The sequence below is a fragment of the Solidesulfovibrio fructosivorans JJ] genome (assembly GCF_000179555.1).
GTDB lineage: Bacteria > Desulfobacterota > Desulfovibrionia > Desulfovibrionales > Desulfovibrionaceae > Solidesulfovibrio > Solidesulfovibrio fructosivorans.
The window spans coordinates 173,015-258,745 of sequence record NZ_AECZ01000003.1; the positions used below are offsets into that span (position 1 = coordinate 173,015).

At 63.6% G+C, this 85,731-nt stretch carries 70 protein-coding genes, 2 tRNA genes and 1 pseudogene (1 of these 73 running past the window's edge); 32 read left to right on the plus strand and 41 right to left on the minus strand.

The window, feature by feature from the left end:
- Positions 1-874: the 5' portion of an efflux RND transporter periplasmic adaptor subunit gene (locus DESFRDRAFT_RS03545; RefSeq protein ID WP_005991159.1), read on the minus strand. It extends 326 nt beyond the left edge of the window; the window shows 874 of its 1,200 coding nt (coding positions 1-874); its start codon is at positions 872-874; its stop codon lies off the left edge, out of view.
- A gap of 32 nt (positions 875-906) precedes the next feature.
- Positions 907-2,511, minus strand: coding sequence for an efflux transporter outer membrane subunit (locus tag DESFRDRAFT_RS03550; RefSeq protein ID WP_005991161.1), 1,605 nt, complete (start codon positions 2,509-2,511; stop codon positions 907-909).
- A gap of 875 nt (positions 2,512-3,386) precedes the next feature.
- On the opposite strand from DESFRDRAFT_RS03550, the pseudogene DESFRDRAFT_RS03555 reads away from it, so the two are divergent.
- Positions 3,387-3,985, plus strand: a pseudogene (locus DESFRDRAFT_RS03555) (4Fe-4S dicluster domain-containing protein); the annotation flags it as partial.
- A 136-nt stretch (positions 3,986-4,121) separates the two neighbouring features.
- Here DESFRDRAFT_RS03555 and DESFRDRAFT_RS03560 read toward each other — a convergent pair.
- The 3 genes from DESFRDRAFT_RS03560 to DESFRDRAFT_RS03570 form a co-directional block, all read right to left on the minus strand.
- Positions 4,122-4,625 carry a universal stress protein gene (locus tag DESFRDRAFT_RS03560; RefSeq protein ID WP_005991166.1) on the minus strand — a complete coding sequence of 168 codons (504 nt, stop codon included), beginning with the start codon at positions 4,623-4,625 and terminating at the stop codon, positions 4,122-4,124.
- A gap of 25 nt (positions 4,626-4,650) precedes the next feature.
- Positions 4,651-5,634, minus strand: coding sequence for an arsenic resistance protein (locus tag DESFRDRAFT_RS03565; RefSeq protein WP_005991169.1), 984 nt, complete (start codon positions 5,632-5,634; stop codon positions 4,651-4,653).
- Positions 5,635-5,695: 61 nt separating this feature from the next.
- On the minus strand, positions 5,696-5,914 hold the full coding sequence (locus DESFRDRAFT_RS03570) for a hypothetical protein (protein ID WP_005991170.1): 219 nt from the start codon (positions 5,912-5,914) through the stop codon (positions 5,696-5,698).
- A gap of 86 nt (positions 5,915-6,000) precedes the next feature.
- On the opposite strand from DESFRDRAFT_RS03570, the gene DESFRDRAFT_RS03575 reads away from it, so the two are divergent.
- Entirely contained in the window at positions 6,001-6,699 is a 699-nt protein-coding gene (locus tag DESFRDRAFT_RS03575) for a Crp/Fnr family transcriptional regulator (protein WP_005991173.1), read from the plus strand.
- Between the two features lie 83 nt (positions 6,700-6,782).
- Here the strand turns inward: DESFRDRAFT_RS03575 and DESFRDRAFT_RS03580 are convergent, their stop codons facing one another.
- On the minus strand, positions 6,783-7,958 hold the full coding sequence (locus DESFRDRAFT_RS03580) for a hypothetical protein (RefSeq protein WP_043793686.1): 1,176 nt from the start codon (positions 7,956-7,958) through the stop codon (positions 6,783-6,785).
- Between the two features lie 61 nt (positions 7,959-8,019).
- Between DESFRDRAFT_RS03580 and DESFRDRAFT_RS21785 the strand changes: the two genes are divergently transcribed.
- A complete protein-coding gene (locus DESFRDRAFT_RS21785) occupies positions 8,020-8,277 on the plus strand; it encodes a hypothetical protein (protein WP_144004899.1) in 258 nt (85 codons plus the stop codon).
- Between the two features lie 533 nt (positions 8,278-8,810).
- Here the strand turns inward: DESFRDRAFT_RS21785 and gap are convergent.
- The 6 genes from gap to ptsP all read right to left on the minus strand — a co-directional run bounded on the left by gap (position 8,811) and on the right by ptsP (position 16,987).
- Complete coding sequence (gap, locus tag DESFRDRAFT_RS03585) at positions 8,811-9,830, minus strand: type I glyceraldehyde-3-phosphate dehydrogenase (protein ID WP_005991177.1); 1,020 nt, start codon at positions 9,828-9,830, stop codon at positions 8,811-8,813.
- Positions 9,831-9,832: 2 nt separating this feature from the next.
- Entirely contained in the window at positions 9,833-10,393 is a 561-nt protein-coding gene (locus DESFRDRAFT_RS03590) for a GAF domain-containing protein (RefSeq protein ID WP_005991179.1), read from the minus strand.
- Positions 10,394-10,498: 105 nt separating this feature from the next.
- A complete protein-coding gene (locus tag DESFRDRAFT_RS03595) occupies positions 10,499-11,710 on the minus strand; it encodes an aldose 1-epimerase family protein (RefSeq protein ID WP_005991181.1) in 1,212 nt (403 codons plus the stop codon).
- Between the two features lie 50 nt (positions 11,711-11,760).
- Positions 11,761-13,527: a PTS fructose-like transporter subunit IIB gene (locus tag DESFRDRAFT_RS03600; RefSeq protein WP_005991183.1), complete on the minus strand. Its 1,767-nt coding sequence runs from the start codon at positions 13,525-13,527 to the stop codon at positions 11,761-11,763.
- Positions 13,524-14,489 carry a 1-phosphofructokinase gene (pfkB, locus tag DESFRDRAFT_RS03605; protein WP_005991185.1) on the minus strand — a complete coding sequence of 322 codons (966 nt, stop codon included), beginning with the start codon at positions 14,487-14,489 and terminating at the stop codon, positions 13,524-13,526. Before pfkB ends, DESFRDRAFT_RS03600 begins: the two co-directional genes overlap by 4 nt.
- A gap of 17 nt (positions 14,490-14,506) precedes the next feature.
- Positions 14,507-16,987: a phosphoenolpyruvate--protein phosphotransferase gene (gene ptsP / locus DESFRDRAFT_RS03610; RefSeq protein ID WP_005991187.1), complete on the minus strand. Its 2,481-nt coding sequence runs from the start codon at positions 16,985-16,987 to the stop codon at positions 14,507-14,509.
- A 283-nt stretch (positions 16,988-17,270) separates the two neighbouring features.
- Between ptsP and DESFRDRAFT_RS03615 the strand changes: the two genes are divergently transcribed.
- From DESFRDRAFT_RS03615 to DESFRDRAFT_RS03655, 10 genes are all read left to right on the plus strand, one after another.
- The gene (locus DESFRDRAFT_RS03615) at positions 17,271-18,320 is read left to right on the plus strand and encodes a LacI family DNA-binding transcriptional regulator (RefSeq protein WP_005991188.1); all 1,050 of its coding nucleotides are present in this window, start codon (positions 17,271-17,273) and stop codon (positions 18,318-18,320) included.
- A gap of 496 nt (positions 18,321-18,816) precedes the next feature.
- The gene (locus DESFRDRAFT_RS03620; RefSeq protein ID WP_005991190.1) at positions 18,817-20,004 is read left to right on the plus strand and encodes a tyrosine-type recombinase/integrase; all 1,188 of its coding nucleotides are present in this window, start codon (positions 18,817-18,819) and stop codon (positions 20,002-20,004) included.
- Positions 20,005-20,066: 62 nt separating this feature from the next.
- Complete coding sequence (locus DESFRDRAFT_RS03625; protein WP_005991193.1) at positions 20,067-20,267, plus strand: hypothetical protein; 201 nt, start codon at positions 20,067-20,069, stop codon at positions 20,265-20,267.
- 5 nt (positions 20,268-20,272) lie between these two features.
- Entirely contained in the window at positions 20,273-20,527 is a 255-nt protein-coding gene (locus DESFRDRAFT_RS03630; RefSeq protein ID WP_005991195.1) for a type II toxin-antitoxin system RelE family toxin, read from the plus strand.
- 106 nt (positions 20,528-20,633) lie between these two features.
- Positions 20,634-21,452 (plus strand): hypothetical protein, encoded by an 819-nt coding sequence (locus DESFRDRAFT_RS21790; RefSeq protein WP_005991198.1) that lies wholly within the window; start codon positions 20,634-20,636, stop codon positions 21,450-21,452.
- A gap of 266 nt (positions 21,453-21,718) precedes the next feature.
- Entirely contained in the window at positions 21,719-21,952 is a 234-nt protein-coding gene (locus DESFRDRAFT_RS03635; RefSeq protein ID WP_005991200.1) for a helix-turn-helix domain-containing protein, read from the plus strand.
- A gap of 143 nt (positions 21,953-22,095) precedes the next feature.
- Positions 22,096-23,994 carry an AAA family ATPase gene (locus DESFRDRAFT_RS21025; RefSeq protein WP_005991204.1) on the plus strand — a complete coding sequence of 633 codons (1,899 nt, stop codon included), beginning with the start codon at positions 22,096-22,098 and terminating at the stop codon, positions 23,992-23,994.
- Entirely contained in the window at positions 23,991-24,713 is a 723-nt protein-coding gene (locus DESFRDRAFT_RS03645; protein WP_144004900.1) for a hypothetical protein, read from the plus strand. The genes DESFRDRAFT_RS21025 and DESFRDRAFT_RS03645 overlap by 4 nt, the downstream gene beginning before the upstream one ends.
- A gap of 139 nt (positions 24,714-24,852) precedes the next feature.
- Entirely contained in the window at positions 24,853-25,326 is a 474-nt protein-coding gene (locus tag DESFRDRAFT_RS03650; RefSeq protein WP_005991208.1) for a hypothetical protein, read from the plus strand.
- Between the two features lie 370 nt (positions 25,327-25,696).
- A complete protein-coding gene (locus DESFRDRAFT_RS03655) occupies positions 25,697-26,272 on the plus strand; it encodes a hypothetical protein (protein WP_005991210.1) in 576 nt (191 codons plus the stop codon).
- Positions 26,273-26,712: 440 nt separating this feature from the next.
- On the opposite strand, the gene DESFRDRAFT_RS03660 is transcribed toward DESFRDRAFT_RS03655, so the two are convergent.
- Positions 26,713-27,054, minus strand: coding sequence for a hypothetical protein (locus DESFRDRAFT_RS03660; protein ID WP_144004901.1), 342 nt, complete (start codon positions 27,052-27,054; stop codon positions 26,713-26,715).
- Here DESFRDRAFT_RS03660 and DESFRDRAFT_RS03665 point away from each other — a divergent pair.
- Together DESFRDRAFT_RS03665 and DESFRDRAFT_RS03670 are read left to right on the plus strand one after the other, a co-directional pair.
- The gene (locus DESFRDRAFT_RS03665; RefSeq protein ID WP_005991212.1) at positions 27,010-28,866 is read left to right on the plus strand and encodes a site-specific DNA-methyltransferase; all 1,857 of its coding nucleotides are present in this window, start codon (positions 27,010-27,012) and stop codon (positions 28,864-28,866) included. The genes DESFRDRAFT_RS03660 and DESFRDRAFT_RS03665 overlap by 45 nt on opposite strands.
- Positions 28,867-28,870: 4 nt before the next feature.
- The gene (locus tag DESFRDRAFT_RS03670; RefSeq protein WP_005991215.1) at positions 28,871-31,474 is read left to right on the plus strand and encodes a DEAD/DEAH box helicase; all 2,604 of its coding nucleotides are present in this window, start codon (positions 28,871-28,873) and stop codon (positions 31,472-31,474) included.
- A 350-nt stretch (positions 31,475-31,824) separates the two neighbouring features.
- Here the strand turns inward: DESFRDRAFT_RS03670 and DESFRDRAFT_RS03675 are convergent.
- The 6 genes from DESFRDRAFT_RS03675 to panC all read right to left on the minus strand — a co-directional run bounded on the left by DESFRDRAFT_RS03675 (position 31,825) and on the right by panC (position 35,235).
- Positions 31,825-31,902 (minus strand) — tRNA-Glu (locus tag DESFRDRAFT_RS03675).
- A 13-nt stretch (positions 31,903-31,915) separates the two neighbouring features.
- A tRNA-Gln gene (locus DESFRDRAFT_RS03680) sits at positions 31,916-31,989 on the minus strand.
- Positions 31,990-32,058: 69 nt separating this feature from the next.
- Positions 32,059-32,406, minus strand: coding sequence for a hypothetical protein (locus tag DESFRDRAFT_RS03685; RefSeq protein WP_005991217.1), 348 nt, complete (start codon positions 32,404-32,406; stop codon positions 32,059-32,061).
- A gap of 33 nt (positions 32,407-32,439) precedes the next feature.
- Complete coding sequence (locus tag DESFRDRAFT_RS03690; protein ID WP_005991219.1) at positions 32,440-32,943, minus strand: DUF721 domain-containing protein; 504 nt, start codon at positions 32,941-32,943, stop codon at positions 32,440-32,442.
- 56 nt (positions 32,944-32,999) lie between these two features.
- Entirely contained in the window at positions 33,000-34,169 is a 1,170-nt protein-coding gene (gene metK / locus DESFRDRAFT_RS03695) for a methionine adenosyltransferase (RefSeq protein WP_005991221.1), read from the minus strand.
- A 199-nt stretch (positions 34,170-34,368) separates the two neighbouring features.
- The gene (panC, locus tag DESFRDRAFT_RS03700; RefSeq protein ID WP_005991222.1) at positions 34,369-35,235 is read right to left on the minus strand and encodes a pantoate--beta-alanine ligase; all 867 of its coding nucleotides are present in this window, start codon (positions 35,233-35,235) and stop codon (positions 34,369-34,371) included.
- A gap of 138 nt (positions 35,236-35,373) precedes the next feature.
- Between panC and DESFRDRAFT_RS03705 the strand changes: the two genes are divergently transcribed.
- From DESFRDRAFT_RS03705 to DESFRDRAFT_RS03725, 5 genes are all read left to right on the plus strand, one after another.
- A complete protein-coding gene (locus DESFRDRAFT_RS03705) occupies positions 35,374-36,597 on the plus strand; it encodes a hypothetical protein (protein ID WP_005991224.1) in 1,224 nt (407 codons plus the stop codon).
- Between the two features lie 247 nt (positions 36,598-36,844).
- Positions 36,845-38,059 carry a radical SAM protein gene (locus tag DESFRDRAFT_RS03710; protein ID WP_005991226.1) on the plus strand — a complete coding sequence of 405 codons (1,215 nt, stop codon included), beginning with the start codon at positions 36,845-36,847 and terminating at the stop codon, positions 38,057-38,059.
- Positions 38,059-39,153, plus strand: coding sequence for a glycosyltransferase (locus DESFRDRAFT_RS03715; RefSeq protein ID WP_005991228.1), 1,095 nt, complete (start codon positions 38,059-38,061; stop codon positions 39,151-39,153). Before DESFRDRAFT_RS03710 ends, DESFRDRAFT_RS03715 begins: the two co-directional genes overlap by 1 nt.
- 61 nt (positions 39,154-39,214) lie before the next feature.
- Positions 39,215-39,643 carry a hypothetical protein gene (locus DESFRDRAFT_RS03720; protein WP_005991230.1) on the plus strand — a complete coding sequence of 143 codons (429 nt, stop codon included), beginning with the start codon at positions 39,215-39,217 and terminating at the stop codon, positions 39,641-39,643.
- 22 nt (positions 39,644-39,665) lie between these two features.
- Positions 39,666-40,823 carry a glycosyltransferase gene (locus tag DESFRDRAFT_RS03725; protein ID WP_005991231.1) on the plus strand — a complete coding sequence of 386 codons (1,158 nt, stop codon included), beginning with the start codon at positions 39,666-39,668 and terminating at the stop codon, positions 40,821-40,823.
- Positions 40,824-41,002: 179 nt separating this feature from the next.
- On the opposite strand, the gene DESFRDRAFT_RS03730 is transcribed toward DESFRDRAFT_RS03725, so the two are convergent.
- The 8 genes from DESFRDRAFT_RS03730 to DESFRDRAFT_RS03765 all read right to left on the minus strand — a co-directional run bounded on the left by DESFRDRAFT_RS03730 (position 41,003) and on the right by DESFRDRAFT_RS03765 (position 51,251).
- Positions 41,003-41,368: a hypothetical protein gene (locus DESFRDRAFT_RS03730; protein ID WP_005991233.1), complete on the minus strand. Its 366-nt coding sequence runs from the start codon at positions 41,366-41,368 to the stop codon at positions 41,003-41,005.
- Positions 41,369-41,735: 367 nt separating this feature from the next.
- Positions 41,736-43,196: an oligosaccharide flippase family protein gene (locus DESFRDRAFT_RS03735; protein ID WP_005991235.1), complete on the minus strand. Its 1,461-nt coding sequence runs from the start codon at positions 43,194-43,196 to the stop codon at positions 41,736-41,738.
- Between the two features lie 54 nt (positions 43,197-43,250).
- On the minus strand, positions 43,251-45,077 hold the full coding sequence (locus DESFRDRAFT_RS03740) for a radical SAM protein (RefSeq protein WP_005991237.1): 1,827 nt from the start codon (positions 45,075-45,077) through the stop codon (positions 43,251-43,253).
- Positions 45,078-45,375: 298 nt separating this feature from the next.
- Positions 45,376-46,344: an ABC transporter permease gene (locus tag DESFRDRAFT_RS03745; protein ID WP_199533106.1), complete on the minus strand. Its 969-nt coding sequence runs from the start codon at positions 46,342-46,344 to the stop codon at positions 45,376-45,378.
- An 11-nt stretch (positions 46,345-46,355) separates the two neighbouring features.
- Positions 46,356-47,399, minus strand: a complete 1,044-nt coding sequence (locus DESFRDRAFT_RS03750; protein ID WP_005991241.1) for an ABC transporter permease — start codon at positions 47,397-47,399, stop codon at positions 46,356-46,358.
- Entirely contained in the window at positions 47,396-48,895 is a 1,500-nt protein-coding gene (locus tag DESFRDRAFT_RS03755) for an ATP-binding cassette domain-containing protein (protein ID WP_005991242.1), read from the minus strand. The genes DESFRDRAFT_RS03750 and DESFRDRAFT_RS03755 overlap by 4 nt, the downstream gene beginning before the upstream one ends.
- Before the next feature lie 24 nt (positions 48,896-48,919).
- On the minus strand, positions 48,920-50,101 hold the full coding sequence (locus DESFRDRAFT_RS03760) for a BMP family lipoprotein (RefSeq protein WP_005991244.1): 1,182 nt from the start codon (positions 50,099-50,101) through the stop codon (positions 48,920-48,922).
- A gap of 85 nt (positions 50,102-50,186) precedes the next feature.
- Positions 50,187-51,251: a glycosyltransferase family protein gene (locus DESFRDRAFT_RS03765; protein ID WP_005991246.1), complete on the minus strand. Its 1,065-nt coding sequence runs from the start codon at positions 51,249-51,251 to the stop codon at positions 50,187-50,189.
- A gap of 199 nt (positions 51,252-51,450) precedes the next feature.
- Between DESFRDRAFT_RS03765 and DESFRDRAFT_RS03770 the strand changes: the two genes are divergently transcribed.
- The 3 genes from DESFRDRAFT_RS03770 (at position 51,451) to DESFRDRAFT_RS03780 (ending at position 56,637) form a co-directional block, all read left to right on the plus strand.
- Entirely contained in the window at positions 51,451-52,068 is a 618-nt protein-coding gene (locus DESFRDRAFT_RS03770; RefSeq protein ID WP_005991248.1) for a histidine phosphatase family protein, read from the plus strand.
- Between the two features lie 97 nt (positions 52,069-52,165).
- Complete coding sequence (locus DESFRDRAFT_RS03775) at positions 52,166-53,377, plus strand: efflux RND transporter periplasmic adaptor subunit (RefSeq protein WP_005991249.1); 1,212 nt, start codon at positions 52,166-52,168, stop codon at positions 53,375-53,377.
- Positions 53,374-56,637, plus strand: coding sequence for an efflux RND transporter permease subunit (locus tag DESFRDRAFT_RS03780; RefSeq protein ID WP_005991252.1), 3,264 nt, complete (start codon positions 53,374-53,376; stop codon positions 56,635-56,637). Before DESFRDRAFT_RS03775 ends, DESFRDRAFT_RS03780 begins: the two co-directional genes overlap by 4 nt.
- Before the next feature lie 51 nt (positions 56,638-56,688).
- Here the strand turns inward: DESFRDRAFT_RS03780 and DESFRDRAFT_RS03785 are convergent, their stop codons facing one another.
- From DESFRDRAFT_RS03785 to DESFRDRAFT_RS03795, 3 genes are all read right to left on the minus strand, one after another.
- Complete coding sequence (locus tag DESFRDRAFT_RS03785) at positions 56,689-58,605, minus strand: methyl-accepting chemotaxis protein (protein ID WP_005991254.1); 1,917 nt, start codon at positions 58,603-58,605, stop codon at positions 56,689-56,691.
- Between the two features lie 643 nt (positions 58,606-59,248).
- A complete protein-coding gene (locus tag DESFRDRAFT_RS03790) occupies positions 59,249-59,761 on the minus strand; it encodes a chemotaxis protein CheW (RefSeq protein ID WP_005991256.1) in 513 nt (170 codons plus the stop codon).
- 130 nt (positions 59,762-59,891) lie between these two features.
- Positions 59,892-61,685, minus strand: a complete 1,794-nt coding sequence (locus tag DESFRDRAFT_RS03795) for a methyl-accepting chemotaxis protein (RefSeq protein WP_005991258.1) — start codon at positions 61,683-61,685, stop codon at positions 59,892-59,894.
- 739 nt (positions 61,686-62,424) lie between these two features.
- On the opposite strand from DESFRDRAFT_RS03795, the gene DESFRDRAFT_RS03800 reads away from it, so the two are divergent.
- The 6 genes from DESFRDRAFT_RS03800 to DESFRDRAFT_RS03825 all read left to right on the plus strand — a co-directional run bounded on the left by DESFRDRAFT_RS03800 (position 62,425) and on the right by DESFRDRAFT_RS03825 (position 69,290).
- Complete coding sequence (locus DESFRDRAFT_RS03800; protein WP_043793759.1) at positions 62,425-62,661, plus strand: helix-turn-helix domain-containing protein; 237 nt, start codon at positions 62,425-62,427, stop codon at positions 62,659-62,661.
- A gap of 251 nt (positions 62,662-62,912) precedes the next feature.
- Positions 62,913-64,055, plus strand: coding sequence for an iron-containing alcohol dehydrogenase (locus DESFRDRAFT_RS03805; protein WP_005991263.1), 1,143 nt, complete (start codon positions 62,913-62,915; stop codon positions 64,053-64,055).
- Positions 64,055-65,266, plus strand: coding sequence for a two-component system sensor histidine kinase NtrB (locus DESFRDRAFT_RS03810; RefSeq protein ID WP_005991265.1), 1,212 nt, complete (start codon positions 64,055-64,057; stop codon positions 65,264-65,266). Before DESFRDRAFT_RS03805 ends, DESFRDRAFT_RS03810 begins: the two co-directional genes overlap by 1 nt.
- Entirely contained in the window at positions 65,263-66,594 is a 1,332-nt protein-coding gene (locus tag DESFRDRAFT_RS03815; protein ID WP_005991267.1) for a sigma-54-dependent transcriptional regulator, read from the plus strand. Before DESFRDRAFT_RS03810 ends, DESFRDRAFT_RS03815 begins: the two co-directional genes overlap by 4 nt.
- Positions 66,595-66,965: 371 nt before the next feature.
- Positions 66,966-67,436: a cytochrome c family protein gene (locus tag DESFRDRAFT_RS03820; protein WP_005991268.1), complete on the plus strand. Its 471-nt coding sequence runs from the start codon at positions 66,966-66,968 to the stop codon at positions 67,434-67,436.
- Between the two features lie 75 nt (positions 67,437-67,511).
- Positions 67,512-69,290, plus strand: a complete 1,779-nt coding sequence (locus tag DESFRDRAFT_RS03825; protein ID WP_005991269.1) for a methyl-accepting chemotaxis protein — start codon at positions 67,512-67,514, stop codon at positions 69,288-69,290.
- 198 nt (positions 69,291-69,488) lie between these two features.
- Here the strand turns inward: DESFRDRAFT_RS03825 and glgP are convergent, their stop codons facing one another.
- The gene (gene glgP / locus DESFRDRAFT_RS03830) at positions 69,489-72,059 is read right to left on the minus strand and encodes an alpha-glucan family phosphorylase (protein ID WP_005991270.1); all 2,571 of its coding nucleotides are present in this window, start codon (positions 72,057-72,059) and stop codon (positions 69,489-69,491) included.
- 231 nt (positions 72,060-72,290) lie between these two features.
- Between glgP and dut the strand changes: the two genes are divergently transcribed.
- Together dut and DESFRDRAFT_RS03840 are read left to right on the plus strand one after the other, a co-directional pair.
- Positions 72,291-72,755, plus strand: a complete 465-nt coding sequence (gene dut / locus DESFRDRAFT_RS03835; RefSeq protein ID WP_005991271.1) for a dUTP diphosphatase — start codon at positions 72,291-72,293, stop codon at positions 72,753-72,755.
- Positions 72,756-73,036: 281 nt separating this feature from the next.
- The gene (locus DESFRDRAFT_RS03840; RefSeq protein WP_005991272.1) at positions 73,037-74,236 is read left to right on the plus strand and encodes an aspartate aminotransferase family protein; all 1,200 of its coding nucleotides are present in this window, start codon (positions 73,037-73,039) and stop codon (positions 74,234-74,236) included.
- A gap of 177 nt (positions 74,237-74,413) precedes the next feature.
- On the opposite strand, the gene DESFRDRAFT_RS03845 is transcribed toward DESFRDRAFT_RS03840, so the two are convergent.
- The 3 genes from DESFRDRAFT_RS03845 to DESFRDRAFT_RS03855 all read right to left on the minus strand — a co-directional run bounded on the left by DESFRDRAFT_RS03845 (position 74,414) and on the right by DESFRDRAFT_RS03855 (position 78,661).
- Entirely contained in the window at positions 74,414-75,901 is a 1,488-nt protein-coding gene (locus DESFRDRAFT_RS03845) for a B12-binding domain-containing radical SAM protein (RefSeq protein WP_005991273.1), read from the minus strand.
- A gap of 264 nt (positions 75,902-76,165) precedes the next feature.
- Positions 76,166-76,900, minus strand: coding sequence for an MBL fold metallo-hydrolase (locus DESFRDRAFT_RS03850; RefSeq protein WP_005991274.1), 735 nt, complete (start codon positions 76,898-76,900; stop codon positions 76,166-76,168).
- A 66-nt stretch (positions 76,901-76,966) separates the two neighbouring features.
- Positions 76,967-78,661, minus strand: coding sequence for a HAMP domain-containing protein (locus DESFRDRAFT_RS03855; protein ID WP_005991275.1), 1,695 nt, complete (start codon positions 78,659-78,661; stop codon positions 76,967-76,969).
- 358 nt (positions 78,662-79,019) lie between these two features.
- Between DESFRDRAFT_RS03855 and DESFRDRAFT_RS03860 the strand changes: the two genes are divergently transcribed.
- Complete coding sequence (locus DESFRDRAFT_RS03860) at positions 79,020-79,850, plus strand: hypothetical protein (RefSeq protein ID WP_005991276.1); 831 nt, start codon at positions 79,020-79,022, stop codon at positions 79,848-79,850.
- Between the two features lie 153 nt (positions 79,851-80,003).
- On the opposite strand, the gene DESFRDRAFT_RS03865 is transcribed toward DESFRDRAFT_RS03860, so the two are convergent.
- From DESFRDRAFT_RS03865 to DESFRDRAFT_RS03895, 7 genes are all read right to left on the minus strand, one after another.
- Complete coding sequence (locus DESFRDRAFT_RS03865) at positions 80,004-80,714, minus strand: superoxide dismutase (RefSeq protein WP_005991277.1); 711 nt, start codon at positions 80,712-80,714, stop codon at positions 80,004-80,006.
- 150 nt (positions 80,715-80,864) lie between these two features.
- Positions 80,865-81,491: a hypothetical protein gene (locus DESFRDRAFT_RS03870; RefSeq protein WP_005991278.1), complete on the minus strand. Its 627-nt coding sequence runs from the start codon at positions 81,489-81,491 to the stop codon at positions 80,865-80,867.
- A 9-nt stretch (positions 81,492-81,500) separates the two neighbouring features.
- Complete coding sequence (locus DESFRDRAFT_RS03875) at positions 81,501-81,812, minus strand: hypothetical protein (RefSeq protein WP_005991280.1); 312 nt, start codon at positions 81,810-81,812, stop codon at positions 81,501-81,503.
- Between the two features lie 10 nt (positions 81,813-81,822).
- Positions 81,823-82,413: an RNA polymerase sigma factor gene (locus tag DESFRDRAFT_RS03880; RefSeq protein WP_005991283.1), complete on the minus strand. Its 591-nt coding sequence runs from the start codon at positions 82,411-82,413 to the stop codon at positions 81,823-81,825.
- A gap of 13 nt (positions 82,414-82,426) precedes the next feature.
- Positions 82,427-82,915 (minus strand): Spy/CpxP family protein refolding chaperone, encoded by a 489-nt coding sequence (locus tag DESFRDRAFT_RS03885; RefSeq protein ID WP_005991285.1) that lies wholly within the window; start codon positions 82,913-82,915, stop codon positions 82,427-82,429.
- A gap of 277 nt (positions 82,916-83,192) precedes the next feature.
- Positions 83,193-84,245: a class I fructose-bisphosphate aldolase gene (locus tag DESFRDRAFT_RS03890; RefSeq protein ID WP_005991287.1), complete on the minus strand. Its 1,053-nt coding sequence runs from the start codon at positions 84,243-84,245 to the stop codon at positions 83,193-83,195.
- Positions 84,246-84,397: 152 nt separating this feature from the next.
- Positions 84,398-85,324 (minus strand): bile acid:sodium symporter family protein, encoded by a 927-nt coding sequence (locus DESFRDRAFT_RS03895; protein WP_005991289.1) that lies wholly within the window; start codon positions 85,322-85,324, stop codon positions 84,398-84,400.
- Positions 85,325-85,731: the final 407 nt, after the last annotated feature.

Consider the following 85,731-nt stretch of genomic DNA (forward strand, 5'->3'; position numbering starts at 1 on the left):
CCGGAGCGATGGCGCCATCGGGATTGGGCAGCTCGCCGCGAAGCAGGATGGTGCCGGTCTTGGGGTCGATGCCCAGGCCGTAGTAATCGAGCACACCCTTGTAGGGATAGTCGGTCGAGCCGCTGAAGCCCACCTCGACGGGGATCTTGACGTGCTTGCCCGGAGCGGCCTTGCCGCCGCGGCTGGCCTGCAGGCGCAGCAGGTCGCGCTCGCCGAGGGTAAAGTAGACGTACATGGGGTCGTAGCTGATGATGGTGGCGAGCAGGGTCTTTTCGCCGCCGCCGACCAGGTTGCCCACGTCCACGTCGCGCCGGCTGACCCGGCCGTTAAAGGGGGCCGTGACCTTGGTGTAGCTCAAATTGATCTGGGCCAGCTCGATTTGCGCCTTGGCGTTTTCCACGCCGGCCTTGTACTGCTCGCGCTGGGCGTCCCATTTGACCACGTCCGTGTCCGGGCCGGCCTTTTCGCGCAGCAGGTTTTTGGCCCGCACGTATTCGATTTCGGCCTGATGGAGTCCGGCCAGCTGGCTTTGCAGCCCGGCCTTGGCCTCCAGGACCTTGGCTTCGTAGGGCTCGGGCTGGATGACGAACAGCAGTTGCCCTTTTTTGACGGTCGCGCCGTCCACGTAGGCCTGCTTGACCAGGAAGCCCTCGATGCGGGCGCGCAGATCGACGGAATTGACGGCCTGGGTGTTGCCGGTGAACCGCATGTACTCCGTGACCTTGCGCCGCTCGGGCGGGGCCACTTTGACCTTGGGCGGCGGCGGGGGCACGTATTCGTTGCCGCCCTTGCAACCGGAAAGGGCGAAAAGCGCGGCCGCGACTGCGACCAGGGCGACCAGGGCCGGAACGATCCTTTTGTGATGCGTAAGCATGGGCAATCCGCCGCGATGTTGGTTACGAGTGGCTAAATATCCGGCGCGTACCAGAGGATGTTGCGCGTATCCGGGTTCGTGATCTTGGCCGGATCTTCCCGTATCTGCCGGCCCCACCAGGTGCGCTTTTCCATCTCGTGGCGCACGTCCTCGGGCACGTAGGGCAGGCCTTGGCGCACCTGCCAGCCGCCGCCAAGCGCCCGGTAGAGGCTGACCAGGGAGGTCGCGACCTGGCCCCGCATCTGCACGAGGTCGTCTTGCTGCTTGAGCAGCTGCTGCTGGGCCACCAGCACGGTGGTGTAGTCGGTCTTGCCTTCGCTGTACTGGATAAACGCCAGATCGGCCGAGCGCTTGGCCGCGTCGGCCGCCTTGGCCAGGGAGACCACCTGGGCGCTGGCCCCGATGTAGGCGGTCATGGCGTCCTCCACCTCGCGCAGGGCGGTCAGTACCGTCTGCTGGTACTGGATGAGCAGGGCCTGGAACTTGGCGTCCTGCACCCGCACGTTGTCGATGATGCGGCCGTAGTTGAAAAGATTCCAGCCGAACTGGGGCGAGAACTGGGCCGTGAAGCCGTTGTTGGACAGCAACTCGGACAGCTTGAACACGCCGACGTTGCTGGCTAAAAAGCCGATGCTGCCGGTCAGCGAAAACGAGGGGAACAGATCGGCCTTGGCCACGCCGATCTGGGCGCACTGGGCCATGGCCGCGTACTCGGCCGCGCGCACGTCCGGACGGCGGCGCAGCAGATCCGCCGGCACGCCCACGGCGATTTCCCAGGGCGGGGCGGGAATGCCCTCGGAGTCGGTGAGGCCCTCCGGGGCCTTGTCCGGGGGCAGGCCGAGCAGCACGGACAGGGCGTGTCGGTTTTTCTTGATGGCGCTTTGAAACCCGGGGATCGTGGCTTCGGTGGAGAGCAGCATGGTCTTGGCCTGCTGCACGTCGCGTTCGCTGGTGGCCCCGTAGCGGAAGCGGGCCTCGGCGATCTTGAGGCCTTCCTTTTCCAGTTCCACGTTTTCGTGGGCGATCTTCAGTTGCGCCTGGTTGATGCGCAAATCCAGGTAGGTCCGGGCCACGTCGCCGGCAAGGCTGACCAGGGCGTTGTCGTAATCGGCGGCCGAGGCCCGCATGGCGGCGTCGGCCGACTCGATGCCCCGGCGGTACTTGCCCCAGAAGTCCAGCTCCCAGGCGGCGCTGAAAGCGACCGTGTTCTGCCAGATCTGGTCGGGCGAGGTGGTCTTGGATTCGGTGCTCGGCTGGGGCCAGCTGGGGCCGAGATGGCTTTCCCGACTGTAGGTGTAGCCGCCGGAGGCGGCCTGGGATTGCGGATAGAGCTGGCCCACGGCGATGCCGAGCTGGGCCCGGCCTTCGATGACCCGCAGTCCGGCCACGCGCAGGGTCAGGTTCCGGTCGAAGGCGGTCCGGACGAGCTTGGACAGTTCCGGGTCGCCAAAGGTCTTCCACCATTCGTTTTGCACGGCCTGCCCCTGTTTGAGGCCGTCGGCGCCGTCCTCGGCCCACGTATCGTAGAGCTGGGCGTCGGGGCGCTTGAAATCGGGGCCGAGCTTCATGCAGCCGCAAAGGCACAAAGCCAGGAAAAACGTCGCGCAAAGCCGGAACCTGGTACGGGTCACGTACATCGATGCAGGACCTATGGCCTCAAAGGCAGGGTTGTCTGGAATGTCCCGATGCCGCCGAACGGATGCCGTCTCGCCACTCCCCGAGCAACCCGCTTTGCGGTGAGACTCAAAACGCGGTCACGGTCTGAGGGTGCATTTCGATAACAACGTATATGTGTTATCGTCAAGGCAAGGTCTGGGAAAATCGACTCCCGTGATGAATTGTCGTCGCCGGCATCAGGTTCGCAACGGCTCCCGCCGTTTTATACCCGCTCGCCAAGGGCCATGTCCGCTTACTTTGTCGTCCAGACTGCCGGAGCATTGCTGTCGTTGCAACGCCGCGTCCCTGCCACAATCCGTGGATGACGACGGGAAAAGCTTTCGCTTGGCCACGCATTGTGTTCCTTATGCGCCGCTTTGGGACTCTGCTGTCCGGGAGATATGGAAATCCGGTGACATTTTTCGGTCGTGTGGCATCGCCTGCCTGGCGTGTCGCTTTTCTTGAGGCGCGCACCCTTCGTATGGCAAAGGAGTCAAACAAGGAGCGCGCGGCCTTTCTGCGGCGAGGCGTCGCCTTTTTTGCCGCCGGGCGTTTTTTCGGAGGGCGGCATTAATCTGGATCAATGCCAATTCATGGGTGGCTGTGTATACAAGACCACTGGCCGGGGGGGAGCCGGTCCCAACGGCCCATGTAACACCATTCGCGGCAAGGAGGCCGCATCGCCCCAATGAAGTGACGCCATTTTCTCTATACGTTAGGCACAGCCGGAGCGGCCTTGGCCGCTCCAGGTCCGGCTAGTGTGGCGTTCTCTAAAAAATAATTATTTAAATATATTATTCTCGAAATTCGTATGCACGAATTTCGAGAACGCGACACTAGACGGCTCATGGCCAGAGATGCCGAGGCATCGCGGGAACCGCTTGCCACCTTGATCGATCTCACCAAGTGCGTGGGCTGCGGCGCTTGCGTGGATGCCTGCCACGAAGCGCATCGACATGATTATCCCAATCCGCCAAGTCATTCCCGAAGATGTATCCGTCGCGGGTCAAGGTCGAGGATTTTTCCGACAAGCGGGATGTGGACGACCGGCTGACGCCGTACAACTGGTTGTTCATCCAGACCGCCGTCGTGTGCAAGGACGGCCGGGACCTGACCGTCAATATCCCCCGGCGCTGCATGCACTGCGCCCATCCGCCCTGCGCCGAACTGTGCCCCTGGGGGGCGGTCGCGGCTTTCCCGGACGGGGCCGTGCGCATCGACGACTCGATCTGTCTGGGCGGGGCCAAATGCCCCACGGTGTGCCCCTGGCACATTCCCCAGCGCCAGACCGGCGTCGGACTCTATCTCGAGCTGGCCCCTTCGTTTGCCGGCAACGGCGTCATGTACAAGTGCGACCACTGCCAGGCGCGCATGGCCGCCGGCGAAAAGCCCGCCTGCATCGAAGCCTGCCCCAACGGGGTGCAGAGCATCGGGCCGCGTTCCATGATTGTGGCCGGCCTGCTGCGCCGGCTCGGCCGCGGCAAGGCCTGACGCGCGCTCCGGGCCCTTGCCGGAGAGGCGCGGCCACACCATGCGAAAGGGCATCCGGGGTTCCGGATGCCCTTTTGGCGTGTGAGGCCACTCGTCGCGTTCACTCGGGCAGCGGAACCACGAGAACCGGAATCCTACTGCTCCTGATCGTCTGCTGGGCGACGCTGCCGAGGACCATGCCGAGCAACCGGCCATGGCCGTGCGTCCCCATGACGATGAGGTCGTAGCCGCCTTTCTGGGCTTCCTGTAGGATTTGCTCCGTCGGATCGCCGCAGACGATTCTCACTTCGGCCTCGGCGAAATGGCGTGCCGAAGGGCCGGGGGGAAAATCCTCGGCCGCGATCGCCTCCAGGCGCCCGCGCATGGCCTTGCCCGCGCGGGCATACTCGCCCTGGCCGATCCAATGCGCGCCGTCTTCGCCAAAGGCCTGTTCGAGATCCATGCCCGCCTGTTCGCTGAAAAGTTCCAGCGGGTCGGGCAGCACATGCAATACGGTCACGGCGGCGTCGAAGCGCTCCTCGAGCGCAGCCACGTGGCGCAACGCCTGACGGGCCGTTGCGGACAAATCCGTCGCGTACAATATCTTTCGGTATTGCGGCAACATGGTTTCCTCCATGCGAATGGTTGCTTCAGGCGGTTACGGGTTCGCGGGCCTCCGCGCCGAACAACCGGGCGGTCAGGCGCACATACCAGGCCGCGGACTGCACCTGGATGATGTAGGCCGCCGCCACCACGAGGGCGGCGTCCGCGCCCTGCTCCCCGAACGCGTTCATGGCGATGGCGAGGGCGATGGAGAGGTTGCGCATCACGGAGCCGTACACCATGGCGATGGCGTCGCCGCGAGCCAGAAAGCGCCTGCCCACCAGGGTGCTCAAGGTGAAATTGACGGCGTACAGCAGCACGAGCGGGGTGAGGATGGCCAGCAACACTTCCGGGGACTGCATGATGGTCCTGGCCTTGAGCGCCAGGGCCACGAACACGATGCCAAGGACGCCCAGGGTGGAAAGCGGGGGGAAACGCGGTCCGAACCGTTTCTGAAACGTCTCCTGGCCATACTTGCGCACGAGCAGACGCTGGGTCGCGTACCCCAAGGCCATGGGCAGGAACACGATGATGCCTATCTGCAGAAACACCGCCACCATATTGACCTCGATGGCCGTTCCCATCAGCGCCCGCACGTAAAGCGGCGTGGCCAGCGAACCCACGACAAGGCCGATGACCGTCATCTTCACGGCGGCGGCGACGTTTCCCTTGGCAAAGCCGGTCCAGGAAATGGTCATGCCGCTGGTGGGCAAGAGCCCGGCCAGCAACAGCCCCAGCGCCATAAACGGCCGTTGGGCGAAAAAGACCTGGCCGATGCCCCAGGCAAGGAAGGGAATCACGGCGAAGTTCACGGTCTGGGCGAGCGCCTGCGCCTTGACGTCGCCTCCCTGGAAGACCTGCCGCACCTTGAGCGTCACCATCATGGGATACACCATGAGGAAGGTGAACGGGATGATCAGGCCGCGCAGCCAGCGGGCGTCGGTGGACAGGCCGAAGAGAAAGCCCAACACCATGGTGGCCGGGATGGCCAGGATGAGATTCTTGGTTATTTTCTGCAGGATATGCGTCATGCGACACCTCTCTCTGAAATCCGTATCGTGTTTAGCCGGACCATTGTCGCGAGCGTCGCGGCTAGTCGTTTTCCGAGGCGGCAAGCTCGGTTGCCAGGCAATCCGGGTCGGAGCAACACGGCGCGTCTTCGACTTTGTAGACGGCGACGCCATGCCGCTCCGGCTCCAGGACAAACCGCTTGCCGCAAGACGCGCACTCGGCATAGATTGGCGTATAGTCGCCGGGATGGGCAACCGCTTGCTTTCCATGGCAATACGGACATAGGACGTTGTATTTCATGGCCGGGGACCTCCTTGCTGTTTGACCGCACTATGCGGCAAGGCGCGGCGTCCGGGCATTGATCGCAATCAACACGGGGAGCAAAAATGGGAAAAAAGGAAGGAGGCGTCCGAACCAGGATCACGGCCGGGGAGTTGGAGGAGGTGGCGCTTTTCGCCACGCTGAGCGCCGCCCAGCGGGAACACGTGGCGCGCGAGGCCTCGGTGGAGTCCATTGCCCCGGGCGGCCTCTACTTCAGCGAACGGGCCGCCTCGACGGGATTCCACGTCCTTCTTTCCGGACGGGTGAAGCTTTTCAAGGTCGCGGAGGACGGCAAGGAGCAGATCATCTACATTTTCGGGCCCGGGGAACCGTTTTGCCTGTGCTCGGTCTTTTCCGACGGCAAGCATCCGGCCAATCTGGCCGCCCTGGAATCAAGCCGGGTGCTTGTCCTGGCGCCCCGGCAATTCGAACGGCTGTCCAAAGAGGATCCGGCCTTGCTGCTTGTCCTGCTGCAGGTCATGTCGCGACGCCTCAAGGAGGCCATGGAGATGATCGACGCGCTGTCCCTGAAGCAGATCCCGTCCCGCATCGCCGCCTACTTTCTTACGCACGCGCGGGGCGAATCGGTCCGACTCGGGGTCACGCACCGGGAATTCGCCAAGATCATAGGCGTAACCCCGGAAACCCTTTCGCGAACCCTCACCAAAATGGCGAAAATGGGCCTCATAGAGCAACGCGACGGCGAAATCCGCATGTTGGACAGACAACTTCTCGAAGGATGCCGGGACGGAACGTGCGCGTGATTTGTGCCGGCGCGACTTGCCGAATCGCGTGGAATATGTCTGGACAGGCTTAGAATCCTAAGCGTGCGGAAGATGGGGCGTCTTCATCCGCGTATTTTCTCTCGGACGGAGAAAAAGAGAGCCAAGGGAACAAATCCAATCAGCTTTATTGGTTGGATGACTCGTATGGCGCTATTGGCAAGGTGCCAGGTGAACTCATGATGCGTCGTGAAGTAGACCCAGGATAACGTAAGTGTGTACATGAGAAAGAATGATGATGCTATGATGATACTGTATCGAAATATTTTTATTTTCCATATGCGTTGTATTGAAAACAAGCTAGGTAAAATAATGGCGAAGCAAATGGTGAGCGGCGTAAGGAAAAGATTGCACACATAAAATAAATAATACGAAAATTCATAAACTGTGGATAGATTGGCTCGGGAGGATAAGTGCTCTAGCGCATTGGACGAATATAAATCCAGGTCGACATGAAGTCTCATCTCAATCTTTCTTGTTTCCCATAGTATTATTGGTATAAGGGCTATAAGGTAGATAAGCCAGTCTTGCTTGAATTCCATGCATAAGCGGACAGTGCTTCTTTGTATGTAAAAAATGCTGGCATATAGTATAATTAGAATAATGAAGATGGCATTTCCCTCATTCTTTAGCGAGAGAAGAAGGAGTGAAGTGATAATGCAACAGGCAAAGGATGACGATTCCTTGTATTCGAAAAATTCCAAAAAAAACAACACTGATAGCATCGAATAAAAGCTAAGCCAGGCGTCCATGGTCTGCCCCGGCGCATTGTAATACGTGATGATGATCCAGGCCGTCAGAAGCATGGATTTGGATGCAAGGGAAAGGATTCTTAAGGAGGACAGGCCGATCAAACCAAGGAGGAACAGGGTAACGAGCGAAGCTTTTGGAATATATTCATTCCAAAAACCGATTGTTTGTGCGGCAAGCGCGCTGAGGGACGAAACAAGCTTGGGGTAGTCCATATGCGCATCATAGCCGATCGATAAAGCGCGCTCGAATCCGATATGATTGCCAAGTCTATGAGCATAATACAGTATCTTGCCGTGAAAGAACCAGATGGAACGCGCATCCCAGTTGTATATCGGTTGAACGCATAATATGTATAGAAATGGTGCCGAGAGAAGTATAAGCCACAGGAAGGACGAGGCTATTTTAAATGGCCAGCGCTGCCGTTTGTAGAGATAAAAAAGGCCTGATAGAACAAGGGCCGCCCACAACAGGGAGATGATAAACGGCAAGGGTATTCCTGTCAGAACAAGTGTATAGACACTGTTGAGCCCTGACAGAAAGCAGATATACGTGTATGTTGATTGGTCGGCTTCTGTTTTTTTGCAAATGATGTTCCCCAAAAAAACGAAAGCAATCGCAAAAAAAAGACCGACGAGCAGTGGTGGCAATGCCTATTTCCTCCTCCCTCTGGTTGGCATTCGCTTTTTTATCCGTCTAGTTGTCGCTCAGCATGACACGCGTTTTGCATGTCGCATCATAGATGATGGGCCAGGCCCCTTCGATTATGCGCTGCTTGAGCAAGTCGTTCTTGAGAATATCGTCGGATAGGGAAAAACATGTGGCATGGTGATTTCGCAAACTGGCAATGGCCGCGTGGGCTTTTTGCGGCAAAACAAGGAGTTCTCCTCCTCGAGATTCGTTCGATTGGGACGGAAGATTCTTTGTTTGAAAAACATCTGACAAGCAAAATAAATAAACGAAAAGGAAACATGAAAATATGATTATCGAGGATACTGGCGCGGATTTCCATGAAGTCACAATTTTCATGCGGGGTCGCCTCAAAAGACATGTTGAAAGCATGAATAGCAACAGGCTCACAGAAAGGCAAAATTTGCGTTCCCGTAATGTGGAGCGTTTTCGCCTGGAAGCTCGGAAGCCATTGGCCCCGGGCCCCGCGCATGGCGCTGCCGGTGAATGCGCTTTTCCATTGGCGAAAAGAGCTGGGAGCATGCAGTGGGGGGAGGGAAATATCATCGCGACAGGCGTGTGGACCGGGAAGCGATTCCCCCCGGTTTGCCCGCCCCTCCCGGCTCCGGCGCGGCCGGGCTCGGGAGGGCGCGGGCGGCGGGCTTAGGCCCGTGTCAGATGCCGCGTTGCCCCATGTAGGCGATAAGATCCGCCACGCGGCAGGAATAGCCCCATTCGTTGTCGTACCAGGCGTACACCTTGGCGAGGTTGCCGCCCTGGACCGTGGTGAAATCCGCATCCACGATGGAGGAGTGGGAATCGCCCACGTAATCCGAGGAGACGAGCGGTTCCGGGGAGACGGCCAGGATGCCCTTGAGCTCCCCTTCGGCCGCCTCGCGAAGCGCGGCCTTGAGCGCCTCGGCGGTGGTGTCCTTCTCCAGCACGGCCACGAAATCCACCAGAGAAACCGTGGGCGTGGGCACGCGAACGGAAAATCCCTCGAACCGGCCGGCCATCTCCGGAATCACCAGGGCCACGGCCTTGGCCGCGCCCGTGGAGGTGGGGATCATGTTGCAGGCGGCGGCCCGGGCCCGGCGCAGGTCCTTGTGCGGCAGGTCCAGAATGCGCTGGTCGTTGGTGTAGGCGTGCACCGTGGTCATCACGCCCTTGGCGATGCCGTAGGCCTTGTGCAGGACGTGCACGATGGGGGCCAGGCAATTGGTGGTGCACGAGGCGTTGGAAATGACCACGTGCTTGGCCGGGTCGTACTGTGCATGGTTGACGCCCATGACCACCGTGATGTCCTCGTCCTTGGCCGGCGCGGAGATGACCACCCGCTTGGCCCCCGCTTCCACGTGCTGCATGGCCTTGGGGCCGGTGCGGAAAATGCCGGTGGATTCCACCACCACGTCGACGCCGAGGTCGCCCCAGGGAAGCAGGCGCGGGTCGCGTTCGCCGAGGTTCACGATGTTCCACTCGTCGCCGATGCGCATGGTGTCGCCGTCCACGACGACGCGCGGGGCGAACCGGCCGTAACAGGTGTCATGGGCAAGCAGGTGGGCGTTGGTCTTCACCTCGAAGAGGTCGTTGATGGCCACCACTTCCATCGCTTCCCGGTGCCGCTCCCAGATGGAGCGCAGCACCTGACGGCCGATGCGGCCGAATCCGTTGATGCCGACGCGTATTTTGCTCATGGCTACTCCTCGAAAACCTGATAGGTGTATTCGTCCGCCAACTGCTTGGCCCGGGAAAGGGCGGCGTACATGCGGGCGTTTTCCAGGGCCAGGCCGGAAAGGTTGGCGATGCAGCGCACAAATTCGAGATCCTCGGCGCTAAACGTCCGACACTCGGCGGAATAGACCCTGATGGACCCGATGATTCTGTCGCCGCCGACGGAAAGCGGCGCGACCACCAGGGAGCACAAGCCCTCGTCGGCGGCTTCCTTGGGATACTGGAACCGGTCGTCCTTGCTCACGTCGGCGATGGTGAGGATCTCGCCCTTGAGCACTTCCTGGTCGAGCCGGGATTTGGCCACTTCCACGGGGCCCTTGTGGGCGTAGCGATCCGAGAGACCATAATACGCGCCGGGTTCCAGGATCTTGCCGTCGCGGCTCAGCAGGCGGATGAAACAACCCTTGGCCCTCATGGCCTTGGCCGTGTGCTCGGCGATCAGGGACAGGACTTCGCCGGGTTTGAGGCTCATGTTGATCAGCCGGGCAAGCTCATAGATGGCCGTGGTGTGCTCGTGCAATGCCATGTGGAATCCTCCTTTGTCGCGGTGTTGTCGGGAAGCGCGCCCGAATCCTGGCCCGCTTCCCGTGCCGCGCGGGGGCGGCGTTGGCGTTTATCTATCCGAACGCTTTTATTCCTTGGCCATGGGGACGGCAACGACTTTGGGCGTCCGGCCGGCGGCCACGGCTTCCACCCGCTTGGCGAAGCCGGCCACCTCGTCGCCGGTCGTCAGCGGCCAATACTCCACATCGAAGGCCTGGCTGGCGCCCGGGGCAAGGCTTTTCACCCGCCCCTGCTTTCGCTCGATCTGGCGCGGATAGGCGTAGCTCGTCCCGGGCTCGATGCCGGTCACATATCCCTGGCGCAGGGTGTCGGTGTTTTTCCACAACGTCAGCACCGGCAGTTCGGCGGCGTCATAGCGCACCGCGATGCCATGGTCGCCGGCCTTGTTGCGCAGCACCACCGGGGTCCAGCCGTCCTTGCCGGCATAGGCCCGGATATTGAAAACCATCTCGTCATAGCCCTTGGTCGGGCCCAGATAGGTCTGCCAGTCGGCCAGCCCTTTCTTGGCGTAGTCGTTGAAGGGCGAAATCTCCTGGACCGGGATCAGCACCTTGGCCCCGGCCTCGAGGATGGGGACGCCGAAATTGCTGTGGTAGATGATCTGGTAATCGCGGTCGTAATCGCTGTTGTTGGTCAGGACGTCGTGGATCTTCACGCACTTGACGCCGGGGGTCACCGTCAGCTCGGTCCAGGTTTCCAGCGCCGCGAACTTGAAGGTGTTCTCCTTGATCAGGCCTTTGACATGGATGGCGTGGGGGGCCTTGTCGTCGATGGCGACCACGACCTTGGACGCGGGCGTATTGCCGGCGCGGCCGTGCAGGCTCATCAGGCGCCCCTGCTCCTGGCCGGGGTGGCCGGTCCACTCGTAGCCGCAACGCACCATCATTTCGTTGAACCCGTCCAGCCAGCCCAGGCCTCCCCGCATCTCCAGGTTCATGAAGGCGGGATTGACGATTTCATCCACCGGCGATTTCCAACCGAAGCGGATGCCGCCGCTTTTGATCTCATAAATGTCCATGCCCCGCGTCGGGATCAGCGACACCTCCAGTTCCGGGGTCACGATGGTGATGCGCGTGCTGCCTTCCTGCTTGCCCCCATGGAGCGTCGTCTTGGTGACCGAAAAAGCGGGGCCGTCCGTGAACCCCAGCGACTTGGCCGAAACCGTCCATTCGGGAATCGAAACATTGCCGGTCGTGTCGGTCAGCACGAAATCCCGGGCCAAGGCCTGGGTCGCGGCCAGGCAGAGACAGGCGAGGACAAACAGGACAGTCTTTTTCATGGCGGAGTCTCCTTGTGTTTCGTTTCGCCGCAATCGCGATTTTCCCACGTTCAGGCGGCAACCGGGATGCGTCGCTTGGCCACGTACAAAGCCAGCACCGTGACCGCCGTGCCGATGGCGATGGCCGCCGCGTAGGCGGCGACATGCGTCACCGCGCCCGGGATGAGCAGGACGAACGCGCCGCCGTGGGGGACCATGAGCGTGACGCCGTAGACCATGGACAAGGCCCCGGTCACGGCGGAGCCGAGCACGGCGCAGGGAATGACCCGAAACGGGTCCCTGGCCGCGAAAGGAATGGCCCCCTCGGTGATGAAGGCCAGCCCCAGGACCATGGCCGCCTTGCTGGCCTCGTGTTCCTCCGGGCTGAAGCGTTTGGGGAAAAGGGTCGCCGCCAGGCCCAGGGCCAGAGGGGGCGTCATGCCCCCGGCCATGACCGCGGCCATGGGGGCATAGACGTTGCTGGCGAGCAGCCCCACGCCGAAGGTGTAGGCGGCCTTGTTGACCGGACCGCCCATGTCCACGGCCATCATGCCGCCGAGGATCAGGCCGAAGATCAGGGCGCTGGCCTGGTGCATGCCGGCGAGCCAGTCCGTAAGGGCCGTGAGGATCGCCTTGACGGGCGGGCCGATGACAAAGACGAGCAAGAGCCCCACGACAAGCGTGGAGAGAAACGGCAGGATGAGCACGGGCTTGAGCCCTTCCAGGTTCTTCGGCAGCCTGATCGCGCCGTTGAGCCATCGCGTCAGGTAGCCGGCCAGAAAGCCGGCCACGATGCCGCCGAGAAATCCGGCCCCCTCGGTCGCGGCCAGCATGCCGCCCACAAGGCCCGGCGCTATGCCGGGGCGTTCGGCGATGGAATAGGCGATGAACCCGGCCAGGACGGGAATGTAGAGTTTGAAGGCCGTGGCCCCGCCGATCTGCATGAGGGCCCAGCCGAGGGTGCCCTTCTGGTCGCCGACGTAGATGCCGCCCAGGGCGAAGGCCAGGGCGATGAGCAGGCCGCCGGCCACCACCACGGGGAGCATGTAGGACACGCCGGTCATGAGGTGGCGGTAGGGTCCGGGACCGGCGGAGGCTTTTTTCCGGGGCGCGCCGGAGGCGGCTTCGGCCGGCGCGGCTTCGGACGAGGCGGCGGTTTTCGGGGGGGCGGCAAGGGCCGTTTCGATGACTTGCCGGGCGTCGTGCAGCGCGGCCTTGGTGGTCGTTTCATAGAGCGGCTTGCCGACAAACCGCGACGCGTCGACGAACGCGTCGGCGGCGATGACCACGGCGTCGGCCTGGGCGATGTCCTCGGGCGCGAGCACGTTTTTCGCGCCGACCGAGCCCTGGGTCTCGATTTTCACCGCGTAGCCGAGCTCCGTGGCCGCCTTGCGCAATGCCTCGGCGGCCATGAAGGTATGGGCGATGCCGGTGGGGCAGGATGTCACGCCGACGATGGACACGCTTTGCGCTTCGGCGATCGGCGGGTGGGGAATGGCGTCGGCGGGCGGCGGTGCGGCCTCCTCCGGCTCGCCCGATTCGGCCAGGGCGGCTTCGATGACCGCCTTGGTCTTGCGGATGGCGTCGCCGGTGCTTACGGCATGGATGGGCTTGCCGACGAAACGGCTGGGGTCGATGTGGATGTCCGAGGCGATGATGACCGCGTCGGCGGCCGCGATGGCCTCGGGGGAAAGCACGTCCCTGGCGCCTTGCGCGCCCTGGGTTTCGACGGTGACGCTGTGGCCCATGCTCGCGCCCACCTGTTTCAGGGCCTCGGCGGCCATGATGGTATGGGCCACGCCGGTGGGGCACGCGGTGACGGCGACGATCCTTTTCATGACTCCATCCTCCTCGCTTCCAGCGGTTCGACGACGACAAGGCTTTCAAGCGCCCTGGCCGGGCCGATGTCGGACAGGCAGGGCCCCGGTTGCGCCACCACGGCGGCGGCCATGGCCGTCGCCAACCGGGCGCGCTCGGGCAAAGGCAGGCCACGGGCCAGGCCGGCGCACAACCCGGCGACCATGGCGTCGCCCGCGCCCACGGTGCTGACCGCCTCTATTTGGGGAGGCCTGGCCACAACGGCCGCCTCGGCCTCGACAAACACGGCCCCCCGTTCGCCCAGGGACACGGCCACGGTTTCGATGCCGCCGCGCACAAGGGCGCGCGCTTCGGCCACGACGTCTTCCAGGGATTCCACGGAGCGGCCCAGGTATTGGCCGAGTTCCAGGGTGTTGGGTTTGATGAGGGAAGGCTTGGCGGCGATGGCCTCGGCCAGGGCCGGACCGCTGGTGTCCACGACGGCGCGCAGTCCCCTGGCGCGGGCCATGGCCACGAGCTTCGCCACGACCCCGTCCTCCAGGCCCGGGGGAAGGCTACCGGCGATGACCACGAGTCCCGCGTCCCGGGACAGGCGGTCGACCGTCGAGAAAAGCGCGGCCAGATGGGGCGTGTCCGGCGTCAGGCCGGGGCAGTTGATGTCCGTGGTGGTCTTGGCCTCGGGGTCGACCACCTTGACGTCCGTGCGGGTCTCGCCCGGCAGGCGCACAAAGGCGTCCTGGATCCCCCGTTGTTGGAAAAGCCGTTCGAAAAGGCCCGCATTGTCCGCGCCAAGGAAACCCGTGCCGGCCACGGGCAGGTTGAACAGGCGCAACAGCCGGGCGATGTTGATGCCCTTGCCGCCGGGATCGGTCCGGGCGCGCGCGACGCGGTTGACCTCGCCGAGGGCGAACCCGGGCACGGTGCAGGCCAGGTCCACAGCCGGGTTCATGGTGACGGTGACGACGGTTTGTTCTTGCAGCATGGCGTTGCCTGCCTGTTTTAGGGGAGGGGGAGGGCGCGCACGTCCTTGACGTCGCGGCAGGCCAGGGCCTTTTTGGCCAGGGCCCGGGCGTCGTCCATGCGGATCGTGCGCATTTTGGCCTTTATCGCGGCGATGCTCGGCACGACCATGCTCAGTTCGCGCACGCCAAGCCCGGCCAGGATGACCGCGCCGAGCGGCTCGCCGGCAAGACCGCCGCACACGCCCACCCATTTGCCGGCCGCCTCGGCCGCGTCCACCACTTGCCGGATCAGGCGGAGGATGGCGGGATGCAGGCTGTCGGCCTTGGCGGCCAGGGAGGGGTGCAGCCTGTCGATGGCCATGACGTACTGGGTCAGGTCGTTGGTGCCCACGGAGAAGAAATCGACTTCCCGGGCGAATTCCGGGGCCATGAGGGCCACGGAGGGCACCTCGACCATGATGCCGATGGGAACGGGCGCGGCCCCGACCTCGATGCGGGCCTTTTCCGCCAGGCGCTTGGCCGCGGCCAGATCCTCGAGCGTCGCGATCATGGGGAACATGATGCGCACCGGGCCCGCGGCCGAGGCCCGATAGACGGCGCGCAGCTGGGACAGGAAGAGTTCCGGGCGGTTCAGGCACAGCCGGATGCCCCGTTCGCCGAGAAACGGATTGTCCTCGTGGGGCAGGTCCAGATAGGGCACGGCCTTGTCGCCGCCGATGTCCAGGGTGCGGATGATGATGGGCAGGCCGGCCAGGGCTTCGACCATGGCCTTGTAGCTTTGGAACTGCTCTTCCTCGTCCGGCGGGGTCTCGCGGCCGAGAAAAAGAAATTCCGTGCGCATGAGCCCCACGCCCTCGGCGCCGGCCTCCACGGCCTGCCCCGCTTCGTTGACCTTGCCGATGTTGGCCACGACCTCCACGCGCGTTCCGTCGCGCATCAGGGCGGGTTGGAAGCGGGCGGCATGCTCCTCGTCGCGCACATCGCTCATCTTCCGCCTGGCCTGGGTCGCGGCGGCCAGGTCCTCCTGGCCGGGGTCGAGGTACAGGGCCCCGCCGTCGCCGTCGAGGATGGCCTGGACGCCGTCCGCGACCGCCAGCAGGGCCGGACCGGCCCCGACCATGGCCGGAATACCGAGCGACCGGGCGATGATGGCGGAATGGGAGGTGGGGCCGCCGGCGGCGGTGCAGAATCCAAGGATCCGCGCCGGGTCGAGCATGGCCGTGTCCGAGGGGGTGAGATCCTCGGCCACCAGGATGACCGGCGTGTCCGGGAGCACGAAGTCGTCGTGCACCACGCCGGCCAGATGGCGCAGCACGCGCCGGCCCACGTCGCGCAGGTCCATGGCCCGGCCGGCCAGCACCGGGTCGTCGTGCCGCTCCAGGGCGGCGACCCGGGAGTCGATGACCTGTCGCCAGGCGAAACCGGCGCTTTTGCCTTGCCGGATGCCGGCCTCGACCTCGGCCAGGAGCTCCGGATCGTCCAGGAAGGCCTCGTGGGCGTGGAAAATGGCCGCTTTCTGCAGGCCGGAGCGCGCCCGGACCTCCTCGTAGAGATTGTGCAGATTCTCTTGCGCCGCGACGAGGGCCTGGCGCAGGGCGGTCAGTTCCCGTTGCGGGTCCTTGGCCGTGGCTTCCACGATGATGCGGCTGTGCACATGCTGCTTGACGGGGCCGATGGCCAACCCGGGCGATGCGGCCACGCCAAGGATGGCGTGGGCATCCGTGGTGGGGACGAACCCGTGTCCCGAGCCGGAGGACGGCGCGGCGCCGGGCTCCCCGCGCTCCTCGCCCAGGCCCGCGTCCACGGCGTTTTTCAGGGCGGCCAGGGCGGCCTGGGATTGCGGTCCCTTGGCGTGGAGGCGGATCTGCCTGCCCGTGGTCACGCCGAGCTTGAGCAGGGAGGCCAGGCTTCTGCCGTTGGCGGCGCGGCCGTCGTATTCCACCAGGATGTCCGCGTCATACGTCTTGGCCACGTCCACGAAAAACGTCGCTGGGCGCGCATGCAGTCCGTGCTCGCCGGCGACGGTCACGACCAGGGACTGGTCATACCCCGAGAGGTCCAGGGCCGGGGCGGGCTTTTCCCGGAGGGCAAGCTCCCCGCGCAGCGCCGCCACGATTTCTTCCGGGTCCCGGGTCACGGCCAGCCGGTCCGCGATTTCGGGGTCGTCGAGCACATGGGTGAGATTGGTCAGGATGGGGATATGCTCGTCGGAGGAGGCGGCGATGCCGACCACGAGATAGACGGTCTCCCCGGGATTCCAGGCGACGCCCTCGGGCGTCTGGAGCACGGCGATGCCGGTTTTGCGGATGAGCGCCCTGTCCTGGGGCAAGCCGTGGGGAATGGCGATGCCGTTGCCTAGAAAGGTGTTGGCCACGGATTCGCGGCGCAGCATGCTTTGCGCGTAGCCCGGATCGATGTTGCCGCACGAGGCGAGCAAGCCCGCCACCTGCTCGATGGCCTCGTGTTTTCCCGCCACCCGCGCGCCCAACAAAACGGAACGTTTGTCGAAGTCGATCATGGCGATCCTCCTGGCGTGGTCCAGTCTTGGCGAGTTTTGTAATCGATTACAAAAAACGTGTCAACGGTCTTCAGAATTATTTACGCGTCCTCAATAGGAAAGAATTGTTTTCTGAAAAGGATTCCTTGACTGGAATGGGGGATACGGTAGAAAAGTCATGGTCGGGAGGTGTTTCGGGCTTTGTTTTTTCGGCTGCGACATGCTGTTTTTTGAGCAGGTGAAGAAGTGACTTGAGATATCTCTGCAATCGTTTACATTCAGGGCGACCAGGCGGGAGGAATCCATGCGGATCAAGGACATAGCCGACGCGGCCGGCGTTTCCGTGGCCACCGTTTCCAGGGTCCTTGGCGACAAGCCCAACGTGCGTCCGGAAATGCGGGACAAGGTGCGGGCCGTGGTGCGCCAGCTCGGCTATACGCCCAACCTCGCGGCGCGCAGCCTGCGTTCCAAGCGCTCGAACAGCATCGGGCTTATCGTGGCCGACATCCAGAACCCCTTCTTCGCCATGGTCACCCGGGCCGTGGAAGACGTGGCCCAGGCCAACGACTACAGCGTCCTTTTGTGCAACACGGACGAGGATCCGGACAAGGAACGCACCTATCTGGAACTCATGCGAAACGGCAACGCCGCCGGCGTCATCCTGGCCCCGACCGGGCGCCTGTCGCGGCAGTTCCCGCCGCAAATCGCCTCGGCCATGCCGCTCGTCATCATCGACCGCCGCGTGACCGGGGCGAGCCTCGACAGCGTGGGCATCGACAACGTGGCCGCCGCCACGGCCCTGACGCGGCACATGCTGGAACACGGGTATACGCGCATCGCCGGCCTGTTCGGCGCGATAAGCAGCACCGGGCGGGAGCGGCGCGAGGGGTTTCTCGCCGCTTTGAAGGAGGCCGGCGTTTCCGCGCCCAAGGAACTGGTCCTCAGCCTTCCGGCCAAGGAGCCGGCGGGCTACGAGGCGACGCAACGGCTGCTCGATTCGTCGCGGCCGCCGCAGGCGCTCATCACCAGCAACGGGCTTTTGGCCACCGGGGCCTGCAAGGCCATCCGGGACAGGGGGGTGCCCATGCCGGAAGGGATCGCCTTCGCGACCATCGACGAGACGCTGTGGACTTCCATGCTGCGCCCGGCGGTCACCGTTGTCGCGCAGCCGGCCTACGCCATCGGCCAGACCGCCTGCGAGATGCTGCTCAAGCGCATTGCCGAATCAAGCCGGCCGACGCGGCAAGTCGTCCTGGCCAGCGACCTCGTCATTCGAGAGTCTTGCGGTCCGCACGGACCGGGCACCCCGCGTGATGTCGCCGTGGTCGCCCATCCGGAGCCCAGCCGCCGTTAGCCCCTTCGCCGCATTGGCCGCGCCCGGGGCCGGGCAGGGGCGCGAGCGCGGCCGTCCCAGGATGCGGCTATCCAAACGACGCTCCAGCAGGCAGAGGTGTTGCCGGTACAGTCAACACTTTCGTAATGGGCCGCTCGGTCCCAATCAAGTCGTCAGCATCCAGAAAGCTTCCCAAGAGTGAGGGGGAATACCGGACTACAGGAGTCGTAAATGTGGACTTCGTGTGGACCAACGAAAAAGCGGGTTACCCTGGACAGGTACCCCGCTGAATTTCTTGGCGTCCCCAAGGGGATTTGAACCCCCTGTTACCGGCGTGAAAGGCCATCAACCTACATTTCCCCTCAATCCCTGTCCTTTCCCATTTAGCCTCATAATGTCCTAATTTACTGAATAAATTTTCTTCTCGTTTTCCTCTTGACTCCTATCCTGTCGTCTGTATTTTTACCTTGGCTGTTGGGTATAGTGTTGGGTACGAATTCCGGGGGAGGTTATCGGCATGCCGGCAAAGAAACGCTTCAAGACATCCTATCCGGGGGTCTACTACGTCGAGGGGCAGGCCGTGGCCACGAGCAAGCCCGAGCGGATTTATTACGTTATGTACCGCCGCGACGGGAAGCTCATTGAGGAAAAGGCCGGTCGCCAGCACCAGGACGCCATGACCCCGGCCAAGGCGGCGCGGATTAGGGCGGAACGCATCGAGGGCAAGGCGCTGTCGAATCAGGCTCGCCGGGAAGAGGATAAGGCCGCCAAGGAAGCCGAGGCCGGACGCTGGACCTTCACAAGGCTGTGGGAGGAATATTCGTCACAGAAAACGCCCGGCGCGGCGCTTACGACGGACCGGAGCCGCTTCGAGAAATACCTCAAGCCTACCTTCGGGGAAAAGGACCCGGTCGAGGTCCTGACCCTGGACCTCGACCGGTTGCGCTCCCGCCTGCTCAAGCAGGGCAAGTCACCCCAAACTGTCAAGCACGTCCTGGCCCTGTTCAAGCGTCTTGTCCGCTTCGGCGTCAAAAAGGGCCTGTGCGATTCCCCCGACCCGCGCAAGCAGACGATCAGCATGCCGCGTGTGGATAATGAAACCACGGAAGACCTCGACGCCGACGAACTGGCCCGTCTTGTCCAGGCCATCGAGGACGAACCCAACATTCAGGCCGCAAACTTCATGCGGCTGGCCATGTTCACGGGCATGCGGCGCGGCGAGCTTTTCAAGCTCGAATGGCGGGACGTGGATTTCGAGCGGGGCTTTATCCACATTCGCCATCCCAAAGGCGGCAAAAGCCAGAAAATCCCGCTCAACGACGCGGCCAGGGGCGTGCTTGAAGACCATCCCCATGTGGACGGAACGCCCTACGTCTTCCCCGGCCAGGGCGGTAAGCAGCGCGTGACCATCCAGGTGGCAAGCAACCGCATCAAGACCCGCGCCGGCCTGCCTGCCGACTTCCGCCCCCTGCACGGCCTACGGCATCTTTTCGCGTCCACGCTGGCGTCCTCGGGACAGGTGGACATGCTGACCCTGCAAAAGCTTCTGACCCACAAATCCCCCCAAATGACGAAGCGATATTCCCACCTGCGTGACGACGCCCTCAAGCAGGCCTCCGAAGTGGCCGGCAATCTCTTGGGCAATGTCGGCAGGGCAAGGGACTCCATGGACGGGAAGGTTATTTCAATGGGGAAGGAGCGATGATAGAAAGAGCCTCAACGTCGCAAGCTGGCCGCTTCCATACTGGCGGCAAGGAAGGTGACCTCATGGGCATCCAGTACCAGATAGACGAACAGGGCAACCGCGTGGCCGTGGTCATTCCCCTTGATGAATGGGAGGCCCTGCAAGCCGAATTACACGGGGAGGCCCGCCTCTCGGCCAAAGACGAAGAAGACCGCCGCGAAGCCTACGATGCGCTTGCCAGAGGCGAGGCATTGGACCTCGGCAAGGCCATGGCCGATTGGTAGCCGCCATGGGGCGTGAACTCGTTATCAACAAAAAGGCTAACGCCTTCATTCTGTCTCTACCCGAGTCGCAACGGAAGAAAATCAAGGAGGCCGTGACACGGCTTCTGGCCGGCGACTTCGAGGGGTTGGACATCAAGCGGTTGCAACCGAATCCCCATGACTTTCGGCTTCGAGTGGGCGGGGTGCGCATCCTGTTCACCTCGGAACCCGAACGCCTTTTTATCTTCAAAGCCGGGTTCCGAGGGGGCGTATACAAGTAGACAGTCTTTCCAGGGTCTAGCCGGGGCCTCATGAACCCCGGCAAAAAGTCGCTTCCCTTGGCGGCCTGACCCTGGATTATTTCAAGGAAGAAGTTGAAGGGAACTGATGAGCGAAGGTGAACATTTAGATTATAAACAATATGGCTTGAAATTTGGACAGATTTGTTCGCCAAACGATGAATACCTATTGGCGTGGAAGTCAGAACTAACTGAATCCCTATTCGTTGACCACCTTGAATCAACGAAAGACATGGATAGCGTCCATTTTGTAAATAAGTTTCGATACAGACCGCCAGGGTATTCGATTGAAGATATATGTAATATGTGGGATCTGCCTTGGCAACTTGTTAAAAATATGCTTGATGACGGAAGGTTAACAGCTTTTCTAGATATTAGTTTTTGGCATGATAATGATGGAAAATTGATTCATAAACCTGCTGGTATTTATATACATGCTGAAGGTATTGATGCCCGTGAAAAGGTTGATCCTATCCTGCGGGAGCGCCACACTAGGTATAATCATAAAAAAAGAGAAAGGGAAGAATACGAAAACCAGAGGAGAGTTAATGAAAGATTAAGAGCAATTAGCGAAGAGATAGAGATTTTAAAATCAAGAATTTATGAATTACAATCTCTGAATGAACAACTCCAAGAAGAAAATACACGACTGAAGGATTGCGATACTGCAACTTATGACTGCGCCAGTTGCAAGTCTGAAGACAACCACATTAATGAATGGATCAAGGATGTAGAATGCGCCGTCGCCCTTACGGCCCAACTTATGGCGGCTGGGGAGAAAGGATGCACGGCTTTCCATGCGGCAGAATGGAAAACGCGGCGCGACGGAATCCGCAAGCGAGCCTTTGAGGCTTTTCGCCGTTCATTGCCCGAGCACCTGAAAGAACAAGATCCCAAGAAAAAATAGCTCCTCCCTGTGGTTTCCGTCTGTGGGTGCTCCTCTAAAAGCCATGGTGGGATAGCTTGAAATGGTTGATTATTCCTGCTTGTTTTGAATTTTTTTTTGTCGGTTTTCCTTTCGATTTCCCTACCTCTCCCACCGATCAGGCGGGACAAGAAAGTTCTTAGACGGGACAACGGGATAGCTTCACCGTCTCCATAACCGCTTCTATTCCTATAGCGACGCCTCGGGCCACTTCAAAAACCATGGCCCGGCACTCAAGGAGCATCGCTATGGAAAGGACCATCAAGGTTACGACAGGCGACAAGCAGTCCGTCCAGTATATGGTGGTGGATGAAAAGCAGGCCGCCGCTTACGTCAATCTGTCCGTCAAGACCCTGCAAGCCCGCCGCGCCGCCCACAAGGCCCCAGACTTTTTGAAAATCGGCCGATCCATCCGCTATCGTATGGCGGACCTCGACGCTTTCCTTGTTGCCCATCGGGTTGATCCCGAAGCCAGGGCGTAGGGGGCGATCATGAGCACAAAAAAAGCCCCGACCGGGGGCCAGGGCTGGAAAAGTGGCGTGGACAGCTTCTTTTCCAATATCCGGGCCGCCGTCGTCAAGGTCTTTGTCTTGCTGGCAATTATCGCCCGAGCTGGGGGGGCGCGATGACCAGCACCACGTCCCATTTATCCCGGGCAGCGTCATCCACCATGCCGCCGCTTATCTTCTCCGTGCAAAAAGTCCTAGACTCCTTGACCGCCGCCATGGAGGGCAACGGCCTTGCCCCGGGCGAAATCATCCTCGACGGCCAGATTCACCGATGCGCCACGGCTGACAAGCCGCACAGTCAAAACGGCTGGTACGTCGCCCATGGTGACGAGCCCGTGTCCGCTGCTTACGGCAACCATCGAACCGGCGAGAGCTTCAACTTCTGCGCCAAGGGCGACCGCGAGTTGACGCCCGAGGAACGCAACCGCCTCAAGGTCCGCATGGAGGCCGACAAAAAGCGCCGCCAGGAGGAGGAAGCCAAGCGTCATGCCGAGGCCCGCGCCGAGGCAAAGCGCATCCTGGCCGCGACCATGCCAGCCCCGGCGGATCACGGGTATCTGGTCCGAAAGCAGGTCAAGAGCCTGGGCGACCTCCGTATAACCGACGACGGCCGCCTTGTGCTGCCGGTCCTCGACGCCAAGGGGGTGGTTCAATCGCTCCAATTCATCGCACCAGACGGCAATAAGCTCTTTCTCGCTGGCGGGAAACTCAAGGGCGGGTATTTCCCCATACTTACCGCCAACGGGGAAAAAGACGGCCCACTGTACGTCTGCGAGGGCTACGCGACCGGGGCCACGATTCACGCCGCGACCGGAGCCGCCGTGCTGGTGGCATTCAACTGCGGCAACTTGCTGGCCGTGGCGGACATGGCCAGGGCGCAATACCCGGATCGTGAAATCGTCCTGTGCGCCGACGACGACGCCAAGACCAAGGGCAACCCGGGCCTGACCAAGGCGACCGAGGCGGCGCTCGCGGTCAAGGCGCGGCTTTCCGTGCCCAGGTTTACGGACCCGGCCAACGGGACCGATTTCAACGACATGGCGGCGGCCGAGGGCCTGGAGGCGGTCAAAGCGTGCTTAGCTGCGGCCGAGGTCCTGGGGGCGACCGACGCCAAGGTCGACAAGTCGAGGCTGGTGGTCCTTGATATCCGCGACTTCCTGGCCCTGGACATCAAGCCCCGCGAACTGATCCTCGCCCCGGTCATCCCCTGCCAAGGTTTGGTCATGGTCTACGCCGCGCGCGGCATCGGCAAGACGCACTTCGCCTTGCACGTCTCCTACGCCGTTGCATCGGGGCAGACGGTGTTTCGCTGGAAGGCGGCCACGCCTCGGCGCGTCTTGTACATTGACGGGGAAATGCCCGCCTCCGCCATGCAGGAGCGCATTGCGGGCATTGTCGCCAGCTACCGCCAGGAGCCAACACCGGGATTCATGCGGATCATCACGCCCGACACGCAACCCGACTTCATGCCGAACCTCGCCACTCCCGAGGGGCAGGCGGCCATAGCTCCATATTTGGAGGGCGTGGACCTGCTCGTGGTGGACAACCTCGCCACGCTCTGTCGAGCCGGCCGGGAGAATGAGTCTGAAGGCTGGTTGCCGGTTCAGGAGTGGATTCTCTCGCTACGTCGCCGGGGCATGTCCGCCCTGCTGGTCCATCACGCTAACAAGGGAGGAGGGCAACGCGGCACGTCCAGCCGCGAGGATGTACTCGATACCGTCATTTCCCTGCGCCGGCCCCAGGACTACCGGCCCGAGGAAGGGGCGCGCTTCGAGGTCCACCTCGAAAAGGCCCGTGGCATCATCGGAGACGACGCCAAGCCCTTCGAGGCCAAACTCGTACAGGATGGCAACGCCCTGGTTTGGGCCTGCCGCGACATCGAAGACATGGAACTTGAAATGGTGGCCCGACTCCATGCCGATGGTCTTCCGATCCGCGACATCGCCGAAGAAACCGGGCTCTCCAAAAGCAAGGTCGGCCGGTTGGTCAAACGCCTGAAGCAGGCGGCCGCATGAACAACGCAACCACCCAAAATGATTTTGTCCCACTGTCCCAGCCCCTAGGGCGTGGGACGCTGGGACAAAGCCTCATAAGTGGGACCACCTGTGGGACAAGTGATGGGACAGCATCATTAAAAACCTTGGCAAACAAGGTGTTACAACGGTCGAAAGTGGGACAAGCCATGGGACAAACCGTGGGACAAGGGCAAAAATCTTGTCCCATGAGGGTAGAGGGCGTGGGACAAAAAAACGGGGTTATCCCTCCCTCTGTCCCAGCCGATTTTTCGACCGGCCTTGAGTGGATCGTCTGGCCAGCCGCCGCCGCCGCCCCCTACTTTGACGCGAGGTGGGCGGCCGTCGATCTGCGCGACCTGGGCAAGCTCTATGCCGTGCGTGTGGTCCACTCCGGCGAGCGCGTCCTCGCCATCTATCCTCCTAGCCTCGAACCTGAACTTATCGCCTATACTGGTTCGCTACTGGCCGAGGCCCGGGGCTACCTATCTGCACACATGGACAAGCTGCCATTCCTGGACCCTGCCGAAGCCGTGGAGATCGTGAATAGCATCATGCGCCAGCATGCCGGCCTTCGGTTTTGTCGAGGTGACGGTGGGAGCCGGTGGCCGCTCTATCCAAAGACCTGGACCGCTGGGCAACGTGCAACGGTTCAAGACCTGTGGTTCGTTGCTGGCCCCGCCCTGGACCACGACGGCTTCAAGGGAATCGACGTGGGATAGGCCCCCTTCCCGGATCAACGATCAGGAGAGGGGAAGGGGATAACCCACCGGGGCATGCCCCAACGACGCCATGGGTTCCCATCTGCTTGTAGTACCCGCGTCGAGAGTTTTTGACGATTTCCGCATGGAGGAAGTCACCATGCTCAAGAAAATCAAAGAGGCCGTTCCCGGTTTCGATGGTCCCCGGAAAACGGCGCTGGAATCCATCCGCTTGTTCTGTGTGGGCTGTATGGGCGGATCGTTCGCCTTGGTGCCGGAATGTCCGTCTGTGAATTGCGTCTTCCATGCCTACCGAACGGGTGTCATCGAGGTCGGCGCGTCCCGGCGGTTCCTCAAAGTCATCAAAAGCTATTGCGCCGACTGTGCCCCGGGTGGCGACGTGGGCGGCTGCACGGCCGGGAAGAACTTTCTTGATCTGACCCCCTGCTCAATTTGGCCATACCGACGGGGCGTGTCGCCGTATTATTCCGCTAAGGCCCGGGAGCAGCGACGGGCGCGGGCAATTTCCTTGTTCGGGATCGCCACACAGGAGGCGGATTTCCTTCCGAGAATCGACGGGAGTGCGGCGAGTGGGACATGTGGTCATCTCGCCGGCTGGTGCGGCGCATTGTGAACCCTTCAGTCTTTGGGGAGCAATACGCACACGCGCACGCGCGCGTTGAACGCCACGGGGAGCAGTTCGCCGAAGGGATTTGCCGACACATACGCGCGCGTGCGCGCGAGGCTGGGGTGGCGACTTCCTGGTGACTGGCGACTTCGCGCGGGTCCTTCTGAACGGTTTTCAAGGCGGGTGCGCGGAGCCGCGATTTCCCGCTAGGCGCAGGCTGAAAAAATAGTTGAATGTTGACACCCGAGCCGGGGCGAGAATTGGGCAAAGTTCAATCGCCTGAGAACCAGCTTGGTGCCTACATCCCTGGGCGATTCATAGCTTTGAAAAGTGTGTTTTTGCCTATTGATTTGGGAAATATTTCGGAGGTGCTGACATGGGCGGATTTGGGAGCGGTCGGCCCGGCTGGCGGCCGGTCGGGGAACACATGCTGCGCCTGGAAGTGCGCTTCCTGCATCGCAAGGGCTGGCTACGGCCGGGGCTGTCCTTCACCTTGTCCTGGTCCTGGGGCGGCGAACCCTCCGCCAGCATCGGCGTCTTCACCAATCCCGATTCCATCCGCCTCATGTACGGAACCAAGGACGGCGAGCAGGTGGACGCGCTTGTGGACCTGGGCCGAACCCCCTGCCATTACGGCGGGACGCGGCCGTGGTTCCTGTGTCCCAGGTGCGGGCGGCGCGTGGGCGTCCTTTTTGCCGGCCGGCGCTTCTGGTGCCGGCATTGCCACGGCATCGCCTACGCGGTCGAAAACGAGGACAAGCTGTCACGGGTGTTGCGGCGGTCGAACAAGCTGCGCGAGCGGGTCCAGGTCAGGGCTGGCACGGCGTACCCGGTCACCTTCAAGCCCAAGGGCATGCACCAACGGACGTTTGACCGCATCCGCTGGGAGATCGAAGCAATTGAAGCCGACTTCTGGATTGCTACGGCGGAACGGTTCGGCATCGAGCTGTAGGCGCGGCCTCTGTCCGTGGTTCGCAGTGCGCACCTTAGTGCGCACAAATTCCTTCGCGCGAAGGTGCGCACCTCCGGGATTTCCCCACATGTATGCGCGCGTGCGCGAGGCTGCACCCCGAACATCGGACCGAACAAAGCCCATTGACCGCACCATGTCCGCACCGATTCCCGCGCGCGGGACTGCGGCCATCCCGGCCAAGTTACCAGGATGGTTACCAGTGATGCTTCGCGCGAGGGGTGGTAGCCAAAGAGGTCGAGGCCGCCGCTTGTCCGAAAACCGATCAAAAATGAACCCCATAGAAAGGAATGACGACGCGCCACGCCAAGGGGGGGAAAATCTCCATGCCTTCATGACCTGGGACCTACGTGGCCAAATCGCGCACAGTTTTGGTCTGATTTTGGGGTACTTTTTTCGGACCTCGACCGGCTGTGTTGGCCTCAGGCCAAGTACGAAGCCCGCCAGGAACCGGGAAGCCTCCCTCTCCCTTCAACGGGGCGGATACCTTCCCCACAAGCGGGCTTCACCGAGAAGCTAAAGCGGTTGAGGGGGGCGGTCAAAGGGACCTGCGGGACCAAGAACAAGGCGGTTTTACCGCTGGCCGCCAATGTACACTCGCCTTCAGGATCGCTCTCTATTTTTAAAAAAGTCCGATATTTAAGCATATTAAAGTTGACCTTGCCCGCCGCCAGGAAGCCCTGTAGCGTCTTTGCCGCCATCATCACGGGGAGGTCCTCATGGAGCTTTTTTTCAAGGGCAAGGAATTCGTTTACAATCATCATCTGACCGTCCCCTTCCGTCCTCTCGTGCCGCACCCGGACAAGTCCATCGGTAACGGGGACCTGGACGGCAACCTCATTATTCATGGCGACAATCTCCACGCCCTGAAAAGTCTCCTTCCTCGATACGCAGGAAAAGTAGACTGCATTTTTATTGATCCTCCGTACAATACTGGAAAAGAAAATTGGTGTTACAACGACAATGTAAACAGCCCTATCATGCGCGAGTGGCTTTCCAGTAATCCGGTCAACCGGGAAGATATGCTTCGCCATGACAAGTGGTGCGCCATGATGTGGCCAAGACTTAAACTGTTACATGAATTATTGGCTGATGATGGGAGTATCTGGGTAAGTTGTGACGATAACGAGATACACAGACTACGATCAATGCTTGATGAAATATTCGGCGACGAAAACCTTGTCTCCATTCTGGTTGTTGAAAACAACAGAAAAGGCCGAAACGACAAGGAAAATATTGCCCTCACACATGAATACATGATTGCATACTCGCGAGACGAATTCTTGTCGCGTGGACTTGATCTTACAGACGAACAAATTTCTGAATATAGCGAGACTGACCCTGATGGACACAGATACGCTTTAAGAGATCTAAGAAAAAGAGGGAGCGAGGACAGGCGTGAAGACAGGGAAAGCATGTTCTTTCCTCTCTACTTCAACAAAATAGATAATAAACTTTCACTGGAGAGAATTAGTCAACATGACATTGAGATTTTACCGCTACGTGGCGATAATTCTGATGGCAGATGGCGATGGGGAAAAGAACGCGTCAAGAACAATCTTGACCTTCTTGTCCCAAGACAAGGAACCTCAGGAAGATTTGATATAGACTACAAAGTTTACCTAACCACATTTGACGACTCAGAAAACGAGAAACGCAAGAAGCCTAAATCTGTTTGGTTTGGACCAAAATTCTCAACCGACCACGCAACTAATCTGATTAAAGATATCTTTGGGAATAATCCCTTAAGCCATTCCCCAAAGCCCTTAGAGCAAATTGTTCAGGTCATCCAACTTGCTGTGGGCAAAAATGGGATTATCCTTGATTCTTTCGCTGGATCAGGAACTACGGCGCATGCCGTACTCGAAGCCAATAGACGCGACGACGGCAACCGCAATTTCATATTAGTTGAATGTGAAGACTACGCAGACGCATTAACAGCCGAACGCGTACGGCGTATCATAAGAGGATATTCGTTCGCCGGCAAGGTGAAAGAAGAGATTTTGTGTGAAAAAATAAATTGGACAAAATTCCAGAAAGCTTCGGAGCTACTGCGTACAATTAATGGATTGGAAGCTCTGCACAGTCCAAACTTCAACCGCATCAAGAAAGAAATCAAGGACGGCGAATTGATTGTATATGGTGAAAAAGACATCACGAAGACCAAGCCTGGTTTGGGCGGCTCTTTCACCTTCTGCACCCTAGGCGACCCTGTGGACCTCGACGCCTTGCTGACCGGAGAGAACCTCCCCAATTATGACGCCTTAGGCGCATGGGTCTTTTACACCGCGACCAATCAAACCCTGCCATCAACCTCCATCGACCCTAGCAAATTTTACTTAGGCGAAAGCCCGCAGTATCATGTATGGCTCATTTACAAGCCAGACATGGATTTCCTTAAATCCAACGACTGTGCTCTGACTCTCTCGCGTGCCGAAACCATTTCCAAAACGTACAGGGACAAAAAGCACTTGGTCTTTGCGCCGGTCAAATTCGTTCCTAACAAGACCCTACTGCCCCTGGGCGTGGAATTCGCCCAATTACCCTACGCCATCTATCGTCGGGAACAGGCCTAGTCCCATGGAACTCAAGGAATACCAGCGCCGCGTTCTGACGGTTTTTGACGCCTATCTCGACGCGGTGACGACGTGGCGGGCCAAAGCGCGCAAAATCATCCTGGCCAACAAAGATGAAACAGACCGGGATTTAATTCGCCCGGTGCCAGATTTCCCCGCCAAGGCTTGGGACGCCATGCGCTCCCGTGGTTTGTTGCCCGCCTGTCGGGCAGAGGTTCCTTATTCCTCCCACAAGGATGCCATTGGCCATAATGTGCCGTCGGTCTGTCTGAAAATCCCAACCGGAGGCGGCAAGACGCTCCTCGCCACGAGTTGCATTTCCCAACTCATGGGCAAATATGTGGAGCGCCAGACCGGCATGGTGCTGTGGATCGTGCCCAATGAGGCCATTTACAGCCAGACAGTCAAGCAGCTCAAAAACCGTGATCACCCCTACCGCCAAATGCTCGACCGTGCAGCCGCCGGCCGTGTCAAGATTCTCGAAAAGGACAGCCCTCTGTGCAGGCAGGATGTGGATACGCACCTGTGCATCCTGGTGCTCATGCTCCAGTCGGCCGGCAGACAAAGCAAAGAAACACTGCGGGTCTTTCGGGACAGAGGAAATGTGGTTGGTTTTTTTCCCAACGAATCGGATGCCGGCGCACATGCCCTGTTGGCGCAGGAAGTGATCAACCTGGATCGGTACGAGGATGAACTCGGACTTGGTCCTATCATCAAAGACAGTCTGGGTAATGTGCTGCGATTCCTGCGACCTATTGTCATCGTGGATGAAGGACACAAGGCCTACTCCACCATAGCCATCAATACGGTCTATGGATTCAATCCGCGCTTCGTGCTGGAACTCTCGGCCACTCCTAAGGATCGCCCGAGAGATACGCCGCCGCGCTTTGCAAACTGGCTGGTAGACGTGCGTGGTATCGAACTGGCCGAAGAAGAAATGATCAAAGTTCCTCTCAACGTGAAGATCAATCCCGGCAGCGACTGGCGCAACTGTCTGCGTGAGAGTCTGGACCACCTAAACCGCCTACAACAGCAGGCCGAAGACCTCATTGCCGACACAGCCCGGTACATCCGCCCAATCATGCTCGTTCAGGTGGAGAGAACCGGAGCTGACCAACGCGATGCTGGTTTCATTCACGCCGAGGATGCCAGGGAATTTTTGCTCACTGCCGGTCTGACCGAAGCGCAGATCGCTATAAAGACCTCGGAAACGAACGACCTTCACGCCCCTGAAAACATGGACTTGCTGCACCCATCCTGCCAAGTCCGAGTTATAATTACAAAACAGGCCTTACAGGAGGGGTGGGATTGTCCCTTTGCCTATGTGCTTTGTGCCCTTGGAGCCAATCACAATCTTGCAGCCATGACCCAACTCGTGGGGCGCATCCTTCGACAGCCCCATGCTGCCAAAACCGGCGTCCAGGGCCTCGATGAATGCCATGTATTTTGCCTGCACGACCGAACTAGGGATGTGGTGGAAGGCATCAAGAGAGGACTGGAAAGCGACGGCATGGCAGATTTGGCCTTGACCATTACGGAAGGAGGGGACAGCAGCGGCGCGCGGCAGGAAACGCGTACCCTCCGACGTCGGGACTCCTTTGCCGATCTACGCATCTTCCTCCCCAAGGTAGTCTGGGCTGGGGGTAGCAGACTACGGCCCCTAGATTACGAACAGGACGTGTTAGCGGGCGTGGATTGGGCGGCCTTAGACATGGCTGAACTGGCCGGACGAATTCCCCTTGATGTGCGGGAGGCCCACAGCCATGTGACGAGGATTACCGTAACCGACGGGGCGGAGGGCGAGTTTTTCGCCGCAGACAGTGCACAAGAGGTGGTGGAAGCGGCGACGTTCGACCCGGTACACGCCACACGCATGGTCACTGACCTTATTCCCAATCCATGGATAGCCCGCGCGAAGGTACAGGAATTCCTGGGCGGATTGCTGGCAAAGGGCTTTACAGAAGAACGGCTGGGACATTTGTCCAGCTATCTTATTGAGGAAATGCGCAGGTTCCTAAGCGTCAAGCGTGATGCTTTGACCGAATCCTATTTCAAAGAGCAAGTCCGCACTGGAATGATCCAATTTCGTCTGCGTATTGATGACCACTCCCATGACTGGCAAATGCCTTTTGAACTGGAAACGGAACTGCCGGAGAGCGCGCGCAAGGCCTGTCGCACGGACGGGAATCCCATCCAAAAAAGTGTTTTCGCTCCGGTTTATGAAGATGATTTCAATAGAGATGAGCTAGAATTCGCCTGTTATCTAGATGAAAAGAAAGCCCTGCATTGGTGGCATCGCAATGTCGTCAGGGCAGGACAATATTCCTTACAAGGCTGGCGACGAAACAAGGTCTACCCAGACTTTATATTCGCAATGTCAATCGCTGACGGCCAAGAAAAAGTTTTTGTTATCGAAACCAAAGGCGACCAGCTTTCTGGCAATCTGGATTCAGAATACAAGCGCAAACTTCTGCACCTCATGGCGGACAATTATCATCAGGGCAGAGCATCCGAGGCCGGGAGGCTGGAAATTCAAATCGGGAAAAAGACAAGCATAGCCTGCGACTTAGTTCTCATGAGTGAGTGGAAAACCCACGGATGGGAGTGAAGCCCACAAAAAGTAACTAGGGCCAGCCATGGGAGAAGGCGACCCCAACAGTCGCAACCCAGACAGCCCGTATCCTAGTTCTCGGAAAAGATGGACCCAGGCTGGCCATGATGAGGCCGCCTGCGTTGTCTCGCCGGGTGGCATCGAGTCACCCCATCGCCGGCTTCTACTCCGGGGCACGAAAAAAGATATAGCCGCTCCACGCCCGCCTCACTCGACGGGCTTTTTATATGCCTTTTCTGAGAATGCCGCTGCTGGGAAAACGCCAAAAAGGGCTGTGTGTGTTGGGAATAGTGTTGGGTAAGAAAAAGGGCCTACAGCCTTTTTGACTGTAAGCCCTTGAATTAGCTTGGCGTCCCCAAGGGGATTTGAACCCCTGTTACCGGCGTGAAAGGCCGATGTCCTGGACCAGGCTAGACGATGGGGACACAATTATGGTTTTGGCTGGGGGACTAGGATTCGAACCTAGGTTGATGGAGTCAGAGTCCATAGTCCTGCCGCTAGACGATCCCCCAGCAAGCTCAAGAGCGCATATACTTATTGCAATACCGTGCGCCCGTCAAGCACTTTCTTGGGGGAACCGCTTAAGAAGCCTTGGCCAGGCGACGCGTCCGCTTTTTCAGCTTATTGACCTGGCGACGCAGGAGTTCCTTCTGGCGACGCGCGCCCTCGCCGGAAACCTCGGCCCGCTTGGCCCGCAGCTCCCGCATCTTGGTCTTCATGGACAAGATCTTGGTCTTGTACGGAGAAACCTTCTCCCCTTCCTCGCCGCCGATGCCCAGCACTTCCTTGATCTGGACCAGAAGCTCATCCTTGCCCAGGCCGGAAGCGCCCGTGATCTGCGGAATCTGCCGCATCACCAGATCGCGCAGTTCCTTGGCGGTCATCTTGTCCAGCGGCTTCTTCAGATCAAGCTGCAATCCTTCGCTCATGATTTGCCTCCACGAAAAATGTATCGCGCCGTCTTATGCCGCCCCGCCAGCCTTGGTGCGGCCGCCACGACGGGTCTTGCCGGACGGCTTCGGCCCGGCCTCGAAATACGCAACATACTTGGCGTAACATCGCCCAACGGGGCTTTCCGGATCAAAGGTCCCCAAAAGCCTGCCCAGGCTCTCGGGCCGTGTGGGCAGGGGCGTGGAAAAACGCGGGGGGACGCCCCGTAACGCATCCAAGGAAATTTGGCTCCCTAGCAGGTCGAACCGCACCTTGTCAAAGGCTTCCTGCCCCAGGGCGGCATTGACCAGGGATAAAATCTCCGGCGCCGCGAACAACATCTCCTGCATGGCCACCGGATCGGTCGCGCCAAGAAGCAACTCCCGCCGGCGATGGCCCAGCGGCCGCACCAGCTCCGCCGTCTCCGGGCCGACGATCGTCTCCCAACGGCGGCACGTCTCCACGAACGCGCGCCGCAGGGCCGCTTCCTTGTCGGCCACGAACCGGTCGATGGCTTCGGACAGGCGGTGGAGCATGGCGGGCTGGAAAAAACGGGGCGACGCGGTGGCGCCGCCCCGGATATGCGCGGTTGTTACAGCTTCAGGGCCGTCTTGATGTCGGCCGCGGCGTCGGTGCGCTCCCAGGTGAACTCGGGGCGCTCCCGGCCGAAGTGGCCGTAGCAGGACGTCGGCTTGTAAATGGGCCGCTTGAGGTCCAGGCGCTTGGAGATGAAGTAGGGGCGCAGGTCGAAGACCTCGCGCACGGCCCGGGTGAGCTCCTCGTCGGGAATTTCGCTCGTGCCCATGGAGGTCACGAGCACCGACAGCGGCTCGGCCACGCCGATGCAATAGGCGATCTGGACTTCGCAACGCTCGGCCGCGCCGCTGGCCACCACGTTTTTCGCCACGTACCGGGCCATGTAGGCGCCGGAGCGGTCCACCTTGGACGGGTCCTTGCCCGAGAAGGCGCCGCCGCCGTGGTTGCCCATGCCGCCGTAGGTGTCCTGGATGATCTTGCGTCCGGTAAGGCCGCAGTCGCCCATGGGGCCGCCGATGACGAACCGGCCGGTGGTGTTGATGTAGATCTTGGTGTTCTTGTCCACCATCTGCTCGGGCAGGGTGTGGAAGATGACTTCCTGGCGCACGGCGTCGGCCAGATCCTGGTACGAGATGTTCTCGTCGTGCTGGCAGGCCACCACCACGTTGTCGATGCGGGCCGGCTTGCCGTCGATGTACTCCACGGCGACCTGCGTCTTGCCGTCGGGGCGCAGGAAGTCGAGGATCTTGTTCTTGCGCACGTAGGTGAGGCGGCGCGAAAGCTTGTGGGCCCAGTAGATGGGGGCGGGCATGAGGGTTTCGGTCTCGGTGCAGGCGAACCCGAACATCATGCCCTGGTCGCCGGCGCCCTGCTCCTCGGGCTTTTCGCGGGAAACGCCCTGGGCGATGTCCACGGACTGCTTGTCCACGGAGGAGACCACGGCGCAGGTCTCCCAGTCAAAGCCCATGGTCGAGCTGTTGTAGCCGATCTCCTTGACCGTCTCGCGTACGATGGCGGGAAAGTCGGCATAGGCCTTGGTGGAGATTTCCCCGGCGATGAAGGCCAGGCCGGTGGTGACCAGCGTCTCGCAGGCCACGTGCGCATCCGGGTCCTGCGCCAGGATGGCGTCCAGGATCCCGTCGGAAATCTGGTCCGCGACTTTGTCCGGGTGCCCTTCGGTCACGGATTCGGAACTGAAAAGATACCGGCCCTTGGCGTTGATCATATGTGGTGTCCTCCCTGTGCCTGCCGCGCGTTCTGGCTGGCGGGCGTAGTGTCAAAATGCAATGTGGTATAATTGAAATATGGCTAGATAGCTTGGCTGACAGGAAAGTGCAAGCGGCGTTGTCGCGGCGTCGCCATGTCGCTTGGGCGTCGCCCGCCTGTCCGGCATGAAAGAGGAGCCGCGCGCAAGGCCGGGATATTCAGGAGCGGGGGCCGGGAGCGGCGGGAAGCAGCCGGTTGTCGATCAGCCGGGCCCGGGAAAAGCGCACCGCCGTGGCGAAAAGCCCGGGGCCGTCCAGGCGCGTAAGCGGCGCCACCCGGTCGGGATGCACGCACTCCAGGTATTCCACCATGCCTGAAGGCAGGTGCGATGTCCAATACTCGCGCACCTTGCCGGCGATGACCGCCGTGTCGCGCTCGCCGGCGGCGGCCAGGTCCGCGGCCAGGGCGAGGCCTTTATTGATGTATGGGGCCTCGGCGCGTTCGGCCGGGGTCAGGTAGACGTTGCGCGAGGAAAGCGCCAGCCCGTCGGCCTCGCGCACGATGGGCGCGCCCACGATGGTGACCGGAAAGCCCAGGTCCGCCGTCATGCGCCGGATGATGGCCAGCTGCTGCCAGTCCTTTTGGCCGAAAAAGGCGAAGGTCGGGAAGGCGAGCAGGAACAGCTTGGATACGACGGTGCATACACCCCGGAAGTGGATCGGCCGCGAAGCGCCGCACAGATGGCGGGCCAGTTCCGGCACTTCCACCCAGGTCGCCGCCTCGGGGGCGTACATGGCCTCGGGCTTGGGCGTAAACAGGACGTCCGCGCCGGCGGCTTCGGCCACGGCCGCGTCGTGGTCCAGGTCGCGCGGATACGCGTCCAGATCCTCGCCGGGGCCGAACTGGGTCGGGTTGACGAAGACGCTGACCACGACCTTGTCGGCCTTTTGCCGCGCCAGGCGGATGAGGCTTTCATGGCCGGCGTGGAGGTACCCCATGGTGGGGACCAGCCCCGTGGCCACGTCGCCGCGCAGCCAGTCGCGGCAGCGCGCGCGCAGGGTTTCCGGATCGGAGACGATATCCAAGGCACACCTCCCTTACGGTTGTGCGGGCTCTAATCCAAGGCCGAGGGCATGTAAAGCCGGCCATGACATTCACCCCGGTTGGGGGTAGAAGGCCATACTAAGGGGCCCGCGCCCCATTCCACCTTCAAGGAGAGAGCCATGCCCGGTCGTCGCGCCCTGTACCTTGCGGCGGCGGCGGTGTTTTGCCTTATGGCAGGGCCCGTTTGCGCCGCCCGAACCTCCGCCGATGCGCGGACGGAAACGCCGCCCACGCTTTCCGCCAAGAGCTTGCTGCCGTCGAAAATTTTATCCGGACCCAATTACACAATCGACGACAAGGTCAAAAACGACGGTTACATGAACATGTATACCGTGCATACGAAAAAGGGTGATCTGCGGGTGGAATCCACGTCGCTGCTCTATACACGGCTGCACGAATTGCAGGCCGCGGCGGCCATGGACGACGTCAACAAGGGCGTGGAGATCGGCAAGTCCATCGGCATGTCCGGCGTCAACGCGGTCAAGGGCGTCTTCAACCTGCTCACCAAGCCCGGCGACACCCTCTCCGGCGTGGGCAGGAACTTCACCCGGGCCGAAGCCTCCAGCAAGGAAAAGCGGCCCACCGACGACAAGGGCACCGTGGGCGAGCTGCTCGGCTACAACAAGGCCATGCGCGACTGCGCCAAGACCTACGGCGTCGATCCCTATTCCCGCAACCCCATCTTGCACGAAAGCCTCAAGCGTCTGGCCGGGGCCCAGTTTTTCGGGTCGTTCACGGGTTCGGCCGCCATCCCCGGAGGCGCGGCCCTGATCATGCTGGGCAACACCGCCGCGCCCCAGAGCGTGGTGGACGTGAGCATCCCGCCCCAGGACCTCTTTACCGCCAACCGGGAGCGGCTCAAGGCCATGGGCGCGACCTCGGACACGGCGAATCTGCTCGTGGAAAATCCCCACTTCACGCCCATCGAGCAGACCCGGCTGGTGTTGGCTCTGGACAAGATGACCGGCGTCGGCGACCGCAATGTCTTCATCAACCAGTGCATCCTGACCGACAGCGACGACCTGGCCTGGTTCCGTACCCGCATGGCCGAACTCTACGCCAACATCGACGCCAAGGCCGACAAGCTCGCCCGTTTCGTCAAGGCCGGCAAGTATCTCGCCGCCGTCACCAAGGCCGACGGATTGCTGGTGGCCTATCCCCTGGACTACCTGGCCTGGACCCCGACCATCGCCGGCATAGCCCGGAGCTTCGGGGACACGGCCGCCGCCCTCAAGGTGAAGAGCCGGAAGTTCATCGTTACCGGCGAGGTCAGCCCCCTGGCCGCGCGGAATCTCAAAGCCGCCGGCTGGAGCGTCGACCAGCTGCGCGAGGGCTTGCGTTAGGAAGGGAAGACGCCGGGGGGAAACCTTTCTTGCAGAAAGGTTCTCCCCCCGGACCCCCTTTCCAAAGACTCTTAACGATAACAGCCTGTCACCGCTAAAAGTTTTTGGGAGGGGAGAGCGCGAGAGGGGGACCCTTTTTTCAAAAAGGGTCCCCCTCTCGCATCTCCTCCACCTTCCCTCGCCGAGGGTTGAACCGGATGGCGTTTCAGCGTAAGCGGACATTCGCCGTCACGGCATTGGAGGCTTCATGAGCAAACGCAGCAGCGTCGCGCTTGACACCGTCATCAAACAGGCCATCAAGGTCGGCCGCTATCCCTGGATGGCCGGTCGCCTGGCGGCCGTGGAAAAAGAGAAGATTTTCTTTTCGGCGCTCAATCCCCACGCCGAAACCGGTCATGCCCGCAGCATCCGGCAGCTTTCCATCCGCATCACCGACATGTGCAACCTGCGCTGCCATACCTGCGGCCAGTGGGGCGACCACGGCTTTTTGCACGGGAAAAACCTCAAGGACCTAAAAAAGCAGGAAATCACGCCCGAGCGCTACTTGGCGCTGCTGGAAGACCTGGCCCGAAACGGCCACCACCCCTCGGTCTACCTTTGGGGCGGCGAGCCGACCATGTACAAGGGATGGCTGGAGATCGTGGAACGGGCCACGGAACTCAAAATGCCCACCTCCATCGTCACCAACGCCACCAAGCTGGTGCCCGCCGCCGACCGGCTGGCCGCGGCGCCGCTTTTTCTGCTCCAGATTTCCATCGACGGCCACGACGCCGCGACCCACAACGCCGCGCGTCCCTCGGCCTCGGGTGGCGACAACCACAAAGTGATCCAGGAGGCCCTGGCCGCAGTCAAGGAGGCCAAGAAGGCCCACAAGACCAAGCTGCCCCTGGTGGCCGCGCTGTGCACCATCTCGAGCGCCAACGTGAACCACCTGGTCGACATCTACGAGGCCTACAAGGACCGGGTCGACATCTTCGTCTACTATCTCTCCTGGTGGATCGACGAGAAGAGCGCCAAGGCCCACGACGAGGATTTCGCCCGGCGTTTCGGGTTCACGCCCAAGCTGCATTGGGGCTGGGTCGGCGATTGGACCATCAAGGACCACGAGACCCTCGACAAGCAGCTCGCCGAGGTCAAGCGCCGTTCCAAGGGGTTCGGCAAGCCCGCCGTCAACATCATCCCCAACATCACGGGCTTGGCCAACCTCAAGGAATACTACACCAATCACGAGGCCACCTTCGGCTACAACCAGTGCATCTCCATCTACCAGGCGGTGGAGCTCGATTCCAACGGCGACATGTCCCCCTGCCGCGACTACCACGATTACATCGTCGGCAACGTGCGCGAGCACACCATCACCGAGCTGTGGAACAGCGAGGCCTACCGCCGCTTCCGGGCGAGCCTGCACACCGAGGGACTCATGCCCTCGTGCACGCGCTGCTGCGGGTTGATGGGGTATTGATGGCCGAGCCTTCCCGCCCGGCGCGCGTTGTCTTCCTGTTGCAGGACCTTTTTTTCGGCGGCACCCAGCGACAGGCCCTGGAGTTGGCCGCGCGCCTCGATCGCGACCGTTTCGCCCCGGAATTCTGGATGCTGGCCGGCGGCCGGGACTTCGCGCCCCATGCCGCCCGGGCCGGCATTCCGCTCACCTGGCTTTGCGCCGCGCCCAAGGTGACGACCGCTTCGCTTCGCGCCCTGTGGAAAAAGCTCGAAACCGAGCGGCCGGATCTGCTGGTGCCGCTGACCGCCGTGCCCAACATCTGGGGCCGGGTGTTCGGCCGCCTGCGCAGGCTGCCCGCCGTGGTCGGCACCTGCCGGGGCGGCGGGGCCATCAAGCGCCAGCATGAGCGCTGGCTCAAAAACACCGTCGCGCACCACATCGTCAACGCCGCGCCGCTGAAAGACGCGCTCGTGCGCCTGGGCCGGCCCGAAGACAAGGTCGCCTGCATCCCCAACGGCGTGGACACGGAGTATTTCGCGCCGCCGCCCGAGGAGATGCGCCCGGTGCGCGAGGTGGTGCTGTGTCCGGCGCGCTACTGCGAGGACAAGGACCACGAAACGCTGCTTACGGCCTTCGAGCGCACGGTGGCCGAGCGGCCGCGGGCCGAATTGTGGCTGGTCGGCGACGGGCCGCTGCGCACCCGGGTGCGCACGCTTGCCGCCCGCAGCCCGGTGCGCGGGGCCATCCGCACCTATCCCGCCGCGCCCGATCCCAGGCCGTTTTTCCAGCAGGCTTCGGTGGTCGTGCTCTCCTCGGTGCGCGAGGGCTTGCCAAACGTGATCCTGGAGGCCATGAGCATGGGCATACCGGTCGCGGCCACGGCGGTCGGCGGCATCCCGGACGCGGTCGAGCCCGAACGCACGGGGCTGCTCTGCCCGCCGCGCAATCCCGAGGCGCTCGGCGCGAACATGGCCCGGCTGCTCGCCGACGAGGACCTGCGCCGGCAATACGGGGAAAACGCCAGGGCGCGGGTGCTGGAACAATTCTCCATGGAAGCGATGGTCCGTCGTCACGAAGCCGTGTTTACACAGGTGCTGGCGCAAGCGGCCGGGTAAGGCGCGTCTCCCCGGACTTTCCCCGATGGGGCCGGGGTTCCGGTCGCCGGAGGCATCCCCTATGAAGACTTTTCTGCTGTCGTTGCTGGTCCTCGCCGCCCTGTGCGGCACGGCCATGGCCCGGGAAGTGAACGTGAACGGCCTGTGGCGCGGCAGCCTCTACGGATCGGATTTGCAGGCCCGCGTGGAGCAGGACGGGCACAACGTCAAGGCCGAGGTGGTGGTCCACGCCATGACCGGCGAAACCAACGTCTACCATGTGGTGGGCGCGATCTTTAACGGCCACATGTACGTGGTCCACGGCAGCGGGCACGTGTTCGAGGGCGACGCCAAGGGCGACGCCATTCGCGGCGTGCTGACCACCAAGGGCGGCAGCAAGCTCGAACTCGAGGCCACCCGGGTGCCGCTCAAACCCGGCGGCAAATCTCCGGCCGCCGCCGGCTCTTCCGCTTCCGGGCCCGCGACCAAGGCGTCGCGCCGGCCGGGATGACGCATCGTTTCCAGGAGGCTTCGTGACGGCGTTTGCGTTTACGGTCATGGCCGTGCAGCTTGTCGTGCTGACGGCCCTCTACCTGCTTGGCCGCCGCCATGTGCGCGGCGGCGACGGCCCCGAACCCATGCCCGAAACCTGTCCCCGGCTGGCGGTCATCGTACCGGTCACCGGCGACCATCCGGGCATGCGCGAGGCCGTCGCCTCGCTGTTGGACCAGGATTATCCCGATTTCACGGCCATCTTCGTCACGGCCACGGCCGATGACCCGGCCGTTTCCCTGGTGAAAGGGGTGGCCGGGAACGACCCGCGCCTGCTTATGGTCGTGGCCGGCCCGGCCACGCGCTGCGGCCAGAAAAACCATAATATCCTGGCCGGCATCCGGGCGGCGGCGACAGCCGAACTCTTCGTCTTTTGCGATTCGAGCCATGTGGCCGACCGCCATTTCCTCACCAATTTGGCCGCGCCCATCATCCGGGGCGACGCGCCCATGACCAGCGGCTTCCACAAGATCGTGCCCGGCGACGGCAAGACCGGCACCATCGGCATGGCCACCACCTGCATGGCCCTGCACCTGCTCCAGCCGATACGGGCCATCACCCAGCCCTGGGGCGGGGCCATGGCCATCTCGCGCCAGGCATTCGACCGTTTCGGGCTGCGCGAGCTGTGGGGCAAGAACATCGTGGACGATTTCTCCATGGGCCCGCATCTGCATCGCTTCGGCGTGGCCGCCTGGCCCGTGGCCGCCGCCTGCCTGGAAACGCCCATGGCCGGAGTGCCGCTTTCGCGCTGGGACGACTGGCTCACGCGGCAGCTGCTATACCTCAAGTTCTGCATCCCGCCGGGCTGGCTCGTCTCGATCCTGGCGGTCTTCGTGCTGTCCGCGCCGCCTGTGTTCGCGGCGCTCCTTCTCATCGGTTGGTGCTTCGGCTGGACCAGCCCAATGGTTGGCTGGGGCGCGCTGGTCTATGCCGCCGATTTTCTCGGGCTGGGGCTGGCCTACCGCACCTTGTGCCCGCGTCCGGTCGGCATCCTCGCCTGGCTGCGGGGCTACGTGGCCACGTTCCTGATGCTGGCCCGCTGCTTCGGCCGCACCTTCGTCACCGGCTCCATGTCCTGGCGGGGCATCAGCTACAAGGTTGGCTGGGGCGGCGTGGTCAAGGAAATCCGCCGGGGGTAGGAGAAGAGCTGGAAGAACCGGGGGAAACTTTTCTGTAGAAAAGTTTCCCCCGAGCCCCCTTCAAAAGACTTTTAATGGTAACAGACTGTCACCGTTAGAAGTTTTTGGGAGGGGAGAGCGCGAGAGGGGGACCCTTTTTGAAAAAAGGGTCCCCCTCTCGCATCTTCACTCTTTCCTTCCTATTGCTGGTTGCGGTAGCCCCAGGCCGGAGCCTGGTCCGGCGGGGCGTTGCGGTGCTTTTTCTTCTTCTGCTTGGACTGCTTCTTTTGCTGGCCGGGCGGCATATTCCAGTTCGAGTCGTAGTTTTTCCCGGGACCGGCATAAGAGGATTTCCCCTTGGGCGAAGCCTGGTTGCCTTTCTGTCCGGCGTATGAGGGAGGGCCGTAGGGCGGCGTCTGGTCGCCCTTGTGGCCGGAATACGACGGCGGCCCGTAGGATGGGGCCTGTCCTTGCTGCCCCTGTCCTTTCTTGGCCAGGGCCGGAACGGCGCATAGGGCCATGGCCAGAAAGAGTGTCGCCAGGCATGGAATCGGGTGTATGCGCATAAGCGGCTCCCTTCGTGGTGCGGTGGTGTTTTGGGTGGCTTCAAGCAAGATCGAGTCCAGCCCGCGTCCGCGGGGATTTGCCGCAACGGGTGGCGAAATGCGGCAAAGGGGGCATAACAACCTACGCCTTTTCCACGAAATCAGGAAATCACTTTCACCACATAATGGAAATTTGACGATTCTTCGGAAGACCTCGCCCAGGTCTCATTTCCCCGGCCCTTCCCAACGGCTTTTCTCGGTTGCAGTGTGCTCTCGCGGACCCCGCCGTAACCATTGAAAGTTTTGGGGAGGGGAGAGCGCGAGAGGGGGACCCTTTTTTCAAAAAGGGTCCCCCTCTCGCATCGTCTCGTCTCTTTTCCCGCTTTCCCTACGCCAGTCCGGCCTGGGCCTTCTGGGCGGCCAGTTCCTTTTTCCAGCGCAGGATGAGGAAGACGAAGGGGACCAGGGCCAGGGCTTCGGGAATTTCCCGGATGCCGAGCGGCGCTGTGGCGAAGTAGAGTCCCGCGCCCGCGGCGCAGGCCGCCGCGATGCGCCACATGGATTTGACGTCGATGATGCGCATGGTTGCCTGGCAGTAGGTCGTGGTGGTCACGGCCACGGCCGCCTTGGTCAGGAGCATGGCCAGGCAGGTGCCGAGCAGCGGATCGGTCGGGATGAGGGTGGCGCACAGGGCGAGGTTCACGGCCAGGCCGCCGATGTAGATGACCAGGAGCAGGCGCTGCTTGCCCTGGCTCATCATCAGGTAGGCCGAGAGGTTGTGCACGAAGCCGCAGATGATGGTGCCGACGAGCCATTTCTGCATCCACATGGCGTCGTGGTAGGCCCCGCCGTAAACCAGGCCGATGAGGCGGTCGGATTCGATGAAAAGCACGAACATCACGGGGATGGAGATGCCGATGAGCCAGCGCACGGAATTGTTGGCCAGGCGCTTGAATTCGCGCCGGTCGTTTTTCCACAGGCGCACGAACAGCGGATAGAGGACGCTTCGCAGCAGGAGGTTGGAGACGATGATCGAGATGCCGTCCACCATCTCCCAGGTGACGCTGTATTGGGCCACCTTGGTCGGACCGCCGTTGCTTTGCAGGAAATAGAGGTTGGCCTTGTTGTAGAGGATGGCGGCCAGGGCCATGAGCACGAACACGCTGCCGTGCTTGGCTGTGGCCCAGGTGCGGGCCAGGGATTTGCGCTTGAGGGTCAGCCCGGCGAAATCGGTCTTCTTGAGGGCTATCCAGATGCCGCCGGACAGGTTGGACACGTTCTCGATGACTTTGAAGAGCGCGATCCAGTGTGGCGCCGCGCCGAGGGCCAGAAGCCCGATGGCGTAGCCGTAGCCGAGGACCCCGGAGATGACCTTGATGCGGCCCTCCAGGTCCTGCCGGCCTTCCACGCGGATGGCCACGAAAAACGAGCTGGCCACGGCCTCGAGCCCCACGCCGGCCGAAATGACCATGACCAGGTTTTTCAGTCCCGGTGTGTAGCCCTGCCAGTAGATGAAGCCCACCACGCCGAACCAGCCCGTGACGAGCAGCAGGCTTTTGAGCAGCGTGTACTGGGCCAGGATGTCGCCCTTGTGGCTGTATTTCTTGCTGAGGGCCGACACCAGAGGCTGGTTGAGGCCGAATTCGCCGAGAAAGAGGATGATGGAGGCCAGGCCGAAGGCCACCATGAATTCACCGTAATCGCTGGTGGAAAGCCGGGCCAGGTAGATCAGGAAAAACGTGTGCAGGGCGTCGTGAATCCACTGCGCTCCAGCGAGATGGGCGAACTTGTTGAGAATGCCATAGGACGGACGAGCGGCCTTTTTTGGGGGGGGCGAGACTTGGGGCATTGGGGTTTCCCCCTCCCGGCCGCCGGGCGACCGGGAGGGAAGGCGGGACAACGGCTAACGAGCCTTGGATTTTTTCTTGCCGGGCTTGCCGGCTTTTTTCGCCGGCTTGTCGGCGGCTTTGGCCTTGGCCGATTTGGCCCCCTTGGCGGTCTTTGCCGGCGCGGCCTTGGCGGCCGGTTTCGGGGCCGGTTCGGGCTCCGCCTTGGGTGCGGGCTTGGCTTCAGGCTCGTTGGCGGGCTCGGGTTCTTTCGCCGGGGCGGCAGCGGCCTTGGGTTCGGCTTTCTTCACCGGTTCGGGCTCGGGCGCGGCTTCCGGGGCCTTGGCCGCTTCGGGCTCGGGCTCCTTGGCCGGCGTCGGCTCGGGAGAAACCACGGCCGGCGGAACGTCGACCTTTACGGCCGGTTCGCTCATGGCCTTGGCGGCCGGGGCGGTTTCCTGGCGCGGCGCGGGCACGGGCTCCGGCTCTTTGACCGGTTCGGGCGCGGGTTCCGGTTTGGGTTCCGGTTCCTTGACGGGTTCCGGTTCGGGCTTGGGCTCCGGAGCGGGGGCCGGCTGCGGGGCCGGTTCAGGCTCTTTCACCGGTTCCGGCGTGGGCTCGGGTTCCTTGGTCGGCCCGGGAGCCGGTTCGGGCGTCGGCTCGACCTTGGGGGACGGCTTGCCGGCGCAGCAGCCGCGCGGGGCGCACTGGATGAACGCGCCGAACTTCTCCAGCTCGTCCACCCGGCAGCTCCAGACCATCTTGCCGTCGTGGAAGATGGAGTCCGGGCAGCCGTCGCACATGTCCTGGCGACCGTCGTCGAGCAGGTCGCAGGGCTGGATGACCATGATCGACTGGATATTGAGCGGCTTGAACCACATCTTGGGCCGGGTGAGCAGCTTGCAAAAAATTTTGCGCAGGCTTTTGTTGAACAGCGTCAGCAGGGCCAGCTTCTGCACCCCGCGCATCCAGCACGGCCGCGAATAGGCGAGGTAGGTGCCGAAGAAAAGGTGATGGAAAATCTGGGTCCATTCGGCGAACTTGGCGTCGAGATAGCCCAGGATCTCGTTCTTGTCGCCGACGCGAAGGGTCAGGAGCCACTTCATGGACAGCGGATTCTCGGTGCCGTTTAAGTAGGCGCAGGGCTCGTGGTCGGGGTAGGCCAGGCGGATGGCGTCGGCGATCTCCTGGGAGGAGAGGTCCTGGTGCTCTTCCTGGTTGTCGAGCTGGTAGACGAGGTTGCCGACGTCGACGGGACGGCCGTTGGCGAACACGTCGAAATTGTTTTTCTTTCGCGCCGAGCGGAACAGGATGAACACCATCGTCTGGATGATGTCGATATGCTCGTGGGCGAACCGCGTGAGCATGGGGATTTCGGAGAGCGTGTCGCGGTAGATGGTGGCGTTAAACGAGCAGGCGATCTTGCCCTCTCCGTGCTCGTGGATCATGTTGGCGAGTTTGAGGCGCAACTCGCACAGATCCTTTTCGCTGGCCCCTTTCCAGCCGGGACGGCGCTGGTGCGAGTCCACGTGCATGGTGAAGCCGACGAGGCCGGCCGCGGCCAGCTCGCGCACGAGTTCCGGGGTGAGCGCCTGGCCGTTGGAGTTGATGATGGGCTTCCAGCCCTTGGAGGCCACGTACCGGACCAGGGGAACGATGTCGGGGTAGATGAGGGGTTCGCCGCCGGCGATGGAGATGCCGTCGGTGCGCCGCAGCTTTTTGACTTCCTCAAGTTCCCGGATGACGTCGGCCAGGGGCCTGTGCCCGTCGGGGTTGTTTTCGCGATAACAACCCTCGCAGTACAGATTGCACTTGGTGGTCGGCTCGAGCCAGGTGATGGCGTTGTCGGCCAGGTTCCAGGGCAGGCGATAATATGAACCCGGGGTAAGCGGTCGTTTTCTCATGGCGCTCCGGTCCGTTGGCAAAGATTGGGCGGCTTGCGCCGCAAACTCGGGTTGCGTTATCGCAAATGGGGCGTGGTGGCAACCAACGTCGCATGGCGAAAGGGTTGAACGGCTTTGGAGATGTGCGAGAGGGGAAACCCTTTTGCAAAGGGTTCTCCCCTCTCGCGCTCTCCCCTTCCTAAACTTTTTAACGGTTACGGATTGTGTGCGGATAACAAGTCGTCATTATTAAGAGTCATTGGAAAGAGGGCCGGGGGGAAACCTTTCGTAAGACAAGGTTTCCCCCCGGTTTCCCTTCCTAAAATCCCCGGTCCAACGCCCCGACGATGGCCCCGGGCGCGCCGCCGGCGCTACGCGGCATGAGCCGTCCGAGGATGGGCACGCGCCGCGCCGCCTCGCGAAACGCGGCCGAGCGCCGCAGGTTGACCACGAGCAGGGTCAGAATCATGACCGGGAAGGGCGCGATCTGAAACAGCGTGCCCGAAAGCCCGGGCAGCGCGTCCTGGAGCGCGATGCCGGCCACCTGGATGGCGGCGAAAAAGACCGCGCCGAACGCCACCCGCACCGGCTTCCAGCCGCCGAAGATGACGATGGCCAGGGCGATCCAGCCCGCGCCTTCGCAGCCCTGCGGATGGCCCCAGCCGGGCTTGACGGCCAGGGAATAAAAACCGCCGGCGCACCCAGCCATGGCCCCGCCGGCCAGACAGCACCAAAAGCGCACCCTGGCCACGGAAAATCCCCGCGCCTTGGCCGCCTCGGGCGATTCGCCAACCGCCCGCACGAGCAGCCCCGCCTTGGTGCGCAGCAGGAAAAACCAGACCCCGGCCACGGCGAGCAGGCTTAAAAGCACCACCGGGCTCTGGTGGAACACGCCCTTGCCGAGAAACGGCAGGTCGGCCAGCCCCGGGATGTCGAGGACGCCGAGGTTCGGCCCCGGCCGGCGCGCCTGGGTATGGCCCAGGAAATAGGCCAGCTCGCGGCAAAAAAGCGTCAGCACGAACCCTACGGCCAGCTCCGAGACCCGAAGCGTCTGGCCGAAAAGGATCAGCACCGCCGCCACCGCCGCCCCGGCCCCGGCCCCGGCGGCCAGTCCCAGCCAGGCGTTGCCGCTTATCCGGGCCACGGTGAAGGCGGCCATGGCGGCAAAAAGGAGCGTGCCGTCGAGCGACAGGTTGATGACCCCGGCGCGCTCGGCCACGGTCTCGCCAAGCGCGGCCAGGATCAGCGGCGCGGCGGCGAAAAGCACCGAGGCGAACAGCGCCTCCATATAGCCGAAACTCACGGCTTCCTCCGCGATACGGCCGGCCACAGTCCCCTGGCCGCGAAAAGGGTCAGCACCAGCACGCCCTGGATGACGCCGGCCAACGAGGAGTCCAGGGACAGGGACAGGGGCAGCTGGATGGAGCCCACGGCCAGGGCGGCGAAGAAAAGACAGGCCACGGGCACGGCCGGCAGGCTGCCCGAGGCCAAAAGCACGGCCAGGATGGCGGTGTAGCCGTAGTTGCCGGAAACGGAAGGGATGAGCCGGTGGTAGAGCCCGGCGATGAGCACTCCGCCGGCAAGGCCGGCAAGCGCCCCGCCGATGCCCATGGCGGCGAGAATGCGGCGCTTGGGGGCGAGGCCGAGCCGTTCGGCGGCCAGGGAATTCTGGCGCACGGCGGAAAGGGTCAGGCCGAAAAAGGTGCGCGTGAGGAGCCAGGCCACGCCGAGAAAGGCCAAAACGGCCAGGATCGGGCCGACAAGGCTCATGGGACGTCCGCCGAGCGTCGGCAGCCACAAGGCGTGATCGAGCGGGGCCGTGCCGCTTAGGGAGGCCATGCCAGGACGCTTCCAGGGACCGAGGATCAGCCACAGCGATACGCCCGTGGCCACGAAATTGAGCCCCAGGCCGGAAAAGATCTCGTGCACCCGGCCATGGGTGCGCAGCACGCCGGATAAAAGCGCCCAGGCCGCGCCGCCGGCCATGGCGCAAAGAAGCGACAAAGCGACGGCAAGCCCCGGCGGCAGGGTCCCGGCGGGAGAAACGGCGCGCAGAAACCACAGGCCGCCGAGCGCCCCCATGGTGATCTGCCCCTCCACGCCGATGTTCCAGAGATTGGCGGCGAAGGTGACGCAAAGGGCCGCGCCGCACAAAAGCAGCGGGGCGAAGGAGGACAGGGTGCGCAGCCAGGCCGCTTCGGAGCCGAAACCGCCCTGGGCCATGACGGCCAGGGTTTCCAGAGGCGGCGCGCCCGAGGCGGCCACGATGGCGAGGGTTGCCGCCAGGGCCAAACCGACGGCGAAAGCGGTCCGGGCCAGGGCGCGGGGAGCGGCGCGCATCATGATGCCGTCTCCGCCACGGCCCGGCCGGTCATGAGGTCGCCGACGAGCCCGGCCTGCAATTCCCCGGCCGGCAGGTCGGCCACGATTTCCCGGTTGTAGAAAACGAGCGCCCGGCCGGCATGGGCCAGTAGTTCGTCGAGGTCTTCGGAAAAAAAGAGCACGGCGGCGCCCGCGGCCGCGCGCTCCCGGAAATGGTCCCATATCTGGGCGATGGAGGCCGCGTCCAGGCCGCGCGTGGGGTTGTCGGCCAAAAGGAGTCTGGTGTCGTCCGGAATGAGCGAGAGCAGCAGGCGCTGCTGGTTGCCGCCGGAAAGGGAGGCGGCCGGGGCGGCCGGGGTGTCGGTCAGGCGGAAGCGGCCCACGCAGCGTTCGGCGAAGATCGCCGCCGCCTGCCGGCGCTTGTCGGGAAAAGCCAGCCTGACGTGGTCGAGCAGGGAAAGCCCCGGGAAAAGCCCTTCCTCCATGCGCGAGGCGGGCAGGTGGTGGACCCCGGCGGCCAGGAACCGCCGGGCCGGTTTGCCGGCGAGATTTTTGCCGTCGATTTCCAGTTCGCCGGCCACGGTCCGGGCGATGCCGGCCAGGCCGCGCAAGAAGGCCTCCTGGCCGCCGCCGGCGATGCCGGCCAGACCGACGATTTCCCCGGGGCGAATGGTCAGGGTGCAGGGCGAAAGCACGATCTTTTCGTCGGCGATGACGGCCTCGCGCAGACGCGCCAGCGGCCGCGCTTCCCGCGACGGCGCGGGCCGGGGCGCGGGCGCGACCGGCCTGTCCAGGATGTCGCAGAGCACCTCGCCCTGGCCGGCGAACATGGCCGATAGGATCGCCGGGCCGCCAAGGGGCGCGTCAAAGGCGCCGGCCAGCCTGCCCTGGCGCAGGACGTAGACCTTGTCGCAAAGCTCCTTTGCCTCGGCCAGCTTGTGGGTGACCAGGGCCACGATGCGCTCGCCGTCGGCCACGAAGGCGCGCAGCACGCCGAAAAGCGCTTCCTTCTGGGCCGGGGAGATGCCCGTGGTCGGCTCGTCGAGGATCAAAAGGCGCACGTCGCGGTCCATGAGCCGGGCCAGCTCCAGGTGCTGGCGCTGGGCCACGGACAGGTTGGCGGCGGCCACGTCGGGCGGGAGGTCGAAGCCCATGCGGGCGCAGACCGCGCGCAGGCGCCGCCTGGCCTCGGCCCGGGAGCGGACCTCGCCGCCGCTTATGGCGAAGTTTTCCCAGACCGTAAGCGGCGGGAAATCGAGCGGGTCCTGGGGCAGCATGCCGATGCCCAGGCGCGAGGCCGCCTCGGGCGAAAGCTTCCCATGGTCCCGGCCGTCGATGCGGATGACGCCCGCGTCCGGGGCGTAGACCCCGGAGAGCACGCGCATGAGCGTCGACTTGCCGGCCCCGTTTTCGCCGAGAATGCCGTGGATGCGGCCCGGGGAAAGCGTCGCCGTGACGCCGTCGTTGGCGGCGAGTTCCCCGAACCGCTTGACGATGCCGGAAAGGACGACCTCCATGTGCTGGCTCCGGGAACACGCCCCCTATTTGGAGGCGCTGGCCCCTTCCATGCCGCGCAGAAGCTGCGGACAGAACCACAGTTCCTTGTCCGTGGCCGTGTGCCCCGCCGTCAGGAAGACCGAGCCGTCCTGGTATTCCAGGGGGCCGGCGTAGAGGTTCACCTTGCCCGAACCGAGGTCGGCGACAAAGGCGTCCAGGGCCTTTTTGGCCTCGGCGGAAAGCCCTTTGCCGGGCAGGAAGCCGACCGGGCTCTTGTCCGGGTCGTTTAAGGCGGCGAAATCCGGGGACAGCCAGGTGAAGGCGGGCTTGTAGGTCCCGTCGGTCACGGCCTTGGCGATGGTCAGAAACGGAGGGCCCCAGTTGAAGTAGGGAACGCCAAGGCAGGCCTCGGGCGCGCCCTGGCAGGCGTCCTTATAGTCGTAGGGCAAGGCGTGGACGTCGGCGCCGGCGCTGCGGCGGGCGGCGGCCACGGTCAGGGCCTCGGGGGTGTCGATGCCGGAGATGACCACGTCGAAGCCCTGGTCGAAAAAGGAGCCGGCCAGCTGGTTGGGGTCGGAGGTGACGCCCGGGATGTTGAACCAGAAGCCGATCCAGGAGACCTTGAAGGTAAGGTCCTCGGGCTTTTTGCCGCGCACGTCGACCCAGGCGTGGCGCGCGCCGAGGAAGGCGGCGTCGGCCAGGCGTCGGGTCTCGTCGTTAATGAGCGGCCCCAGGAAGCCGATCTTGCCGGTCTTGGTGGTCATGGCTGCGGAAAAGCCGGCCATCATCTTGGCGTATTCCATCTTGGAAAAGAGGTTGCCCAGGTTCTTCGGGGCCTTGCCGGTCAGCACGTCGTCGCCGGAAATGTGGACGAAGGTCAGTTCCGGGTGCTGGGTGGCGGCCTCGCGGATGCCGTCCTTCATGTCGTCGGAGCCGGCGAAGATGAGCGTCGCGCCCTTGGCGGCCAGGTCGTCCACCACCTGCGGGATGGTGACCCCGGGCCGGTCGGCGGGGTTCAACTTGTCGAGGTAGAGCATCTTCGAGCCGGGCAGGTGGGCTTCGACGTACTTGCCGCCCTCGTACTGGGCCTGGCTGTAGCCTTTGTCGTTGTAGGGGCCGACAAGCAGCAGACCGAAAGTCAGCGGTTTGCCGGCGGCGAACGTCATGGCGGCGGTTGCGCACAAAAGGGCGAAAGCCGCCGCAAGGATCAGCGAAACGCGGCGCATGATGGGGCCTCCTTCAGGCTTGATGGGAATGCGGTCGGGGCACTGTAAAAAAAGCGGGGGCGATGCGCCAGGGGCAAGGGACGATTTACGACCGTCCCGGCAGCCGTCCCTCGCGTAAAAACGCTTCAACCAGGGCAAAGACCTTGTCGTTGCCGTAAAATTTCCCCTCGGCGATGCGTCGGCGCATGTCCGGGAGGCCTTTTTCGAAATCCGGCAGCAGTTCCGGCGTCAGCCGGTCCATGGAGGCGGACCGGCCGTAGCCCAGGCGCTCCAGGTAAATGGCGTTTAACTGTTGCTCGAACGCGCCGGGCACCGGAAACGACAGCACCGGCTTGCCGAAATAGAGCGCCTCGCTCATGAGGTTGTGGCTGCCGCCGCAGACCACATAGGCGCACGAGGCCAGATCGTCGAGAAAGCCTTCCTCGGAGTAGCCGCGAAAGGTCAGGTTCCCTTCCACCTTGTCCACGCGGTAGCCGTAGACGCGAAATTCCCGGTCGAGGGTCCGCAGATACGGCGCGAAGGCGTCGCGGATGCCGCAACTCTGGTATACCAGGATGTGCGAACCGTGGCTTGGCGTGCGTGTAACCACCGAGCGCCGCAAGATGGGCGGGGCGACCACGGCCCTGGCCCCGGGCTTGGTCGGGGGCTGGTAGAAGGAGATGGAAAGGTAGTCGCTGGCGGCGGAAAAAAGAAAGCGGATGGAAGCCAGAATCCCCCAGTAATCGGGCAGCAGCCTTGCCGACACGTCGTGGCGGCAGCAGGAGATCACGTGCTGGTGGTCCAGGGACAGGCAGGGGATGCCGGCCCGCTTCGCCGCGATGGGCACGAAATATTCGTAGTCGGAGATGGCCGCGTCCGGGCGGAAATCGCGGATCATGCCGGCCAGGCGGGCGAGCTCCCCCCTTCGCCGCAGCAGGGTGCGCCCGGCGAGCTTGAGCGTCGCCGGGGTGTCCAGGCGCTGGTTTTTGTAGCGCGTGCCCGGGTTCTCGAAGCGTTCCACCGGGAATTCCCGCGACAGGAGCTGCGCGCCCTCTTCGCTGGAAACGAAAAGGAACTCGTGGCCGAGCGTCGCCAGATGGCGGGCCAGGATAAGGGCGCGGATGGCGTGGCCGTGCTGGGAGCCGTGCACGCCGTAGAGAATGCGGGCCATGGGGGTAAAATGCCTCCGGGATCGTGGCGGCCGGGCCGCCCGTGGGGGGACAAGTAAAGGCCGGCGCGCCCGGCGTCAATATTCGGCGGCCGGTCGGGCGCGGCCTCGCCGCCCCTTTTCTTGCGATTGCGGGTTGCGCCGCCCGGGCCTTCACGGCTAGAAAAAGGCCCCACGCAACGGACAGCCGCCGGGGAGGGACATGGGCACGATCTATCTGATGCGTCACGGGGCCATCATCCAGCAAAAGCCGCGCCGGTTCATCGGCCAGACCGATTTTCCCCTCACCGAGGCGGGCCGCGCCCAGGCGAAGCTGTGGCGCGAGCCGCTGGCCGGGGTGGAATTCGCCGCCGCCGTCAGCTCCGACCTCTCCCGCTGCCTGGAGACCGCCGCCCTGGTGCTCGAGGGACGGGAACTCGCCGTGCGCCCGGAACCGCGCCTGCGCGAGATCAACCTCGGAAGCTGGGAAGGGCTCACCGTGGACGCGGTCATGGAGCGCTTTCCCGGAGCCTACGAACGCCGGGGGACCGACCTGACCGGCTTTTGCCCCGAGGGCGGGGAGAGCTTCGCCGACGTCCAGGGGCGCGCCGTCGCCGCCATAAGCGAGCTGGCCGCCATACCCGGCAACGTGCTGGTCGTGGCCCACGGCGGCGTCAACCGCACCGTGCTGTGCCATGCCCTGGGCCTCGATCTGATCCACCTGTTCCGCCTGGGCCAGGACTACTGCCGCCTGAACCTCCTGGACGTCGCCGGCGACGTGTGGCGCGTGGACGCGGTCAATGCCGCGCCCGTGGTTCCCTGGCGTTTTCCCGGTCCCTGAGCTTTATTTCCTATCGCTTCTCTGTGAAATGCCGCGCCGCCGATGCAACGCGGCCTTGCCTCCCTGCGCCGGACTGCATTGACAGGAACCGCGAGGCGTGGAATTGCATGGAACCATGCAAATACGCCTTGTCCCCCTGCTTGTCCTTGTGGCCCTGGTCGTTGGCTGCTCCGGCGAGAAACCGCAAAAAAGCACGCCGCCGCGAGAGGTTACGGCCCCGGTCAAAGCGGCGACGCGCCGCCCCGTGGTGGAGTGCCGGTCGTTTCCGGCCGAGGTGGAGTCGCAAAACAGCGTCACCCTGGCCAGCAAGGTGTCCGGCGCGGTGGAGTCCGTCCTCGCCCGCGAGGGCGACGCGCTGCACGCCGGGCAGTTGATCATGCGCATCGACGACAAGGACCTCACCAGCCAGGAGCAGGGGCTTGTCGCTTCCAAGGAGCAGATCTCCCGCGAACGCCAGTCGCTTCTCGCCAAGGCCTCCCTGGCCAAGACGACCATGGAGCGCATGCGTCGGCTGCTCGCCCAGCGCGTCGTGAGCCAGGAGGACTTCGACAAGGCCCAGTCCGAATACGAGTCCCTGACCCGGCAGGTCGAGGCGGCCGCGGCCCAGGAAAACACCGTTACCGCCAAGGCCGGCGAACTGGCCGCGCTTCGGGCCTACACCCGCATCACCGCGCCCTTCGACGGCATCCTGGCCAGACGCTACGTGGACCAGGGCGCCTTCGTCACCGCCGGTTCGCCCCTGGCCCTGGTCGACCAGTCCGGCGGCGGCTTCGAGCTGGCCGCCCAGGTGGACGAATCGCTGCTGGCCGGCCTGCGCCAGGGCCAGACCATCCTGGCCGTGGTGCCGGCCCTGGCCCCGGCGCCTTTCGTCGTCACGGTTTCGGCCATCGTCGGCCGGGTGGACCCGGCCAGCCGCACCTTCAAGCTCAAATGCGCCCTGCCCGACGCCGTGCCCGGAGCCGACGGCCCGCCGCGCGCCGGCATGTTCGGCCGGGTGTTCGTGCCGGCCCGCACCGCCGAAAAGCTGCTCCTGCCCGAAACCTGCCTGGCCCATCGGGGCGATCTGCCCACCGTGGCCGTGGTCGGCAAGGACGACATCCTGCACTTTCGGGTGGTCAAGACCGGCGCGACCTTCCTGGCCGCCAAGTTCGACGGCAAGACCTACCTGACCGACTCGCAGGCCTTCGAGGGCGCGGGCGGAGAGCATTTCGTGGACGTCTTAAGCGGTCTTGCCGACGGCGAACGCGTGGCCTGCGACCCCGGAGCCACCTTGCGCGAGGGCGACCGGCTGGCCGGAGCGGCGAAATGACCGAGCCGGAGCGCCAGGAACATCACGGGCACCATTCGGACTGGCTCACCCGCGTCACCGCCGTTTTCGTCGATTCCAAGCTGGCCCCGCTTTTCATCCTGGCCGCCGTCCTGACCGGCGTTTTGGCCGTGTGGGCCACGCCCAGCGAGGAAGAGCCGCAAATCCTCGTGCCCATGATCGACATCCACGTGACCATGCCCGGGGCCACGCCCAAGGAGATCGAGAACCGGGTCGTCACGCCCATGGAGCGCATCCTCTGGGAAGTGCCGGGCGTGGAGTACGTCTATTCCACGGCCGGGGCCGGCCAGGCCATGACGGTCGTGCGCTTCAAGGTGGGCGAGAACATGGAAAAGAGCCTGGTCGCCGCCTACACCAAGCTCTACCAGCACCTCGACTGGATTCCGCCGGGCTGCTTCCGGCCGATTTTAAAACCCCATTCCATCGACGACGTGCCCGTGCTGGTGGCGGCGCTTTGGGGCGGCCCCTACGACGCCCGCCAACTGCGCGTCATGGCCAATGCCGTCAGCGAGGAGGTTCGCCGCATCCCGGGCGTGGCCGAAACCACCGTCACCGGCGGGCGCAAGCGCACGGTCATGGTCGAGCCCGCCCCCGACCGGCTGCGGGCCCAGGGCCTGGACATGGTGAGCGTGGTCGACGCCATCGGCTTGCAAAACAAGGGCCAGACCATCGGCGACGCCTTCCAGTCGGGCAAGGCGGTGTCCATCCGTCTCGACAATTTTTTCCGCACCCAAAAGGAACTGTCCCGTGCCGTCGTCGCGGTCAAAAACGGCCGGCCGGTCTACCTGGCCGACGTGGCGACCATCCGCGACGGCTTCGACGAGCCGGCCGATTACGTGTTTTTCCTGCCCGGCCACGGGCTGGTCAAGGACGGCCAGGCCCCGGGCGCGGCCTACCCGGCCGTGACCCTGGCCATTGCCAAGCGGGCCGGGGAAAACGCCACCAAGATCGCCGACGAGGCCCTGAAACGCATCAAGGGCCTGCGCGGCTACGTGTTGCCGGCCGACGTCAATCTGACCGTCACCCGCGATTACGGCGAGACGGCCAAGGCCAAGGTGGACGAGCTCTTGGAGCACCTCATCCTGGCCGCCGTGACGGTGGGCGGGGTGGTGGCCCTTTTCCTGGGGCTTCGGGCCAGTCTCGTGGTCATGGTGGCCGTGCCGGTGACCCTGGCCATTACGCTGGCCACCTATTGGCTCATGGGCTACACGCTCAACCGCGTGACCCTTTTCGCGCTCATTTTCTGCATCGGCATCCTGGTCGACGACCCCATCGTGGACGTGGAAAACATCGTGCGACACCTGGGGCTCCCGGGATCGCGCGGCAAGAAACTTTCCGACGTCATCGTCGAGGCGGTCAGCGAGGTGCGCGCGCCGCTGGTCCTCGCCACCTTCACGGTCATCGCCGCCATCGCGCCCATGGCCTACGTGGGCGGGCTCATGGGCCCCTACATGCGGCCCATGCCCGTGGGCGCGTCCGTGGCCATGCTCTTCTCCATGCTGGTGGCCTTTTGCATCACGCCCTGGACGGCCAAGCGGGCGCTGCGGCCGGAGCCCCCCGGGTCCGGGGACGCCAAGCCCCACGGCGACATTCCGGACGACGTCGGAACCCGGGCCTATCTCTGGCTCATGGACCGGCTTTTGAAACGTCCGGCTTGGCGCTGGGGCTTCCTGGGGCTGGTGGGACTTCTTTTCGTCGGGGCCTGTTCGCTTTTCCCGGCCAAGCGCGTGCTGGTCAAGATGCTGCCCTTTGACAACAAGAGCGAATTTTCCGTGGTGGTGGACATGCCGCGCGGCACGACCCTGGAGGAGACCACGGCCGTGTGCCGCGAGCTGGCCGCGGTGGTGCTTAAGCGGCCGGACGTCACCGAGGCCACGCTTTTCGCCGGCACGGCCGCGCCCATGACCTTCAACGGGCTGATCCGCCACTACTACCTGCGAAGCGGCCAGAACGAGGCCGAAATCGCCGTCAACCTGCTGCCCAAATCCGAGCGGTCGGTGCAAAGCCACCCCATCGCCAAGGAGGTGCGCCAGGCGCTTTCGCCCATCGCCGCCAAATACGGAGCCAAGATCAAGGTGGTGGAACTGCCGCCCGGACCACCCGTCATCCAGACGCTCGTGGCCGAAATCTACGGCCCCACCGACCAGGGGCGGCTGGCCGTGGCCCGACAGGTCCGCGACATCATGAAGAAAACCCCGGACGTGGTGGACGTGGACTGGTACGTGGACGATCCCCGGCCCGAGCGCGTCATCCGGGTGGAGCGCGACAAGGCCCAGGCCGCCGGCATCGACCCGGACCGGGCTCTTTCCGATGTCACGGCCTCCATCGCCGGCACCGTGGCCGGGCTCCTGCACGACGAGCTGGCCCGGGAGGACGCGCCCATTGTGGTGCGCCTGCCGCTCAAGGACCGGGCCGACGCCCGGGACATGGGCTCCATCGCCGTGCGCGGCGAGGGCGACCGCATGGTCTCGCTGGGGCAGATCGCCTCCATCCGGGAGCACGTGGAGCCGAGCCAGATCTACCACAAGAACCTGCTGCCCGTGATCTACGTCACGGGCGACGTGGCCGGGCGCGAGGAAAGCCCGATCTACGCCATGAACAAGGTCAACGCGACCCTGGAAAAGATCGGGAAGGAGGGCAAGGGGGCCTGGCAGACCGTGTCCAAGGCGCAACTCCCCATCCTCTGGACGTCCATGCCCGAGCAGACCGCCGACTACAGCATGAAATGGGACGGCGAGTGGCAGATCACCTATGAGGTCTTCCGCGACATGGGCATCGCCTTTGCCGTGGTCATGGTGCTCATCTACATCCTGACCGTGGGCTGGTTCGGCTCCTACACCACGCCGCTGGCCATCATGGCCCCCATCCCGCTGTCGCTTATCGGCATCATTCCGGCCCATGCCCTGGCCGGGGCCTTTTTCACGGCCACGTCCATGATCGGCTTTATCGCCGGGGCGGGCATCGTTGTGCGCAACTCCATCATCCTCGTGGATTTTATAGAAATGCGCCGGGGGCAGGGGGAAACCCTGGAGCGGGCGGTGGAGGAGGCCGGGGCGGTGCGCTTCAGGCCCATGTTACTCACCGCCATCAGCGTGGTGGGCGGGGCCTTCGTGATCCTGTTCGACCCCATCTTTCAGGGCCTGGCCATATCGCTTATGGCCGGCGAGGTGGCGGCCACCATATTTTCCCGCATGGTGGTGCCGGTCATGTACTATCTCGACGCCCGGCGCACGGCCCGCTGACGCGCCCAGGCGGCGCGCCGGCGGGCCTCGCGTGACGTCGAAGGGTCGCGGTTAGAAATGTTCGAACAGGGCCTCGTCGGCCATGGCATCGCCGGCGAGGGCGATCGACGTTCCCCGGACCGGCGGCTTGGGAGCCGGTTCATGGTTGTTGCCGCCTAGGCCCACCGGCAGACGCTTCCTGTCCTTCCCCCGCTCGAGGCGGTTTTGGGGCCCGGCCTGTCCCGCCAACTGGAAAAAGCCCACCGTGCTGACGAGTTGTTCGGCTTGCGAGGAGAGCTCCTCGGCCGTGGAGGCCAGCTCTTCGGAGGCGGAGGCGTTTTGCTGCACGACCTGGTCGAGTTGTTGCAGCGCCTTGTTGACCTGGGTCGCGCCGAGGCTTTGCTCCTGGGAGGCGGCGGCGATTTCCTGCACCAGGTCGGAGGTCTTGAGGATGTCCGGCACGAGCTTTTCCAGGAGCCGGCCGGCCCGTTCGGCCACATCCAGGCTCGAGGCCGACAGGGTGTTGATCTCGGCCGCGGCGGACTGGCTGCGTTCGGCGAGCTTCCTGACCTCGGCGGCCACCACGGCGAATCCCCGGCCGTGATCCCCGGCCCGGGCCGCTTCCACGGCGGCGTTTAAGGCGAGCAGGTCGGTCTGGCGGGCGATTTCCTCGATGATGGAGATCTTGGTGGCGATCTGGCGCATGGCCGCCACGGTGTCGACCATGGCCTGCCCGGATTCCCTGGCGTCCTGTCCGGCCTTGTCGGCAAGGGATTCGGTCTGGCGGGCATTGTCGGCGTTGCGCATGATGGAACCGCTGATCTGTTCCATGGAGGAGGAGCTTTCCTCCACGGACGCGGCCTGTTCCGAGGCGCCCTGGGAAAGGGATTCGGAGGAGGCGCTGAGCTGCTCGGCGCCGGAGGCCATGTTCTCGGCGCCGCTTTGGACCTCGCGCACGATGTCGGTCAGCCGCTCCACCATGTTGCCGAGCGACCGCATGAGCGCGTCGTTTTCGGAACGGATCTTCACCTGGAGGTTCAGGTCGCCGGCGGCCATTTTGCTGGCCAGCTCGGCCACATGGCGTTCGGTCGTGATGAGCCCGGAAAGCGAGCGCAAAAGCACATCGGCCTCGCAACGCGGCGCCACGGTCACCTGCAAGTCGCCCTGGGCCATGCGGGAAACGGCCCCGGTTACCTCCGATTCGGCCCGGGCCACTTCCCGCAGGGCCTCGCAGACCTGTCCCACCTCGTCGGCGCGTCGGACATCGAGCGTGCTCCCCAGATCACCCCGGGCAACCCCCTGGGCGAAGTCCACGCAGGCGTTGAGCGGCTTGGAAATGCCCCGGGAGATGCTGACGCCGAGGATGATTCCGAGCAGCACGGCCGCGGCGATGACAATGCCGAGGGTGAGCCGGCTGTCCGTATAGAGGTCGGCCGTTTCCCGGGCATGGTTTTGGGCGTTGGATTCCTTGTTTTGGACAAGCTCGCCCATGAGCGTGTCCATGGCCCGGACCTTGTCCCGGCCGGCCCCCATGGAAAGGGCCACCGAAGCCCGGTCGGCCTCGAGCGCCTCTTTTTTGGTGGCGCCCACGATCTGCTCCCACACCGGCACCAGGGCGTCCCAGGTCGCGTCGAGCCGCGCCAGCATGGCCTGTCCCTCCTTGGAGACGAACAGCGGACGGGCCACGGAGACCTGCTCCTTGAACAGTTTCTTGTAATGCTCGATGCGTTCGACAAGCTTGGCCCGCTCGTCGCCGGAGGTGGACAGGATAAGGTTTTTCGTGGCCCGGTCGGCATACACCAGGTAGACGTTGGCCTGCTTGATGGCCGCGACCCCGAGCAATTCCCGTTGATACATGACCTCGGCCATTTCGCTGATTCGCCACATATTGTGCAGGCCGAGCAGTCCGACCACCGCCACGATTAGGGATATCAGGAAGAAGGAACCGATCAACTTCGTTGCGATTCGCATGTCATGAAACCACCGCATGCTGTTATCCTCCTCGTTGATGGTCGATACGCGCATGGATTGACGCCAGCGCGTCAGCCGGAGAGACATCTTCCGGTTCAAGACCTCTGGAGTGTGTGACGCGCGTCTGTCAAGGTTTGCCTGAAGCCAGCCCTGTGTCTTTGCCGGTTCGGGAGTGTTGCAAAGCGCCACGGCGAGCCTGGGGCCAGCGTAAGCGCCACCGCAGCCTCGGCGGCTTTCACGGGGGCAATCGCGGCGTGTTTGCCGGAATCGTCCCGCCGCGCCGCGTGCGTTCCGTGTAAGTGCGTTCAATGGCGAAATGATGCCGCTGAAGCTTAATTCCCGCGCCGCGCGGCTAGGCCGAAAGGGGGCGGGTGAAAGAAGAGAGGCGTGCGGGACAGGCCCGTCGCACAGGGGGCTTTCCGGGGCCGGGGCTAGAGGGGGGGGCCTGGCGGGCTGGCCATGCACACGCGGTTTCGGCCCGCGCATCGAGGCCGTGGCGGGATTTTCGCGGAGCCCTGATGATCCTTTCCCAAAGCGCCGGGGCGGCGTCGTGGACCAGATCCGACGGTGACGGCCCGGTATCGTCAAGAATCTTTGGAAAGGGGGGCTGGGGGGGGGGGAACCTTTCCGCAGAAAGGCTTCCCCCCAGCTTCTTTTGGCCTCAAGCGGCGTCGGCGGCGTTTTCCTGGGCCACGACGGCGGTGAGGTCCAGGACCTCGTCGAGGTTGAAGAGGTGTTGCGTATCAAGCACGATGACGAATCTGTCGCCGTGCCGGCCGATGCCCCGGATGCAGGCGGCGGACGCCGCCGTGCCCATGGATGGGGGCGGCACGATGTGGGCGTCGTCGAGCTCCAGCACCTCCTTGACCGATTCCGTCAGTCCGCCGATGAGGCGTATTTTCCCCTCCGTGGCCTGTTCCATGATGACGATGCGGGTGTTGATGCTCTGGGCCACGGGCCCGAGTCCGAGCCTTTGGCCGAGGTCCATCACGGGCACGGCCTCGCCCCGCACGTCGACCACGCCGCGCATGGCCGGGGGCATGTGCGGCACGCGCGTGATGTCGGTGAAATCCAGGATCTCCCGGACCGAGAAGATATCGATGGCGAAGCAGGAGCCCTGGCCGAGGGTCAGGGTCAGGTAGCGTCTGATTGCCGAGGCGGTTTGTTCTTCCATGGCGATTCTCCGCGTTGCGGGCCGGCGTTCAGGCCGACCCGCGTTTCCGGCTGATGTCGTGCGCAGCCGCCCGAGTCGCTTGTGGAAAACGGCGTCGTACGGGGCGCGCCCGCCGTTTTCGGGCGCGAGGCTAGAATCGTTCGAACAGGGCGTCGTCCGAGTCGGCGACGGCCCGCGGCAGCGGCGTCGGTTCGGGCGGGAGCCTGTTCCCCTGGTTGGGCTTAGGGCCGTTGCCGCCTACGCCCGCCGGGGTCCTTTTTCTGGCGGGTGCGCTTGCCGCGCGCATTTGCTGCCCGTCGGTCTGGAAAAAGGCCACCGTGCTGACGAGTTGTTCGGCTTGCGAGGAAAGCTCCTCGGCCGTGGACGCCAGTTCTTCGGATGCCGAGGCGTTTTGCTGCACGACCTGGTCGAGCTGTTGCAACCCCTTGTTGACCAGTTCCGCGCCGGAGCTCTGTTCGTGGGAGGCGGCGGCGATTTCCTGCACCAGCTCGGACGTCTTGAGGATGTCCGGCACGAGCTTTTCCAGGAGCCGGCCGGCCCGTTCGGCCACGTCGAGGCTCGAGGCGGAAAGGGCGTTGATCTCGGCCGCGGCGGACTGGCTGCGTTCGGCGAGCTTCCTGACCTCGGCGGCCACCACGGCGAACCCCCGGCCGTGTTCGCCGGCCCGGGCCGCTTCTACGGCGGCGTTTAAGGCGAGCAGGTCGGTCTGGCGGGCGATTTCCTCGATGATGGAAATCTTGGTGGCGATCTGGCGCATGGCGGCCACGGTGTCGTTCATGGCCTGGCCGGATTCCTTGGCGTCCTGTCCGGCCTTGTTGGCGAGGGATTCGGTCTCGCGGGCATTGTCGGCGTTGCGTATGATGGAGCCGCTGATCTGTTCCATGGAGGAGGAGCTTTCCTCCACGGAGGCGGCCTGTTCCGACGCGCCCTGGGACAGGGACTCGGACGAGGCGCTCAGTTCCTGGGCCCCGGAAGCCATGTTGTCCGCCCCGCTTTGCACCTCGGCGACGACCATGGTCAGGCGTTTGATCATGTCGTTTAACGATTCCATGAGCGTATCGACCGGGCCGCGTTTCTCCACGCTGACCCGCAGGTCGCCATGGGCCATCTTGCCGGCGATTTCGGTCACCTCGCCTTCGGCCTGGGCCACTTCGCGCAGGGCCTGGCACACCTGTCCCACTTCGTCGGCCCGTTCGAAATCGAGCTTGCGGGTCAGGTCCCCCTGGGCCAGGGCCTTGGCGAAGGCCACGCAGGCGGTCAAGGGCACGGCGATGCCCCGGGAAATGCTCCAGCCGAGGCCCATGCCGAGCAGCACGGCCGCGGTGAGCACCACGGTGAGCATCGTGCGGCTCCGCTTATACAGCGTCTCCGCTGCCATGGCGTAGTTTTTGGCGTTGTCCTCCTTGTGCCGGACAACCTCGCTCATGAGGCCGTCCAAGGCCCGGGTCTTTTCGCGGCCGGCCCCCATGGACAAGGCCACCGAGGCCCGGTCCGTCTCAAGGTTCTCGCTTTGGGTGGCCTTGACGATCTGGTCCCATACCGGGGTCAGGTCTTGCCAAGCCGCCTCGAGCCGGTTCAGCATGGACTTGCCTTCTTCGGAAGCGAACAGGGGCCGGGCTATGGCCATCTGCCGCACATAGCTTTTCTTGTAGGCGTCGATGTGTTCGATAAGCTTGCTGCGCTCCTCGCGCGAGGTGGACAAAATGAGATTTTTGGTGGCCCGGTCGGCGTAGACGAGGTTGACGTTGGCCTCCCGGATGGCCGCGACGCCCAGCAGTTCCCTGTTGTATATCGTTTCGGCCATGTCGCTGATGAGTCCCATGTTGTGCAAGCCCAGCAGGCCGACCGTCATGACGATCAGAGACATCAGGATGAAGGAACCAATCAACTTCGGCCCCACACGCATGTTATGAAACCATTGCATGAGATTCTCCTTTTGTTGCGCGCTGTATCGTCAAAAAGACGGCAATGGTGTTTGCCCTATGGATAACGGGCTCAAAGGCAAATGCCGCCATGTTCGGTCTGTCTCTTGGAATAAACTGATGGTTGTACGACGCCTGTGGATATACAGTAAGTTTTGTGTCCATTTCCTCCTTTGTCGCTATGGATTGTGTTGGGCACGCAAATGTATAAGCATGTATTTTTTTGGCATTATAGTTATGATATTAATTTAAAGAAGTTCTTGTGTCCGGAGGATTGCTGCTTTCCCGCGCCCGCAGCCTTGCCGAGAGCGGTGGTGCTTCTCGTTGCGGCGCGACACAGGGCGCGCCGGGCCGCGCTGTTGCCCACCCCGGTCGCGCGACGGCGAGAAAAAGCCTCTGTCTATTTCACGTGAATTGAAGGATACTCATTTCGGGCCAGTCGGCCCCGGAGGGGGGGATGAGAATAAAAAAGGATAGGATTTAACAGAGAGTTTGCTCGCGAGGGCATTTTAAACTTCATAATGCTCGGTCCCTGCCTGGCGGGAAGAACGTTTTCTTTCCGTTGTTGTGTGTCGTCTTCCCCCTGCTGGGCTTTCGAAACAGGGAGACAATGCCGGCAAATGCTTTTTTTTGCCCCGGGCCGTCTTTCCCGGCGAAAAACATTCGCTTTCCCCGAATCATTTCTTCCGATCCCAAATATCCTGTTTTGGGATATTGTGCAACGCATCCTATGTGAAACTCGTGAAGCGTATTAGTTACACGCGGCGCTACGAGTGTTTCCGCGCTCTTCTGCTTTCGCTCCGCAAGGAGGCCGGATTGCGCCAGACCGAGTTGGCCGCGCGCTTGGGATATCCGCAATCCTACGTGAGCAAGTACGAAAGCGGCCAGCGGCGCATCGACCTGATCGAATTGGAGGCCATATGCCAGGCCCTCGGGATCACGCTGCTGGAATTCGTGGCGCGCTTCAACGATGGCTAGAGATGTCCGCGCGCGTATCCGGGGATCTTCCGTGAGGAATCCCGGGAGGTTTTGGAAAAGCTCGCCGAAAAGGTCGCCGAAAAGGCCTGGCGGAAAGGCTTGGCGGCGGCTTCGCTTGACCTTTGAAACCGTGGCGTTATAATTTCGTGTCAAAAGGAAACGCCAGCCTTCCCGTTCGGGGCGGATGCGATCGTCCCGGCGTGCGCTCCATGCGCCCGCAACCCCGTTCGTCCCACCCGCCAAGGAGCGCCATGCGGATCAGCAAGTTCGCCATCCCAGAGATCATCTTCGGTCGGGGCAGCATCGTCCACCTGGCTTCCTGCGCCAAGCGCCTGGGCGGACGCCGGGTGTTGCTCGTCAGCGACCAGGGGCTCGTCGCGGCCGGCTGGGTGGACCGGATCATGGACATCCTGCGCGACAACGGCCTCGAATGGATCTATTACGACGCCGTCAATTCCAATCCGCGCGATTACCAGATCCATGAAGGCGCGGAAATCTACGCCCGCGAGCGGGCCGACGTCATCATCGCCGTGGGCGGCGGCAGCCCCATGGACGCGGGCAAAGGCATCGCCACCATCGTCGGCAACGGCGGCCGCATCAGCGACTACGAAGGGGCCAACCGCATCATGCGGCCCCTGCCCCCCATGATCTTCATGCCGACCACGGCCGGCTCGGGCTCGGACATCTCCCAGTTCTGCATCATCACCGACGTCGAGCGCCAGGTGAAGATGTCCATCATCAGCCGCTCGCTCGTGCCCAACATTTCCATCATCGACCCGCTGGTTCTCCTGACCAAAAGCGAACACCTCATCATCGCCTCGGCCATCGACGCCTTCGCCCACGCCGTGGAGTCCTACCTGTCGCTTCTGGCCTCGCCCTTTACCGAGGTGCAGGCCTTAAAAGCCATGCGCCTTATCATGCGCAACCTCCCGGCCGCCCTGGCCGACCGGTCCATCGAGGCCTTGGAGAACCTGAGCATCGCCGCCACCTCGGCCGGCATGTCCTTTTCCAACGCCGGGCTCGGCATCGGCCATTCCCTGGCCCATTCGCTGGGCGGCATGTTCGACGTGCTCCACGGCCTGGTCCATCCCATCCTGCTGCCGGCGGTCATGCGCTACAACCTGCCGACGAGCCTGGACAAGCTGGCCACCATCGGCCGCATCGTCTGCGGTCCGCGCATGTGCTCCTCGGAATACATCGCCATGGCCGGCATCAACTGGCTGGAGCGGTTCTACGCCGACCTCGGGGTGCCGGTGCGCCTGCGCGACATCCTGCCGGACAAGGGCTGCCTGGAGACCATCGCCCGCACGGCGGTCAACGACGCCTGCACCCTGACCAATCCACGCCCCGTCACCTGGGAGTCGCTTCTTGGCATCTGCCAGGAGGCCTGGTGATGCCCTGGCGGGCGCCGTCCCTCGAGGATCTCATCGGCATCGAGCACAGCAAGCTCGGTTTTTTCCAGGAGCTGCGTCAGACCATCGAAGCCTTGAAGGACGCCAATACCCAGTCCTCCCAGCGACGTCGCGAGATAGCCGCCATCCTCGACGGCATCACCGACATCATGATGGTGCTCACCCCTGACCTGCGCATCCTGTCGGTCAACCACGTCTTCCGGCAGGTCTTTCCCGATCCCGCGCCGGAAGGGAAATTCTGCTACGAGATCTTTCGCGGCGAGAACCACCCCTGCCCGAACTGTCCGGCCCAGAGATCCTTCGCCACCGGCGACATCTGCCGCGAAACCGCGATTTTCAAGATCAACGGCAAGAACATCCAATTCGAGATGGTGGCCTCGCCCATCCACCACCCCGACGACCCCGAGCAGCATATCCTGGTCTTCAAACGCGACGTGACGCGGGAAAAGGAATACCAGGCCAAGTTCTACCAGGCCGAGAAGATGGCCACCATCGGCATGCTGGCCACGGGCGTGGCCCACGAGGTCAACAATCCGCTCACCGCCATCTTCGGTTTCGCCGAGGGCTTGCGCCGGCGGCTGCCGACCCTGCGCGAAACGGTCGATCCCGCCGTGATGGACGATGTGGAGGACTACGTCACCACCATCCTGCAGGAGTGCCGCCGCTGCCAGGACATCGTCACCACGCTTCTCACCTTCAGCCGGCACAAGACCGTGAGCTTTTCCCCGGTGAGCTTGAACGCCGTGGTCGAGGACACGCTCAAGCTCCTGCGCAGCCACCTCAGGCAGCGCAATCAGGCCAAGATCACCGTGCGCACGGAGCTGTGCGAGGACCTGCCCATGGTTTCCGGCGACGAGCACCAGATCAAGCAGGTGATGCTGAACCTCCTGGTCAACGCCATGGACGCCATCGTCGGGCCCGGCCACATCATCATCACCACCTTCCAGGAAGCCTCCGGCGCGGTCTGCCTGTCCGTGGAGGATTCCGGCTGCGGCGTCCCCAAGGAAAACATGGACAAGCTGTTCGAACCCTTTTTCACCACCAAGCGGGCCGGCAAGGGCATCGGCATCGGGCTTTCCACCTGCATGACCATCGTGAACAAACACCAGGGCGAGATTACGGTCAAAAGCAAGCCCGGCGAGGGCTCGGTCTTTATCGTCAAGCTCCCCGTCAACACGGACAAAACATCGTGAGCAACCCCTCCTACAGCGTGCTGGTGGTGGATGACGAGCCTTCCATCGGCAAATTGCTCAAAAAGGAATTGTCCTCCCCGGCCCGGGCCGTGGCGGCGGCGGAAACGGCGCATCAGGCCCGGGAGATGCTGCGGCGCAACACCTACGAAGTGGTGGTGCTCGACCTGCGCCTGCCCGACGCCGACGGCCTGGACGTGCTGGTGGAGATCCGCCAGCATTCTCCGGACGTCGAGGTCATCATCATCACCGGCCACGGCAACATCGACTCGGCCGTGGAGGCCATGAAGCTCGGGGCCTACGACTACATCACCAAGCCCTTCAATCTGGAGGAGCTGGAGCTCATCGTGGAGCGGGCCTACCAGCGGGCCTGCCTGCGCTTCGAGAACCGCCAGCTCAAGCATGCCCAGAACCAGGGCCAGCCCCAGCAGATCGTGGGCAATTCGGCCGCCATCAAGCAGATCCGCTTCCTCATCGACAAGGTCGCGCCCACCGATGTGCCCGTGCTCATCACCGGCGAGTCCGGGGCCGGCAAGGAAGTTGCGGCCACGGCCATCCAGGCGCGGTCCAAGCGGGCGGACAAGCCCTACGTCATCAAGAACTGCGCCACCCTGCAAAAGGAGCTGGCCCGCTCGGAATTGTTCGGCTACGTCAAGGGATCTTTTACCGGGGCCATGGAGAACCGCGAAGGGCTTATGACCTTCGCCAACAAGGGCACGCTTTTTCTCGACGAGATCGGGGAGCTGCCCATGGAGGTCCAGGCCTCGCTCCTGCGCACCCTGGAGAACAAGACCTACCGCCGGGTGGGCGACAAGGACGAGCGCACCACGGATTTGCGCCTGATCTTCGCCACCAACCGCAACCTGGCCAAGGAGGTCGAGGCCGGGCGGTTCCACGAGGCGCTCTATCACCGCATCAACGTCTTCAACATCGAGCTGCCGCCGCTTCGGGAGCGCAAGGAAGACATCCCGCTTTTGGTCGAGTATTTCCTGGGCCGGGTCCAGGCCGGCGGCACCTACCGCGTGTCCGACCGCGCCATGGCCTGCCTTATCAACTACCAGTGGCCGGGCAACATCCGGGAGCTGCGCAACGTCATCGAACGCGGCGTGATCCTGGCCGAGAACGGGGTGATCACGGAAAACGCCCTGCCGCGCGAACTGTCCATGCAGACCGAGGGCGAAAACGACTTCCTGTCGCTTGAGGCCGTGGAGCGCGAGCACATCGCCAAGGTCCTGGCCTGCTTCGCCAACAACCGCACCCTGGCCGCCACGGCGCTCGGCATCTCGCGCAAGACGCTCTACCGCAAGATCCGCGAATACGCCATCATGTGACCCGCCGGGCTTGTTTGCACAGGCCCGGGGCTAACAGGTGACACACCGATTCGTGTCTTTTGTGACAAAAAGCACCAGAAGCGTGTTTCCGCTCCGGCGTCCGTTTTCGTCCACGCCCGTCCTTTCCCGCGTTCCGCCCGTTTTTGCTCTGAACAATCCTCAATGACGCGGCCCGATTAGCCGCGTCAGATCCCGGAATCCTTTCCCGCCGCGCCTCCCGTGCGCTTTTGTCGTGCCGATAGTGGTTGGCCGGTATGCATTTTGCTCTTGTCCGTCACGAGAACACGATTTTCGCGTGATCCACCGCCCCCTGCCGGCGGCTCACGCGGCGTGGCGATGCCGCGATGCTCGCCCCCAGAAGGAGTCCAACTATGGGATGGCGATTTCTCGTAGGCCTGGTCGCCGTCGCTATCACGGCGCTATGTCCCGGCGTCAGCGACGGCGAGCCCGCCCCGCCTCTCCGCTACGTAGGCTCCAAGGCCTGCGCCGGCTGCCATGCCGCACAGTACGATGCCTTTATGAAGCATTCCAAAAAGGCTCATTCCTGCGTGAGCCTGCGCCGCATGGCGGGCAAACTCACCCCCGAGGAACTCACCGGCTGCTTTGGCTGCCACACCACGGGCTACGGCAAGCCGGGGGGCTTCACGAGCTTCGCCGCCACGCCGGAGATGGCCGAGGCCGGCTGCGAGGTCTGCCATGGCCCCGGATCGGCCCATGTCGCCTCCCAGGACCCGGCCGACATCAAGGGCAAGCTCACCGTGGCCGATTGCCGGGACTGCCATAATGACACACGCGTGCGCGCCTTCGGCTACAAGCCGCTTTTGCGGGCAGGCGCGCATTGACGCCTTTCGTCCCCGCGCCCGGGCGTTGCCAACTTAAACCTCGCGGCGCGTGAAACGTTGCGCGCGGAGGCCGCCATGTCCAAACGCACCAGTTCCCTCGGAGTCAAGGCCCTGCTTCTGGTCCTGTTCGTGGCCGCTGTCGTGCTGGCCGGACTGTTCGCCGCCAACACGCTTTGGCAGCGCGAAATGACCCTGAACCGCATCCGCGAGGCGGCCCGGCGCTCGGCCCGGCTGATCGAACTCGTGGTCGGCGAACCCATGCGCCTGGGCGACAACGAAACCACCATCAGCCAGTTTTCCCTGATCGCCGGCACGCGCGGCCGGTTGCAGGCGTATCTGACCGATTTTCGCGGCGAGGCCACCTACGCCACACGCAAGGAAGCCTTGCGGCAACCGTTGACCCGGACCCTGCCCGGTCCCGGGATCGCCGCGCTGCTCGACACGGCCCTTACGAAGGGCCAGGACGCCGCCGACCTGGAAACCGTGAACGGCAAGCCGTCGTTCGTCACCGCGCGTCCGGTGAAAAACGCTCCCGAATGCCACCATTGCCACGGCGCAAGCAGGGAGATCCTCGGGGCGATGGTCACGGTGGAAGACGTCGGCTCTGAAATGGCGGCGCTCAAGGGAGCCGAAGTCAAGGCGGGCCTGCTGTCCCTGGGCGGCCTGCTGGCTTTGGTCGCGGCGCTGTGGCTTTTCATGAAGCGCACCATCATCGACCGCCTGGCCTTCATTTCCGTCCGCAGCGAGCATATCGCGGCCGGCGATATGGACGCTTGCCAGGATATCCACCAACGCGTGGACCAGCGGACCCAAAAAGGCCGTGTGGACGAGATCACCCAACTCGGCCGGTCGCTGTGCACCCTCGTGGAAAACCTCAAGCACAAGATCGCCGAGGCCGACCAGAAGAGCTGCGAGGCGGCCTGCGAGGCCGAGCGCGCCGGAACATGCCTGGCCGAGGCGGAAACGGCCCGGGAGGAAGCCCTGGCCGCCCGCCGCGAAGGCGCCGCCGCCGCCGCCCGCACCCTGGAGGGCGTGCTGGCCCGGATGGGCGATGCCTCGGCCTCCCTGTCCGAAAAAGTCCAACAGGCGCGGGACGGTTCACACGTCCAGAAGGACGCGGCCAAGGAAACCTCCCTGGCCATCACCGAAATGAACAAGGTGGTGCTCGACGTGGCCCAGAACGCCGCCGATGCCGTGTCCACCGCCGGCGACGCCCGCGACCGCGCCTCCCAAGGCTCCAAATCCGTGCTCGACCTGGTGGCCATGATCGGCTCCATTCGGCAGCGGGCCGAGTCCCTGCGCGAAGACATCACCGCGCTCGGCAAAGAGGCCCAGGGCATCGGCGCTGTCATCGGCGTCATCTCCGATATTGCCGACCAGACCAACCTTCTGGCCCTAAACGCCGCCATCGAGGCCGCCCGGGCCGGCGACGCCGGCCGGGGCTTCGCCGTGGTCGCCGACGAGGTGCGCAAGCTGGCCGAAAAAACCATGCAGGCCACCACCGAAGTGGAACAAGCCATCACCGCCATCCAACAAGGCACCCGCGAACACGTGGAAAGCGTTCGGGAAGCCGCGGAAGCCATCGAAAAGGCCGATGTCCTGGCCCGTGGATCGGGCGACGCCCTGACCGGCATCGTCTCCCTCGTCGGCGCTTCGGCGGACCAGATCAGCTCCATTGCCGCCGCCGCCGAGGAACAATCGGCCGTCAGCGAACAGATCAGCAACACTATGGACTCCATAAGCCACATCTCCGAGGAAACCGCCGTGGCCATGGAACACGCCGGCGAAGCCGTGGCCGGCCTGACCGAAGAAGCCGAGAATCTCAAACGCCTTATCGACGAGATGTTGGCCTAGCCGATCGGTCGCACGAGCGGAGGGGCGCGGGAAGGGATAGACGGGGCTCCGCTCCTGTACCCCGCCAGGGCGCTGCCCCGTATCGCCACCCGTCATCCCAACCCGGTAAAGGGGGGACCGGGGGGCATCAAGCCCCCCGGCGGAGTGCGGAGGCGGAGCCTCTGCCGGGGTCTGGGGCAGCGCCCCAGCCCATCCCCGTTAGGCCGAGGCCCAGCGGATCAGGCCCAGGGAATGGGAGTCGAGCAGCAGCGGGTGGTGGGGCAGGATGCGCACGGTATAGCCGAAGCGGCCGGCCTCGGTGGGTTGGATCTTGCCGGTATAAACGTGCCAGCCGTCGGGGGTGGTTTCGGTGGTCTGCATGTTGACGGTTTCGCGCTGGGCGAATTTGCCTTCGTAGTCCAGCCGGCCGGCGTAGATCTGGACCTCGAGGTCCTGGGGCCGGATGCCGTTTAAGTGCACTTCGGCCCGCACCAGCACCGGGTCGCCGACGTGGAGCTCTTCAGGGTCTTCGGAGCGGATGTTGCGGATATCGAGGCTGCTCCATTTGGTCATCATGTCCATGCGCCAGGAGGCGAGGTTTTTGGCGGCGGCGCAGTCGTCGCGGGTCAGCCGGTTGTAGTTTTCCAGCGCCGGCACGTAGGCCACGCGGGCGTAGTCTTCGACCATGCGGTGGGAGTTGTAGTGAGGGGCGAGCTGGCTGATGGAGTCCTTCATCTTGTGGATCCAGTTGCGCGGCAGGTTGCCGTGGTGCCCGCGGTCGTAGAAGGTCGGGATGATTTCGTTTTCCAGGATATTGTAGAGGGTCTGGCTCTCCACGAAGTCCTGGTAGCCGCCGTCCTCGTATTCTTCGCCCTGTCCGATGGCCCAGCCCACGCTGTTGTCGGGTTTCCAGGCTTCGGCCCACCAGCCGTCGAGGGTGCTGTAGTTGAGCACGCCGTTGCACATGGCTTTCATGCCGCTGGTGCCGCAGGCTTCCAGCGGCCGGCGGGGCGTATTGAGCCACACGTCCACGCCCTGCACGAGGTAGCTGGCGATTTCCATGTCGTAGTCTTCGAGGAAGACCATGTTGAAGCGGCACTGGGAGCTCTGGCAGAGCTGCACCAGTTCCTGGATGATTTTCTTGCCTTCGTTGTCGTGGGGGTGGGCTTTGCCGGCGAAGATGAACTGCACGGGGTGGTCGGTGTTGGAGAGGATCTTGAGCAGCCGCGCCTTGTCGCTGAGCAGCAGGTTGGCCCGCTTGTAGGTGGCGAAGCGGCGGGCGAAGCCGATGGTCAGCGTCTGGGGATCGAGGACTTCCTCGGCGCTTTGCAATTCCGCGCGCCTGGCGCCCCGGGCCAGCAGCTGATCGCGCAGCCGCTCGCGCACGTAGCCGACCAGCCGCTCGCGCAGCCGTTCGTGGGTGCGCCACAGTTCGGCGTCGGAGATCAGGTAGGTCTGGGCGAAGACGCGGTTGGTGTCCGGATCTTCACGCCAGTTGACCCCGAAGTAGCGGTCGTAGAGGGCGGCCATGTCCTGGGCCACCCAGGTCGGCACGTGCACGCCGTTGGTCAGCGCGCCGATGGGCACGTCCTCGACGGGGTACTGGTTCCAGACGCGGTTCCACATCTTGCGCGAGACAACGCCGTGGAGTTTGGAGACGCCGTTGTTGAAGCGCGAGAGCTTGAGCGCCAGAACCGGCATGCAGAAGTGTTCGGCGTCGTTTCGCGGGTCCTCGCGGCCGAGGGCCATGAGCACCTTGAAGGCCAGGCCCAGGCGTTTGGCGTAATCCTCGAAATAGGCCTGGATCAGGTCCGGCGGAAAGCGGTCGTTGCCGGCGGGCACGGGCGTGTGGGTGGTGAAAATGGAGCTCGAGGCCACGAGTTCCATGGCGGCCTCGAAGGACAGCTTGTGCTTGTCCATGAAGATGGCGATGCGTTCGAGCCCGGCGAAGGCGGAATGGCCTTCGTTCATGTGGATGACCTTGGGCTTGAGCGAGAGCGCTTCCAGGGCCCGGATGCCGCCGATGCCGAGCAGGTATTCCTGGCGCACGCGGGTTTCCAGGTCGCCGCCGTAGAGCCGGTTGGTGAGCTGGCGCGAGGCGGGCTGGTTTTCCGGCACGTTGGTGTCCATGAGGTAGAGCGGCACCCGGCCGACCTGGGCTTTCCAAATCTGGGCATGGACCCGTTCGCCCTTGAGGTCGACGTGGATCATGATGGGCGCGCCGGCCTCGTTTTTACAAAGCGACAGCGGCATCTGCTGGAAATCGTAAATGGGGTAGCGTTCCTGCTGCCAGCCGTCGGCCGTCAGGTACTGGCGGAAGTAGCCTTGCTGGTAGCACAGGCCGATGCCGACCAGGGGCACGCACAGGTCGCTGGCCGATTTGAGGTGGTCGCCGGCCAGGATGCCGAGTCCCCCCGAGTAGACGGGCAGGCAGGCGCTGATGCCGTATTCCAGGCTGAAATAGGCCACTACCGGTTGGCCGTCGCGGTCCGGAAAGGGAATGGAGGTTGTTTTCCGGGAGAGGTAGGTTTCGAGGGTCTGGCGCAGGTCGCGCACCCGCTCGACGAAGAAGTCGTCCTCGGCCAGGTTTTCCAGGGTTTTTTGCGGCAGCTTGTTGAGGAAGCCCACCGGGTTGCCCGAGCACTCGCGCCACAGCTTTCGGTCCACCTGGGCGAAAAGCGTTGTGATGTCGTCATTCCAGGAAAAAAGCAGGTTGTAGGCCAGATCCCAAAGCGCGTTGAGTTTGGGCGGCAACTTCGGCACAACGCTATAAACGCGTAACGGCTGCATGCATTTCCCCTCTTACGGCGTATTCCGACGCGGCGCGCATCGCCGCGCAATATCGGCGCCTTGCGGGCATCTATCCACAAGGCCATTCAAATTGCAAGGCCGGTTCCAAAACGTCACGTCCATGACACCGCTCTGAAAAAAGCCGTTATTTCAATGGGTTAATTTCCGTTTACAAAATCAACAGATACGGTAGGTTATCGCCCTTATTTCAACAGCCCGGAGGTCGTCCACGTGCCCGCCGCAACAAGCATCCTGCGCATCAAGTTTTTACGCGACGAAAGCCGCGACAACCCGCCCACCGTGGCCACGCCCGGCTCGGCCGGCCTGGACCTGCGCGCGGCCATCGACACGGACCGGCTCACCGTCGCCCCGGGCGATCGGGTGGCCGTGCCGACCGGCATCGCCATCGAGATCGACGCCCCGGACGTGGCCGGCTTCGTCTATTCCCGCTCCGGGCTCGGGGCCAAGCACGGCCTGACCGTGGCCCAGGGCGTGGGCGTCATCGACCCGGACTACCGGGGCGAAATCACGGTGTGGCTGCTCAACACGTCCAAGGAGCCGGTCACCATCGCGCGCCACGAGCGTATCGCCCAGCTGGTGCTCGCGCCCATCGTGCGCCCCGTCATCACGCCCGTGGAGGAACTCGGGGACACCTCGCGCGGCAGCGGCGGCTTCGGCCACACCGGCAAGGCGTGAGGATGAGGCCTCCGGCGGCCAGGGGGACCTTTTTTGAAAAAAAGGTCCCCCTGGACCCCTCCCAAAAACTTTCACGGTGTTCGGGCCGTACGCCAAACACGATTGCGGCAACAAGGCGCGCCAGCGGCGAAGCGCTGTCTGAAAACATTGGATTGTCCGGGAATACCCCCCCATGAAGAGTTTTTGGGGAGGGTGGGGGTCCGGGGGAGGGAGCCCCTTTTTGCAAAAAGGGGCTCCCTCCCCCGGAATTCCACTCCAACCGCACCCCAAGGAGGAATGCGATGAGCGAGGCGTTCGACGCGCTGAAAGCGCGGGAGCAGGCAGCGGTCATGAGCACCTATGGCCGGTATCCGTTGGCCGTGTCCGCGGCCAAGGGGTGCCGTCTGTATGATCTCGATGGCCGTGAATACATCGACCTTTTGGGCGGCATTGCCGTGTGCAACCTGGGGCATTGCCGCGAAGAGATCGCCGAGGTGATCGCGGCCAAGGCCCGCGAGCTCGTGCATGTGAGCAACCTTTTTTACCAGCGCGAGCAGGTGGAGCTGGCCGAGGCCCTCAAGGCCACCTGCCATGCCGGCAAGGTGTTTTTTTGCAATTCCGGGGCCGAGGCCAACGAGGGGGCCATCAAGCTGGCCCGGCGTTACATGCGCACGGTCAAGGAGCGCGATGCCTACGAGATCATCACGCTGACGCATTCCTTCCACGGCCGCACCCTGGCCACGTTGACGGCCACCGGCCAGGACAAGATCAAGTTCGGCTTCGATCCGCTGCCGGAAGGCTTCATCACCGTGCCGTCCGGCGACATCGAAGCCATGCGGGCCGCCATCGGGCCGCACACGGCGGCGGTGCTGGTGGAGTGCATCCAGGGCGAGGGCGGCGTGAATCCGTTGTCCAAGGAGTACGTGACCACCCTGGCGGCCCTGTGCAAGGAAAAGGACATCCTTTTCATGTGCGACGAGGTGCAGTGCGGCATGTGCCGGTCGGGCCGGTTCTGGGCCTTCCAGCACTATGGCGTCGAGCCGGATGTTTTCACCTGCTCCAAGGCCCTGGCCAACGGATTGCCCATGGGCGCGGTGCTGGCCACGGACGCCGTCGCGGCCGGATTCGCGCCGGGAGCCCACGCCACCACGTTCGGCGGCGGGGCGCTGGTGTCGGCCGCCGCGACCAAGACCCTGGCCATCATGCGCGACGACTGTCTGGCCGAGCGGGCGGCGCGCATGGGTGACTTCGCCATGGCCCTGTTCGAGGATGTGAAGGCCCAGTGCCCCGGCAAGATCGAGACGATTCGGGGCATGGGACTCATGCTCGGCATCGTGCTGACCTTCCCCGGAAGCGATGTCTGGAAGAAACTGCTCGATCGCGGGTTCGTGCTGAACCTCACCCAGGGCAACGTGCTGCGGCTGCTGCCGCCCCTGGTCATCGAGCAGGAGGATCTGAAACTCTTCGCTTCCGCCCTGGCCGACATCCTGGGCGAGGTGTAGTTCGGCAGGCAGGCGGGGGAGGCTCCGCCTCCCCCGCACCCCACCACGCCGTCGCCCCGTTGGGGCGACACTGTCAGATCACATCATCCAAAGCCGGAAAAAGTTTTTGAAGGGGGTCCAGGGGGAAACTTTTTTCAAAAAGTTTCCCCCTGGCCGCCGGAGGCGTCTTTTCTTTTCCTACCGAAACGCCCGGGTGACGAAGGTCCAGGCGGATTTCAGCACGCTGGCGACGCCCTTGCGCCGGCCCATCTCCATGAGGATCGACAGGCTCTGGCCGGGCTCGCTTAAGTATTTGAGCAGCTTCTTTTTGGCCACGCGGCGGGAGAAAATGGCGTACCAGCGGTCGATCTCGGCGGCCGGCAGGTCCGGATATCCCACCACGCAGGAGCCCATGCCGTCGAAGCTGGTCAGGTCCTTGGCCACCAGGTAGCCCTGTTCGCTGGCCCAGGCGTACATGGGCGTGCCGGGGTAGGGCACGGCCTTGGACACCTGCGCCGTGTCGGCGTCGAGTTCCTCCATGAAGGCCAGGGACTTCTTGATGGTTTCCTCGGTCTCGCCGGGCAGTCCCAGACAGAAGGTGGCGTGGGTGCGGATGCCGCATTCCCGGCACCATTTGACCACCTGCCGGCATTTGTCGAGGTCGAGCGGCTTGCCGATGGCCTTGAGGATGCCCGGATCGGCCGATTCCACGCCGAACTTCATGCCGATGCAGCCGGCGTCGGCCATGGCGAAAAGCGTCTCCCGGTCCACGAACATGGCGTCGCCCATGACGGTCCAGGGGATTTTGAGCCCGCGTTCCTTGATGGCGGCGCAGATGCCGAGCACGTGGGATTTTTTGACCACGAAGCTCTGGTCGTCGAAGTAGAACTGCTTGGCCCCGAAACGCTTGATGCAATATTCCATCTCCTCGGCCACTTTTTGCGGATCGCGGGCGCGGTAGCGCGGCGAGGCGTACATGATGTGGCGCTCCTGGCAGTAGACGCAGCCGCAGGGGCAACCGCGCGAGGAGACGATGTTGATGCAGGGCGAATAGAGGGTGAAGTCCGGGTAGATGGTGGCCGGGAAATCCTCGCGGTCGGGGAAGGGCAGGCTGTCCAGGTCGGCCAGGAGTTCGCGCCGGCCGGTGTTCACGACGTGGCCGTCCTTGCGGCACACGAGCCCCTGGATGTCGGAGAGGTCTCCGCGGCCGGCCATAAGCGCCTCGATGACGTCCTTGACCGTCATTTCGTATTCGCCGATGGCGGCGAAGTCGAGGCAGGGGTTTTCGGCCAGCAAGGCCTCGGCGGCCACGGTGGCGTGGTTGCCGGCCACGAGGACCCGGCAGCCGGTTTCCCGCTTGAGCCTTTCCAGAAAGAGCAGGTCGTCGGCCAGGGTCAGGGCGGCCAGCTCGGTGACGATAAGGTCGGGCTTGCGGCGTTTGACCTCCACGAGCATTTCGGCGTCGGTGAAGTCCATGACCACGCCGTCGAGGCCGGAGCAGGAGGCCTTGGTGTCACGTTTGCAGAGGGCCAGGGCGTAGGCCAGCCAGAAGGGGAAGGGATAGTAATCGACGGACTTGGCGTAGCCGATGGTCATGGGCCAGCGGGAGCCGGCCTTGATGAAGTGGCGGACCTTGCCGTCGGGATCGACCTTGACCCCGGCCAGATTGGCGAAAAGGACGTTCATGGGCGGACGATTCTCCTTTTGGACGGCCGCGCGCCGTCCCCGCGCGGCTCGTTATCATGGTCGCGGCAAAACCGAAAGGGAAGGCGGGGCGGTCGTTCTCGTAACGATAGGGTGAAATCTTTTCTGAGGAATATTTCTTTACTCAGGGGATCTGAATGATGCGTTATTTCAATAGATAAAAAGTTTAGGAAGGGGAGAGCGCGAGAGGGGAGAACCCTTTTCAAAGGGTTTCCCCTCTCGCACCCTCTTCTCCCTATTCGCAACCTACCGCAGTTCGCGCACCCGCACGTCGATGCCCGAATCCTTGAGCAGGGTCACGAGCCTGGCCGGGTCCGTTTCGCCGTAGTGGTAGGGATAGAGGACCTTGGGCTTGAACATTTGCGCCGCATCCGCCGCCATCTCCGGCGTCATGGTGTAGGGCAGGTTCATGGGCAGGAAGGCGATGTCGATGTTTTTGAGGTTGGCCATCTCGGGGATGTTTTCCGTATCCCCGGCCACGTAGACGCGCAGGTCGCCGAAGGTCAGGACGTAGCCGTTGCCCCGGCCCTTGGGGTGGAAGGGCGTTCCCGGCGAGCGCATGTGCTTGATGTTGTAGGCCGGCACGGCCGCGACGGGGATGCCGGCGGCGGTCGTTTGCTGGCCGTTTTCCATCACCGTGCCCCGGCCGAGCTTTTCCAGACAGGGGCCGGTCAGGACGATGGCTGTTTCCGGTCCGGCGATCTTGGCGATGGATTCGGGGTCCAGATGGTCGCCGTGCTCGTGGGTGAGCAGCACCAGATCGGCCGGGGGCATGGTTCCGTAATCGCCCACCTGGCCGAAGGGGTCCACGTAGATCTCCTTGCCGTCGTATTCGAAGCGCAGGGAGCCGTGGCCGATGAAAAAGATGCGCAACGGGCCGCCCGAGGTGGTGAACTCGTCGGACGCCGGGGGAGCCGCCACAGCCGGCACAGGCAGGCCGAAAAACGCCACGCAGGCGAGAAGAACGCATTCCGCCAGCATAAAAGACCTCCAGGGAAGGATATGCCGCCTTTTACCAACGTTCGCGGCGAAGGGGAAGGCGGCGCGTCATGCCCCGTTCGATGCCCGGCGCAGGCGGTAGCGGGTGGCCGGTCCCCGGCCGTCCTTGTCCAGGACGCCCCGGCCGACGAGGTCTTGCAGGTCGTGCTGGGCCGTGCGCTGGGGGATGTCGCCGCCGGCCTCCTGGTAGTCCTGGCGCGAGAAGACGCCGCGATCGAGCAGGGCGAGGAGGGCGGCGCGCTGGCGCTCGGACAGGGAGGCGTCGCCGAACGGATCGGGAGCGGGAGCGGGCGCGACAGGGGGCGCGTTTGGTGTTTGGCGCGCTTCCGGCGCGTTCGGCAGGGGCATTTCCGAGGGATGGGCCTCGCGCGTCGCGGCCTCGCGGCCGTCATCGACGGTCACTTCCCTGGCGCGCAGGGCCGCGATGAGCCGGTTGCAGACGCGCCCGAGCCGGGTGGTCTCGGCTCCGCCGCCCGGCGGTTCGAGTTCCCGCAGATGGCCTTCGTGGCGCATTTCCCGCAAGGCATCGGCAAGGCGCGTCATCGGCCGGGCGATGCGGCCGGACAGCACGACGATCAGGGCGGCCATGACGAGCGCCCCGACGACCGTGGCCAGAAAAAGAATGTTGCCCTGGTTGAACTGGGCCGCGCGCGGCAGCAAACTGCGGTCGATATAGATGATGCCGCCAACGACCTCGGGCTTGTCGCCCGGCGTGCCGGCAAAGCGCACCGGCGCGTAGCCGACGAAGTCGTCGCTGGGGGCGATCTTGGGCGGGCCGAAACCCGGTTCGGCGCGTTCCATGCCGGCATGCCCCTGGCTGATGGCCTCGATCATGCGCCAGTAGGCTTGATGGTCCGGGGCCGGGCGGAACGCGCCGTCGAAGCCGGGACTGCCCATGTCGCCGGAGAGCCCCGGTTTGACGCCGGCAACCGATATCTCGCGCGTCGGTTCCGCCAGGTCTTCGGATTGGAAGAGCATCCAGCCGTGGCCGTCCACGAAAATGCTTTGCCGGTTTTCCCTGGTGCGGCGAAAACCCAGGATCGGGGACTGGGGCGAGTTGTACAGCGACAGGATGTTGCGGACGGCCCGGGCGTCGACGGACAGGATGAGGAATCCGGCCGGGCGAGCGTCCGGCCCGGCCACGGGCGTGGTCAGGCGAAAAAGGGCCAGATTGCGCTGGCGCGGCTCGAAGCCGAGTCCCATGGGCGGATAGTAGACTTCCGTGAGGGCGGACAGGCTGGCCTGCCCCGTTTGCAGGGAAGCGGCCTTGCGGGAGAGCGTCAGGGGGCTGTTTTTAGCCCGACGCGCCACGTCCGGCGCGACTTCCGCCACCCGCCCGTCGCTTTTGAGCAGCACCAGGGGCTCGCCCGCCCCGGCCGGAACAAAGGTCGTTTCGGCATAGACCATCCCCCGGGCGGCGGCCGAACCCTCCATGAAATCATGCAGCCGTTCGCGGGTCACGGGCTTGTGGGCCAGGGCCACGGCATCCTCGCGGCAGCCGGTGAGCAGGGTTTCCAGCTCCCGGGCCTGGGCCAGTGTGAGGCTTAGGGACCCGCGCGCGATGGCCGTTTCCACGGACGAGTTGGCGGAACGCATGAGCAGGAGCCCGGTTGCGGCCAAAAGAACGATAACGGCCGGAACAAGGACGAGCAGAAGCGTTTGGAGGATGCTCCACGGCGTGCGCGGGGGGACATGGCGGTCGGTTGGGGTCTGACGCCCGGCCAGGCTGAAACGTCGCAGCATGGGACCTCCAGCGTCCATCCGTTTTGGCGGGATTGGCGCAATTGTTTTGCTTGGGCGCTATGTTGCGCAAATGCATGCCGCTTTTGTCAAGGCTGTTTCCTAAAATTCCGTGTCCATTGCACAAGGAATGCGTTGCGATGACGCGTCGGGTTGCGTGAAAAAGTGTGCTTTTCGGGGCTTGCGCGAATGGTTGCCTGGCGGCCGGTTTCCGTTTACAGGGCTCGCTTATGCCGCGACGAGTATCTTCGATATCCGCGAACGTGTTTCGAACCATGCCTGTTTTCACCGTACGCGCCGTTTTTCGGATGGGCGCCGCGCCGTGTCGTCCAAAAAGGCGGGCGGGGACGGGGGAGGCGGTTTGAACGAGGCCTCCCTGGTGCGGTTGCGCGACGGGCTCAGCTGGCTGGCGGCGGCGTTTTGCCTGTGCCTCGGCCTGGCTTTGGCCGACGGTTTCGTGGACAGCTCCCGCACCGGGCCGAACATGGTTTCCCTCTTGCCGGGCGAAACGGCCGATCTCTCCGGGCCGCTTCCCGCCGATATGCGGCATGCCTCGGACCTCGTCTTCGCCGTGGACCATCCCGGGATCGCCGTTGCCGTGACCGGGCAGGAGGCGGCGGGGGTTTTCGGCGACCGTGTGTGGCGGGCGACGGTTTCGGCCGCGCCGGACGCCGCCCCGGCTACGGGCACGGTGATCGTGCGCGAGCCCGGAGGCGATGCCAATACGCCGGAGCAGGCCTTCATTGTCCGCATTTTTGCCGACAAGGCTTCCCTGGACGAAGCCACCAATTCCCGCATCCGCCATCTCTTCGGCGTCTCGCCCATGGCCGTGGCCGGAGGATGCGCGCTTGGCGCGGCGCTTTCTGGCGTGGCCGTTTTCATGTTCTCACGGCGGTTGGCGGCGCTCCGGGCCGTTCGGGGCAACGCCGTGGTTTTCATGACGAAAAAAACGCCGGACGGGCTGCTCATCTCCTTTGGCCTCGGCGCGGACCACGGCCTTGCCCCCGGTTCGCGCGTGGCCGTGCACGATGCGGCGGGGAGGCCTGTGGCCACGGCCACGGTGGTGCGGTGCGCGCCGGACGAAGCCGCGGCCCTGGTGACGGGCGAGAAACGGGTCCTCCCGGGCAGCATCGTTACGAGATTTTTGAAGGAGGGAGCGAGAGAAGAAGGTGCGAGAGGGGAAACCCTTTGAAAAGGGTTCTCCCCTCTCGCGCTCTCCCCTTCCTAAACTCTTTAACGGTGATGCGTGCTGCATGGATAACACGCTGTCATTATGAAGAGTTTTTGGAGGGGCGGGGGGAGAGCCTTTCCGCAAGAAAGGTTTCCCCCCGGCTGCCTCCCCACCTTAGCCCATATTCTTGGCCGCGAAGTCCCAGTTGACGAGCTTGTCCAGGACGCCGGCCACGTAGTCGGCCCGCCGGTTCTGGTAATCCAGGTAGTAGGCGTGTTCCCAGACGTCGATGACCCACAGGGGCTTGAGGCCGTCCTGCATGGGATTGCCGGCGTTGCCGGTTTTGACCACCTTGAGTTTGCCGTCGCCGTCGGCCACCAGCCAGGCCCAGCCGCTGCCGAAAACGGAAGTGGCGGCCGTGGCCAGGGCCTTTTTACAGGCCTCGGCGCTGCCGAAGGAGGCGTCCACGGCCTTGGCCAGCTTGCCCGTGGGCGCGCCGCCACCGCCGGACTTGAGCCCGTTCCAGTAGAAGACGTGGTTCCAGGCCTGGGCGGCGTTGTTGAAGAGCGGCGTCAGTTTGGGGTCCTTGGCCGCGGCCAGGAAGACCTTGTCCAGGGGCTGTCCGGCAAGCGGGCTTTCCGCCACGAATTTGTTGGCATTGTTGAAATAGCCAAGCGTGTGCTTGCCGTAGTGAAAGCTTACGGTGCGGCCGGAGATGACCGGCTCCAGGGCGTTTTCCGGATAGGGCAGAGGCGGGGCGGCAAAGACCTCGGCGTGGGCTTGGCCGGGCAGGATCATGCCCCCGGCCAGGAGCATAAGCCCCGTGCCGGCGGCCAGTTTCAGGATATTGCGGCGGGAAAAAGACGTGTCGCACTGGGCGCGCATGACGCTCCTCCTTGGTTCGATCCGCCCGCATGGGGCGAAACGGCGCTTGGGGTCCGTCGGACCATACCGGGATGGCATGGTCCGACGGGGATTGGCGTCAGTATTGCCAGATTCGCAGCCAAAGGGGAACGGTCAAGAAACCATTTACCCTTACTTGTCGGCGGCCGGCGGCGCGATTTTGCCGGAAGTGTCCGGTTTTCCAGGCTGAACCGGTTTGACCGCGTCCGGGGCCGGTTTCGTTGCGTTGGGCGCGCGGCTCCCCTCGGGGTGCTGCTGCGGCGAATCCAGGGACCGGCCGTCGAAGTCGGGCGGCGGTGGCGGGAAACCGTCCATGCCGGGCGGCGGGGGGCGATGGTCGTCGAATGCACCGGGCGGCGGCGGCGGGGGGGCGAAATGCCCGAGGGCCTTGCGGCGTCGCTCGAGTCTTTTGAGGAGCGCCGTGAATTTTTCCTGCTGGTCCGGCTTGAGCAGCTTTCTGATGTCTTTGTTGCTTTTTTCGAATATCTTGTGGATTTTCGGCTCCTGCTCCTGGCGGACCTTGGCCAGGGCCTCGGCGGTACGCAGCACGATGGGGCGGAGTTTTTGCCGCTGCTCGTTGGTCAGGTCGAGATCGTCCGAGATGCGGCGCACCACCATCTCGGAGAAATGCCTGGGGTCGCCATGGAGCAGGGCCAGCCGTCCCCGCTCGGCCAGATACCGCGAGCCGAAAAAGCCTATCACGATCCCCGAGGCGAATAAGACGAGCCCGGCCAGGGCCTTGGTAGCGATTGCCTTCATGCCCGTGCCTTACACGCCAAGGAGGGAAACCAGCACCTGGCTGTTGGGGTCGAAAAACAGGAACCGTCCGAATTCATCTTCCAGGCCCGAACCGAAAAACAGGACGAGCAGCACCGTGGCGGCGGCCAGCATGCCGGCTCCGGCGGCCATGCGCCACAGGACGTTGTTGGTTTCCTCGGGTTCGGGCGCGGCCTTGATGGCGGCCAGCACCGCATCGGACAGCCGGGGATCAAGGGGAGGGCGCTCCCGGCGGGCAGTGTCATGAGCGGCCTTGAGCGCCGCTTCCAGGCGATCGATGCGCCGTGTTTCGTTTCCGTCCATGGATTCCTCCTTACGTGCCCAAAACGCCGCCTAACAGTCCGCGCAGTTTTTTCCTGGCCCGAAACGCCCGCACCTTGACGTTGGGAACGCTTATGCCGAGCATTTCCGCGGCTTCGGCCACAGGGCGCTCCTCCAGGTGCGTCAGCGTCACGACCATGCGGTCCGTGGGCGAGAGCCTGTCCATGGCCCAGGCCAAGAGTTCCTTGGCCTCTCGCCGCGAGGCGGTTTCCTCGGCCGCTTCGCTGCTTTCCAGCGCGGCAGCTTCTTCCACGAACGCCCGGCATTCGTCGGACAGTTCGCTCTCAGGCCGTTCCCGGCGCCGGTACTCCGCCCGCCAAAAGTCATGGCAGGTGCGCACCGCCACCTTGGCCAGCCAGTGGCCGAGGGGGCTGTCCCCCCGGTAGCCGGCCAGGGAACGGTAAGCCCGCACGAATACTTCGTGCGTCAACTCGCCCACCCTTTCCCGGGGAGCGTGCCCGGCGACGATGCCGGACACGCGCCCCTGGTACTTCGTTACGAGCCTGGCATAGGCGTCCACGTCGCCCGCCCGGATTTCGGAAAGGACCCGGGCATCCTCCATGTCCACCAACGCCTCGGCCATAACGCTCCGGAGTTTAGTTCGTCGGGCCAGCGTGGGTGTTGATCCAGTCATCGACCAACTCGCGGTCGGCATGGAAAGCTCCCCTTGCGTTGGGCGGCGGGGACATTTCCCCCTCGTCCCAATGCTTACGCTGCTCAGGCGTCAGCACGGCCAAGACCCTGGCCGTGACCTTTCCCCGCAACACGGCCAGCTCCTCGCCGGCGGCCGCGATCTTGCGGCTGGCTTGCCGGATGCTCTGCTCGTTGCCCGGATCGGTGCGCATGATCTTGCGCATGGTGTCGAACGCCTCATGCATGGCCCTGCCCGCCGCTTCGAAGGCCGACCGGTTCTGTTTGAGAATCACGGCGACTTCGTGCTTTTGCGCATCGGACAGGTTAAGCGACAACAGGCGCCCGAGCAATCCCGCCGGTCCGGGACCTCCCGGGCCGGGGCCCGCCGCCACGGCGTAGGCGGAGCCGGCCAGGATGACCAGGGTAAGTATTGCGTAGCACACTTTTCTCATGGGAATAACCTCCCGCTTGACGTGAACGGCCTTGGCCGTCCGTTTCGCGTTTGGTCGGTCCGGGCGGGCGGGGGGTTACAGGGATCGGCAGCGGGACGGACCGGTTGGCCCGAATTCGGGACGCGGGCTCGTTTCCCAACCCCAGCGTTTATGGGAAGAGGACTATGCTATCATTCCTAACAGGCCAAAAAGTTTAGGAAGGGGAGAGCGCGAGAGGGGACAACCCTTTTCAAAGGGTTTCCCCTCTCGCATCGCTTGTTGCTCATGCCTTTGGCCGTCAGGCCACGGTCACGTCCCGGCACAGGTACACGTCCTGGATGGCCTGGAGGAGTTTGACGCCTTCGGCCATGGGGCGCTGGAAGGCCTTGCGGCCGGAGATGAGGCCCATGCCGCCGGCCCGCTTGTTGATGACCGCGGTGCGCACGGCGTCGGCGAAATCGGCCTTGCCGGATGCGCCGCCGGAATTGATGAGCCCGATGCGGCCCATGTAGCAGTTGGCCACCTGGTAGCGGGTGAGGTCGATGGGATGGTCGGTGGTCAGTTCGGAGTAGACCCGTTTGTCGGTCTTGCCGAAGCCGATGGCGGTGTAGCCGCCGTTGCCCGTGGCCTGCTTCTGCTTGACCACGTCGGCCCCGATGGTGGCGGCGAGGTGGTTGGCCTGGCCGGTGAGGTCGGCTGCGGTGTGGTAGTCCACGCCGTCCTTCACAAAGGCGGGATTGCGCAGATAGGCCCAGAGGATGCAGGCCATGCCGAGCTCGTGGGCCCGGGCGAAGGCTTCGGAGACTTCCTGGATCTGGCGGCGGCATTCGGGCGAGCCGAAATAGACCGTGGCCCCGACCGCGACGGCCCCCATGTCGAAGGCCTGCTCCACAGAGGCGAAAAGCGTCTGGTCGTGTATGGCGGGGAGGGAAAGCAGCTCATTGTGGTTGATCTTGAGCAGGAAGGGGATCTTGTGGGCGTATTTGCGGGCCACGCTGCCGAGCACGCCGAGGGTCGAGGCCACGGCGTTGCAGCCGGCCTCGATGGCCAGCTTCACGATGTTTTCCGGATCGAAATAGGCGGGGTTGGGCGCGAAGGACGCCGCGCCGGAATGCTCGACCCCCTGGTCCACGGGCAGAATCGACATGAATCCCGTGCCGGCCAGGCGTCCGTGGTCGAGCATGGACGCCAGGGAGCGCACCACGGCCACGGGCCGGTCGGTCTGGACGAAGATGTCGTCGATATAGTTCGGCCCGGGCAGGTGGAGCTGTTGCTTGGGGATGGTCTTGCAGACGTGGGAGAGCAGCGGCTCGGCCTCGGTGCCGAGCAGCTCGGTAATCTTGTCGATCATGGTGGCGGCCTCCTTTGGCTGACTCTGGCGGAACATAGCGCGGAGTTACGGCCGGTGACAACGCAAAAACGCCGGCAGCGAGACACCATGCCCGCCGTGGCGGGGAAGCGGGCGACGGCGAGGCGACGGTTGGGCCACGTTTCGAGGCCGGATTACGCCTTGGCGGAGCCGCGCCGCCACCACTTAGCCAGGGTCACGCCGACCAGATTTTGCTCCAGGCTGAAAAGCGCTCCGGGCAGGGCGGTCTGGGCCGTGAAGTAGGCTTTGGCCAGGGCCACGCCGAGACCGGAATTCTGCATGCCCACTTCCACGGCGATGGCGATGCGGTCGGCGCGGCTGGTGGTGAAGGGGCAGGCTCCGGCGTAGCCCAGGGCGAATCCCGACAGGTTGTGCAGCGTCACCGCCAGGATGACCGCGCCGGGAAAGGCCAGCACGGTGTCGCGGTTGAGCCCCATCACACAGGCCACCACCAGGGCGATGGTCACCATGGACACGGCCGGGAACACGGCCAGGACGGGTTCCAGGCGTCGCCGCAGCAGCCGACGCAGGATGAGCCCGTCGAGGACCGGGAAAGCCACGATCCAGAAGACCGAGGCGGTCATGGCCCAGAAATCCACGTGCACCCTGGCTCCGGCCAGCCCCGCCACCAGGGCCGGCGTGACGAGCGGCGCGGCCAGGGTCGTGACAAGCGTCATGGTCACGGACAGGGCCAGATTGCCGCCGGCAAGGTAGGTGATGACGTTGGAGGCCGTGCCGCCGGGGCAGGCCCCGACCAGGATCACGCCGAGGGCCGCCGCCGGGGGCAGGTCGAAGATCCGGGCGAGCAGCCAGGCCAGGACCGGCATGACGCTGAACTGCAACAGCGCCCCGACGCCGACCACCTTCCAGCGCGGAAGCAGGCGGGCGAAGTCCTCGAAGGTGAGCGAGAGCCCCATGCCGAACATGATGACGCCAAGGGCCGGGGCGATGTAGGGCGCGATCCAGGTGAAAAGGCCGGGGACGACCATGGCCAGGGCGGAAAGGCCTACGGCCAGGGGCAAAAAAGCCCTTTCGACGCGTTGGGCAATGGAAATGAGCATGGGCGGCAGGTAGCCCGCCGGCAAAAAGCGGTCAAGTCGTCTGGGGGAGGGAGGGAAGGTCCAGGAAGAAGGATGCTTTTTTTTCGTTGGGGGGGCCGGGGAAAGGTGCGCGGACGCGCGGCGCATATTTGAAGAATACGCCTTCGCGCCGCGCACCCTCCCCCCGGCCCTGGACACACCGCCCATCGTCGGAAACAATGCCCTCGCAGCAGATTTCCAAGGCGGCCGATCAGCCACGCAACGAATTCGCAGGATTTGGCCGGCAGATCGAAAAATGCCCGCCACGCCACGCCACGCATACGCGGCGGCACTCCCTGTCCCGGTGGGATGGTCGTCGCTTGAGCCTCCCCCCCGTTGAAAGTTTTTGAAGGGGGGTCCGGGGGGAAACTTTTTTCAAAAAGTTTCCC

Coding starts and splice junctions, on each gene's coding strand:
- DESFRDRAFT_RS03660 (WP_144004901.1), bottom strand. CDS start 27,054: ATGATGATTGTAAACGAATTCCTTGCCCTTGAAAAAAAGCTCCATGAG.
- DESFRDRAFT_RS03780 (WP_005991252.1), top strand. CDS start 53,374: ATGACCGAGCCGGAGCGCCAGGAACATCACGGGCACCATTCGGACTGG.
- DESFRDRAFT_RS03735 (WP_005991235.1), bottom strand. CDS start 43,196: ATGCCCCAAGTCTCGCCCCCCCCAAAAAAGGCCGCTCGTCCGTCCTAT.
- DESFRDRAFT_RS03750 (WP_005991241.1), bottom strand. CDS start 47,399: ATGATGCGCGCCGCTCCCCGCGCCCTGGCCCGGACCGCTTTCGCCGTC.
- DESFRDRAFT_RS03565 (WP_005991169.1), bottom strand. CDS start 5,634: ATGACGCATATCCTGCAGAAAATAACCAAGAATCTCATCCTGGCCATC.
- DESFRDRAFT_RS03615 (WP_005991188.1), top strand. CDS start 17,271: ATGCGGATCAAGGACATAGCCGACGCGGCCGGCGTTTCCGTGGCCACC.
- DESFRDRAFT_RS03650 (WP_005991208.1), top strand. CDS start 24,853: ATGCTCAAGAAAATCAAAGAGGCCGTTCCCGGTTTCGATGGTCCCCGG.
- DESFRDRAFT_RS03805 (WP_005991263.1), top strand. CDS start 62,913: ATGCGGATCAGCAAGTTCGCCATCCCAGAGATCATCTTCGGTCGGGGC.
- DESFRDRAFT_RS03655 (WP_005991210.1), top strand. CDS start 25,697: ATGGGCGGATTTGGGAGCGGTCGGCCCGGCTGGCGGCCGGTCGGGGAA.
- ptsP (WP_005991187.1), bottom strand. CDS start 16,987: ATGATCGACTTCGACAAACGTTCCGTTTTGTTGGGCGCGCGGGTGGCG.
- DESFRDRAFT_RS03875 (WP_005991280.1), bottom strand. CDS start 81,812: ATGGACGGAAACGAAACACGGCGCATCGATCGCCTGGAAGCGGCGCTC.
- DESFRDRAFT_RS03820 (WP_005991268.1), top strand. CDS start 66,966: ATGGGATGGCGATTTCTCGTAGGCCTGGTCGCCGTCGCTATCACGGCG.
- DESFRDRAFT_RS03755 (WP_005991242.1), bottom strand. CDS start 48,895: ATGGAGGTCGTCCTTTCCGGCATCGTCAAGCGGTTCGGGGAACTCGCC.
- DESFRDRAFT_RS03600 (WP_005991183.1), bottom strand. CDS start 13,527: ATGAAAAGGATCGTCGCCGTCACCGCGTGCCCCACCGGCGTGGCCCAT.
- DESFRDRAFT_RS03870 (WP_005991278.1), bottom strand. CDS start 81,491: ATGAAGGCAATCGCTACCAAGGCCCTGGCCGGGCTCGTCTTATTCGCC.
- DESFRDRAFT_RS03850 (WP_005991274.1), bottom strand. CDS start 76,900: ATGCTGGCGGAATGCGTTCTTCTCGCCTGCGTGGCGTTTTTCGGCCTG.
- DESFRDRAFT_RS03825 (WP_005991269.1), top strand. CDS start 67,512: ATGTCCAAACGCACCAGTTCCCTCGGAGTCAAGGCCCTGCTTCTGGTC.
- DESFRDRAFT_RS03785 (WP_005991254.1), bottom strand. CDS start 58,605: ATGCGGTGGTTTCATGACATGCGAATCGCAACGAAGTTGATCGGTTCC.
- DESFRDRAFT_RS03590 (WP_005991179.1), bottom strand. CDS start 10,393: ATGGCATTGCACGAGCACACCACGGCCATCTATGAGCTTGCCCGGCTG.
- DESFRDRAFT_RS03665 (WP_005991212.1), top strand. CDS start 27,010: ATGGAGCTTTTTTTCAAGGGCAAGGAATTCGTTTACAATCATCATCTG.
- DESFRDRAFT_RS03865 (WP_005991277.1), bottom strand. CDS start 80,714: ATGCGCGCCCAGTGCGACACGTCTTTTTCCCGCCGCAATATCCTGAAA.
- glgP (WP_005991270.1), bottom strand. CDS start 72,059: ATGCAGCCGTTACGCGTTTATAGCGTTGTGCCGAAGTTGCCGCCCAAA.
- DESFRDRAFT_RS03840 (WP_005991272.1), top strand. CDS start 73,037: ATGAGCGAGGCGTTCGACGCGCTGAAAGCGCGGGAGCAGGCAGCGGTC.
- DESFRDRAFT_RS03550 (WP_005991161.1), bottom strand. CDS start 2,511: ATGTACGTGACCCGTACCAGGTTCCGGCTTTGCGCGACGTTTTTCCTG.
- DESFRDRAFT_RS03810 (WP_005991265.1), top strand. CDS start 64,055: ATGCCCTGGCGGGCGCCGTCCCTCGAGGATCTCATCGGCATCGAGCAC.
- DESFRDRAFT_RS21025 (WP_005991204.1), top strand. CDS start 22,096: ATGACCAGCACCACGTCCCATTTATCCCGGGCAGCGTCATCCACCATG.
- gap (WP_005991177.1), bottom strand. CDS start 9,830: ATGAGCAAAATACGCGTCGGCATCAACGGATTCGGCCGCATCGGCCGT.
- DESFRDRAFT_RS03595 (WP_005991181.1), bottom strand. CDS start 11,710: ATGAAAAAGACTGTCCTGTTTGTCCTCGCCTGTCTCTGCCTGGCCGCG.
- DESFRDRAFT_RS03740 (WP_005991237.1), bottom strand. CDS start 45,077: ATGAGAAAACGACCGCTTACCCCGGGTTCATATTATCGCCTGCCCTGG.
- DESFRDRAFT_RS03570 (WP_005991170.1), bottom strand. CDS start 5,914: ATGAAATACAACGTCCTATGTCCGTATTGCCATGGAAAGCAAGCGGTT.
- DESFRDRAFT_RS03790 (WP_005991256.1), bottom strand. CDS start 59,761: ATGGAAGAACAAACCGCCTCGGCAATCAGACGCTACCTGACCCTGACC.
- DESFRDRAFT_RS03620 (WP_005991190.1), top strand. CDS start 18,817: ATGCCGGCAAAGAAACGCTTCAAGACATCCTATCCGGGGGTCTACTAC.
- DESFRDRAFT_RS03880 (WP_005991283.1), bottom strand. CDS start 82,413: ATGGCCGAGGCGTTGGTGGACATGGAGGATGCCCGGGTCCTTTCCGAA.
- DESFRDRAFT_RS03670 (WP_005991215.1), top strand. CDS start 28,871: ATGGAACTCAAGGAATACCAGCGCCGCGTTCTGACGGTTTTTGACGCC.
- DESFRDRAFT_RS03630 (WP_005991195.1), top strand. CDS start 20,273: ATGGGGCGTGAACTCGTTATCAACAAAAAGGCTAACGCCTTCATTCTG.
- DESFRDRAFT_RS03770 (WP_005991248.1), top strand. CDS start 51,451: ATGGGCACGATCTATCTGATGCGTCACGGGGCCATCATCCAGCAAAAG.
- DESFRDRAFT_RS03635 (WP_005991200.1), top strand. CDS start 21,719: ATGGAAAGGACCATCAAGGTTACGACAGGCGACAAGCAGTCCGTCCAG.
- DESFRDRAFT_RS03710 (WP_005991226.1), top strand. CDS start 36,845: ATGAGCAAACGCAGCAGCGTCGCGCTTGACACCGTCATCAAACAGGCC.
- DESFRDRAFT_RS03895 (WP_005991289.1), bottom strand. CDS start 85,324: ATGCTCATTTCCATTGCCCAACGCGTCGAAAGGGCTTTTTTGCCCCTG.
- metK (WP_005991221.1), bottom strand. CDS start 34,169: ATGATCAACGCCAAGGGCCGGTATCTTTTCAGTTCCGAATCCGTGACC.
- DESFRDRAFT_RS03625 (WP_005991193.1), top strand. CDS start 20,067: ATGGGCATCCAGTACCAGATAGACGAACAGGGCAACCGCGTGGCCGTG.
- DESFRDRAFT_RS03760 (WP_005991244.1), bottom strand. CDS start 50,101: ATGCGCCGCGTTTCGCTGATCCTTGCGGCGGCTTTCGCCCTTTTGTGC.
- DESFRDRAFT_RS03715 (WP_005991228.1), top strand. CDS start 38,059: ATGGCCGAGCCTTCCCGCCCGGCGCGCGTTGTCTTCCTGTTGCAGGAC.
- DESFRDRAFT_RS03745 (WP_199533106.1), bottom strand. CDS start 46,344: ATGGAGGCGCTGTTCGCCTCGGTGCTTTTCGCCGCCGCGCCGCTGATC.
- DESFRDRAFT_RS03720 (WP_005991230.1), top strand. CDS start 39,215: ATGAAGACTTTTCTGCTGTCGTTGCTGGTCCTCGCCGCCCTGTGCGGC.
- DESFRDRAFT_RS03705 (WP_005991224.1), top strand. CDS start 35,374: ATGCCCGGTCGTCGCGCCCTGTACCTTGCGGCGGCGGCGGTGTTTTGC.
- DESFRDRAFT_RS03560 (WP_005991166.1), bottom strand. CDS start 4,625: ATGTTGCCGCAATACCGAAAGATATTGTACGCGACGGATTTGTCCGCA.
- DESFRDRAFT_RS03685 (WP_005991217.1), bottom strand. CDS start 32,406: ATGAGCGAAGGATTGCAGCTTGATCTGAAGAAGCCGCTGGACAAGATG.
- DESFRDRAFT_RS03765 (WP_005991246.1), bottom strand. CDS start 51,251: ATGGCCCGCATTCTCTACGGCGTGCACGGCTCCCAGCACGGCCACGCC.
- DESFRDRAFT_RS03730 (WP_005991233.1), bottom strand. CDS start 41,368: ATGCGCATACACCCGATTCCATGCCTGGCGACACTCTTTCTGGCCATG.
- DESFRDRAFT_RS03890 (WP_005991287.1), bottom strand. CDS start 84,245: ATGATCGACAAGATTACCGAGCTGCTCGGCACCGAGGCCGAGCCGCTG.
- DESFRDRAFT_RS21790 (WP_005991198.1), top strand. CDS start 20,634: ATGAGCGAAGGTGAACATTTAGATTATAAACAATATGGCTTGAAATTT.
- DESFRDRAFT_RS03855 (WP_005991275.1), bottom strand. CDS start 78,661: ATGCTGCGACGTTTCAGCCTGGCCGGGCGTCAGACCCCAACCGACCGC.
- DESFRDRAFT_RS03795 (WP_005991258.1), bottom strand. CDS start 61,685: ATGCAATGGTTTCATAACATGCGTGTGGGGCCGAAGTTGATTGGTTCC.
- DESFRDRAFT_RS03690 (WP_005991219.1), bottom strand. CDS start 32,943: ATGCTCCACCGCCTGTCCGAAGCCATCGACCGGTTCGTGGCCGACAAG.
- DESFRDRAFT_RS03575 (WP_005991173.1), top strand. CDS start 6,001: ATGGGAAAAAAGGAAGGAGGCGTCCGAACCAGGATCACGGCCGGGGAG.
- DESFRDRAFT_RS03845 (WP_005991273.1), bottom strand. CDS start 75,901: ATGAACGTCCTTTTCGCCAATCTGGCCGGGGTCAAGGTCGATCCCGAC.
- pfkB (WP_005991185.1), bottom strand. CDS start 14,489: ATGCTGCAAGAACAAACCGTCGTCACCGTCACCATGAACCCGGCTGTG.
- DESFRDRAFT_RS03645 (WP_144004900.1), top strand. CDS start 23,991: ATGAACAACGCAACCACCCAAAATGATTTTGTCCCACTGTCCCAGCCC.
- DESFRDRAFT_RS03885 (WP_005991285.1), bottom strand. CDS start 82,915: ATGAGAAAAGTGTGCTACGCAATACTTACCCTGGTCATCCTGGCCGGC.